Origin of the sequence: Pararhizobium sp. IMCC3301 (genome assembly GCF_030758315.1) — a bacterium.
GTDB lineage: Bacteria > Pseudomonadota > Alphaproteobacteria > Rhizobiales.
In genome coordinates this window covers 57,672-173,014 of record NZ_CP132336.1, presented here as the reverse complement: position 1 = coordinate 173,014, position 115,343 = coordinate 57,672, and the positions used below count along the sequence as shown (strand labels likewise).

The window sequence follows — 115,343 nt, the reverse complement described above, 5'->3', positions numbered from 1 at the left end:
TGGAGTGCCGGACATTTCGGCGGGCCTGATGCGACCGGCGTCACATTGCGACGCAGCTTTGCAGGATCGCTTGTGCAACTCTCGCTGTTTCCCGGCCAGCAGGAAAAAGCGCTGGCGAAACTGAAGAAACCCGGAATCACAGCCTTGCCGGATGACGGAACCGCCCACTTCGGCACGCCGCATTCCAGCTACGCGCTGGGTGGCGGGCGTTATTTGCTGGAAAGCGCGGCAGCAAATCTTGAGCAAAAGCTGCAAGCCGCAATAGTCGCTGACATCGGATCGGTGACAGATCTGTCGAGCGCGCGGACGATCCTCATACTCGCCGGACCGGATGTTGAAACCGTGCTGTCAAAGGGTGTGGCGATGGATTTCAACGCTCAGAGTTTTCCGATTGGAACGGTGGCCCAGACCACTGCGCATCACATGCCGTTGATGATGGTGCGGTCAAAAGCAGATGAGTTTCGGCTGTTTGCTTTCAGCAGCTACGCGCAAAGCACGCTGCATTGGCTGGAGACCGCCTGTCACGATCACGGTTTTGAACGACTTTAGCGAGAATTATTTGCGCTTCGATGCCTCGGCCTTGGCAGCACGCAAATTCTCTTTCAGACTGGCACCCCTGCCGTCCTTGTTGGTCTGCCGGGCGCGGCCAAAGGCCAGCGCGTCTGCAGGCACATCCTGCGTAATAACAGAACCGGTGGCGACATAGGCGTTTGCGCCAATTTCGACCGGAGCCACCAGCAGGCTGCCCGAGCCAATGAAGCTGCCGTCTCCAAGCGTCGTTGTGTGCTTGAGGAAACCATCATAATTACAGGTAACCGCCCCTGCGCCAATGTTAACGCTGGCACCGATCCTTGCATCACCAATATAACTCAAATGATTGATCTTGCTGCCTTTTCCAACTATGGCAGCTTTGACCTCGACGAAATTTCCGACCTTGGTATCGGGGCCCAAATCAGTGCCGGGACGCAACCGGGCGAAAGGGCCAACAATGGCATTCTCGCCGATGACAGCGCCTTCAATGTGTGAAAAAGCCTTGATAGTCGCGCCGCGCATGATCTGCACCTTCGGACCGAACACGACATTCGGTTCCAGGGTCACATCAGGCTCGATCTCGGTATCATGAGCAAAATAAATCGTGTCGGGTGCCGTGAGGGTCACTCCATTTTCCATGGCCTGCCGGCGCATGCGGTCCTGAAACATGGCTTCCACATCAGCCAGTTGCGCGCGGCTGTTGACACCTGCCGCGTCGACCACATCGCCCTTGACGATCTGCACCGAAAGCCCCTGCGCCCGCGCCAGCTCAACACAATCGGTCAGATAATATTCGTTCTGGGCATTTTGATTGGTCAGAGATGCCAGCAGTTTGTCCAGCACTCCCGGAGCGAAGCCCATGGCCCCGGCATTGCAAAGGCTGATCTTGCGTTCAGTTTCGCTGGCGTCCTTTTCCTCACGAATCGCAATCAACTCGCCTTGTTCCGTCAGCAGCCGACCATATCCGGTCGGGTTTTGGGGCTCAAATCCCAGCACTACCAGATCAGCGTTGCCTTCCAGAAGGGCCTTGATCCGGTCCAGTGTCTGCGGCCGGATCAGCGGTGTATCGCCGAAAAGGACGATATTGCAATGATTGACATCAGCGTAAAACTTGTCGGCCGCCTGAACCGCATGTCCGGTTCCCAGCCTTTCAGTTTGAACATAGGTGTCCACCGCAGATGGCTGCCGCTCCAGATAGGCAGTTACCTGGGGAGCATTGGGCCCGATTACCACAGCCATCCGCGATGCGCCGAAAGCGCGGCCGGAGTTCAGCACATGCCCAAGCATTGGCATGCCGCCGACAGGGTGCAGGACTTTTGGTGTCGCGGATTTCATCCGCGTGCCTTCACCGGCGGCGAGTATGATAATATCCACGCCCGACAATCTATTCTCCGATTCCAAAAAACGTTTCCGGTGAGTTGGTTAGCACTGAATTTCTCAGAAAGCGAGCCAGCTGCAGCACTGCCATGCTTAACAATATCTCAACAATTGTATCACTATCTTCAACACGCTCATAAGGATGCACTAAAGGAACAGAGCGTGTCGAGATCGACCTGGTTTCAGCTTACTTTACTGATGATTTGGGGCGTTGTCGCCATGTCCACCCTGTCCGGGTCGTTCTGGCTGACACGCACGGACTGGGCGCCGGATCTCAATGCTGAGGCGTTCAGCGCACGCGATGCTGCTGCCACCCGAAACCTGACGTCAGCGTCCCGTCAGATACAGGATGAAGTTATCGAACTTCGTGAAGTTGTAATGCGGCTTGACCGGCAGAACCGCATTCTGATGTCACGGCTGGACAGCGTTGAAAGCGGCGCGGAGCTTTTCACGGCCAGCATTTCGTCGAGGCCACAGCAACAGAGCCCAGGGTTGGCCAACCCGCTAACACAACAAATGCCGGCCGCTTCGCAGACGCCTCTGAAACGGCAGCCTACGCCGGTTACACAACATAATGTGCGATCCAGCGTTCAACCCTATCCGCTGAAAGTTCCAGGCACCGACCGCACTCCCACAAATGCGGAAATCGCCAAGGCCCTGATGGACCGGTAGGCCGGGCCGCCAGACATGCGTCACCACCACTTGCAGTCCGTTTGTTCTGGAAACGCATTTGCGATTGCCAGTGTGGATGATCTCCGTTAGCTAACGCAAATGAACGCTCCCTCCGATATGTCACAACAGCCAAAAGATAACCGGGCGAAAGCCTATCTGGTGCTTGTCTTCATGCCGCTGTTTTTCGGTTCGAACATTATCATCGGGCGCTGGATTATCGACGGCACCGAGCCATTCATTCTGGCGTTTCTGCGCTGGTTCATCACCTCGCTGATTTTACTCGCGATCAGTCTGCCTGCACTGAAGGCGCACTGGCCGGTGTTCCGCCGTCAATGGCGTCAGATTTTTATCGCCGGATTTCTCGGCATGTGGATCTGTGGCGCTTTGGTCTATCTCGCGCTGAAATACACCACTGCTTCCAACGGAACGCTGATTTACACATCCTCTTCGGTATTGATAATTCTGCTGGAATGGGTTTTTCGGGGACGAAAAATCGGCTGGCGGGAAATTATCGGGATTCCGATCGCTATTGCTGGCGTCGCAGTGATTGTATTCAAGGGCGATCTGGCAGGATTATTGGCATTGAAGTTCAATCCAGGAGACGGTTTGTTCGTCCTGACGGCGTTGGGCTGGGCAATCTATTCGGTTCTGTTGCGCAGTGACCCGTTCCCGGACCTGCCAACCCTGCCGCTCGTAGGGGTGGTGGCCATGGCGGGGGCGATTATGCTGTTGCCATTTGCGGTTTTCGAAATGTTCTGGACCGGGCATTTTCCGACCTCAGGCACTACCTGGTCAGGCATTGCGGCTCTGGTAATCGTATCTTCGCTGTTTCCTTTCACCGCCTATCAATACGGGGTGAAAGTGGTTGGACCCTCGATCACTGGCGTATTCCTGTATTTGCTGCCGCCTTATGGCGTCGGCCTTTCCGTGCTGTTGCTTGGTGAGACTCTGAAGCCATTTCATTTTGCCGGACTGGCCCTGATTCTGGGCGGCGTCATTCTGGCAACAATCCCGGCCAGGCTGTTTGGAAAATTCAGATCAAAACCGGTTCAACCGATCACACCGAGCGCCGGGAACATCTCCAGCAACCAGAACGAAAAAACCGCCATCTGATTGGTCAGAAACAGAAAACCGGTGATCACCAGCAAGCCGCCCATGACCCGCTCCACAGTTTGCATGTGGCGCTTGAACTTGGACATCCAGGCGATAAACGGACGCGCAAACAGAGCGGCCGTAATGAAGGGGATGCCAAGTCCGAGCGAATAAACTGCCAATAATCCTGCACCTTTGGCCACGGTATCTTCCGTTCCCGCCACTGCAAGGATGGCGGCCAGAACCGGCCCGATGCACGGTGTCCAGCCAAATGCGAATGCCAGGCCCATGACGTATCCGCCAAGATAGCCAGGCTGTTTCTGGCCGATCTCAATGCGTGCTTCGCGATATAAAAGGCCAATCCGGAAAACACCGAGGAAATGCAAGCCCATAATAATGATAACAATGCCGGCGAAAATGCTGAGTGTGCCTGCATTGCGTGCAATGAACTGGCCGGCAACCGATGCTGCCGCCCCCAGCAGAACAAATACGGTGGTGAATCCAAACACGAAACTGATGGCTGACAGCACCACCTGTCGGCTTCGCGCACGGCTGAGTTGACCGGAAGTCAACTGGTCCAGCGAGACCCCGGCCAGATAGCAAAGATACGGTGGCACCAGCGGCAGAACGCAAGGCGAAACAAAGGAAATCAATCCGGCCAGAAGCACAGTCAAAAGTGTCAGTTCAGCAGCCATACCAATCCTCAGTCGGAATTTTGGTTACATATAACAATGATTCCCGCAAGCGTAAGTAACGACTTCGCGAGGACGGCACAGCAAAAACCGTTCAGTTCAGTTCCAGGGCCGCTTGCTGGCCGGCAGGCTGGTTTGAATTTGCAGGCCAATTGCAGCAAATCGCGCCGACAACTGGTCTCTGGATATCCGGTCACTTTGCGGCGGTTCCCTTAGTTCAGTCAGCAGAACTGCGCCGCGTTTTGCCAGAAAAGACGGGTCGAATATGGTTTTTTCGGGGTTCCCTGCTTGATCAGGCGATATACAGGGAAGGGTCAGCTCAACTGAGCTGATAATGATTGCGGCATCGCTCGCACAGGCTTCAAACATCGCCTCGATCCGATTGATGGTCGCAATCTGAATTGTCCGGGAATTGCCGTAATGGACGCTAAACAGGCACCCTGTGCGATCACATGATTGTGCAGTGCGATCTTCATTCAGCACAGTTTCGGGATCGCGTTCATCGCGGAATGCCCGCAGCCAGATATTTGCGGTGAAACTGTTGCGCGTCGTGCCACGAAATTCCAGCCGGTCGCCGGCAAAACCGGCGATCATTTTACCATCCGGCGACACCAGCAATACCGGTGGTGCCTGGGCTGCGGAACTCACCGCAACCGCCGCGCCCAGGAAAATGCCGGCAACGGCATAGCGCAGCTTTGTCCGCATCAGGCACAAACTGATCAGCGCAAGAGCCAGCAATAATGTAAAGATTGCGGATTGCTGACCTGGCACGCTGATTGCCCCACTCAGGCCGGATACCCGCTCGGCAACCGCTACAACCAGATCAAGTCCCACTCCCATCAGCGACAACGGCAGCGCCTCCAGCCCGAAAGGCATCATCAGCAAAGCCAGAAGCCCCGCTGGCATCACGACAAAGCCGACAACCGGCATGGCAGCCAGATTGCCGATCAGGCCATAGATCGCAAACTGATAAAAATGGTGCACGGCAAAGGGAGCGGTGGCAAAGCCGGCAACAATTGAAGTCACTGCCAGAGCGATAATACCCGCCAGCATGGCGCGCAGAACGCCGGTTTGCCGGGATTTCATGCGCAGCCGGTTGAAGGTGCCGTCCCGGCGGTAAACGGCAACCAGAGCAATCACTGCCATAAATGACATCTGGAATCCGGGTGAGAGCACGGCGGCGGGCTGGTACAGCAAAATAACAATAGCCGCCAATGCCACATTGCGCATGGTCAGCGCGGCCCGGTCGCAGATAATCGCCACAAGAAAGACGGCGGCCATCAAAAATGCGCGTTGCGCAGAAATGCCGGCGCCGGACAGGCCCAGATACAGCAAGGCACCAACCAGAGCAGCGGCGGCGGCCCATTTCTTTACTTCGTATCGGGCGGAAACTGTACGCGCAAAGGCGGCGGCCAACCGGATTGTACCAAACAGCAGCGCAGTCACCAGAGCCATATGCAGACCTGAAATCGCCAGAATATGTGCCAGTCCGGAATTGCGCAGCGCTTTTTCCGTGTCATCCGATATGCCACTGCGAAGCCCTACCAGCAACGCTGCGGCGAGCGCGCCCGCCTCACCCGGCAAGGCGCTTTTCAAACGGGCCGCGACGGTCTGACGGATGCGCGTCAGCCTGTCCGCCAGCGTACTCCTTCCACTGGACCCAAATTGCAATTCAGGAATGGCTTCACCCAGCGAAAAGCCCCGTGCCGACAGGCCTTTGAAATATCCGGCACGACGGAAATCATAGCCATTCGGGATCAACGGGCCGGAGAGCGGTTCAAGCCGGGCTCTGAGCCAGACCCTGTCGCCTATTCTGAGACCGGCAATATGCTGATTGAAGGCGCTGAGTTGCACGCCGGCAAGAGATTGCGGTATTGCCGCCAGATCTCTGACGTTGCTGAGCACCAGGCGGCTTCGTTTCTCACCGGCTACGATGTCTGCGACGCGGCCACTCAATTCAAACGTTCCTGCCTGTTGCAACAGCGGCGTTGCCAGCCTGTCTGTCTGCCATTTTGCCAGTCCAGCACCGGCGATAAAAAGAGACAGAGCCATGAGGCTGCGAAACATCATATCGGTGCGGCGCGCGTACCATATTGCAATGAGCAGCCCAACCAGCAGCAGGGCCAGCGCAAGGGCTTCAGGGTCACGGCTCATGGTGAAATAGCCAAGGACGCCGAGGGCCATGAAGACCGGAATCCAGGCAAAAATATCCGGCCCTGAAATCTCGGCGGCAGCGGCTCGGGCCACAGCATCCTGCAAATTCTGGCGCCTGAGCAGCATCCGGTGCCAGGTTCGCGGCACGATACGCAATGTTGGGCTGGCTTGCGGCCAACGCAACGCCGGAGTTTCAGCAGTATCTGTCCCTCGCGGCGCCGACTGCTGATCGTCCGCGGCGTCCTGAAGGCCGGACAGGCTTGAATTGGGAACTCTCTTGGTCACGGTATATCAAGTGTTTTGATCTGGTCAGTCTCCATGCTACACGAAGCGCCACATTTACCAAATTTTCATAGGCAACACATGTCCCCTCCCATAATTACGCGATTTGCGCCCTCTCCCACCGGCTTTCTTCATATTGGCGGAGCGCGGACCGCTTTGTTCAACTGGCTGTTCGCAAGGGCCAATGGCGGCAAAATGCTGCTTCGCATCGAGGACACCGACCAGTCACGGTCAACACCGGAAGCGGTGACTGCCTTGATGGATGGCCTGAACTGGCTCGGCATTGACTGGCAGGGCGAGGCGGTTTCGCAGTTTTCCCGGCAGCAGCGTCATGCCGAAGTGGCCAATCAACTCGTCAGCGAAGGCAAAGCCTATCATTGCTACACGTCTCCGGAGGATTTGAGTGCGATGCGGGAAAAGGCGCGCGCGGAAAACCGGGCGCCCAAATATGACGGCACCTGGCGTGACCGCGATCCGGCAGAGGCGCCAGCCGGGATCAATCCGGTTGTCCGCATCAAAGCTGAACAGACCGGCACAACCACGGTGATGGACCGGGTTCAGGGCGAGGTAGAGTTTCCCAATGCCGATCTGGATGATTTTATCCTGCTGCGCAGTGACGGGACGCCGACCTATATGCTGGCCGTTGTGGTTGACGATCATGATATGGGGATCACCCATATTGTGCGCGGCGATGACCATCTCACCAATGCGGCCCGGCAAATACAGATTTACAAGGCTTTGGACTGGCCGGTTCCGGTAATGGCCCATGTTCCGCTGATCCACGGCCCGGACGGAGCCAAACTGTCAAAACGCCACGGTGCGCTGGGCGCTGAAGCCTATCGGGCGATGGGCTATCTTCCTGAAGCCCTGTGCAACTATCTTGTGCGCCTCGGCTGGGCCCATGGCGATGACGAGGTGATTTCAATCGAGCAGATGATTGAATGGTTCACTCTGGATGCTATCGGCAAATCTCCGTCCCGGTTTGATTTTGCCAAACTGGAAAATCTCAATGGTATTTACATTCGTGCCGCCGAGGATCAGAGGCTGATTGATGCCATCGAAACTGTACTGCCGGAACTGGAGAAGCCAAGCCTGTTTGGCGCAAAGCTGTCGGATATTCACCGCAAACAATTACTGGTAGCGATGCCAGGATTGAAAGAACGCGCCAAGACTGTCTTGCAACTTATTGAAAGTGCAGAATTTATCGCAGCTTCGGTGCCACTGGATTATACCGAAAAAGCGCTCAGTCTTCTCGACGAAACCGGCCGCGGCATTCTCTCTGACCTGATTCCGGCGCTTAAAAAGTCCGACTGGAATGCCGAAAGCCTCGAGATTGCCGTCAAAGCCTATGCGGACGAAAGGGAATTGAAGCTTGGTAAAGTGGCTCAGCCGCTCAGGGCCGCTTTGACCGGCAGCCACATGTCCCCCGGCATCTATGATGTTCTGCTGGTGCTGGGGCGCGAGGAATCGTTGAAACGTATCTCCGCAGCGATTTCGTAAGGCGATGATGTGGTGGCTGAACGGATGTTCGCCGGCTTCTTGCGGCGGTGCAGCAAATCGGGTAGTTGATAACGGAACTTCGCAATAATTCTCGGAAATTATGAGCCCGGCGGTCTTTCAGGACCAGGGGCAGACAATTTCTCAGGGCGGCTCCCAATTACCGCCCGATAACGGATATGCCCTCCGCTATGGGCAGGCTTGAAAGGGATGCATATGAGCGAAAAGACAGCAACGCTGACTATTGAAAACGAGTCTTACGAGTTTCCGGTGTATGTCGGGACTGTAGGCCCTGAAGTTATCGACATCTCGTCGCTCTACAAGCAAACTGACCGTTTTACCTATGATCCTGGATTCACCTCAACAGCTTCGTGTGAATCGAAGATCACTTATATTGATGGCGATGAGGGCATTTTGTTGTATCGGGGCTATCCGATCGATCAACTGGCCGAACATGGCGACTTTCTGGAAACCTGTTATCTGCTGTTGTATGGCGAATTGCCGACGGCTGCAGAAAAGAAGGATTTCGACAGCCGCGTTACCTATCACACAATGATCCACGAACAGATGTCGCGGTTTTTCACCGGTTTCCGCCGTGACGCCCACCCTATGGCAATTATGTGCGGTGTGGTCGGCGCGTTGTCGGCATTTTATCACGATTCAACAGATATTTCAGATCCGCATCAGCGCATGGTCGCCTCCTTGCGTATGATCGCAAAAATGCCGACCATTGCGGCGATGGCTTTCAAATATCATATCGGCCAGCCGTTTCAGTATCCCAGCAATGATCTTGACTACGCGTCGAATTTCCTGCGGATGTGCTTCGCGGTGCCCTGCGAGGAGTACAAGGTCAATCCGGTCCTGGCCCGCGCGATGGACCGCATTTTCATTCTTCATGCCGATCATGAACAAAATGCTTCAACGTCCACAGTGCGTTTGGCTGGGTCATCTGGAGCCAATCCATTTGCCTGTATTGCTGCCGGCATTGCCTGCCTCTGGGGTCCTGCCCATGGCGGCGCAAACGAGGCTGCACTGAACATGCTGGCTGAAATCGGAAGCGTTGACAAAATTCCGGAATATATTGCCCGAGCCAAGGACAAGAATGATCCGTTCCGCCTGATGGGTTTTGGCCACCGGGTTTATAAAAATTATGATCCACGCGCCAAGATCATGCAGAAAACCTGTCATGAAGTGCTGAATGAGCTGGGTATTTCCGACGATCCGATGCTGGAAGTGGCGCTGGAACTGGAACAGATTGCCCTGACCGATGACTATTTCATCGAGAAAAAACTCTATCCAAATATCGATTTCTATTCCGGCATCACATTACGGGCCCTTGGCTTTCCGCCTTCTATGTTCACTGTGCTTTTTGCGCTTGCGCGAACGGTCGGATGGATCGGCCAGTGGAATGAAATGATTGAAGATCCTGGTCAGCGCATCGGCAGGCCGCGCCAGCTCTATACAGGTGCCCCGGAGCGTGATTTCGTTCCGATTTCACAGCGTTGACCGCTAATCTGATCTGACAAAGCCGCCCGTTTCGGGCGGTTTTGCAATCACAGGCCGCGCTGGCTTGTCATCAAGATGCAGGTGCGTGTTGCAACACCATCTCGGCCGCAAGCTCCGCCGGGCTGTGCGGGGCAACAGAACACAGTTCCTGAAGCTTCTCAAATGCATTTGTCTGCATCTCATATCCGGCTTTTTTCTGCAGAAGCGGCAGGATCGCACTGCTCAACACCGTTCCGGTGCATGCTTCATCGATATATTCAGGTATGACATTTTGCTCAAGGATGAGGTTTGGCAATACAATTGATGAAACGTTGCCGAGCCATTTGAAACGCCTGGCAATCGGGTCCAGCTTGTAGCCGACCACCATGGGTATGCCCCATAACGCCAGTTCCAGCGTCGCGGTGCCCGACGCCACGAGAGCGGCATCTGCCCGGGAGAAAGCTGCAAATTTCGCCTCCTCACCGCTCAGCAGTACAGGCTGGACTGGCCAATGCGCGATTTCACGCTGGATATACTGTTTCAGATGCGGCACGGCCGGAATTTCAACCCTGAGACCGGGGCTCTGTTCAGCCAGAAGTGCGACCGCGTCTCCGAACGGGCCGAGCAAACGTCCGACTTCGCTGCTGCGGCTGCCGGGCATCACCAGCAACATCGGAGCCTCGGATTTGCGTTCGGTGACAGCAGCTTGCTTTGCCAGAGAAATCTTGTTGACCAAAGGGTGTCCGACATAGGTGCAGGCGGGGCCATTGAGCCTGACATAGGCCGCCGGCTCAAATGGCAGGATACCCAGCACATGATCAATATAATTGGTCATTTTGCGCGCCCGCCCGGAGCGCCACGCCCATACGCTTGGCGAGACATAGTCAAGGACCGGCAGGTCCGGAATTTTGCGGCGAACCCGCCGGGCAACCGGGTGGGTAAAATCAGGACTGTCGATAATTACCAGAATATCGGGCTTGAATGCGACAATGTGGTCGATCAGGCGGTAGGCAAGTCTGATGATTGCCGGCAGCCGCGCCAGAACAGCGCTGAAGCCCATGACCGCGATCTGTGCCAGGGGAAACAGACTGTCCAGCCCTGCATTATGCATCAGCGTACCGCCAACGCCGGTGAATTCCAGTTCACCCTTGTGGCGGGCGCGCAGGCTCGTCATCAGTTCCGCACCCAGCTGATCGCCGGATTCCTCGCCTGCGATAATTGCGATCCGCAAGGGTTTCATGATTGTCCCGCCGAAGGATGAAAGACGATCCCCTGAATAAACACCGATTCCTGCTCGGCGACGCGCAGCAATTCGTCGCGTTCCAGCAGCAGTACCCGGCCTGCTTCAACGACAATGCCTGCCAACCCGGCATCCTTGATCTGACGAACCGTATCAGGCCCGATAACCGGAACATCAAAGCGCAGATCCTGGCCGGGTTTGGTCCGTTTGACCAGCACGCCCTGACCAGATTTCCAGCGCGCCCGCTTCTGCTGGCGAATTGTGGCGACGCGGCGCAGCATCTCCCTTGTGCCTTCCGGGCCTTCCATGGCAATCACCCTGTTATCGGCGGCGACAGCGCCCTGCCCCATATCCAGTGATCCGGCCGCATGGGCGGCCCGCGTTGCAAGCTCGATATCGGCAGCTGCATTGTCCGCCGGCGCATTGCGCGTTACCAAACCCTGCGGACAGGACATTTCCGGTGCGGCCTCAAGTACGCCAATGACCTGATAGCCGCGTTTTTCAAACACAGCGGCGACATTGCTCAACACTTTGTCATCGCCGCCAATGACTGTCGCGATTGCTTCTGGGAGCACTTTGATGCCACCAAAATCCAGCTTTAATGAGGAAAAGTCAGGGCGTCGGGTGACACCCCCCACGGCCAGAACATGGCTGCATTTCTGGTCCTCCAAAAAGCGGAAAAACCGACCGATCTGCCCCCAACCCACTGTCGTGAGCGGGATCGATTGAGGCAGTTCAAGATCGGTATCAGCCTCACCGGCGAGGCGAATGACGGCAAACTCGGATTGCTTCTTCAAAAGTGCCTGCGCGACATTTTTCGGCAGGATGCCGCCGCCACAGATCAATGCAATTCTCATAGCCTGTATCGTCCATACTTACATTGAGCGCTTGCGTCTAGCGAGGCATACAAATGCGCCGGCCGTTACCGGCACGAATGAAATCAATCATGTTCTTCACAAGAGGACTGTCGGGATAGGATTCCGATACCTGGTCAACTCTTTCCTGGAACGAACCCTCTTCGATGAACAATTGTGCATAGGCATTGCGAAGAGAATGTATGTCCGCCTTGTCAATATCCCTGCGCCGCAGTCCAACTAGGTTCAAACCGCCCAACCGCGCCCGGTTGCCGATCACGGATCCGTAAGGGATGACATCATGCTCGACACCTGACATACCGCCGACAAAGGCATGTTCGCCGATCCGGACGAATTGGTGAACAGCGGAAATGCCACCCAGAATGGCGTGGTCGCCAACCGTCGCATGGCCTGCAAGCGTGGCATTGTTGACGAATATAACGTGGTTGCCGACCTGACAGTCATGGGCGATGTGAGACCCTGTCATAATCAGGCAGTGATTGCCGACGCGGGTCAGCATGCCGCCGCCTTCAGTGCCGGTATTAATCGTGACGTGTTCGCGGATTCTGCAATTTGTGCCGATTTCCAGACGGCTCGGCTCGCCATTATATTTCAGGTCCTGCGGTTGCGACCCTATGCTGGAAAACTGAAAAATCTCAGTTTTCTCGCCGATATTCGTCCGTCCCTCAACCATCACATGGGGGTGAATGTTCACGCCATCCCCCAAAACGACATGTTCACCGATCACGCTATAGGCGCCAATGGTCACGTCCTGGCCCATTTTGCAGTCAGGATGAACGATAGCAGTCGGATGAATTGTCACAATTGGTCCTATTTATCAATGAGCATTGCTGAAACGTCGGCTTCACAGACTTTTTTCCCGTCGACTTTTGCAACACAGGAAAATTTCCAGACGCTGCCCCGGCTCTGAATCTTTTTAACGTGATATTCGATCTGATCCCCGGGCACCACCGGCTTGCGGAACTTCGCTCTGTCTATGCTCATCAGATAGACAAGGCTGGGCGGCGAATCCGGAGATTGAGCTCGGATACACAATGCGCCTGCAGTCTGCGCCATGCCTTCAAGCATCAGAACGCCCGGCATGACCGGTTGACCGGGAAAATGCCCCATGAATTGAGGTTCGTTCGCACTGACGTTCTTGATGCCGATGCAGGATCTGTCTCCGTCGATATCCTTCAAACGGTCGACAAGCAGAAAAGGATAGCGATGCGGCAGGGCTTTCAGCAGGTCCAGAATATCGGCTGACCCAAGATCCGTGGTGGTGGTTTCGCTCATGAGTATCAGTTCCCCCCGTCTTTGTCGGTCATGTGTTTGGCACTGTCATCGGTGTCGGCAGCAGTTTTCCTCACGGCAACAATATCCTTTCTTGCCAATTGGGCCAGCAATGTGACTTCCTTGAACCACTCGCGCACCGGCTTGGCGGGCGCGCCGCCCCAGCGCGCGCCTGACGGCACATCACCGTGAACGGCGCTGACTCCGGCGATCTGCGCACCATCGCCGATGGTGACATGGCCGATCACACCTGTCTGGCCGCCAATGACAACAAAATCTCCCAGCGTGGCACTGCCGGCAATGGCAACCTGGCCGACTATGACGCAATGCCGTCCGATGGTCACATTGTGGCCGATCTGGACCTGATTATCGATCTTGGTACCCTCACCCACAATGGTATCGCGGTTGGTGCCCCGGTCAACGCAGCTGTTTGCGCCGATTTCAACATCATCCTGAATGATGACCCGGCCGATCTGCGGTACTTTCAGATGCCCTGTGGCACCCATGGCATAGCCGAAGCCATCCTGGCCGATACACACACCAGAGTGCAGAATGACGCGGTTTCCGAGCAATCCATGCTGCACGACAGCGTTGGCGCCGATGAAACAATCTCTGCCGATCCTGACGCCCCGGCCGATCACGGCGCCCGCAGCAACCACAGTGCCCGAACCGATTTCTGCATCCTCGCCGACGGTGGCATTCGGCTCGATGACGACATTGTCTTCCATGCGCGCTGAGTTGTGGACGCGTCCGCGAATGATTTTTGTATCATCAGGCCCGGTGGCAACCAGCGGGTTAGCATTTACCGCACCGGGATAGAGCCGTGCTGCCAGTCGCGCATAGGCATGATAAGGCGCGGTTGTAATCCATCCGATGCTGCCGGAAGGAATCTTATCGGCATAACGTTTCTTGCAGAAAATCAGTGAGGCCTGGCTTTCTGCCAGCAACCCGACATATTTGGGATTGTCAAGAAATGTGGCATCGCCGCTGCCGGCTTCATCCAGCGCACGCACATTGCTGATGACAAGGCTGTCATCATGGTCCTGGGGAACAGGCTCTCCCAACAGATCTGCGATTTCCTGCAAAGATACGGGAACAGGAGTTGCGAAAAAACTGATGTCTGACAAGCGTCAATATCCCTCTAGGAAAAAGGCATCCCTCTAAGAAAAAGGCCGCCGCTGCCTTTCGACAGGGCGGCCCAATTGAACAGAGATTGATTAGAACTTGGCTCCACCGCCAAAGCGGAAGAATTGTTCTTCATCATAATTTTCGCCGGTCATAACCTGGGCGATGTCAGCCCGCAGCGGTCCGAATGGGCTTTGCCACAGCACACTTGCGCCAACCGAAGACCTGATTGATGCTTCATCCTGGAAATTTGCAGCGATAATGCCAGCCTTACGATCTTCAGCGCCAAACAGCGAGCCCGCATCGGCAAACACAGCACCACGCAGTCCGAAGGATTCAGGCAATCCCCAGAACGGGAAGTTCACTTCCGCTGAAGCAGTCCAGAAATTATTGCCGCCTATCGCTCCCCCGGAGCCAAGATCGCGCGGTCCGTAAGATTTGAAGCCGCGAATGCTTTCGCCACCTTTGAAGAACGCATCGGAAGAGCGCACACCCTCGCCAAGGCCTTCGATATTACCGGCTTTGACACTGACGGAACCGACCAGATCCCAGTCTGCATTAAGCTGACGGTAAATCCGCGCATCGCCGATGGTACGGATATAGTTCACGTCGCCGCCGACACCGGCAAAATCCTGACTGATGCGCGCAAACTCGCCATCCCGCGGCAGGATCTGACTGTCCACCGTGTTATAGGTCAAAGTGTAGCCCACCGATGATGTCAGCAGTGATCCAGCTGCAATATCTGCCAAGGTGCCTGGTGTGACATTTGCGGCATTGCCGGTCAGTGTCGATGTCGATTCTTCAATACCGTAACGAAGCACCAGACCGACATTTTCGCGGATCGGCAGACCGAAGCGAAGTCCGCCACCGATTCTTTCCGTGTCGTAGTCGTCATATTCCTTATAACGGCTGTAGACATCAAAACCGGCCGACATCCGCCGTCCCAGGAAATAGGGATCGGTGAAGGCAAAATCGTAATTCTGCTTGTCAGATCCAGCGCTGATGGATGCTTTGACGAAGTATCCGCGACCCATGAAGTTCTTTTCGGTCAATGAAACGTCGCCCACCAGACCGTCACCTGTTGAAATCCCGGCGCCGAATGACAGCTCGCCGGTCGGCTGATCTTCTACCAACACATTCAGAATAACGCGATCAGGTGATGAGCCGGGCTCCCGGGAAATCCGCACCGTCTTGAAAAATCCGAGGCGCTTCAGACGGCGCTCTGCGCGGTCAACAAGAACGCTATTATAGGCATCGCCTTCAGCCAGCTCAAACTCGCGACGGATAACATAATCCCGGGTCCGGGTATTTCCGCGAATATTGATCCGCTCAACATAGACCCGGGGTCCCTCATCAATGACATAGGTCAGATGAATGATCTGCTGCTCGTAATCACGATCCCCGCGAGGACGGACCTGGATAAATGGAAAGCCCATGCGGGCGGTTTCCAGAGTAATTTCTTCGAGGCTCTTTTCAATCAGCTCGGCATTATAGGTCTTGCCGGTCTTGGTGAGCAGCACCTTGCGCAATGCGTCGCCTTCGAGGCCAACAACAGCAGAATCGATTTCGATTTCACCGAATTTGTAGCGCTCGCCCTCATCAACGGTGAAGGTCACAAAGAAACGATTGCGCTCCCGATCAAGGTCAGCAACCGCTGAAATGATGCGGAAATCGGCATAACCCTTACGGTAATAGTAATTGCGAAGACGCTCCTGATCGGCATTCAGCTTGTCCGGATCATAGATGTCGTTACCACTCAGGAAACTCAAAAAGTTTTTCTGGCTGGTATCTACAACTTCGCGCAGCTTGCCGTCACTGAAGGCACGGTTACCGATGAAACTGACACGGGAAATCGAGGTCTTGGCCGATTCATTAATCTCGAACACAAGATCGACCCGGTTCTGCGCCAGATCGATCACCTTCGGCGTGACGCTTGCATCAAAGCGGCCGGAGCGGCGGTACATTTCCAGAACACGCTGTGTATCGGTCTGAACCTTTGCGCGGGTGAAAACGCCGCGCGGCTTGCTCTGCACGATTGCTGCCAGCGCGTCATCCTTGAGCCGGTCATTACCTTCAAAAACCACGCGGTTGAGAATCGGGTTTTCCTCGACAATCACAACCAGCGTATTGCCGCGACGCTCAATCTGAACATCTGCAAACAGGCCCGTCGCAAACAGAGCCTTGAGCGATTCGTCGATATCCACCGCAGAATATCTCTGCCCCGACTGAACCGACAGATAGGCGCGGATCGTGTCATCATCAACGCGCTGATTCCCTTCAACCACAACCCTGCCCGCAGTTTGCGCGTAGGCTGCGCCACTGCCTGAACCCAGTTCGGGCAGGCTGGAAACAACGGTGAGAACCAACGAGAGGGCCGCGAGAACAGCGACTTTGCGAAGACCTGAAAACATAAACTACCTACGGCCACTTGCCTGGTTTGCCGGATGTTGCTTCCCTGAACACACAGGAACCCATCAGCCGGACTCAATTTAACACTGATGACTTGTTTTACAGGGTTTTAGCCCGTGTTCAAGCCATAGAGCGAATTGCTATGCTAATTTGTGAACGGCGTTGCAAACAGGTCACGGATTCAACACGGCATCGTGCCGAATTGAAATCTTGGTTAAGAACCCATGAGAAAGTTGATGTCGTTCCAGTTCACAAACAGGAACAATAACAAAATCAGAGCGAGACCAGCCCTGAAGCCATATTCCTGTGCCCTGTTGCTCAACGGTTTTCCACGAATGGCCTCGATCGCGTAAAATGCCAGATGTCCACCATCAAGCATCGGAATCGGGAACAGGTTGATCAGGCCAATACTGGCAGACAGGACAGCTGTCAGATTAAGCAGCGCGAAGAAGCTGATCGCCGCAACCTGACTGGAGATGTTGACCACGCGGATCGGACCGCCAAGTTGGTCGGCAGATTCGCGCCCTGTCACAATGCCCCACAAATAACCCAGCGTCCGGGTGACGATAAAGCTCGTCTCCTTGACACCTTCGATGAGGCCCGTAACGGGATTGAACTGCTTGACTACAATATCTTCACGTTGCGCACTCTGGCGAATACCCAGCACACCTACGCGCTGGGTATTGCCGAATCGATCGGTCAATTCCTGCCGGCGCGGTATTGCCACAACCGTGACGTCTTCCCCGTTCCGCGCCAACAGAAACGTAAGCTCCTGATCGGCATTGGCAGTTACGATACGCTGCAGATCGGTGAACGATTCAACGGCGACACCATCGACAGCGAGAATCCGGTCCTCGACCTGAAGGCCGGCGTCTGCTGCAGCGCTGCCCTCAACGACTTCACTGACAACCGGCGGAATAATGGGCTTGCCGAGAAAGACGAACATCCCCGCGAAAATGACCACCGACAGCAGAAAACTCGCCAGCGGGCCTGCCGCGACGACTGCTGCACGCTGTGCGACGGGTTTGCCCGCCAATGTCAGACGGCGTTCCTCGTCAGCCATGGCGTCAAGCGCTGTATTATCGGGAACACTGGCGGCGTTTTCGTCGCCACGGAATTTGACATAACCGCCAAGTGGTATCCAGCACAGTTTCCAGCGTGTGCCATGCTTGTCGGTATATCCGACCATTTCGCCGCCAAACCCAATCGAAAAAGCATCAATTCCAACATTGCAAAGGCGTCCAACCCAGTAGTGGCCAAGTTCATGAAAGAACACGACCACCGTAAACACAAACAACGCTGGCAAGGCATATCCGAGGAACCCGGAACCAAGGCCAGGAAGACTGGTCAAAAAATCCATTTGTCACTTTTCCAAAAAATTCAGTGTGGCGCTGCGAATCCTACGACACCATCTGCTCAAGGTATGTGTTGGCGCGTTGGCGCGCAACAAGATCGCTCTCAATTGCCTGATCGATGTTTGAAAACTCGGTCAAACCCGCCTGCCGACCTGTGTCCTGCAAAACCTTGTCAACAATATGCGCGATGCCGCCAAATGGGATTTTTCTGTCAAGAAACGCGGCCACTGCCACTTCGTTTGCCGCGTTGAGGGCGCAGGTCGCCCACACGCCGGCCGCCATCGCATCATAAGCCAGTTGGAGGCACGGGAACCGCACCGGGTCCGGGGCCTCGAATGTCAGCGCGGCAATTGACGAGAGATCGAGTTTTTGTGCCGGAGAGGGTCCACGTTCCGGCCAGTTCAGGCAATATCCCACCGGTACGCGCATATCCGCACAGCCGAGTTGGGCCAGCACCGATCCATCCTCATAATGGACCAGTCCGTGGACGATGGACTGAGGGTGGACCAAGACACGCAGCTGTTGCGTACCAAAGCCGAATAAATATTTTGCTTCAATGAGTTCCAGTCCCTTATTCATAAGTGACGCGGAATCGATTGTGATTTTCGCGCCCATCTCCCAGACCGGATGATTCAGCGCCTGTTCCGGGGTCGCCGAAGCTATCGCTTCTTTCGACCATGTGCGGAACGGTCCGCCTGACGCTGTAATCGTGATGGCTTCCACGGCGCTGCGGTTCGAGGCGTCCAGCACCTGCCAGATGGCATTGTGTTCTGAATCCATCGGCAGGATCGGCTTTTTCTGACGGCGCGCCTCTTCCATGAACAAATTGCCCGCAGACACCAGACATTCCTTGTTGGCAAGTGCGATCTGATTGCCGGCCTGCAGAGCTGCCCAAGTGGGCCGGATGCCTGCGGCTCCGACAATCGCGGCGACAACGAGATCTACCGGATGCGCTGCCACATCTTCAACGGCCTGCGGCCCGGCGTCGCACGCTATGCCGGTTCCTGCCAGGGCATCCTGCAAAAGGGGCAGTTCTTCCGACTGTGCCAGAACCGCAATCCTGGCACGTGCGGCAATTGCGATTTGTGCAAGTTTTGTCGCCGAACGGTTGGCAACAACGGCATGAAGCTGAAAGCGCTCGGGATGACTGCCGGTGACGCTCAGCACACTGGCACCGACAGACCCGGTGGCGCCAAGCAACGTGATGGTCCTGACGGTGCGCTGCAACGTCATTCAGGCCGATCCAAGCAGCAGTGTTCTGGCCGGCTGATCGAGATTGCCGCTGGTCAGCCAGACCAGTAATAATGCGGCAATCAGAGCAAAGACCAACCCGTCGACACGGTCCATGACGCCGCCATGACCGGGGATCAGATGGCTGGAATCCTTGACTTTGAACCGCCTCTTGATCCAGCTTTCAAACAAATCGCCGCATTGTGATGCAACGGACAGCACAAGTCCTGTCAGGATCAGCCGCGTCAGAGATACAGCGTCGATCAGGCCGTAAAAAGCGGCGCTGGCTGCGATGGCTGCGCACAGACCGCCAAATGCACCTGACCAGGTCTTGCCTGGCGAGATCGCAGGCCACAGCTTTGGCCCTTTGAGTGTTCGACCGACAAGATAGGCAAAAATATCGGTTGCCCAGACAATGGCGACAATGAATCCGAGTGCCGTCATGCCAAGGCTGGGATCGTTGCGGATCATCAGCAAGGCGGCACCCAGCAAAACCGCATAGGCGAAGCCAGCTCCCAGCCAAAGTTTCAATCCCAGGGCATAGCCGGCGACAACAATGCCGCCAAACAGCAGAAAAACCGGCCAGAACGCAGTCTGCAACGGGTTGAATGCAATCAGATACAGACTGGCGAAAACAAGGCCGAGCATGAGAATTATGGCCAGCGGCGTGGCCGCAGGAATGATGATCCGCAGCCATTCGAAGCTGACAGCCCCGGAGACGACCAGCACCAGCACCAAAAAAGGCCAACCACCGAGCCAGCCGGCAATCAAGACGAGTGGTGCGAACACCAGCGCCGAACAAATCCGCACAAACAGATTGCTCTTCAGAAATCCGGCCGACTCAGGTTGAAGAGGCTGCATCAGACCACACTTTTGGTGGCGCAGATATTTCCGAACCGCCTGTGCCGTTTGGCAAAGATCTGCAGCGCCTTGTCAAAATCTTCCTCGCAGAAATCCGGCCAGAAAACGTCAATGAAGATAAATTCGGTATAGGCATTCTGCCATAGCAGGAAATTGCTCAGCCGGTGTTCACCTGATGTGCGGATCAGCATGTCAGGATCTGGCAGACCGGCGGTGTCCAGCTCGGCGGAAACTGCAGATTCATTGATGTCCTGTGGTTTCAGCTGGCCCGCGGCAACTTTTTCAGCAAGCCGTTGCGCCGCCCGGCTGATTTCGTCACGGGATCCGTAATTAAAGGCAACGACCAGAGTCAGCCCGGTATTCGCTTGCGTCGTGTTCTCCGCCTCCATCAGATAATTGGCGACGTCCAAAGGCAGATTCTGGCGTGATCCGATAATCCGGATACGAACATTCTTGGCATTAAGCTCGGCAAGATCGCTTTTGACGAAGCGGCGCAGCAGACCCATGATTGCATCAACTTCAGCGGCAGGTCTTGACCAGTTTTCAGAGCTGAAACTGAACAGCGTCAGGTATTTCAGTTGTAGCTTGAGGGCGTGGGCGATTGTCTTTCGCAAGGATTCCACACCGGCCTTGTGACCGGCAATGCGGGGCAGTCCGCGTTGTTGCGCCCAGCGCCCATTGCCGTCCATGATAAAGGCAATGTGATGCGGCATGGTGCTTTGGTCGTTATCAGGCAGTGCTAGAGATGAAGAAGAAGGCGCATCATGCATTGCAGTTCCTTTGGGCGAACAGGGCGGACGGTGGTGTGGCCGGCCTAGACCTGCATAATCTCCGCTTCCTTGCTGCTGAGAGTGTCATCCACATTCTTGATCGCCTCGTCCGTCAATTTCTGGACCTGATCGGACAGAGTTCTGGCATCGTCCTGGCTGATGTCGCTGGCCTTTTCAGCCTTTTTCAACTGATCCATTACGTCGCGTCGAATGTGGCGCACAGCAATGCGGGTTTTCTCAGCGTATTTATGGGCCACTTTCACCATTTCCTGGCGCCGCTCTTCATTCAGTTCCGGAATTGGAATGCGGAACAAATTTCCCTCAATCACCGGATTGAGACCAAGATCCGACTCCCGAATCGCCTTTTCAACCGCTGAAGCCATACTGCCATCCCAGACCTGTACGCTGATCATGCGGGCTTCGGGTACTGATACGGTCGCGACCTGATTGAGCGGCATCCGCGAGCCATAGGCCTCGACATGGATGGGATCAAGAAGGCTGGCAGACGCCCTGCCCGTGCGCAATCCGCCCAGATCAGACGACAACGCTGTAATGGCTCTATCCATCCGACGCGATACATCATCAAAATCGATAGGTGCTTGTTCGTCCATTTTTCTTCTCCCAGTATGTTGCTGCAGGCAGCGATCTTGTCCGGTCAGGATACCGAAACAGTGGTTGCCGTGCCTTTGCCCTGCGCGACTTCGACCAGACCGCCCGGCTTGTGAATCGAGAATACAACAACCGGTATGTTATTGTCCCTGGCAAGGGCGACTGCCGCCGTATCCATAACCTGCAGGCCGCGTTCCAGAACCTCTTGATAACTGATCGAGTCAAAGCGAACTGCATCGGGATGGGTTTTTGGATCGGCAGAATAGATACCATCCACCTGGGTGGCCTTCAACAATGCATCGCACTGCATTTCCACGGCGCGCAGCGCAGCCCCGCTGTCAGTGGTAAAAAACGGATTGCCTGTTCCACCGGCAAAGATCAGCACGCGATCTTTTTCCAGATGCTTGAGGGCTTTTCTATGAGTGAATGTCTCGCAGATTGTCGGCATGCCGACTGCTGACATGACCCTGGCATTGCAACCGGTGTTGTTGATTGCCCCTTCCAGCGCCAGTGCATTCATGACAGTGGCAAGCATGCCCATCTGATCGCCGGTGACCCGGTCGGCACCTTTGGCGGCCAGTGAAACGCCGCGAAATATATTGCCGCCTCCGACAACCACGCCGATCTCAATGCCCAGATTTGCAACTTGCGCAATTTCGTCTGCAATGCGTCCCACGACCGCATTGTCTATGCCAAAGGCCAAGTCGCCCATCAGAGCTTCGCCGGACAGTTTCAGCAAAATTCTGCGATAAGGCAGCGCCATGGATTGGGACTTTCAGAATACAGTGAATCACGCAGATCATGCGTCGGATACACGAAGGGCGGCCGCTTGTCACGGACGCCCTTCAATTTTGCGCCAGAAGGCTTTGGTTTTATGCGTCAGCCCTTGACTGCCGCGGCAACTTCCGCCGCGAAATCGGATTCTTCCTTTTCGATGCCATCACCGACTTTGAAGAAAATAAAGGCCGAGATCTTGACAGCGCTGCCGATTTCCTTGGAAAGCCGCTCCAAAGCGCCCTCTACAGTGACATCAGGGTCAATAACGAAGGTCTGTTTCAGCAAAGTCACTTCTTCGTAGAATTTGCGAATCCGGCCTTCAACCATTTTCTCAACAACGTTGTCCGGCTTGCCAGACGCCTTTGCCTGGTCAATCAGAACATTGCGCTCGCGCTCAACAACGGTCGGGTCGAGTTCATCAGGACCCAGAGCCAGCGGGTTGGAGGCAGCAATATGCATAGCGATCTGCTTGCCGAGCGCTGTGATTTTTTCGACATCACCAGCCGATTCCATTCCGACAAGCACGCCGATCTTACCCAGATTCGGTGCCACTGAATTGTGCACATAGCTGGCCACGACACCCTGAGAAACAGAGAGCTTTGCAGCGCGGCGCAAATTCATGTTCTCGCCAATTTTGGCAACCGCATCGGTAAGGGTCGTTTCTACGGATTTGCCGCTGACACCGGAGGTGGACGCCAGAATGCTCGCCACCGAACCATCAGACTTCAGCGCATTGGAAGCCACATCGCGAACGAGGTGCTGGAACTGATCATTCCGGGCAACAAAATCCGTCTCCGAATTTATTTCGATAATTGCAGCTTCGTTTCCATCGACGGATACGGCAACCAGACCTTCAGCAGCAACGCGAGATGATTTCTTGGCTGCTTTCGACAAGCCCTTCTTGCGCAACCAGTCGATTGCAGCATCAATATCGCCGTCATTTTCCTGAAGCGCGTTCTTGCAGTCCATCATGCCAGCGCCAGTTGACTGGCGCAGTTCTTTGACCATTGCAGCTGTTATCGCCATTTTACATACCTTTTCTAAATCGAACGCCGCCGGAGGGACCGACGGCGGGTGTGCGATTGGTGTTTTCAATTCATCAGATGATGTCTGCCGGGTGCGAAGTCAACGCATGGCACCCGGCAGATCCTGGTGAGACTCAAATGTTACTGGGAAGACAGGGTCGTTGCCTGTTCCACCCAATTGTCGCGATCAATGCGGCCTTTGAATGCCAGCGCATCATCAACCTTGATGATGTCATCAGGGGAGAAGTTGGCGATCTGAGAGAATTTACGGATACCAAGTTCGTGCAGTTTCGTTTCCAGAACGGGACCCACACCGGAAATCTGTTTCAGATCATCGGGTTCACCTTCCGGAGCCTCGAAAAGTGCAACAGGTTCTGCATTTGTATCTGCTTCTTCGGCAGGAGCGGCTGCTTCTTTGGCAGGAGTGGCTGCTTCTTTGGCAGGAGCGGCTGCTTCTTTGGCAGGAGTGGCTGCTTCTTTGGCAGGAGTGGCTGCTTTTGTAGCAGGCGCCTGATCAGCGGCAGCGTCGGCTGTTGGTTCTGCAGGTGCTTCCGTTGAAACTTCAACCGGTGCTTTCGCTACAGCTTCAGCAGGTGCTGGCGCTTCGGCCGGCTCGCTCAGAGCAAGTTCAACAGGAACTTCTTCTGAAGCCCCCAGATCAATGCCCATATCAGTCTGACCACGAGACAGACCATCAATGGCTGCCCGTGCGATCAAATCGCAATAAAGGCTGATGGCGCGACCGGCGTCATCATTTCCGGGAACCGGAAAATCAATGCCATCGGGATTGCTGTTGCTGTCAATAATCGCCGCTATCGGAATATTCAGCCGGCGGGCTTCCTGCAGGGCAATGGCTTCCTTGTTGGTGTCGATCACGAACAGCAGGTTCGGTATGCCACCCATGTCCTTGATACCACCGAGCGCGCGTTCCAGCTTGTCCCGCTCACGGGTCAGCGACAGCCGTTCCTTTTTGGTCAGGCCCTGGGCGCCTTCAGACAGCGTCTCTTCAACCGTGCGCAAGCGCTTGATGGAATTCGACATTGTCTGCCAGTTTGTCAGCATTCCGCCAAGCCAGCGTGCGTTGACATAATATTGTGCTGAACGGCGCGAAGCGTCGGCAACATGATCTGTCGCCTGACGTTTGGTGCCAACGATCAGCACCCGGCCACCTTTGGCGACGGTATCGCTGACGGCCTGCAAAGCCTGATACAGCATTGGCACAGTCTGAGCCAGATCGAGAATATGAACATTGTTGCGGGCGCCGAAGATGAATTTATCCATCTTGGGGTTCCAGCGGTGTGTTTGGTGACCAAAGTGAACGCCTGCTTCAAGCAATTGGCGCATAGAAAAATCGGGCAGAGCCATGACTCTGTTTCTCCTTTACCGGTTTGTCCTCCGGAAAGCAGTCCACGATGTTTTGCCCTGTTCAATTGAAATGAGCGAATTCAACGCGACCGGACGGGTTGGCAGAAACCAAACCAGCTTTCCGTGTGTGATGGCGCGGTACATAGCCCCAAGCTCGCTGCATTGCAACTGGCTTTTGTCTGTAAGTGTGTGTTTGGCCAAACTCAGGCTTTTCGCATCACGACGAATGAGACCTGGCCGGCTTAATTCAGAGTGACATCCACCACGCCGTCGATGGACTTCACCGAGCCGGCAATTTCCGGAGACAGTTTGAAACTGCCGTCCAGTTCAATGACCACATCCCGGCGTCCGCCATCCAGCATCAATACCAGTGACACGGTTCCACCGCTGTTGCGGGTACGCCCGGTTGACGGCGCCGCAGGATTTCCCGGTGAGCCGCCGATCCGCCGGGCAATAGAATTCAAAGGTTGCAGATCACTGGCGAAAATCTGCATTTTGGAAAAGCCGTGTTCGGCAATCTCTTCCAGCGGCGCCAGGGATTGAATGCGTACGCGCACTTCATCGGTTTCGTCGTCCAGATCGGCTCCTATGGTAAAAATGAAAGAATGGCCAAGCTCCAGACGCTCGCGAAACTCCGTCAGTTTCTCCGAATAAAGTGTCGCCTCGAACTGCCCGGACGGGTCCGACAGAACCAGAATCCCCATTCGGTTGCCATTGCGTGTTTTCCGTTCCTGTTTGGAAATGATGGTTGCGGCCAGCTTGCCGGCGCTTTTGCCCTTGCGGGCCAGAGTCTGAAAATCCTCCCAGCGCGGGATTTCCATTTTCTCCAGCACGGATTTGTATTCATCCAGCGGGTGCGCTGTCAGATATAATCCAATCGCCTTGTGCTCACGGATCAGCCTGTCAGCGGTTTTCCACGGCCGGGCTTCAGGCAGAATGATCTTTTCTTTCTGCAGCCCCGCACCGCCAAACAATTCATCCTGGCCGATGCGGGCATTTTCACTGATCCGCTGGGAATGAGCCATGACCCGGTCCAGCCCGGCATCAAGCTGGGCGCGGTTATCGACAAAGATATCAAACGCACCCGAGCAGACCAGCGCGTCAAGGGTTCGCTTGTTGAGAACTTTTGCATCCACGCGTTCGGCAAAATCCGACAAATCGTCAAACGGCCTTTCCTCCCGGGTCTTGACGATCTCGTCAATGACATTGCGCCCGACCCCTTTCAGCGCACCCAGTGCATAGATGATCTGCCCGTCGGCCACTTCAAACTCGTAGCAGGATCTGGCCACGCTGGGCGGCAGAATAGCAACGCCCATGCGGACTGCCTCCTGGCGGAAATCCGACAATTTATCGGTGTTTGCCATATCAAGGGTCATGGTTGCGGCGAGGAACTCGACCGGATAATTCGCCTTCAGATAGGCCGTGTGATAGGCCACAAGCGCATAGGCTGCAGCGTGCGACTTGTTGAACCCGTAATCGGCAAAACGGGCAACCAGATCGAAAATCGTATTGGCCTGAGCTTTGTTGATCTGACGCTCGACAGCACCATTGACGAAACGCTCACGCTGAACGTCCATTTCCGCCTTGATCTTCTTGCCCATTGCGCGGCGCAGCAAATCCGCCTCGCCCAGAGAATAACCCGACAGTTCCTGGGCGATCTGCATCACCTGTTCCTGATAGATGATCACGCCATGCGTCTCTTTCAGAATCTCTTCCAGCGAGGGATGCATGTAGTCCGGCTCTTCGAGCCCGTGTTTGCGCCGGTTATAGGTTGGAATATTATCCATCGGTCCGGGCCGGTACAGTGCCACAAGCGCAATGATATCTTCGAACCTGTCGGGCTTCATGCCTGCCAGCGCCCGTCGCATCCCCTGGCTTTCCAGCTGGAACACGCCGGCAGTCTCGCCGCGCGACAGCATGTCATATGTCTTGCTGTTTTCCAGCGGAACAGTGCTGAGGTCGATGTCGATGCCGCGGCGTCTGATCAGCCCAAGAGCGCGTTCCAGAATTGTCAGAGTTTTCAGGCCGAGAAAGTCAAATTTGACCAGACCGGCCTGCTCGACCCATTTCATATTATATTGAGTGACCGGCATGTCGGACCGAGGATCGCGATACAGCGGCACCAGTTGCTCCAGTGGACGGTCTCCGATTACGATGCCCGCTGCATGGGTTGAAGCGTGACGGTAAAGCCCTTCCAGCCGCGTGGCGATGGAAAACAGCCGTGCCACAACTTCCTCTTCTTGCGCGGCTTCCTTCAGGCGTGGCTCGGTGTCGATAGCTTCCTGCAGAGTCATCGGATTGGCCGGAGTTGAAGGCACCATCTTGCAGAGCCGGTCGACCTGGCCATAGGGCATTTGCAAAACACGCCCGACATCGCGCAGAACCGCCCGCGCCTGCAGGGTTCCAAATGTGATGATCTGCGCAACCTGGGCCGCGCCGTAGCGCTTCTGGACGTAGCGGATCACGCGGTCACGCTTTTCCTGACAAAAGTCGATGTCAAAATCCGGCATCGACACACGGTCGGGATTGAGAAATCGTTCAAACAGCAGGGAGAAGCGCAGCGGATCAATATCGGTGATGGTGAGAGACCAGGCCACCAGCGACCCGGCACCGGAACCGCGACCGGGGCCAACCGGCACGTCATTCTGCTTGGCCCATTTGATGAAATCGGCCACGATGAGGAAATAGCCGGGATATTTCATGCCGACAATCACGTCCAGCTCAAAGGCAAGCCGTTTGTCGTAAGTTTCCCGGTCGACGCCCGGTGCAAGACCCAATTGTGCCAGCCGTTGTTCCAGCCCAAATTGTGCCTGCTGGCGCAATTCACCGGCTTCTCTTTCCAGCAAGTCTGCCGTGTCTTCAACACTGCCGGCCGGGCCCTCCCCATCGCCGGTAAAATTCGGCAAAATGGGATCGTGCTTGTCCGGCCTGAACTGACACCTTTTCGCAATTTCCACGGTGTTTTCCAGCGCTTCGGGCAAATCAGAAAATATGTCAGCCATCTGGCGACGATTTTTGAAATAATGCTGGGGCGTCAGTTTGCGGCGGTCATCTTCCGCCACCATCCGGCCCTCAGCGATGGAAATCAACGCATCATGGGCATCAAAGTCGCTCTGTTCGGGGAAGAAGACTTCATTTGTGGCCACCAGCGGGATCGACTGCTCATAGGCATAGTCCACCAGAAAGCGCTCCGTGTGGCGTTCATTGGGATGCTCATGGCGCTGAAGTTCAATGTAGAACCGATCGCCGAAGATACCACTCAGGGTCTGCAACCGACTCTTGGCCCGGCCCTCATCCCTGGCAACAATCAGTTGATCAACCGCACCTTCCAGCCCGCCGGACAGGCATATCAGCCCTGCGCTGAGTTCCTGCAGAAGTGAGACATGGCTGTGAGACCGGGTTGAAGCATCGGTCTCCAGAAAACTTCGGCTGACCAGCTTTGACAAGTTCAGAAAACCGGCCTCTGTCATGGCCAGCAAGACGACATTGCCAAATCCGGCATCCTGTCGATTGCGGCTGTCCCGGGCACGGGGGTCCGCTTCGAAATCATCGAAATCCACCGTCATCTGACAGCCGATGATTGGCTGGATGCCCTTTGACTGTGCCTTGTCTGAAAATTCAAGCGCTCCGAACAGATTGCCCGTATCGGCGATCCCGACTGCAGGCATCTCGTCTGCTCGGGTCAGATCCAGAACTTTTTTAATCTGCAACGCCCCTTCCAGAAGGGAGTAAGCCGAGTGAACTCTGAGATGGATAAAGCCCGGATCGGACATGCAGCGACTCGCGGTTGGAAACCTGTTCTGGGCCTATTATCGCTGCTGGCCGGCAGCCGGTCCAGCGTGAAGGCCGGCTTTCCACATTTGTATACAGCCATCAGCAGCTGCGCCCGCTCCGTGTTTCAATCGACCCCTCAAAAACCGGAAAGAACTGCCCAGTCGCTCAAAAAGGTCACCAGAACTGAAAACATGATCAAGGTGAGAAAGGCTGTTATGTCTCTGACGGGAAAATACATTTTTTGATCTCCTCTGAATGTGAGATCCTATAATGTTCTATTTTTGTTCTCACCGCAACAATGAGAACATAAATAGAACAAACACGGTAAACAAGACCCTAAAGAGGCGCTATGTGCTGGTCGCGTATGGTGATCATCCGGTCCATCCGGGACGCAAGATCGAGATTATGGGTCGCCACCAGAGCCGACAATCCCGACGCCTTGACCAGTTGCGACAAAGCATCAAACACATAATCCGAGGTTTTGGGGTCGAGATTCCCGGTCGGCTCATCGGCCAGCAGAATTTTCGGGCTGTTGGCGACCGCTCGGGCTATCGCCACACGTTGCTGTTCGCCGCCGGACAATTCGGCGGGCCGATGGCTGCCTCGGTGGTCGATGTGGAGATATTCCAGCAGAACCTGAGCACGTTTGCTGGCCTCGGACTTGTTAAAGCCACGGATCAACTGCGGCATGGCAATGTTCTCAATTGCGGTGAACTCCGGCAACAGATGATGGAACTGGTAGACGATGCCGATTTCCGTGCGCCGCATTCCGGTCAGCGCTTTGTCATCCAGCTTGTGGCAGGCAGCTCCCCCAACATAGACTTCGCCACTGGTCGGCTTTTCCAGCAGACCGGCAATATGAAGCAATGTCGATTTGCCGGTGCCCGACGGTGCCACCAGGGCAACCATTTCCCCTGACTTTAATGTCAGATCGGCATCCTTCAATACTGTCAGGGTGGAATCGCCCTGACCGTAGGTTTTCTCAATACCAATGAGTTGCATGGTCGGCTGCTGGCCGGCTTCTTTATTCATAACGCAAGGCATCCACAGGATCGAGACGGGCCGCACGCCAAGCCGGATAAAGCGTTGCCAAAAATGACAGAACAAGAGCCATGATCACCACTGAAGCGACCTCCGAGGGATCCATATCAGCAGGCAGGCGGCTGAGAAAATACAGTTCCGGAGAAAACAGTTCAGTTTCCGTCAGACGCGACAGAAACTGACGGATATTCTCGATGTTCAGGCAAACCACGGTTCCGAGCACAAAACCGGCGAGTGTGCCAAGCATGCCGATGCTCGCGCCGGTGATGAAAAATATCCGCATGATAGCACCGCGTGTTGCGCCCATGGTGCGCAGAACGGCGATGTCCCTGCCCTTGTCTTTCACCAGCATGATGAGACCGGAAATAATATTGAGCGCCGCGACGAGTACAATCAGAGTGAGGATGATGAACATCACATTGCGTTCGACCTCCAGTGCGGAAAAGAAAGTGGCGTTGCGCTGTTGCCAGTCGGTGATGAAAATCGGCCGCTCAGCGGCTTCCATGACCGGGCCGCGCAGCAGGCCTACACTATCGGGGTCCTGTAGATAGACCTCGATAAAGGAGACCGCATCGTCCTTGTTGAAATAGAGTTGCGCTTCGACCTGTGGCATGAAGACGAAAGTGGCATCATATTCAGACATGCCAAGCTGAAATATGGCTGTGATCGGATAGGCTTTGACCCGCGGTGCGACGCCCATCGGTGTTACCGCCCCACGCGGCGAAACCAGCGTCATGCGGTCGCCCAATTGCAGGCCGAGACCGGCGGCAAGACGTGATCCGACAGCGAGACCACCTGCTTCGTCAAAGCCCTGAAGCGTGCCTTGCAGCACATTGTCGATGACCGCAGGCATTTTCGCAAAATCCGCCTCGCGCACACCGCGCACAAGCACGCCGCTGCTGGTTTCCCGTCCGGACGCCAGCACCTGCCCTTCGACAACGGGAATGGCGGCCCGGACCTGTTCAAGCTTCGACACTCTTTCCGACACCGCATCGAAATCATTCAGCGGGCCATCAATCGGCTCGAGGATCATGTGGCCGTTAATACCCAGAATCTTGCCGAGCAATTCAGTTCGAAATCCGTTCATCACCGCCATCACGATAATCAGCGCAGCGACACCCAACATGATACCGGCAAAGGAAAACCCGGCTATTGCCGATATGGATGCTTCCTTGCGCCGGGAGCGCAGATAACGCCCGGCCAACATCCATTCGAACCGTGAAAACGGCTTGGTGCCGTTGGGCGCGTCCGTCAAATCTGGAGCCAGGTCTGTCATAGAATCTCTCTGTCGGGCGAATGATCAGGCCAGCGCAGCCTGCAGCCTGTTGAATGCTGCATCCGGGGTCAGGCTTTCACGCTCGCCGGTGCGGCGGTTTTTCAGCTCTATTTCCCCGCTCTCTACACCTTTCGGCCCGACAATCAACTGCCAGGGCAGACCGATCAGATCCATGGATGCAAATTTGCCGCCCGCGCGCATGTCACGATCATCGTAAAGCACAGAGATTCCGGCCTTATTAAGGCGGTCATAGAGATCCTCACAGGCCGAATCGGTGGCCTCGTGCCCGGTCTTCAGGCTGATCAGACCGACCTGAAATGGAGCAACGGATTGTGGCCAGATGATGCCATTCTCATCGTGACTGGCTTCGATGATGGCGCCCATCAGCCGTGAAACGCCAATCCCGTAGGACCCCATATGAACCGGCACGTCCACGCCATCAGGCCCGGCAACACGCGCATTCATCGGTTCGGAATATTTGGTGCCGAAATAGAATATGTGGCCAACCTCAATGCCTCTGGCAGACACCCTGTCCGCTTCGGGAATCCTGGCGAAGGCTGCTTCGTCATGCATCTCTTCGGTAGCGGCATATTGGGCGGTATACTTATCCACCCAGGGAGACAGGTCGCCATCGAAATCAACTGTCTCGTCGGGCACCGGCAGGTCGAGAAAATCGCGATGACAGAACACCTCACTCTCGCCAGTGTCAGCCAGCACGATGAATTCGTGGGTCATGTCGCCACCGATCGGCCCGGAATCCGCTTTCATGGGAATGGCTGTCAAACCAAGCCGCTGATAGGTCCGCAAATAGGCGACAAACATCCGATTGTAGGATTTGCGGGCCTCTTCCTTATTCAGATCAAACGAATAGGCATCCTTCATCAGGAATTCACGACCCCGCATGATACCGAAACGCGGGCGCACCTCATCGCGGAACTTCCACTGAATGTGGTACAGATTCAGCGGCAAATCCTTGTAGGACTTGACCGATCCGCGAAAGATGTCGGTGACCATTTCCTCATTGGTGGGACCATACAGCATGTCGCGTTCATGGCGGTCGGCAATCCGCAGCATTTCCTTACCGTAATCATCATAGCGTCCGCTTTCGCGCCACAGATCAGCAGGCTGAATTGTCGGCATCAGCAATTCCACAGCACCAGCACGATTCTGTTCCTCTCGGACAATCGCCTCGACATTTTTCAGGACTGCCTGCCCGAATGGCAGCCAGGAATAGATACCGGCAGATTGCTGCCGTATCATTCCCGCACGCAGCATCAGGCGATGAGAGATGATTTCAGCTTCTTTTGGGGTTTCCTTGAGGATGGGTAGAAAATAGCGGGAGAGACGCATTTGGATTCCGATTACAACAAACCTGGGATGTAAATCAGAGAAACCGTATGGCTGGCAAAAACACAAGTGTTTTGTTCGCAACGGCAAACATGATCCCAGAGATGTCGTCCAGAACCCGTTTCAGTAAAAAAAGCACCCGGATCATCACAATATGGTGACAAAACCAAATTTCGGCGTTAGGTTTAAATTTGAAGGTGGCGACAAGCTGCCTTCTTTCGCGGTCTTAGTCTTGGGAGGGAGTGTTTCCATTGCGCGGTTTTGCCAGCGCAGATTCGAAACGATACATTTGACTTCAATTCGAATTGGAAACAGGAACGCGGAAAATGAGAGAGCGGAGGCTTTGCCTCCGCTCTTTTTTTTCGCTTGCCAGCCGGCATATGCGTGATTTCCATAAAGCAGGTTTTGCCAATGTCGAGCCTGCGCAATCAGTAGGTGGGCAGAAACGGAATATCGTCCAATCCTATTTCCAAAACCTCGCGCAGAAAATAAAATGTTGCGAATATCAGCAGCGATAGGATGGTGGTCGCGATCGCCTTTCTGCCAATGCCGGCGCTGATCGGGGCACCTCGATCAGTCCCGAGGGCCATGTCCTCGGCTTCATTCTGGGCGCGCACACCGAAAGGCAGAGTGACGAACAGCACCAGCCACCAGATGATGAAATAAATAGCAACACCGCTTAAAAATGACATGGTTCAAACTTGCTCCAGCTCAATCAACGTGCCCTGAAAATCCTTTGGGTGCAGGAATAACACAGGCTTTCCATGGGCCCCTGTCCTGGGCTCTCCATCGCCCAGCACACGCATGCCATCTGCTCGCAATTTGTCCCGTGCCTGAAGGATATCGGCAACTTCATAACAGATGTGGTGAATGCCACCCGAGGGGTGTTTCTCCAGAAAGCCCGCAATCGGAGAAGCGTCGCCAAGCGGCTCCAGCAATTCGATTTTGGTGTTCGGCAACTCGATGAAAACAACCGTGACACCGTGCTCTGCAAGCGGCATCGGTTCCGACACAATTGCACCCAGCGTACCGGCATAAAGCGCTACAGCGGCGTTCAGATCGGGAACCGCAATGGCTACGTGGTTGAGGCGATCCAGCATGGCGTCGGGTTCCCGGTGTCAGACGATATGAACCCGGACCTGGCAGACCGGTTTCTTGCCCCAGATATTCTGCACTTCACCGCGAATGGCCCGGCGTATTGATTCTTCCAGCGCGCCGGAATTCTTGCGCCGTTTTGCCGACATACTGTCGAGCACGCCATCAATCGCATCGAGTATGATGTCCTCAAAGTCAGCGCCCCTGTCATCGACATCGGGAAGTCCGAAAAGATCGACTGCCGGCTCATCCAGAATTTCGCCCTGCCGCGATACCACCAGCGATACCGACACCACTCCGGCAAAGGAGAGTTTGCGGCGCTCATCGACCCCACCAGTTTCCGGCGAGGTTACAAGCTTGCCGTCCTTGTAAAGCCGTCCGGCCTGCTTGTTGTCAATGATTTCCGGCTTGCCCGGCGCCAGCCGCACCATTGATCCGTTGCGAATTTCGACCACATGTTTAACGCCCTGCTCTGCAGCAAGCCGGGCATGAGCAGACAGGTGCAAAGGTTCGCCATGAACCGGTACCGCTATTTCCGGCTTTATCCAGTCATACATCTGCACCAATTCGCCGCGACGGGGATGACCGGATACGTGCACCAGGCCGTCACGATCGGTGATGACCTCAAGTCCCTGATCACACAAGCTGTTGATGACGGTATTCACCGGCACTTCGTTACCCGGAATGGTGCGGGATGAGAAAATCACACGGTCGCCGGACACCAGTTTGATGTTGCGATGACTGCCACTTGCAATGCGAGCCAGGGCCGCCCGGTCCTCGCCCTGGCTTCCGGTGCACATCACAAGCACCTTGTCGCGCGGAAGATGGCCGAAATCGTCCTCGCTGAGGAATGGTTTGAGCCCGTCAAAATAGCCCAGTTCCCTTGAAATTGTCGCAACGCGCTGCATCGCCCGCCCGACCAGAATGACGTCCCGCCCGGCGCGCTGCGCGACTTCAGCAACGGTCTTCATGCGCGCCACATTGGATGCAAAGGATGTCACCGCGACCCGCTGCGGGGCATCCTTGATAAACTCGTAAAGCCCGGCTGCAATATCCGCCTCACTGGGACTGATGCCTTCGCGCACTGCGTTGGTGGAATCACACACCAGTGCCAGCACGCCCTCTTCGCCGATCTGCTTCATGCGATCGACGTCCATCGCTTTGCCAACGACGGGCGTGGGATCAATCTTCCAGTCCCCGGTGTGCAGCGCGGTTCCAAGCGGTGTGCGGATGACCAGCGCATTGGGCTCGGGAATAGAGTGGGAAACCGGCACCATTTCAAGATCAAACGGTCCCAGCGACCAGCGCTCGCTCTGACTGATTGTCGTCACCGGAATCTTTCCTGCCCAGGGCGCGCTGGCAAGTTTTGCTTCCAGCATCGCCGCCGTAAACGGCGTGGCATACACCGGCGCACCGACCCGGTGCCACAAATCCACAAGGCCGCCATAATGGTCTTCGTGAGCATGGGTCAGAACAATGCCGAGAACATTCTTCTTTTCGGATTCCAGAAAGCTGATATCGGGGAAAATGAGATCGACGCCCGGTTGAGTCTCCCGGGCAAAACCCAGCCCGAAATCCACCACAATCCAGGACTTCCTGCCGGCCGGGCCAAAACCGTACAGTCCAAGATTCATCCCGATTTCGCCAACCCCGCCCAATGGCAGAAATACGAATTGATTCTGATCGTTCATTTAGTGTCCTTCTGGCGGGCGGCTTTGCTGCGGCAACATGAAGACATCGCCTGCGGAAATGACGCTTGTGCCGTTTTCGGGGTGGGAAAGCAAGAGCCGTCCCTGCTCATCAAGGCCGTCAAATCGTCCCGTCAGTTCCCTGTCATTCAGCCGTACTGTGATCAGTTCGCCAACTCCGCTGGCGCGGCTGAGCCAGTCCGCCCGAATGGCGGCGAAATTCGCACCGGCCTGCCAGTCTGCCAGTGCGGCTGCAACTTCGGCGCTGAACAGCTTGAACATGACAGGCACCGAAATATTGTGGCCTTGCGCGGCAAAATTCGTCACAGCGTAAGGCATGGAATCCGGACTGGTGACACAATTGACACCGCAGCCGATGACAATTCCGGTGCGGTCCTGCAGCTGCGTCGCTTCCATCAGAATGCCGGCCACTTTCTTGCGATCATAGAGCAGGTCATTTGGCCATTTCACCGTCAGCCGGGTCTGAACCGTTGGCGGCAGCGCGCGCGACAGCGCCTTGTGCAGTGCCAGGGAAATCACAAATGCCATTTGTGGCAAAGTTTCGGATGAAGCGGGATCGACCAGCAGCAGCGATCCGTAGAAATTACCCGGCGGCGACACCCAGTCCCGGCCGCGCCTGCCCTTTCCGAGCAATTGTTCGTCTGCCGTAACCCAAAGTGCTTCCCTGCGCCCTTCCCGGAAGGCATCAAGCGCCAGATCATTAGTCGATCCGACGCTTGCAAAATGCTGATGTGCAATGGATTTGAGTGGCGTCATATCCGCCTCAGATCGCTTCATGTCTGGGTATTCATAAATCGATCTAGAAAAATGTTTTGGCAGCGGTTGTGGCAGCACTCGCCAACGCACCGTTGAAGGCAATGAAAACCAGCACAAAGATGCCCGCGCCGCCCAGAACCAGACGCAACTCAGTCGGCATCGGCTCAAAGGCATCGACCGGATCATCGAAATACATGATCTTGACGATGCGCAGATAATAATATGCACCGACAACGCTCGACAGCACACCGAGCACAGCCAGCACATAAAGCCCGGAATCCACAGCAGCGACAAACACATAATATTTTGCGAAAAAGCCTGCAACTGGCGGGATACCGGCCAGCGAGAACATGATCATCGCAAACAAAAAGGCCATCAATGGATTCGTTCTCGACAGGCCGGACAATTCATCAATGTCTTCGACCATGCCGTCCTTGCGGCGCATCGCCAGTATACAGGCAAAGGCACCAAGAGTTGTGACCAGATAGATCGATAGATAGATGATAACGCCTTTAACGCCGGTCTGTGTGCCTGCAGCCAGCCCGACCAGCGCAAAGCCCATATGGCCGATCGAGGAATAGGCCATCAGCCGCTTGATGTTGCGCTGTCCGATAGCGGCAAAGGCCCCCAGCGCCATCGAGGCAATGGAGATGAAGGTGACAATTTGCTGCCAGTCGAATGTTGCGGTCTGGAAGGCGCCATAGGTGACGCGGATGAGCAACGCCATGGCAGCGATTTTCGGTGCCGCGGCAAAAAATGCGGTGACCGGTGTCGGCGCACCCTCATAGACATCCGGTGTCCACATGTGAAACGGAACTGCCGAAATCTTGAAGGCCAGACCGGACAGAACAAACACCATTCCAAAAAGAAAACCGACATTGCGCTCCCCCTCGCCAATGGCGGCGGCAATGCTGGCAAATTCGATATGGCCGGTAAATCCGTAAACCAGGGATATGCCGTAAAGCAGCATTCCGGACGACAATGCGCCCAGCACGAAGTATTTCAGCCCGGCCTCTGTCGAGCGCACAGAATCGCGGTTGATCGCGGCGATCACATAGAGCGCCAGTGACTGCAATTCCAGGCCGAGATAAAGCGACAGCATGGTGGTCGCGGAAATCATCATCATCATGCCCAATGTCGCAAGCATGATGAGGATCGGATATTCGAATGTCTCAAATTGCTCGGCGCGCGCGAACCCGACAGACATGGCAATGGCTACTGCCGAACCAAACAGGGTTATGACCTTCATGAAACGCGCAAACGGGTCGAGAACGAAGGCGCCGCCGAACGTTTCACCCAGCGGAACGGTGAGGATCAGCATGACAAGGGCTACAACCAGAACAGCCACGCAAATGCCGGTAATGATCGGCGTCATGCGGTTGCCGCCAAACGCGCCCAGCATCAGAAGACCCATTGCGGAAACGGCCAGCAGGATTTCTGGCAATGCAGGCCCGAGATCCGAAATGAAGGTCAAATCTTGTATCATGCTCGTTGGTCCAACCTTACGATTCTATTGGGCAAGTGTGGTTTCAGACAATTGACCGGCAGCAGCGATGGCCGCCTGGTAATTGGCGATCAGATTATCAACCGATGCAGCTGTCACATTGAGCACCGGCATCGGATAGAAGCCGAAGAAAATGGTCAGGACCAGCAGCGGCACCAGAATGATTTTCTCGCGCGGGCTCAAATCCAGAATTGTCTTCAGACTTTGCTTGTTTAGCTGACCAAATACCACCCGGCGATACAGCCACAAGGCATAGGCCGCCGACAGAATAACGCCGGTGGTCGCCAGGATCGCCACCCAGGTGTTGACCTGGAAGACACCGACCAGCACCAGGAACTCACCGACAAATCCACTGGTACCCGGCAGCCCGACATTGGCCATGGTGAATATCAGCAGGATGACGGCGTAGAACGGCATTCTGTTGACCAGTCCACCATAAGCAGCAATTTCGCGGGTGTGCATACGATCATAGATAACGCCAACGCAAAGGAACAATGCGCCCGAAATCAGTCCGTGGGACAGCATCTGAAAAATACCACCCTGCACGCCCTGTACCGTGACAGTAAATATGCCGATTGTGACATAGCCCATATGGGCAACCGAAGAGTAGGCGATCAGCTTCTTGATGTCTTCCTGCATCAGCGCGACCAGAGATGTGTAGATGATGGCAATCACCGATAAAGCGTAAACCAGCGGTGCGAAATCTGCCGACGCCAGCGGAAACATGGGAAGTGAAAACCGCAAAAATCCGTAACCGCCCAATTTCAGCAAGATGCCTGCAAGAATGACGGATCCGGCTGTTGGCGCCTCCACATGGGCATCAGGCAACCAGGTGTGGACCGGCCACATCGGCAGCTTTACGGCAAAACTGGCAAAAAAAGCGAGCCACAGCCATGTCTGCATTCCTGGCGGAAACTGGTAGGCCAGAAGGGTGGGAATATCGGTTGTTCCAGCTTCCCAATACATCGCCATGATGGCAATCAGCATCAGCACCGAGCCGAGCAACGTGTATAGAAAGAACTTGAACGAAGCATAGACCCGCCGCGCTCCGCCCCACACGCCGATAATCAGGAACATGGGAATCAGGCCGGCTTCGAAAAAGATGTAGAACAGAACCAGATCGAGAGCGCAGAACACACCGATCATGAAGGTTTCAAGCACCAGAAAGGCGATCATGTATTCCTTCAGGCGCTTGTCGATGGAATTCCAGCTGGCCAAAATACAAAGCGGCATCAACAGGGTCGTCAAGATGACGAACAGCATGGAAATGCCGTCAACACCCATCTTGTAATTGAAAATGCCGTCCGCCAGAGCAGCGTCTTCCACCATCTGAAAGCCTGCAACCTGTGTGTCGAAGCCAACCCAGATGAAGAGCGAGACCAGAAACGTTACGATGGTGGTCCACAAGGCGACATTGCGGATATTGCGCCGTGCAATATCATCATCACCGCGAACCAGCAGGATCAACAGGGCACCAACCAGCGGAAGGAAGGTGACAGTTGTAAGAATCGGCCAACTGCTCATCAGTTTGCCCCTCCGCTGAAGGTCATCCATGTGATCAGCGCGGCAACGCCGATCATCATTGCGAATGCGTAGTGATACAGATAGCCGCTTTGCAACTTAACAACTCTTTGGGTTACGTCTGAAACGCGGGCGGCAACGCCATCGGGACCAAGGCCGTCGATGAACCAGCCATCCCCCTTTTTCCAGAGGAAGCGGCCGATCCATTTCGCAGGACGGACAAAAATCACGTCATAGATTTCGTCGAAATACCATTTGTTCAACAGGAACCGATACAGGATGCCATGCTCTTCCGCGAGGCGTCGGGGCGTGTCGGGTGACAGGATGTAGAAATAGAACGACACCACAAAGCCCAGGACCATGGCGAAGAACGGCGACCAGACCACCCAGCCGGGTACGCCATGGAAATCTTCCATGATGGTGTTGTCTTCGCCATAGAACAGCGACTCCCGCCAGAATTCTTCAAAACCGTGGCCAATGAAATATCCGGAGAAAATCGCGCCTGCAAACAAGGCGCCAATAGCCAGTAACACCAGTGGCACGGTCATCACCCTGGGAGACTCATGCACATGGGCCATGACATCGGCCGATGCGCGCGCCTTGCCATGGAAGGTGAGGAAAATCAGCCGCCAGGAATAAAAACTGGTGAAGACGGCCGCGACAATGGTCATCACATAGGCGAAACCGCCTGCCTGGCCGCCAAACGCATAGGCCGACTCGATAATTGCATCCTTGGAAAAATATCCGGCGGTAAACGGAAAACCAGTCAGTGCCAGGGTGCCGACAATCATCATGCCGTAACTCAATGGAATATATTTCCGCAGCCCACCCATTTTGCGCATGTCCTGTTCATTGCTGACAGCGTGAATGACCGATCCGGCACCGAGGAACAACAGCGCCTTGAAAAACGCATGCGTGAAGAGGTGGAACATACCGGCAGAATAGGCCCCTACCCCGAGCGCCACGAACATGTAGCCAAGCTGAGAACAGGTCGAATAGGCGACGACACGTTTGATATCGTTCTGGACCAGAGCCACGGTTGCCGCAAAGAACGCCGTAATTGCGCCGACATAGATAACCACCAGAGATGCATTGGGGGCATATTCGAATACCGGTGACATGCGGGCCACCAGAAATACACCGGCGGTGACCATGGTTGCGGCATGGATCAGAGCGGAAACAGGGGTCGGACCTTCCATTGCATCAGGCAACCATGTGTGCAGCAGGAACTGGGCTGATTTGCCCATTGCGCCCATGAACAACAACAGACAGATCGTGGTCAGGGCATCCAGCTCCATGCCTGCGAACTGAATGGTTTGGCCCTCAAGCGAGGCGGCATTGGCAAAAACGGCATCCAGATTGATTGTCCCGGTCATCCAGAACAGGGCAAAGATGCCGAGCAGAAAGCCGAAATCGCCGACACGGTTGACAATGAAGGCTTTCATGGCGGCCGCATTGGCCGACGGCTTCTGATACCAGAAGCCGATCAGAAGATAGGAGGCAAGGCCAACGCCTTCCCAGCCGAAAAACAACTGCAGCAAATTGTCGGCCGTGACCAGGGCGAGCATGGCGAAGGTAAACAGCGACAGATAACCAAAGAAACGAACACGGTGCGGATCATCATGCATGTAGCCGATGGAATAGATATGCACGAGGGCTGAAACACTGTTGACGACCACCAGCATAACCACGGTCAGCGTGTCGATGCGCAAGGCCCAGTCTACCGACAGGGTTCCTGAATCTATCCAGGAGAATACCGCAATGGTCTGGGTTTCGCCTTCAGCAACGCCAACGACAAAAAACGCGATCCAGGACAGCAGCGCCGAAATTACCACAAGCCCGGATGTCAGATATTCGACATTGCGCGCGCCGAGGCGGTTGCCAAAAAGCCCGGCAATCAGGAAGCCGACAAGCGGAAAGAATACAATGGCTGAATACATTGCCGGTCAGCCTTTCATCATGTTGACGTCTTCCACGGCAATCGAGCCGCGGTTACGGAAGAAGGCGACAAGTATGGCCAGACCAATTGCCGCTTCGGCGGCTGCGACCGTCAGGATGAACAAGGCGAATACCTGCCCGACCAGATCGCCCAGGTAGGATGAGAAAGCCACGAAATTCAGATTGACCGCCAGCAGGATCAACTCCACTGACATCAAGATGACAATGACATTCTTCCTGTTGAGGAAGATACCCAAAACACCGAGCGTGAACAGTATGGCTGCCACTGTCAGATAATGTGCAAGGCCGATTTCCATTGGAGAACCCAAACTTTCCGTGTCAGACCGTCAGCTGCCGCTTCAGATCCCTTTTCCTGATTCCACTTTACGCACTTCAATTGACGTTTCAGGCCGGCGCGCCACCTGATCCGCGATATTCTGCCGTTTGACGCCTTCCTTGTGATGCAATGTCAGCACAATGGCGCCGATCATGGCGACCAGAAGCACCAGACCGGCGGTCTGGAAGTAGAAGATGTATTTTGTATAAAGCAGCCTTCCCAGAGCCTCGGTATTGGAGAGAATTTCCGGGTCCGGAATGGCAACAACCGGATTGGCTGTCAGTTCCGGTGCAATTGCATAGCTCGCCACCACCATTATCAGCTCGATCAGCAAAATCATTCCGATGATCGCGCCAACCGGGAGATACTGCAGAAACCCCTGCCGCAATTCAGCGAAATCCACATCCAGCATCATCACCACAAACAGGAACAACACCGCGACCGCGCCGACATAGACTACCACCAGGATCATGGCGAGAAATTCCGCACCGAGCATCAAAAACAAGGCTGCGCAATTGAAGAAAGCCAAAATCAGGAACAATACGGAATGCACCGGATTGCGCGATGAAATTACCATAAAGCCAGCCGCCAGGGTGATGGCGGCAAACAGGTAAAAGAATAGGCTCGTCAGTATCATGTTTAGCCCCGAACAGTGCCGATGGCACCAAGGTTCATTTCAGATGCGCGCTGTTTAGCGATAGGCTGCGTCAACTGCAATATTGGCAGCAATTTCGCGTTCCCAGCGATCTCCGTTTTCAAGAAGTTTGTGTTTGTCGTAATACAGTTCTTCCCGCGTTTCCGTCGCGAATTCGAAATTCGGCCCTTCCACGATGGCTTCCACCGGGCAGGCTTCCTGGCAAAAGCCGCAATAGATGCATTTGACCATGTCTATGTCGTAGCGCGTGGTGCGGCGGGTGCCGTCGTTGCGGCGCGGACCGGCTTCGATCGTGATGGCCTGTGCGGGACAGATGGCTTCGCATAATTTGCAGGCAATACAGCGCTCTTCGCCGTTGGGATACCGGCGCAAGGCATGCTCACCGCGAAAGCGCGGACTGACCGGACCCTTTTCGAACGGGTAATTAATGGTTGGTCGGGGTTTGAAAATATAGCGCATCGACAGAAAGAATGCCGATACGAATTCCCTCAACAACAGAGATTTTGCCGCCTGATCAAGCCGCATGATGACTTACTCCCAATAGAGGCTGGCAGAAGATATTGGTCATGGTGCCCATCCCATCAGCTGCAGCACACCGGCAACAATTGCGACCGATGCCAGAGACAGGGGCAGAAACACTTTCCAGCCCAGGCGCATCAGTTGGTCATAGCGGTAGCGCGGTACAAAGGCTTTGACCATGGCGAACATGAAGAACAGGAAACAGACTTTCAGAATAAACCAGACAATGCCCGGAACCCAGGTGAAGGGAGCAAAGTCAAACGGCGGCAGCCATCCGCCCATGAACAAGATGGTTCCCATTGCGCACATCAGTGTGATGGCGGCGTATTCCCCGAGCATGAACAACAAATACGGGGTCGAGCCATATTCCACCATGAAACCGGCCACGAGTTCCGACTCCGCTTCCGGAAGGTCGAATGGCGGGCGGTTGGTTTCAGCCAATGCCGAGATGAAGAAAATCACGAACATCGGAAACAGCGGCAGCCAGAACCAGTTGAGAATGAACACAGAGTCTATGCCGAGCATGCTGGCAAGACCGGTTCTCTGCGCTTCCACGATATCAGTCAGATTGAGCGATCCGACACACAGCAGCACGGTGATGATGACGAATCCGATGGAGACTTCATAAGAGATCATCTGTGCTGCCGAGCGCAATGCGCCAAGAAATGCGTATTTCGAATTGGACGCCCATCCGCCCATGATCACGCCATAGACTTCCAGCGATGATATGGCGAAGATAAACAGAATTCCGACATTGATGTCGGCAATCACCCAGCCGGCATTGACGGGCACCACGGCCCAGGATGTCAGCGCCAGTGTCACTGCGACAAGCGGTGCCAGCAAAAACACACCCTTATTCGCACTGGAGGGAATCACCGGCTCCTTCAGAACAAATTTCAGAAGATCGGCAAATGACTGCAAAAGCCCCCACGGGCCTACGACATTCGGGCCACGACGCAACTGCACTGCCGCCCAGATCTTCCGGTCAGCATAGAGAAGATAAGCAATTACCAACAACAACGAGACCAGCAGCAGCAGGCTTTGCCCGACCATGATCGCCGTGGGCACCACATATGTGTCAAAGAACGAATTCATAAGCTGTCAGCCCTATTCTGCCGCTTCCACATGCTGGACTTTCGCCAGCTGTGAACATTCCGCCATGACTTTGGATGCACGTGCGATCGGGTTTGTCAGATAGAAGTCCGAGACCGGGCTGATAAACGGATCCGAATTGATTGCACCGCTCTTCCTGGCCAGCTTTTCAATCTGGCCACTTTCTTTAAGTGCTACTTCATCAATCGCTGCCATGTGACTGAACTGGCCGTATAGTTCCGCACGCAACTGGTCCAGGGAATCAAATGCCAGGGGCGTACCGAGCACCTGCGACAAGGCGCGATAAATCGCCCAGTCCTCGCGTGCTTCCCCCGGCGGGAATGCGGCACGGGGAGTGAATTGCACCCGCCCTTCGGTGTTGACATAGGTTCCGGACTTTTCGGTATAGGCCGCACCGGGCAGGATTACATCCGCGCGATGTGCCGCCCTGTCGCCATGGGTGCCGACATAAACCACGAAGCTGGACCCAAGCGCATCCAGATCAATCTCATCAGCGCCGGCCAGAAAAAGGGTCAGCAATTCGCCCTTGCCGGCCGCTGCCAGCATTTTTGCGGTGTTGTGACCGCCATCCTCGGGCACGAAGCCGATATCCAGCCCGCCGACCCGTGCCGCTGCCGTGTGCAGCACGCTGAAACCGTTCCAGCCCTCGCCAACCACGCCTGTATCGATGGCGAGTTGCGCGATCGACGCCAGAATTCCGGCGCTGTCACGGCGCGTCAGCGCACCCTGCCCGATCAGGATCATCGGCCGTTCTGCGTCGCCCAGCACCTTGGCAAAATCCGATTTTCCGTCAGCCAGATCTTTCAGACTGCCAGGACCTGCACCAAGATAGTCATAATCATAGGTCAGGTCATTCTGCTCACCTATGACGGCAATCGGGAATTTTCCCATGCGCCAGCGCTTGCGGATGCGCGCATTGAGAACAGCGGCTTCGTGGCGCGGGTTGGAACCGACGATCAGCAGCGCGTCGGCAGCTTCAATGCCTTCAATAGTTGCGTTAAAGAGGTATGTGGCGCGCCCGTCTCCTGGATGCAGCACGGTGCCATCCTGGCGGCAGTCATAATTCGGCGAGCCGATGGCCTGCATCAGGCTCTTCAGCGCGAACAAATCCTCAACGCTTGCCAGATCACCGCCAATTGCGCCGACATGCTGTGGTGAATTGGCTTTGACACGGTTGGCGATCAGCGCAAAAGCTTCCTGCCAGCTTGCCGGGCGCAATTTGCCACCTTCGCGCAGATAAGGCCGGTCGAGACGCTGTGTCGCCAGACCATCCCAGATGAACCGGGTCTTGTCGGAAATCCATTCCTCGTTCACGGCCTCATTAAGCCGCGGCATGATCCGCATCACTTCGCGGCCGCGCGTATCGATCCGGATCGCCGAACCAACCGCGTCCATAACGTCAATTCCTTCGGTCTTGGTCAACTCCCAGGGCCGTGCCTGGAAAGCGTAGGGTTTGGAGGTCAGTGCACCAACCGGACACAGATCAATCACGTTGCCCTGCAATTCCGAAGTCATCGCGCTTTCAAGATAAGTGGTTATCTCGGCGTCTTCACCGCGCCCGGTCATGCCAAGTTCGGTGACGCCGGCGACTTCGGTTGAGAACCGCACGCAGCGCGTGCAGTGAATGCAGCGAGTCATGATGGTCTTGACCAGTGGCCCGATATATTTGTCTTCCACGGCGCGCTTGTTTTCAAAAAACCGCGAATTGTCGACGCCATAGGCCATGGCCTGGTCCTGCAGATCACATTCTCCGCCCTGATCGCAAATTGGGCAGTCCAGCGGATGGTTGATCAGGAGAAATTCCATGACGCCTTCGCGGGCCTTCTTGACCATCGGCGTCTTGGTGAAGATTTCTGGCGGCTCACCATCTGGTCCCGGCCGCAAATCGCGTACGGACATGGCACAGGAGGCGACCGGTTTGGGTGGTCCGCCCTTCACCTCAACAAGGCACATCCGGCAATTACCTGCCACGGACAGCCGGTCATGATAGCAAAAACGCGGCACTTCGGCGCCAGCCTCTTCTGCTGCCTGCAACAAAGTGTATTCTGCAGGCACTTCAATCTCGGTTCCGTCAACGATGATCTTCGTCATCCGTCTCACCTAAGCCTTAGCGCGGCGCAAGCGGCCGCAAATCGTGTCGCAGCGGCTGCGTCACCGCTCTGTAAAGTGTCATCATGGGCGTCTTCAGCCATCAAGGGTGCCATACACAAACCGGGGGCGTTGGACAAATTCTGACAGGACTGCATGATCATTCTATTCCGCCGCCTGCAAGACCGGAGTGGCGCTCGGATTGGCTGAATACTGATCAATTCGCTCTTCAATCACATGACGGAAATTCCTGATAAGCCCCTGCACCGGCCAGGCAGCTGCATCGCCAAGGGCGCAGATGGTATGGCCTTCGACCTGCTTGGTCACCTCGAACAACATGTCGATTTCGCGTTTTTCAGCCTCGCCGCGGGCCATGCGTTCCAGCACGCGCCACATCCAGCCAGTGCCTTCCCGGCACGGCGTACACTGGCCGCAGCTTTCATGTTTGTAGAAATAGGAGATGCGGGCGATTGCACTGATAATATCGGTGGATTTGTCCATCACAATCACGGCAGCTGTGCCAAGTCCGGAGCGCAATTCCTTCAAACTGTCAAAATCCATCGACAGATCATTGCACATTTCCGCCGTCAGACAGGGTACGGAGGAGCCGCCGGGAATCACCGCCAGCAAATTGTCCCAACCGCCGCGTATGCCGCCGCAATGTTTCTCGATCAACTCGCGGAACGGAACACCCATTTCTTCTTCCACGGTACATGGCTGTTCGACATGGCCGGAAATACAGAACAGTTTCGTGCCGGTGTTGTTGGGCTTGCCGAGCGCAGAGAACCATCCGGCACCACGGCGCAGGATTTCTGGCACGACGGCGACTGATTCAACATTATTGACCGTTGTCGGACAGCCATAGAGGCCGACATTCGCCGGAAATGGCGGTTTCAGGCGGGGTTGGCCCTTTTTGCCTTCCAGGCTCTCCAGCAACGCCGTTTCCTCGCCGCAAATATAGGCACCGGCACCATGGGACAGGTAAATATCGTAATCCCAGCCATGGATATTATTCTTGCCGAGAAGATTGGCATCATAGGCCTGATCTATTGCAGCCTGGAGCCGTTCGCGTTCGCGGATATATTCGCCGCGAATATAGATGTAACAGGCATGTGCATTCATCGCGAAACCGGCAATAAGACAGCCTTCAATCAGATGATGCGGGTCATGCCGCATGATTTCGCGGTCTTTACAGGTGCCTGGTTCAGATTCATCGGCATTGATGACCAGATAGGATGGACGGCCGTCACTTTCCTTGGGCATGAAGGACCACTTCAACCCGGTCGGAAAGCCGGCACCGCCGCGGCCACGCAGGCCGGACGACTTGACCTGTTCAATGATCCAGTCGCGGCCCTTGTCGATAAAGCCTTTGGTGCCGTCCCACTGGCCGCGCGCCATGGCGCCTTTCAGGCCCCAATCGTGAAAGCCATAGATGTTGGTAAAGATGCGGTCCTTATCCTGCAGCATAACCGCTTATCCCTTGTTTTCTTTGGCGAGCGCGGCGGCTTGTGAAATCCATTTTTCACGGTCGATCCGGCCCTTGAAACTGAGAGAGCCCTCTACCCAGTCCTGGTTGTCTGCAGACCAATCGGCGATCTGGCTGAAATGGAACACGCCCAGATTGTTGAGGATACCTTCGATCTTCGGTCCGATGCCCTTGATGCGTTTCAGATCGTCCGCACCACCATCACGCGGCTTTGCCAGCATGGAAGGTTTGTTTGAATCGGTCTCCAGCGATTCTGCGGCCGGCACATCAGACGGGTCTGAATCCTTCGCCGAGCCAGCCGGAGCGTGGGCAGGTTTGGCCTTCTTTGCTTTTACGCCGCCCTCAACATCATCAGGGCGCAGAGTGTTGTCTTCCGGCTTGCCGGTTGCTTCCGGGCTGGTCGTGTCGGGCCGTTTTGCCGTCTTCGTCGGACCGGAATCCCTGGCTTTTGGTTTTTTTGTCGCTGCGTCCGGCTGTGGCCCACCATTGATTGAAACGCCGGCTTCTGCCCTGATGGCATGCGGCGCACCATCGACAAGCTGCGCCCTTGGCACATCGCCCTTGGGGCCGTAATCCCGCGTAGCCGCGTCAAGGCTGGTCGGGCCGCCCATAGGCACTGAAAAATGCCTTCCGTTCTGCGGACCGGGCGTGATTTCCCTGCCCTCAGCAATAGCATCGAGCATAGCCTCGAAGGTTTCCGGCGTCAGATCCTCATAAGTGTCTTTCCAGATCTGCACCATCGGAGCATTGACGCAGGCGCCAAGACATTCCACTTCTTCCCAGGAAAAATTACCGTCTTCTGACAATTCATGAGGATGATCGGCGATGCGATTGCGGCAGACCGCCTTGATATCGCCGGCGCCACGCAACATGCAGGGCGTAGTGCCGCACACCTGGATATGGGCTTTTTTACCGACCGGCTGCAGCTGGTACATCGTGTAAAATGTCGCAACTTCCAGAACCCTGATAAACGGCATATCGAGAATTTCGCCGACCTTGCGGATCGCCGGTTCCGGAAGCCAGCCCTGATGCTGTTCCTGGGCACGCCAGAGCAGCGGGATTACCGCAGATGCCTGCCGGCCTTCGGGAAATTTTGAAATCTGACCTTCAGCCCATGCCTGATTTTCCGGCGTAAATGCAAACGCCTCAGGCTGTTCTGAATGAAGACGACGGACTGCCATTACCGGTCTACCTCACCAAATACGATATCCAGGGATCCGATAACCGCAGACACATCCGCCAGCATATGGCCTCTGCAAATGTCATCCATTGCCTGCAAATGGGCGAATCCCGGTGCTTTAATCTTGCAGCGATACGGTTTGTTGGTGCCATCAGACACCAGATAGACACCGAATTCGCCTTTTGGTGCCTCAACCGCCGCATAGACCTCGCCGGCTGGCACTTTGTAACCTTCGGTGTACAATTTGAAGTGATGGATCAGTGCTTCCATCGAGCGTTTCATCTCATCGCGTCTGGGCGGCACCAGTTTTCCATCCGTAGACGAGACCGGGCCGCGGCCTTCCGCCGATTTCAGCTTGTGAATACATTGCTTCATGATGCTGACAGACTGGCGCATTTCTTCCATGCGGATCAGATAACGGTCATAGCAATCACCGTTCTTGCCGATGGGAATGTCGAATTCCATTTCGTTATAGCATTCATAAGGCTGGGATTTACGCAGATCCCAGGCAGCGCCCGAGCCGCGTACCATGACGCCGGAAAAGCCCCAGCGCCAGGCATCTTCCAGATCGACCACTGCAATATCGACGTTGCGCTGCTTGAAGATGCGGTTATCAGTCAGCAGCTCATCGATATCGTCGCAGACCTGAAGGAATGGATCACAGAAATCAGCAATGTCATCAACCAGTTGTTCGGGAAGGTCCTGATGCACACCGCCAGGTCGGAAATAGGCGGCATGCAGCCTTGCCCCGCAGGCCCGTTCGTAAAAAACCATCAGCTTTTCACGCTCTTCAAAGCCCCACAGGGGCGGCGTCAGTGCTCCAACATCCATGGCCTGGGTGGTGACATTGAGCAGATGAGACAGGAGCCTGCCGATTTCCGAGTACAGTACGCGGATCAACTGGCCGCGCTTTGGCACCTCGATACCTGTCAGCCGCTCGATTGCAAGGGCAAAGGAATGCTCCTGGTTCATCGGCGCCACATAATCAAGGCGGTCAAAATAGGGAATCGCCTGCAGATAGGTCTTGTGCTCAATCAGCTTTTCGGTGCCGCGATGCAGCAGGCCGATATGCGGATCGACCCGCTTGACGACCTCGCCGTCGAGTTCCAGCACAAGCCGTAACACGCCGTGCGCTGCCGGGTGTTGCGGCCCAAAATTGATATTGAAATTGCGAACTTGTGCTTCAGACATCGTGCCGCCCCTCAGTTCGCTTTTTCATCGCCTGGCAGCACATAATCTGTGCCTTCCCAGGGCGAGAGGAAGTCAAAATCGCGGAATTCCTGCGGCAGTACCACTGGCTCATAGACGACACGTTTGCGCTCATCATCATAACGCACTTCAACAAAGCCGGTGAGCGGGAAATCCTTGCGCAGCGGATGCCCTTCAAAGCCATAATCGGTCAGTATCCGGCGCAGATCGGGGTGACCGGAGAACAGGATGCCATACAGATCATAGGCTTCACGCTCGCACCAATCCGCAGCCGGAAACACGCCGACAACACTTGGCACCGGATCATCCTCGGAGGTGCTGAGTTTGACCCTTATACGGGTGTTATGCTGCGGGCTGAGCAAATGATAAACCACTTCAAACCGGTCTGTGCGCGCCGGATAATCGGCCCCGCACAAATCCACGAAACTGAGAAATTTTGTCGACGTATTATCCCGCAGGAAGCGCAATACGGCCTCGATGTCGTCGCGGACAACAGTCAGCGTCAATTCACCGAATGTAATTGTGCTGTGCAGGACAGATGCCCCAAGATTATCGGCAATATGCTCTGCCAGATCCTGCAAGGCGGCTTCATTTTCAGCCATGTCTAAGCTCATTTGCTCAAGCTCTTATTGCCCAAATCGATACGGGTAAAGGGATTAACGTTCAATTGTGCCAGTGCGGCGGATCTTCTTTTGCAGCAGCAATACGCCATACAAGAGCGCTTCTGCAGTGGGCGGGCACCCGGGGACGTAAATATCCACTGGCACCACCCGGTCGCAGCCGCGCACTACGGAATAGGAATAATGATAATAGCCCCCGCCATTGGCACAGGACCCCATAGAAATGACATATCTGGGTTCCGGCATCTGGTCATAGACCTTGCGCAGAGCCGGTGCCATCTTGTTGGTCAGCGTTCCCGCGACGATCATCACATCGGACTGACGGGGCGACGCACGGGGTGCCACACCAAAGCGCTCTGCATCGTAACGCGGCATTGACATCTGCATCATTTCCACCGCGCAACAGGCCAGGCCGAATGTCATCCACATCAGCGAGCCTGTGCGGGCCCAGGTGACCAGATCATCGGTCGCCGTGACGAGAAAACCCTTATCCGCCAGTTCAGCGTTGATTTCCGTAAAATAGGGATCGCGGCTGCCAACAGGTTCGCCGGTATTGGGATCGATAATTCCCTTTGGCGCAGGGGCAATCAGTGTGGAGTGTTGTTCGTTAACGCTCATCTGTCAGTTCCCGCAGTCCTGCATCATTTGTTGTGCATATGAATCATCCCGAGGCGTAGGCGCGTCTGCCGGCAAGGCCGGAACTTCGGTGCTCTGGACCATCAGAGTGGGCAAGGTAATCAGGAAACGATCTAATCCCATTCCATCGCCCCTTTTTTCCACTCATAGATAAAGCCGATGGTCAGGATAGCGAGGAAAATCATCATCGACACATAGCCATAAAGTCCAATGTCGCCGAAGGCTACTGCCCAGGGAAACAGGAACGCCACCTCCAGATCAAAAATGATGAACAGGATGGCGACCAGATAGAACCGGACATCAAATTTCATCCGCGCATCATCAAAGGCGTTGAAGCCACATTCATAAGCCGACAGCTTTTCGCTGTCAGGTGCACGATGTGCGACAATGAACGGCGCTACCAACAAAGCCAGACCGATAAAAAGCGAAATACCGATGAAGATGACGATCGGGAGATACTGACTGAGCAAAACGTCCATTGATCAAAATCCGTTCAGTTTCATATCGTGTAGCACACTTTACAGCGGCAACGGTCCGGCGAAATGCGGCAAATCGCTTCGCAAATCGTGTGCGCTGCAAATGCGGTGGAAGGCCTCAAGGGGACTGATTCCACCAACCGGCAATCCATGCGGGCAATTCTGGTGTGAGGCTTACCCAAGCCGTTGTTTGGGTGCAAGCCCCAAATCGGCACCGGAAGCCCTAAAAGTGAGCAATTTTGCAAAACCGGCGATTTCCTGACCCGGAATGGCCGTCCAGTGCCCTCGCACTGGCGAGCTGCCTGTGAAAGCGATTTGAATTGAGAAAAGGCGAAACCCAATCGGCCACACAACATTTTGATGAACTGAAACTTTTCGAACCCGGCTGGCGTACCACATATCAGAGAGAGCGGAATTGAGACCGCTCTGTCTTCATCAAGGAAAAAGGACGAGAACCAATGCCCAGCATCTTCAAATCAATCACTGCCACAGCCGCAGTCATTTTGTTTGCCGGAACCGCACAAGCAGCAGAAATCAAGGTCGACATCCAGGGATTTAAATTCAAACCTGCTCAGATCAACGTTTCCGTGGGCGATACTGTCGCCTTTACCAATCGTGACGGCGCTCCGCATACGGCATCTGCCGTCGACGGATCATTCGAAACCGGCACGCTGAGCAAGGGAAAATCCAAATCCATCGCTTTTGATTCCGCAGGCACCTATGCGTTTTTCTGCGCGATTCATCCGAAAATGAAGGCGACAGTCGTCGTCAAGTAGTGGATGGCTATCATTGTGAACAGTCTGCTTGAGAAACGGGCAGTCTGTTCACATTCAGCGCTATTCCCGCTCGGTTATGATTTTTCCCCGAAATATTGTTTCACCCGGCACTTCCGGAGGCGTGGGCTGTTGCGCGCTGATGCGGGTTAACAGCAGGGTTGCACCGGCAAATGCCTCGGTCGGCATGATCGCAGCATAATCGAGCCAGCGCCATTGCGCCGAGGTTACCAGACCAAGATAGCTGGTCGACGTAGCGGTCTGTACCCAGAGTTCCAGCGGTCCATCGGCGAATGAAGCTGTTTCGGCAACCCCATTCAACGGTCGTATATAGATGCCTTGGCGCGCCGGATCGACGATCGCGATGAACTGCAGAGGTGATGCCGGCCCCGTCAATACGGCCATTTGATCGGGCACCACAGAGGCGGGCTGGAGCACTCTGCCGTCGATCAGGGCAAAGGCTGTGAGACCTGCGGCCAGAGACAGCATTGCCAAGCTGAGACCACGCCAGCGATTGCGCGATTTGCGCACCCGGTCGAGATTGATCGGCGTTTCATCTGCGCCCGCTGCCGCGCCATCCCGAAGCTCGGATTCTCCACCGGGATGCCGGTTGAGACTGGCCTCAATCCGGTTCCACACGGAGGCGCCGGGCTGCACCGGAGGCGCTGATTCCAGAACCGGCGCAAGAAGTTGTTTCCACTCATCAACCCGGTTCACAAGCGCTTCATCCTGCAAAAGCAGCGCTTCAAATTCAGCTCTTTCGGCGACTGACAAAGTGTCCAGAACATACTCACCGGCGACCGCACGCGGATCATTTTCAAAATCATCTGAATGTGTATCGGTCATTGCAAGACACACTCCCGCAGAGCCAAAAGCCCGCGGCGGAGCCATGTCTTGATCGTATTGACGGGAGCATTGAGCCGTTCAGACAGTTCCTCGCGCGACAGGCCCTGGCAGTAAGCGAGGACGATGCATTGGCGGTTGGTTTCCTCCAACTGCGCCAGACAGTGTTGCAGGGTGAGTTTAGTGGCCTCATCATCCCTGTGGCGGTCAAAAAGCGTCTCCCTGTCCATGTGCATAGCCAGTTGTGCGTCGGGAAGATCCAGTTCCTTTCGCCGGCGCTTGTGATCGATTGCAGCATGTCTGGCTATGGTGGCAGTCCAACTCATAGCGGAGGCTCGATTGCGGTCATATTGGTGAGCCGAGCGCCAGATTTTCAAAAAAGTATCATGCAAGACGTCCTCCGCCAGACTCCTTTGTGGAATGATACGCAGCACGACGCCCAATAGTTTCGCGGAGATCAGATTGTACAATAGCCCGAATGCAGCGCGATCCTGTAAGGCGATGCGTTCAAGACAGGCTTCAGGCGATAATTGATGTTCGGACACAGAGCTTCCACATCTCAATGACCCCTGCAAGGGGCGGCTTAATCTGCAGCAGTATCCGCCTGCCAACAGACATGTGCAAGACGCACCGCCAGATGTGGCCGGAAATCAGGCCAAAGCCGCATTTTCCCCGTGCAGAATGGACTTGAAAAGTAAGGATGAAAACCAAAAGACATCAGCGCCACGAAACATGGAAACCGATGAAAATGGCGGGAGTGACGAGACTCGAACTCGCGACCTCCGGCGTGACAGGCCGGCACTCTAACCAACTGAGCTACACCCCCGCGGGTGACAGGACAACTCTCCTGCGTGAGTGGTGGCTGATGTACGCCGGGGAACCTCATTCGTCAAGCGTCGAATGCTGTTTCCCGAGAACGGGTTGCCACCTGTCTGCCAAGCGATGGTGGGCGATGAGAGACTCGAACTCCCGACATCTTCGGTGTAAACGAAGCGCTCTACCAACTGAGCTAATCGCCCGCCGCTTAGCGTGCGGGTGTTAGCCCGAAACAAACTCTGTGACAAGATGAATTTGCCGAATTGGACGGGAAATTGCCAGAGCAAGCGCTCAGAGCGAATATAATGCGTCAATCCGCCGAACTTCGGTCCGGTGTAAACCCGGTTCACACAAAAAACCGCCCGGCATGATGTCATGCCAGACGGTTGATTTATTCCAGACGGCGGAACAGAAATTTAGGTGTTCACAGCGTCTTTCAGGCCTTTGCCGGCCTTGAACTTCGGCGATTTTGAGGCCGGGATTTTGATAGTTTCGCCGGTGCGCGGGTTGCGGCCATCAGTGGCAGCACGGTGCGCTACGGAAAAATTACCGAACCCGATCAGACGCACTTCATCGCCGCCCGACAGAGCATCGCTGATAGCACTAAATGTCGCTTCTACGGCTGTTCCGGCATCTGCTTTAGTCAGGCCGGACTTGTCTGCAACGGCAGCAATCAATTCGTTCTTGTTCATCATGAACTCCTTTTTATGTCAGGAGCAGAGAGATTAATGATTCTCCCCTCGTCTCCGTGCGCCGAAAGTCTTCATTCTTGACCGGAAAGGCAAGTGCAAAACCGCAGAAAACCGCGTTTTCCTGTCCAAAAAACCAAAAAACCCGGTCAGCAGGGCCGACCGGGTTGGTGTTTTGGCTAAAAACACGTCAAAATTGACCTGATGAGGTCAGTGCGCAATCATGCTCGATGACGATTCCGACTCACTTGAAGCAGACGTTGTGCCGGCTTTGTCGAACTCTTCCGGCGACCATTCGATGGCAACGGGCGCCTCAACCAGAGCGTGCTTCAGCACTTCGTCCATATGGCCGACCGGAATGATCGTCATGCCATTGGTCACATTGGCCGGTATTTCCGTCAGGTCTTTGGCATTTTCTTCCGGAATGAGCACGGTCTTGATGCCGCCGCGAAGAGCTGCAAGCAGCTTTTCCTTCAAACCGCCGATTGGCAGCACCCGTCCGCGCAAGGTCACCTCGCCCGTCATGGCGAGGTCTTTGCGCACCGCAATACCGGTCATGATCGAGACGATCGCTGTGGCCATGCCAATGCCGGCCGAGGGTCCGTCCTTCGGTGTTGCACCTTCGGGAACGTGAACGTGAATATCACGTTTGTCGAAAATCGGCGGTTCGACGCCAAAATCCACTGCCCGGGAGCGAATATAGGAAGCGGCAGCAGAGATGGATTCCTTCATCACATCGCGCAGATTGCCGGTAACCGTCATCTTGCCCTTGCCAGGCATCATGACACCTTCAATCGTCAGCAACTCCCCGCCAACTTCAGTCCAGGCCAATCCCGTGACGACACCAACCTGATCTTCACCCTCGGCCTGGCCATAGCGGAATTTCTGAACGCCCAGAAACTCTTCCAGATTATCGTTCGTAATGCTGATTGTCGTCAGACTGGCATCTGTCAGCAGCCGTGTGACGGCCTTACGCGCAAGCTTGGACAATTCACGTTCCAGGCTGCGCACACCGGCTTCCTTGGTGTAAAGCCGGACCAAATTCAACAAAGCGTCATCGGCAATCTCAAACTCACCGTCGCGCAGTCCATGATTTTTGACGGCCTTGCTGAGCAAATGGCGTTTGGCGATTTCCAGCTTTTCATCCTCAGTGTAACCAGCGAGCCGGATGATTTCCATCCGGTCCATCAGCGGTCCTGGAATGTTTAAAGTGTTTGACGTTGTCACGAACATCACATTCGAAAGATCATAATCCACTTCCAGATAATGGTCCGCAAAGCTGTTATTCTGTTCCGGATCGAGAACCTCAAGCAGCGCCGATGACGGATCTCCCCTGAAATCCATGCCCATCTTGTCAATTTCATCCAACAGGAACAGCGGATTGGATTTCTTGGCCTTCTTCATTGACTGAATGACCTTGCCGGGCATCGAACCGATATAGGTGCGCCGGTGCCCGCGGATCTCGGCTTCATCACGCACGCCGCCAAGGGACATGCGGACAAATTCGCGTCCGGTTGAACGGGCGATCGACTTGCCGAGTGATGTCTTGCCTACGCCGGGAGGACCGACAAGGCACAGAATTGGTCCTTTCAGCTTGTTCGACCGGCTCTGAACTGCAAGATATTCGATAATCCGCTCTTTGACCTTCTCCAGACCGAAATGATCCTTGTCGAGAGTTTCCTGGGCCTTTTTCAGATCAATCTTGACCTTGGATTTCTTGCCCCAGGGAATACCGAGAAGCCAGTCAAGATAATTGCGCACGACCGTTGCCTCAGCAGACATCGGACTCATCTGCCGCAGCTTCTTCATTTCCGCCTGGGCTTTTTCGCGCGCTTCCTTGGAGAATTTGGTCTTGCTGATTTTTTCTTCCAACTCGGCAAGCTCATCCTTGCCATCTTCTGAATCGCCAAGCTCTTTCTGAATCGCCTTCATCTGCTCATTCAGATAATATTCGCGCTGGGTTTTCTCCATCTGACGTTTGACGCGCGAGCGAATCCGCTTTTCAACCTGCAGCACGGACACTTCGCTTTCCATCAGGGCCAGAATGGCTTCGATCCGCTCCGTCACCGAAATGACGCCGAGCAGGGACTGTTTTTCAGGAATCTTGATGACAAGATGCGACGCAATCGTGTCAGCCAGTTTCGAATAATCTTCGATATTGGCCACGGCGGCGAGGACTTCCGGTGAAATCTTTTTGTTGAGCTTGACGTAATTTTCAAACTCCGCAACCACGGAACGCGACAGCGCTTCGACTTCGACATCATCGCTCGGCACTTCGGGAATGACTTCAGCAAAAGCTTCGAAATAGTCTTCACGTGCGGTAAATTGAGTCACCCGGGCGCGACTGGCACCTTCGACCAGCACCTTTACGGTTCCATCTGGTAACTTCAGCAGTTGAAGCACGGTTGCAAGTGTGCCGATTTCGTAGATATCTTCCGGCTTCGGGTCGCTGTCATTGGAATCTTTTTGAGTGACAAGCATGATCTGCTTGTCGTTCTTCATGACTTCTTCCAGTGCACTGATAGACTTTTCACGCCCGACAAACAGCGGCACGATCATGTGGGGAAAGACCACGATGTCTCTGAGCGGCAGGACCGGATAAACCGTGTCACTGGAGGTGGTGCTGATATCTGCACTCATATTTTTTTCCTTTTTGTTAGCCTCAACTCCCGCCCCCTGAACAGGCAGACAGGAACTGATCATGCCGGCTTTGGCTCTGGCCCCGGCAAGTTGAAGTGGCCGCAGGTTCGGGCCTGACGCCCGCAACCCGTTACCAAATCAGAATCGCCTTTTGCAAAGATTAGCACGGTTAGTTAAAGAAATGGCGCGTCTGTGTGGCCAATTCAAGGTTTGGAGCGGCTAATTCCCCAAACAATCCCCCTCTTGCAACCACGCTGTTGCACTCATGGTCTTGGGCAACAGGGCACCAAGCGGAAGTGACTTGCCAGCGTTGCCTCTATGTAAGGCTGCTGCGACGCAGAGAAATTGAAGGCCGATGCCTGCGCTCTTAAGCGGATGCGCCGGCATCTTCCTGTTTGCGCTCTGCATAAATGTAAAGAGGGCGTGCGTCACCATCCACCACGTCTGCTGAAATAACGACTTCCTCAACCCCGTCCAGACCTGGCAGGTCGAACATTGTTTCCAGAAGGATCGATTCCAGGATAGAGCGCAGTCCGCGGGCACCGGTTTTGCGGGCAATAGCGCGGCGCGAGATGGATTTCATCGCATCTTCGTGGAAGGTCAGTGTGACGTCCTCCATATCGAACAGCCGTTGATACTGCTTTACCAGGGCATTCTTCGGCTCCGAGAGGATTCTGACCAGAGCTTCCTCATCCAGATCGGTCAAAGTTGCCAGAACCGGCAAACGACCGACAAATTCCGGAATCAGACCGAATTTCAACAGATCTTCCGGTTCAACAATCTGGAACAGCTCACCAGGTGTACGTTCATCCGGGCCAGACACGGCAGCACTAAAGCCGATGGATGTGGTGTCACCACGGTCGGCGATGATCTTGTCGAGACCGGCAAATGCGCCCCCGCAAATGAACAGGATGTTGGTCGTATCAACCTGCAGGAATTCCTGCTGCGGATGTTTACGGCCACCCTGTGGCGGCACACTTGCAACGGTGCCTTCCATAATTTTCAACAGGGCTTGCTGAACGCCCTCGCCGGAAACGTCGCGGGTAATCGACGGATTATCGGATTTACGGGTGATTTTGTCGACTTCATCAATATAGACGATACCGCGCTGTGCGCGCTCGACATTGTAATCTGCCGACTGCAGCAGTTTCAGAATGATGTTTTCCACATCCTCACCGACGTAACCGGCTTCAGTCAGAGTTGTGGCATCTGCCATTGTGAACGGCACATCGAGAATGCGGGCCAGAGTCTGCGCCAGCAACGTCTTGCCGCACCCGGTCGGTCCGATCAGCAGGATGTTTGACTTGGCCAGTTCGACATCTGCATTCTTGCTGGCGTGGTGCAGCCGCTTATAGTGGTTGTGGACAGCGACAGACAACACCTTCTTGGCGTGAAACTGACCGATCACATAATCATCGAGAACAGTACAGATATCCTGCGGCGTTGGCACACCTTCACTGGATTTCACAAGTGAGGTCTTGCTCTCCTCACGAATGATATCCATGCACAATTCAACGCACTCATCGCAAATGAAAACGGTGGGCCCTGCGATCAACTTGCGGACTTCGTGCTGGCTCTTGCCGCAGAACGAACAATACAACGTGTTCTTTGCGTCCGAACCGCCGCTGCTGCCTGTCCCGCCGGAAATCTTGCTCATTTAGTCTACCTTCACACTAACAGGTTTGGCCCCACAGGTCTCAAGCATATGACGGTCACAACCAGAGTAAAGCGCTGAAAAGCAGCAGCCCCCGGAAACCGTCGCCAGAAACTTGTGGCACAAAAACATTCTAGAATCCAACCACGAAGGTCTTAAGGATCGGTGTTGATCCATACACTACGTCCGGGTTGCATTTCATCAAAGCACAATCCAACCTATTTGGATTTACCGGATTTGTCCTTGTTTGCGTCAGAATCAACACGATTTGCGACGACGCTGTCTATCAGACCAAAGCTCTTGGCTTCTTCAGCGGTCATGAAATGGTCCCGGTCGAGCGTATTCTCAACCATGTCATAGTCCTGACCGGTGTGTTTGACATAAATTTCATTCAGGCGTCGCTTCAGTTTGACGATGTCGTCGGCATGGCGAGCAATATCTGACGCCTGCCCCTGAAATCCACCCGAAGGCTGATGCACCATGATCCGGGCATTCGGCAACGAAAAGCGCATGCCCTTCTCTCCTGCAGTCAGCAGCAATGACCCCATCGAAGCGGCCTGGCCGATGCACAGCGTGGACACAGCAGGCTTGATGAACTGCATCGTGTCATAGATCGCAAGACCCGAGGTGACAACGCCGCCTGGAGAATTGATGTAAAGCGAAATTTCCTTTTTCGGATTCTCTGCTTCCAGATACAGCAATTGCGCACAGGCCAGAGTCGACATCCCGTCTTCAACCGGGCCGGTGATGAAGATAATGCGTTCTTTCAACAGCCGAGAAAAAATATCGTAGGAGCGTTCCCCTCTGTTGGTCTGTTCCACCACCATGGGGATCAGCATATTCGTTGCCTGGCTAACGGGATCGTACATCAGAATTCCTATTGTTGTTCAGAGAACCGCCTTCTAGGGAGCCGCCTTCCAGGTGGGATTCGCAAGGGGCCGGCAGTCATTTTATGAGCCGTATGTACGGTATGCACTGCGCAAATTAAAGAGGCATTACCGGGCTGCCCGACCTATTGCTTTAATTTTTCCAGATTTTTGCCTGTTGCGGGAGAAAATTGTTTCGAATCGCCCATCCTGTGTTAGCCTAATTGTGTTTTCAACAATTGAAAGGAGGTGATCTGATGTCGAGTGAAGATCTTACGCAGGCCGGGAATGCCGTGTTGAACGGAACGGTGTCGGAGCAACCTCTGGCAGCGCGCTAGAACACAGTCCGGGCTTTTGTGAGCCTGCCTGTATCTCACGAAAAGGGGTCACCGAGGTGACCCCTTTTTTTGTGGATGAAAGACACTCGCCTTGTGCAGAAAATGCGCTATTTGCCAGCACAGCGGCTGACTGCGATCGAGAACACAGCGAGATTTTCCGGATGAATAGAGACGGTGCTGGTGATTTCGGATTCACAACGCCATTCAGCGCGATAATCTTTGGCACCAGCGGTGGCATTGGCAGTGCTCTTATGCAGAAAGCGATCGCTGCCCTTTCAGATCGGAACCTCTCAAATACACCAGAAGGCCGGATATTTGCTGTCAACCGGCGAGATATGGCGGCGCAGGAGCGCATAGTGACGTGCCTGCGCGCCGATGCACTGGAGGAGCCTCAGCTTGTGCAGGCCGCCGCAACGGTCCGATCCAGCATGGACGGCAACGCCTGCGCGCCTGTCCGTCTGATAATCGTGGCTACCGGTGCACTGCAGACGGCCAATGGCAATGGTCCGGAAAAATCCTGGCGCGATCTGTCATGCGCCAATATGCAGGAAATTTATGCAGCCAATGCTGTTGCGCCAGCTCTGATTGCAAAACATTTCCTGCCACTGCTACCGAAATCCGGCCGATCCGTTTTTGCTGCACTCTCGGCCCGTGTCGGCAGCATTTCCGATAACAGGCTGGGTGGTTGGTACAGCTATCGCGCCTCGAAGGCCGCCTTGAACCAGATACTGAAAACCGCGTCGATTGAGCTGTCCAGAACCCATAGTGAGGCGATCTGTGTTGGCCTGCATCCCGGCACGGTGGACACCGGTCTATCAAAGCCGTTTCAGGCAAATGTGCCCGACGACAAGCTGTTCACCACAGAGCAGGCAGCAGCGCATCTGCTCAAATCCCTTTCATCCCTGACAGCAAAACAGAGCGGACAGGTGATCGCCTGGGACGGAACCCCGGTCCCTGCCTGATCCCGAAATGCGCCCTGCCTCAGGGCTCAGTCTTATGGGCCAGAAACCGCCGGGCCTCGTCGGCCGTTTCAAAAATGTGCGGAGCGGTGTCACGTTCAAACACTTTGCCAAGTTTGAGGCGCATGAAGGCGGATCCTGAATAGCGTGTAACGGTGCGGTAAAAGCGGTCTTCCAGATCCTTGACCATCTGCGCATAGGCGCTTTCGATATCCGGATCAATGATGGTTCCGTCATAATTGACGATGGCATCGACCGGTTCGGACTGTTTCAAACAGATCTCCTCGACACGCGCCTGTATCAGAGCGACATCATGCTGGTTGCGAATCCGCATTTTCTCGAAATTGATGAACAATTGCCCTTTGGCCGGGTCAAGCGCAATCCGGTCGGCCAGATCCAGATGCAGCAGGTCGACCCGCAAATCCATCGGCGCTGACTGGAAGATGCGCTGGTCCATGGTGGCTATTTCATGAATGACGGGTTCGAAATCCATCAGCGACAAGATGTCGCGCTCCAGATCGATCCCCGGCGCGATTTCCAGCAGTTCCAGCCCGCCGGATGTCAGCCGAAACACGCATCTTTCCGTCACATACAGCACGGGCTGGGACAGACGGGCCGCTCTTGGACCGGAAAACGTGATTTGCTCTACGGCAGCAACGAACTTTTTCACTCGGCCTTCTGTTTCAATTACCAGTGCCCCCTGCTCCAGCCGCAATTCAGCCCCGCCGGAGGTAAAGGTTCCGGCATAGACCAGCGCGCGCGCATTCTGGCTGATATTGATGAAACCGCCTGCACCGGCCAATCTGGGTCCGAAGCGCGAGACGTTGACCGATCCGCTGCCATCGACCTCGGCCATTCCCAGAACGGCAAGATCAAGCCCGCCACCGTCGTAAAAATCGAATTGCTGTGCCTGATTTATAATCGCATCGGTATTGACCGCGGCACCGAAATCCAGCCCTGATGCGGGCTGGCCGCCTATGATGCCGGGTTCGGCCGACAACGTCAGATGGTTGAGCAGCTTTTCCTCCGAGGCCACTGACGCGACACCTTCGGGCATGCCAATACCCAGATTGACCATACCGTTGATCGGCAGTTCAAATGCTGCTCGCCTTGCAATGATCTTGCGCGCAGTCAGTTTCATGGCAGGCATTGTATCTGCCTCAACGCGGTATTTGCCTGCATAGGCATGTGAGTAAGCGGTTGCGAATGTCTGCATATGATCCTTCGCGGGAGCAACCACGACCGCATCGACAAGAGCGCCGGGGATTTCCACATCGCGCGGATTGAGCGATCCCGGCGCGACGGTGCGCTCCACCTGGACAATGACAATGCCGTTTGAATTTTTTGCCGCCATGGCCTGAGCAAGATTATCAATTATCAAAGCTTCGCGTTCCATCGTGATATTGCCGGCAGGATCTGCGGTGGTTCCGCGCAGCAATGCCACATCAATTGGAAATGCCTTGTAAAACAGATAGTTTTCGCCATCGATCTGCATCAAAGTGACAAGATCTTCACTGGTCTGCGGGTTGATTTTGCCACCGTCAGCACGCGGATCGACAAAGGTTTCCAGGCCGACACGGGAAATTGTGCCGGGTTTTCCGGCAGCAATATCACGGTAAAGGTGGCTGATGACGCCCTGGGGCAGATTATAGGCTTCAATACTGCCCTCAATTGCCAGACTGGCAATTTTCGGGATCAACCCCCAATGGCCGCCGACCACCCGCTGCAACAGGCCTTTGTGACCAAGATGGTTCAAGCCGCGTTCACTGCCGTCGCCCTGCCCTGCAGCAAACAACAGGGTCAAACCGGTTGGCTGCGCGCTCTGCAGAAACCGGGTTTCAAGCCCTTTCAACAGATATTCAGGCACACCGATGCCAACAAATCCGGATGTTGTGATGGTATCTCCGCTGGCGACAAGACCGGCGGCGGCCTCAAGGGAAATGATCTTGTTGGTCACGACTTACTCCGGTTTGCAGGCAATGCCACAGTAATGTGCCAAGGATCACTGCGCAGGTCAAAATCCGGTCCGCTCACTGCTGTCAAAGGGAACGGACAAACTTTTGTGAACAGCCCGCAAATTTATTGACAGATTCTGCCCGAACCTGACTACTTCTTCCAATCTGCAAATGACCGGGAAACATGACAATGTTCCGTCTGGCCTGTCTGCGTACTTCTGTATCGCTGTCGCTGATGCTCGGGCCTTTGGCCGCATTGGCTCAAAGCGAGCCGAGCCCTGCGGATCAGGAGGTTTCTGTGTCGGAGCAGGCCCTGGGGCTGTGGATGCAATGTCTGAAGAAACAGAATGAAAACTCGCTGAGTTCTGCAAATGCCGATTATCTGCTGTGTAATGCGGTTTATAATGCGCTCGGCAAGGCTGTCGACAGCGGCACATATTCAGATGAAGACAGGAAATGGCTCTATTTCTATATGGGCCGCACTGCATCCTCGATGGCCGTCATTGTGTTACGCGCCAGCCGAAACAGTGTCAGTCAACAGGCCTGCGCCAGCATTGAGCGCGCCGACTGGACGTTTCGGAAGGTGGCGGCAGACCCTGAAAGCTGGGAAGCGGACATAATCGCCCAATATAATACGGCGAAGCTGGTTGAAGCCTGCCGCAGCAAATTCGATGTTCCGGACTGGCGCAAACAGGCGAATTGACGACCTTTTTATATCTATTGCGCATTCGATGAGTGAACGCATCTCGCGTTAAACTCCCATCGGCGTCCTGATATCGAACCGCCTGCGGCACGCTTTCCAGACCATCGTTTCAACGATATGGGCAGGCCTGGACGCGTCAAACACAGAAATCCGTCCCGGATCAGAATCCGCAAGCTTGAGAAAAGCCTGCCGCCGCGCTTCATGAACTGGCTCTTCTTCCTTCTCAAACCGGTCCCTGACTGCATCAGGATCTCGCATCCGGGCGCGATTAAGCCCTTCCTTTGCCGGCAGATCCAGCAAGATGGTCATGTCCGGGCGGGTTTTTTCAACAGTGATTTTTTCCAGCAGATCAATGGTCTGCGCATCCAGATCCAATCCCTGATAGACCCGCGTGGAATCCATGAACCGGTCACACAGAACCCAGGTTCCCGCCTGCAGGGCGGGGCGGATGGTGTTTTCAAGATGGTCCATGCGGGCAGCAGCAAACAACATGGCCTCCGCTTTCGGACCCTTGTCTTCCGCCTTGCCGCTGAGCAGATATTCCCGGATCGCTTCCGCATTCGGCGAACCGCCCGGTTCCCGTGTTTCCAGAACAGCATAACCGGCACCGCGCAGATGGCCGGCGAGAAGTTTGACCTGGGTGGATTTTCCGCTGCCCTCGCCGCCTTCAAAAGTTATGAACCGGCCCATAGCTCTGGCCTTGTCCGCACTCATACTACAACCACCCGAACAGAAACTCGCCGACGCCGCCAACAGCCCGTTTCAGAACGCCGGCAGTCGCCACGCTCTCAGAGGCGAACAGGGGCGCAATCACGATCAGCCGGTTGCCGCTATAGACTTCCAGATCTGCGATCTTGTCGCCCTTGGTGACCGGAACCGAGATCGGACCGGTATAGATCACACGCGCCTCAAGCGCATCCCGGCTTTGTTTCGGCATCAATGCGACAACCGGGGTCTTGGTTTCGGCACCGATACGCCCGGTTGCAGCTCCATAAATCCGGACACGCCCGACTGTGAGCCCTGCTGGAAACACTTCCACCGCGTCAAAAGCGGTGAACCCCCATTCCAACAGCCGTCTTCCATCAAGCGCCCGGTCCGCTTCAGTTTTCAGACCCATCAGAACTGCGATCAGACGCCGGCCATTCTGCATTGCAGACCCGACCAGACCATAACCGGCCTCGTCGGTGCGGCCGGTCTTCAGCCCATCGGCACCAATGGGCGCAGTCAGCAGCGGATTCCTGTTGGTCTGACGGATGCCGTTCCAGGTGAAGTCCCGCTCAGCGAAAATTCCGTAATAATCCGGATGGTCCTCGATGATATATCGCGCGATCCTGGCCAGATCGCGCGGCGAAAGAAGCTGATCGGGATGCGGCAAGCCATTGGAATTGCCAAAGGTGGAATCGTGCAACCCCAGTGTCACGGCAAACCGGTTCATGCGCTTGGCGAATTCCTGCTCGGTGCCGGACAGGCCTTCTGCCAGAATGATGGCGGAATCATTGCCGGACTGAATGATGAGGCCGCGCAGCAGATCAGCCACCGCAATACTTGACCCAAGTTCGGCAAACATGGTGGACCCACCTGCGGGTGCACCACCGGTCCGCCAGGCATATTCACTGACGACAAATTCGGTCTGCATCGTGATCTCGCCCTGTTTCAGGGCGTCAAATACAATGGCGGCTGTCATCAACTTCACAAGAGAAGCTGCGGGGGCTGCCCGAGCGGCATCCTGCTGAAACAGAATGCTGCCGGTTTCCATATCAATCAGAATCGCCTGCTGGGCCCGGCTTTGATACAATTGTGCGGATGCAGGCTGGCTGGCCAGCACAAGACAGGCCGGCAAAAGCCAGGCCATGGCGAACAGGAGCGTTTTCAATGGGGTCGAAATCTGGTGCATGGCAGCAAGATGCATCGCCCGTCAAAACAAGACAAGAGGGCTAAAACGTCAGAACGTCAGAATCCGGATTTTTTCGTGCAAAAACCGGTTTGCTGTCTGCAGAGCTGGTTGACGAACAGGTTCTATTGAGCAGGCCCAAACCCCTGAATTGAAGCAACAGATTGTCCTACTGTGGGGCGATCACCGCTCCATAGCAGCGCAGGTCCGGTACCAGATCCGCTACCAGGGCCGGAAATAATGGGGCGGTTGTCCCGATAGGCAATCGGAACCTGCGCCGCTCCAGCCGGTCCGGTGTCGGCACCAGTCTCTGCCATCATCAGTGCCGGTGCGTCCGGCGTGGCGTCGGCGCGCCGACGCATCGGTCCGGGCTGACCTTTGATGACGACAGAGGCTGCCAGAAAGGCAGCGTCGCCGCCTTCTACCGGAGCCTTGCCGAGGTAACTGACGTGAACCTTTGCCAAACCCTGATTTCTGAAGTTCAGGGCATCGGCGGCTCGTTTTGACAGATCGATCAGGCGGTCACGGGCAAACGGGCCGCGGTCATTCACCCGGACAACGACCGAATTCCGGTTGGCCAGATTTGTCACCCGGACATAGCTCGGCAACGGCAATGTGGGATGGGCGGCGCTGTACGAGTTCATATTGTAGATTTCGCCATTTGCTGTGCGCCGGCCATGAAAGGCATCGCCATACCAGGATGCGACGCCGGATTTCTCATAGCGGTTGACTTCTTTCGGCTCATACCAGCGTCCGGCAATCTTGTAAGGCTTGCCAACCTGATAGCGGCCGCCGCCCGAGGGAATATAGGCGGCTTTGGACACCCGCGGGCTGGCGGCTACACCATATTTTGGATCAATCCGGCTGCTGCTGCTGCTGCCGCAGGCAGACAATGAAAGTGCAAGCGCACCAATCACCAGAAGTCTGCTTTTGTTGAAGAGGTCCGTGTTGATTTGGCGGTATGGCAAAGAATGTCCTTTCAAAAGAAGCATTCTTTTAAGCATGAAGTTTTGCCGCATGGCGAGCAGTGATTCAATTTGAAGCAAAATTTTCGTTAAATTGAATCAACTACAGTTAACAGAGCTTTAACAATCGTTTTCATGGTGGTTTTTGTGTTAACGGCTTTCATCACCACATTGCCCGACACTACCCCTTGCATTTCATCACGGATTGAGAGATAGGGCTGTATATCGCTTAACGAGTTGCTGGATGGGTGGCCGAGCGGTTGAAGGCACCGGTCTTGAAAACCGGCGTGCGTGAAAGCGTACCGTGGGTTCGAATCCCACCCCATCCGCCATTTACTCCCAAGCCAATATGCATGTAACCTATTGAAATAAAATAGTTTTTCGGATTATCCGTAAACTCACGGTTTATTAAAACGCTTGTTTTGCTGCACATAATGCTATACAACTTGTAGCACAATGCAATTCCGAGGGTTTTCACATGCAAGTCATTAAGCGAAGCAACACTTTTCACCTTTGCAAGCGGGTACCCCGTCGATACAAGCCTGTTGAAACACGCCAAACAGTGTGGATCAGCTTGCACACTGACTCCGAATCCATTGCCAGACAGAAAGCCCCGTCCGCGTGGCAACACCTGATCGAAGGTTGGGAAGCCCAGATGGCAGGTGACTCGGAAGACGCCGAACGCCGCTTTGAGGCTGCGAAGGAATTGGCCGCAGTGCGGGGCTTTCGATACCTGCCAGCGCAACGGGTCGCCGAATTGCCTCGCGAAGACCTTCTGGAGCGCGTAAGCGTGGCCAAGGCGAGCCATACAGGCAAAAGTGAGAAGGTCCGCGCCGTAGAAACCGCTGCGGTTCTTGGCGGCGTTGCGCAACCGCCTATTACGGTAACACGGGCGCTGGACCTTTATTGGCAGCTTGCGGCCGATAAATGTATCGGCAAAAGTGATGACCAGCTTCGCCGTTGGAGAAATCCGAGAATCAAAGCTGTCAGCAATTTTATATCTGTGGTCGGAGACAAGGCCCTGCCGGACATTTCTGGCGACGACATGCTGGATTTTCGCAGTTGGTGGTTCGAGAAACTGGAGTCCGAAGGTCTGACGCCCAATTCGGCGAACAAGGATTTGATCCATCTGGGCGATGTGCTGAAAACCGTCAACAAAATGAAACGCTTGGCGCTGGTCCTGCCCCTGTCCGATCTCAGCTTCAAGGAAGGCGAAGCCAAACAGCGCCCGCCATTCTCCGAATCCTGGATCAGAGACAAATTGCTCGCACCGGGCGCGCTGGACGGCCTTAACACGGAAGCCCGCTGCATTGTCCTTGGCATGGTCAACACGGGCTACCGCCCCAGTGAAGGCGCGGCCCTGACGCCCGCCCAGATCAGGCTGGACGACAATGTGCCGCATATCTCGATTGAGCCAATCGGTCGGCAGTTGAAGAGCCGCAATGCACGCCGCGTCATCCCGCTTGTTGGCGTTTCGCTGGACGCCTTTAAGGAATGTCCTAAAGGGTTCCCCAAATACCGCGACAGCGCCACCTTGAGCGCGACCGTCAACAAATATCTTCGGGCCAATGGCCTTATGGAATCGCCGGATCATTCTTTGTATGGGCTGCGACATAGTTTTGAAGATCGCCTCTTGGCTGCGGGCATAGATGAACGGGTCAGGCGCGATCTTTTTGGACACGCCCTCAATAGGGAGAGGTATGGGAAGGGGGCGACACTTGAGGCGTTGCAGGGTGTTATTCAGCGCGTGGCATTCTGACGGGCCACAGCCCGCGCACGGGCCACCACATCCCCGGCAATCAAAGCCTCTTCGTCTGCGATTTCATTTTCGAGGCGAACGAATATCGGCGCATAGACGGGATCGGCCACCACCAGCTTGGCGACAAATTCAAGAGCATCCCGAAGGCGCTCCAGATCGGTTGTGATGACAGCCGATCCCATTGGATTAGAATGTGCCGTTGAGCCGCACACGGACACTGGAAGACGGGTTGCCTGCTGCAGACACCGCCACACCTATTTTCGTGTTGGCTGTTGCTGTGCCGGTCACAAGGCCGTCAGATGCTCGCCAATAGATCGGATCACCGACCGACAGGACATCGATAGCAACTTTACCGAGATCAAAGACGCCGGTTGTGGTCAGCACAACAGACTCGCCAATGGCAGCGTCAGTGGACGCAATACCGACAAGACTGCCGATCTTCACAATATCCCCGGAAAGGGCAGCGGCGGCGGCTGTAATGGTGATATTGTCACCTACCTGAACATAATTTCTCATTCTCAAATTCCTTTCGAGGTATTGAACCGGATGGTGTGAGGCGCTTGCCTGGACAGGTTCGCGATCTCACGTTCCAGGGCAGCCAATGCGGCGGCCATCTGGGCGTCGGATTTATATTCGATCTCTTCGCCGTTCTGGTCACGCACCCGCCGCATGCCCGACAAACGGGCGTCCAGAAGATCATCGCGCAGCGCGGTTAGCTGATCGGGGCTCAGAGCCATGGATTATGCCCCCGGAATCTGGTGCGTGCCGCGCCAGTCCAGCCAGCCTGCGCCGAAATCCAGGAACGCGCGATACTTCATGCCCAGCGTGTCCCAGGCCTCTGTCCGTTGGATTTGGACGCCTTGGGCACTGGACAGGTAGGCGTATTGCATCGCTGCCAAACGCACGGGGTCTGCGAACACGTACCACGTCGCCGCAGGAAGCCGAGGCTCCACCAGAAGAGACAACTTGCCGCCGAACGGGTTTACATCGGCAGTAGCATTTGGCTGAATCGAAGCGAGGACCTGTTCGGCCTCCGTTTCCAGATCAGCAGGAACCAAAACGTAGCGTGGCGCGGCGCTGATTATCGTCTCGCCGTCCAGGCCTGTCCGAGTTCGCATAGCCTGACGGGACTCGGTCAGGGCCGCTACAGTCGGAGCAGCCACCGCTCCGACGTTGCCCCGGCTTGCGTCAAAAACAGGTGTGCCGTCCGACAGGTTTGGATTATCGATAACCAGCGCCACAAGAATGTCGGCTTCTGTCTGCGCGGCAGCCTCACCCATTGCCGAAGTCATATCGCCCAGAAGGCCAAGATCGTCATCAATCATCAGCTTGCGGGATACCGTGATACCCCGCGCAAAGGTTTTCAGGTTCATTTTCTCGCCGTTTTCCCCGCGGCTGGTGTGTGTGATCTCGCCGTTTTCGTCCAAAGGCTCCAGCCGACCCATTTCGCCCAGACGGATCGCCGTGGACTCTTTGAAGTTCGGCAAGGTGCGCTGACGGCAGAGCGTCTTGAGCGGGGACTCAGCCGCTTGGTAAGAGGACAAGGCTGTTTTGTTCATGGCGTTGCTGACTGTCAGCGGGAAGTCCGATGTTGTGTGCGTAGCGGCCCGCGTGAAGACTTCATCGGCGCTTAAGCCACGGGTTGACACACCAGCACGGGCAAGGCTGCCACGGGCCATATCCAACAGGCTTTCGCCCATGTATTGACGGGACTCTTCCGGGCAGTCACCGCCGGTCATACGAATGTGCAGGGCTTGAGCTTGACGGCCCAACACAACGGCAGGGTCGTCATTTGCTGGAGCATGAGTGCGGATAATCGGAGCGCTGCGGCGCTTCTCTTCCAAAGCATCGAAGACAGTGGCTTTCGCAGCAGTCATATCCGATCCTGCATCAATCAAATCGTCCGCAATTTCAGGGCCAAGACCGGCAGAGCGGACAAGGCCACGAATATCGCTTCGGCGTTGGGTTTCGACCGCTTCCGGGGTCGGAACGGTTTGGGTTTCAATTACGGGATCAGGCATGGTTGACTCCTCTTGCCTCAGACGGGCGGAGGGGTCCGCCGGATTGCTTGTTAATGTGACTTCAGAAATGCGCCAGCCTGACGGGGTTTTGACCCGGCCCTGTGGGGTTTGTGTTTCGATCCAGCCTGCCACGCGATAACCGATGCTGACTCCGCTAACTGTGCCATCTGCAATCCGCTGGACAACTGGAACTGCGTCTTCAGCCGAAGTAAGCTCAAGAAGGGCGACAACAGCTTCGCCTTCCACCGCGATGGACCGCACCCGTCCGATCTGGTCACGCACTGTCTGGGTTCTGTGGGAATCGAGGACGGGCAACCCGGCGACTGCGGACAGATCAAGCGTGTCAGCGGTCAGGATTTCGAGATAGGGGCCACGGGCGTCCCGCCTTTGGACGGGGTTTGTAGTAGCGATCACGGCAGACACAGTGCGGGTCTGGGGATCATAAGAATTCGGTCGCGTCAGGGCGGCACGAACCAAAACGGTTTTGGATTCATCATGCGGCATCGGACTGGTCCTTTTTGGGGTCGCTGAAACTCAATCCCAAAACGGTTTCGCGCTCGCGGTCGGCAGCGATTTCCGCATCCAGATCGTCGATATTCCAGCCAAGGGATGCCACGGCCTGGCGGCGGCTTGTGAGACCCAAAGACAGAAGTTCCCGCAGCGCCTTGGCGTCTTTTTGCGGGTCAACCTGCATCGGGCGTGGGGGTAGCCATTCAGCCTTGATCGCGTCCATCAAATCAGGCGCATCCAGCCGCCCTGACAGGTAGGCGTCTGTGACAATGCGCTTGAAGATCGGGTCGAGAAATTGCGGGATCAGGGTTTGGTAGACGTATTGCTCAATCTTGGCCCGCCAAGGCAGAAGACCCGCCCGCAGGCTCGAATAATTCGCCCCTGTCAAATCCCCGTCCAGGATATGGCGTGGGCAGCCCAGACCCGCAGCGATCAGGCCCCGGATTTCTTCGGCGAAAGCATTGGAGTCCCGCGCCTGATCTGGCGCACTGAATTTGATATCCACACCCGCCGGTAACACTTTTAGGGTGCCCGGTTCGAGACCACTTTCAAGGATGTTTCCGGTCTGGTCGCCATCAAACTGCAAGCCGCCGGTCGCGTTCATATCTGTAATAAAACCAGCAAACATAGCAGCGACCTTGCTGCCGACCAGCCGCGCATCCTGTAGCTGATCGGCTTCGTTCAAGGCCAGCAAGACAGGCGCTAATTGGGAAACGCCCCTGACTTGGCCAGGTCCAAGAGACCGGAACACATGCAGCATATCCTCCGCAGCAATGCGTATACGTTCGCCAGCTGTCGGATAGAGGTCTGTAGGGCGTGAAGGCCGCACATGATATGCCATACGCTCGCCCAGAGGGTTGAACTCGATGCCAGCGACAATGTAGCCGCCGCCGGTCAGTTCGGTAGTGTGGGATTCATCGATCCATTCGGCAGGAATCTGGCGCAAAGCCAAACGGCCTTCGCGATATTCCAAGGCAAAAAAGGCTTCCCCGTCCACAAACTCAGCTTGCACCGCAGCCGCCGTCAGACCGCGCAGATCGGTGCGGCCATCGGCGTCGATAGCAGTCGCAGCCTCAAGGAAGGTGGTGTCGATTGCGCGTCTGATCGTCGGGTCGGGATGTGCGGAATTGGCTTCGATGCCAGCGCCGACAGTCTCCGCAACAGTCCCGGAAACGGCGTTGCGGATATAGCCATTGTTGGCGAAGGCATGGCGTGCCCTGCCCCGCACCACTGGTCCCGCTGAAGTCGTTTCGGGGCCGTGGGGGCCGTAGCTTGCAACACCACCAAAGCGCCGCCCGGAAGCCGCTTCAAAGCTGCGGCGCTGGACAGGTTCGGCGGTGTGCCGAAACGGTTTCGTGAATCGGGACCAGATGGACATTCTCAGTTCATCCTGCTGCGGTCGCGGTTGAACTTGAGGATCGGCAAAATCCGGTCCATCGGCATGATGATCTCAGCATGGGGAAGCGCTTCAAGACCATCCGCATTGGGCAGGAAGTCAGGCATGAAGCCCGTTGTGACGTTCCACAGCTTGGCCGCGCAACGCTTCTGCCCGTCGTCGTCAAAGAACCAGCGCACATGCAGGGACCAGCCTTTGACGCCGCGTTCATCGTCCAGGATCACCCATGACGCTGGATTCCGACCGAATTGCCGGAAGTAGGCCTGGACGTTCTCGCCCTTCGGCACACCGTCCGGGAAGTGGTCACTGACATTGTGATATTTCAGAGCATTAGAAACCGCGCGGCCCAAACTATCCGGGCCTTCAGCCCCGAACACCTTCGCCGTTGTCAGTACCAGCGTGGTCATGACTTTGAGGATCAGGGCGGAGTCCTGACCAAACAGGAAGGGGTTCCGCCCATCGTTCGCGTCTACGCCCAGGGGGGTTAAATGTTGTTCTTGAATGCACTTTTTCGCGATTCCATAGACGAAATCCCATTCGATCGGGACTTCATGGCATCGGTCTGTCAGGGTTTTGATTGTCAAATGCCCCGGCTTTCGTTCAATGGGCGGGCAATATTCCAGGACGGGGGTATCATCGGTGGTTGTCATAGTAGCCTCCAGGTGGTTTTACTTGGGGCAACATATTCTGATTCTGCAAGGCTGTCTATTAAACAATTCGTTTATAAACAGCGAGTTACATTAAGTGTCCTGTCAGTTTAGAAGGATATTTTGACTTGATCAGTGTAAATTATTCCGATATGTATAGCTCAAGGTGCCTGTCGGTCATAACAGGAACCTTTCTCAAGGGGGCGGGGCTTTTGCAGGTCTCGCCCCCAACTCATTTCGGAGGCTTCCTTGCACTACGTCGTTTCAGTTGATGTTTTGGCAGACGGGACCGTTGTTCCCGTTAAGCCCGAAGACATAGACTATTCCATCGCGCCGCATGGGTTCACGCGCCCTATGCGCCGCCGCTTTAATCGTCTGTTCCAATTCTACGGCAATGAGTACAAGATGCCCGCAGATCGGGCCCACTTTCGGGCGGCACAACGAGTGATCCAAGAATTTTGAGGTGAAGAATTATGTCTGAGAAGTCTAAGCGGTTTGAAGATGAACTAGATACACTGATAGCTGACGGAAATATGCTCTATATGGCTATTCAACACGAATGCGTTGGAGAAGCTTTTGAAGATGCGACCTCCAAGATGTTCAAAGGGAATGAAGAAAAAATCAAAAAATACCTAGAGGAATTGCCAGATTTCAAAACCGACTATCAGGCTTGGTATTCAGAAGCACGGGCGGTAGTTAAACAAATTTTCCCAGATCGACTGAATGACTTTATATCTTATTACGAATTACCTCGTGTCAGAAAAGACATTACCTTCCAAAACTACATGATCCGCGACTACCTCCAAGGCTTGCACATTACGCGAGGCTGGGAAAATGAAGTGGTTGTAGAAGGGCGCGCGGCAATCCCAGAATTTGTTCAACAACTTAACATTGTGAAAGCTGCAAAAAAGAAACTGAACAGCTCTTTGCTTGACTTAACGGCCATTCTTCAAGCTGACCTTTTCGACTCCGAGGTCGATAGCGCTCGCGCTTTGGCAAAAGCCGGATTCCTGCGGGCTTCTGGAGCCATTTGCGGCGTTGTTATCGAAAAACATCTCAAGCAGGTTTGCGTGACCCACAACATAACTGTTCGAAAGAAAAACCCTGGTATTTCCGACCTAAATCAACTTCTTAAAGACGCAGATGTCGTCTCCACTTCGCAATGGCGCTTTGTTCAACACCTAGCTGATATTCGAAATATCTGCGACCACGCTAAGGGGAAGGAACCCACGAAAGACGAAATTGAGGATTTAGTTTCTGGAACAGAAAAAATATTGAAGTCGGTATTCTAAATTAGATTTTCACCGTTCCATCCAACTTGACCGAATAATCGCTGGGCGTTTCTCAGGTCCGTTGGCCCGTGAAAGATCGGTTTCACGGCGCTCCAAGTCCAACCCCACAAGCTGACGTGCTGCCCAAGCATAAACCAAGCAATCCAGTGTTTCTACTCGCCTTCCAGGTATCCGCTCAAATGCCCGTACAGGTGCGCCCCGCCGATACTTCACGATCCGGCGTTCGCCGGTCAGTTGCTCAAAATAGGTGGCATCCAGATCATGACTGAATCGGATTGTGCGACCTGTCTGGAGCCTGTTCATCACTTGGGATTTGATCGTGTCAACCCCGACCAGGATCAACCGCGCCGCGCGGGTCTTCGATAGCTGGATCGCTGGGCGCTGAAATCCGGCCACGCCCTTCCCGGCCATGATCCGCCGCGCAATACGTGGTCGGCAAAACGCATAGACCATATCCGTGTGACCCCCAGAGCCGGAGTCCACGATTGCTGAATCAATCCGAAGGGTGCCGCCCAGAGGGTGTTTGAAGTCACGGCGCAAGAGATCGTCCGCCTCTTGCCAGGTTTCATCATCCAGGACGTTACCCCAGACGATCTCATGGGCCAGGACAAGCGCGTCCCCGTCCCGCGTCCAGCCCACGGTCGAGATTTCCAATCGGTCGTCCTGGGCGTCGATGCCAACAGACAGCACCAGCACTTCCGGCGGGATGTTGGACAGATTGAACTGTTCGCGCCGCGCCATGAGGCTGGCGTCATCAATTTCTTCGCCAAGGTCGCGCCACGGTTCCGCCAGCAGCGTCGTCGTGAACGCCTTTAGGGTTTCCGGGCTTTTCTTCGCCTCCAGGAACTCCGTCGCCAGCTTGCCCCATGAGGCGTTAGGCAAGAGACTGATAAGAGCGTTCATGCGGTAGCCGTGATGCCCCAGCACGTCTGGCCTGGTGGCCCGCCATGCGCCGTCCTGGACCATTCCGGGCTTGTGGCGCTCATCAATCAATTCTTCGCAGTGTGGGCAGCGGAACGCGGCGGTTTCGGGTTCATCCGGTAGCCATTCAATCATGGCCCAGGTGAGTTCCGTCAAAGCCCCACATTCTGGGCAGGCGCACTCGAACACGCGCTGATCGGATCGTTCATATGCCCGCACGATTCGGCTGGTAGCCTCATCCACTGGCGTTGACCCCATAACGATCTTACGGTCGCCATAAGAAAGGGTCCGTCGCTCTGCCAGCGTCACGGGGTCGCCTTCACCGCCCGCGCTGATCTCGAACCCGTCAACCTCATCCAGTAGCAACACACGCGCCGTGTGGCCCCTCAGATTGCGCGGGGCGCGGGCGCTGACCAGCTTGAGCGATCCGCCGCGGAAGCGGCGCTGGAATAGCGTGTCCCGCCCGCCGTCATCCGCTGCCAGAGCGGCCCGCAGAACAGGCGACTCCGCAAAGGTCGGTTCGATGTTGCCCACCATGAGGTCACGGGCGTCTTGCTCCGCAGGGACCACCACCAGAAGCGGGCTTGGATCGTTCACGGCATAGTGCCCAATAGCCGCTGTCAGAAGCTGGGTATATCCAATTCTCACGCTCTTTAGGACGCTGACCCGTTCGACGTTCGGATCACCGATGGAGTCGGCGATTGCAACTTGGTGTGGCCAGAGGCGCATCCGCCCAGGATGTGCTGCAATGGACGACGGCAGATAAACATTCCGCTCCACCCAATCGGAAAGAGCCATTTTCCGGGGCGGTCGCAGGACCTGTAGAGCTTCACGGCGTAAGCGGTTTAGAGGGTCATGTTTCATCTGCAATAGCCTCCAGGCTAGCGCGGATTTCTTCGTCCAGGACTTGGGTCGTGGCGCGATCAAGAGCGCAGCGTCCAGCCACCCGCTGGGGGATAGCCAGCACCGCCGCCCGTAGGTCGGTCAGGATGCCCGCCCAGGTGGCCGCCACCTGTTTTGCGTCCAGCATCTCGCCCCGCGTCCTGGCATTGGCGATTGCCAGCTTGTCCGCCTGTTCCTGGGCCAGCCGTAGCTTCTGGGCTGCCAGATCAGGATTGCTGGCAAGACGGCCCGTCTGACCATCGCGCATGTGTTTGGCATAGGCACGGATTGCGGGTTTCAGATCGAAGCGTTTTTGGTCGTCACGGGAGATCGCACCGTCCCGCGCCAAGGCATTCACCCGATTTGCAGACAGGCCAAGCCAGGACCCCAATTCGGCAGCGGTCACAGTATCGCCCAGAGGGGAACCGCCAAGGATTGCTTCTATGTCGTCATCATATGCTTGCATGGCGGCATTCCCTTTCCAGGATTTCTGGAAACTCCAGAACGGGTTTCTGATTTGAATTTTTCTGTTGTGAGTGGATTCCCGGGGCTCCGCGCTCCCCCCGATTCGAGCAGACGGGGAAGGACCCTTGGGACAAGTGGGACATGTCTTCCATATAAGCCCCTAGAGATGGGAAACCCTTAGCCTCGCGCGCGTAGGGCGATATAAGCGGAGACTTGTCCCACTTGTCCCAACTCAAAGAAATCAATGACTTACAGAACATCGAAATCACCCACTTGTCCCACGGCCACACGGATTCCGCGATAGCCTCGACCCCGAATGCTGTTAGTGTTCTTGATCGCCTCAAATCCGCGCTGCGAAAGTGTCTCTGGAAAACTGCGCTTCCGTGTTCCGGGGGCTTCGCCATTCTCATAGGCGTAGGCGCTCCAGGAATCCCAGAGATTCCCTGTCGTGTCCGCTTCATGCTTCCCTGTGGTGCAGCAATCCTCAATCCACTGGGCGAAAATGTCCTGTTCTGCGAAGTAGGCTTCTGTTGCGCGCTCCGCGACCGCCGGACGAACCAGCCCATGAGCCTGCCAGTCCAGACACCCTTCGATCATCCATGACAGGATTCCTGGCCACTCCTCGCGAAGTTTGGCAGGCAGATTCGTGTCCTTTGATTTGGGGGGATGGTCGAACGGCAGAATGATGAACCGCCGCTTCACGGCTTCGTCTACGCTGGTCAGCGTCGGGGCATTGTTACCCACGATCACCAGCTTCATTTGTGGCGTAAATTCGAAAGAGTTCTGGCGCATGAATCGCGCCGTAATCTTGTCCCCGCCCGTCAGCGACTTGATCCGGTTTTCTGCCCAGGCCCGCCCCTTCTCAGTCTCCGAGGCCCAGGCCAACCGCGCGCCATCAAGACGGGCAATTTCTTCCGGGTGTGCATCGTGCCTTGCTGCCGTCAAAGTCGAGGTCGCCACGTTGATCGCATATTCGCCCAGGATGTCGGCAACGGTGTTGATCGCCGTCGATTTGCCGGAACCGCCTGGGCCGTAGACGAACACCAGCGCGTGTTCCTTGGTCTCGCCTGACAAAGAATAGCCACCCCACATGCGAAGGAAACGGATCGCTTCGGCGTCGCCGTCCAGGGCTTCGTCCAGGAAGGCCAGCCAACGCGGGCAATCACGCTCCGCGTCGAACCTTTCCAGCGGGATCGGTGCGACGGCAGTCAGGCGCGATATGTGATCGTCTGGGCGTCCGGGTGACAGGCTGCCCGTCCGCAGATCAACCGTCCCCCTGGGCGTCCCCAATAGCCACGGGTCGCGGTTCCAGTCCGCCGCTGTTGCCACGAACTCGCGCACCGTGCGCGCGCCCCGTTCAATCGCTTCCCATACGCTGACCTTGCGCAGCGCCTTGGCCTTTGGATCGTCGTCGGCCATGTCCGTTGCCAGCTTGCGGGCGTAGTGGTGGGCCAGCTTCGTCTCCTCACGCCGCCAGGAATTGCCGTCGAACCGGAACCAAGACCCCGCCGCATGATCGAACCGCAGTTCGTCCTTGTGGGCTGCCGTGAACGCCCGGATCACACCGTCTTCGTCTAGTTCAAAATCCGAGTCCGTGTCTGGTTCGACTCCAAGGATATAGGCGGCTTCCACATCCGGGTCGTCCAGATCGTCAAACAAGTCGATAATCTCCGCGCCTTCCCCGGTGATCCGCTTGCGCGCGTTCTGGACGGTCCTGTCCTGTTGCCTGTCCCCTGCGCGCTGCCACCAGGCTCCCGCGTCCCCAGCATCTTCGCCAATGGCGGCGCGGGCTTCGTCTTCGTCAAAGCCTTCGCGGAATCGGTCACACAGGAACTTGAAGCCAAGGCCGGACCCGGAATCATCGCCACTACCCGCAGTGGCAGCTTTGCCCGCGCCCCGCTTGAACGCGGGGCCGTGGTCCCGGACAAGCCAGCGCAAGGTCTTGAGCGGAACAGCACGGATCGCCGATTCCTCCCTGATTAAATCTTCGGTAACGGTGAAATAGCGGCCACCCATGAACAGCGCGATTTCGGTGTGATCGCCCAGGGAGAACTCCGCGCCGCCCTTATCCGTGACCAGGCCGCTGTCCCGCAGCTTCGCAAAGTCGGACTCGCTGGCAAGGAACAGAATGTGGACACCTGTCCCGCTGGGAGAAGTTTCGGTGAAGCTGGCAAAGCGGTCCACCACGACTTCGGCCCACGGCTCCAGGTCGCAAGTGTCAGGATCACGGCAGCCATCCAGATCGACGCCGCAAAGCCGCCAACCTTCCTCCTGGGCGAGCGGGCCGAACATGACACCGACACCCACCTGGCCTGTTTTCTCGCGCTTCCAACGGCTGTTCTGTGTGCGCTTATAGGCAGCCTTTCGGGTTCCCCAAGAATCGGGATCATCCGATTTAGCCGCGCGTCCTGTCGCAGGATTAACGGGCAGCTTTCGGCCCTCATTGGTTTCGCGCCACGCGACCCAGATCAGGGCGTCGGCTAGATCGCTCAAAGGAAGCGAAGGCTTGTCAGAGACGCTTGTTTTGTGGTAGGTTTTTGAGGTCTGGTGCATCTTGTTTTTCCTTAAATTGGGGTGTCCAGGTGTCATTGCGAAACGAGACAAGCGCCGTTCGGATTCCTAGTCCGAGCGGCGTTCTCTTTTTGACTTGTGGGGGCTTGGTTCTAAACGCGAAGTTTAGAATTTGCTGCACACAGTGCTGCACATTTTGCAAAGCATGAAATTTATATGTTATTGATTTTATTGTGTAATTACTGACTGCCCTATCGGGTAAGCGGACACCCCATCCGCCATTTTTCTCGTTGTCCGACCCGGAGACATAGGTTGAGCGACCCGAGACATGGGTGACGATTTCGTACTGAACGAGTTGTCGATCCTTCTCGGTGCTTGCGGATACGCCTCACACGGTGTTGTCTTAACGTTCCTCATGTTTTCAACAATATGCGCAGGTCAGCTGCCGGATCGGCGATCATTGCCGGGTCCGGGGACCTGCCCATCTCGATCAGCCGTTTGCCGATCATGTAGGCGCGGGCGTCGTTCATGGCGTCGACGGCCAGAAGCTTCTCGGCGGCGTAATACCAGAAGCTGACCGCATCGCCCCCGCCCCTTGTGACGATTTGGTCGTAGCCGGTGTTGAGCCCGGCGATCTGCAGTTTGACGTCGTACTGGTCGGACCAGAACCATGGCTTTGCCTCGTATGACTTGCCAGCGCCAAGCATGTTTTCAGCCACCACTTCTGCCTGCCCTATGGCGTTGCCGACGCTTTCCAGCCGGACCCGCCCGCCCTTGTAGGGAAACGAAGCGCAGTCGCCGGCAGCCCAGATATCCGGGTCCGAAGTACGGCCGAATTCGTCGGTGCGGATACCGTTGTCGATGTCCAGCCCGGCCTCCTCGGCGAGCAGCGTCAGCGGTGTGATGCCGACGCCGACAATGACGAAATCGACCGCAATCTCGCTGCCGTCCGAGAGTACCGCGCCCGCGACCCGGCCCTTGCCGGTCAGCCGGTCGACACCGGTATTTTCAAGGATCGTCACACCATGCTCGGTATGGAGCTTGCGGAAATAATCCGAAGTCTCGGGCGCGGCCACCCGCTGCAGGATGCGCGGCGCCATTTCGATCAGGGTGACCTGAAGCCCCAGCTTCGCGCCCACTGCCGCCGCTTCCAGCCCAATATAGCCGCCGCCAATGACGAGGAGCCGGCGGCCTTTCACGAAGTCCGGCGCCATGGCGTCAACATCGGCAAGCGTACGCACGGTATAGATACCGGTCAGATCGCCGCCGATCGCTGCCGGCAGGCGGCGCGGGCGCGAGCCGGTGGCCAGCGCGAGCTGGCCGTAGGGAATGCTCTGGCCGCCGACACGAACGGATTTCGCGGTGCGGTCGATTGCAGTGGCTGCCGCGCCGAGACGCAAGTTAACCTTCTGATCCTCCCAGAACGAGGGGCCCCGCAGATAGATCCGTTCAAGCGCCATTTCGCCGAGAAGATAGCCTTTCGAGAGCGGCGGACGCTGGTAGGGCGGCACCGGCTCCTCGCCAATCATGGTGATATTGTCGTTATAGCCAAGCGTTCTCAGCTTCGCCGCGAGTGACGCTCCCGTCTGACCAGCACCAACGATGACAATACCATTCATGGCAAAATTCCTTATGGTTTCTGATCGTGTGTAGCCCGTCGCTGGTGGTCACGCCATGCCGCGTCATGATCCGGCACCGATTTGACCATTTCAGTTCTGCTTTTCGGGCATGTGCACGATCAGTCCCTCCAGCGCCTGATTGACCTTGATCTGGCAGGTCAGACGCGAGCGGGCCGTGTCCGGCTGATGGGCAAAATCGAGCATGTCGTCTTCCATCGATTCTTTTGCAGGCAGTTTTTCGGTCCAGTCGGGATCAACATAGACATGGCAGGTTGAACAGGCGCAGGCACCTCCGCAATCAGCCTCAATGCCCGGGATGCCGTTGTCACGAGCGCCTTCCATCACGGTTTTCCCATCCGGCACGTCAACGGTGTGCGCCTTGCCGCCATATTCGATGTAAGTAATTTTTACCATGTCGTGATTTTTGCTCTCATCGTTTTCGAATTGCCGTTCTGGCCAGGTGGTTCTGGAACACTGCGTGAACCCATTCGGCGACCGCGAGCAATTTGCTGTCACCCCCTTTGCGGCCAATCAACTGTATTCCGAGCGGCATTCCTCCTGGTCCGACACCCAGCGGCAGCGCGACGCATGGCAGTTGCAGCAGGCTCCACATGCGGCTGAACAGCGGGTCGCCGGTTGCACCCAGGCCTTCAGGTGCCTCGCCCGGTGCGGACGGCACGAGAACGGCATCACAATCGAGAAACATCACGTCGAGCATTGCATTCGCCCGCTCACGCAGCGCAAGCGCCGCATGATAGCGGGCGTCGGTGACTGTTCTACCGTCTTCGACAAGCTGTTTAAACTGATCGCTGATGGCGCTGCGGTGGGCGTCATACAGATCGGCCCTGCTGCGTGCGGTCTCATAGCTCATCACGGTCTTATGTGCCTCGGTCAGTTCGGCAAAGAGGTCCGGGTGGTGCATTTCGCCAGTTTCGGCACCCGACTCTGACAAGGCACGCATGGCGCGGTGGCAGACGTCGCGCATTTCGATGGTTCCATCCTGCCAGTGGGGTCCGCGCATCAGGCTGATACGCGGCAAATTGTCGGAAAAGTCCGGCGGTTTGGGCAGAGCGCTTGCGGTCAGCACAGAACGTGCCAGCACAAGATCGCGCGGATCCCGCGCCAGCACGCCAAGTGTGTCAAGGCTCGGAGAAAGGGCCATGACACCGGACAGATCAAATTCCCCTGTCGTTGGTTTGAAGGCGCAGATACCGCAATAGGCGGCGGGCCGGATCAACGAAGCGGCGGTCTGCGAACCGAAGCCAAGCGGGGCCATGCCATCCGCGACTGCTGCTGCAGAGCCGGATGAAGACCCGCCGGGCGTATGCGACAGGTTATGCGGATTGGCCGTTTTGCCCGGCCGGAAATAAGCGAATTCCGTAGTGACAGTCTTGCCGATCGGGATCGCGCCCGCGTCGAGAAAGCTTTTTACACAAGCGGCATTCGAGGTTGGCCGGCGGTCGGTATATATATCGCTGCCCCAGCCGGTGGGCATGTCATCGGTGTCGATAATGTCCTTGATGACAAAGGGCACGCCGTGCAGCGGCCCTTTCGCTGGCTGGCTATCCGCATCCCGAGCCCGCTGCATCGCACGGTCTGCGTCAAGATGGACAAAAGCGCCGATGTCGGCTTCCCGCTCGGCGATCCGCTCCAGATGAGCGGCCATTACGGCGCTGGGCAGAATCTCGCGTTCACGGATCATCCAGGCAATCACGGTTGCGCTCAAATTGTTGAACGCAGTCATCCTTCTAGCGCCTTCATGGCCTGTGCAAACGGCGTCACCGGCATGTCATAGATCCCGCCGCCAAGCCGTCCGGCGATTCCCAGCCGGTCGAGAATGCCAAGTCCGACAACCGGACCGGCGCCGGCCGCCACAGCGCCTCGCGCGGTGCTTCCCAGGCGCAGCTGAAGTGATCGGAAATAGGGGTGAGTGCCAACCGACAGACCGGTTGTGCGCGCCTCGCTGTCGCCGGGCAGATAGTTACCAAGCGCGGTCTGTTGTGCCGGGCTGAGATCAATGGCCATGGCGCCAAGGCCGAAGGCTTCGACCACGGCACTGTCGCCGATTGCACCCAGCGCGCGTCCTTTCGGCAGATCGATCTCGAATTTTCCCTTCGGCGGCTCTGCAGGAACGGTAAACCAGCGGCCCGGCAGCCCGGATATCTGAATTCCCGCATCTCGCCCGTTGCCACCGGCAGCGGTGACAAAGCTTGACCCTTCGATGCCTTCCGCCAGTTTCATCATGCACTTCGTTGCCGCCATCCACAGATTGAGGAACAGCGATGGAGAGTTGGCCATGAATTCCAGCGCGTTCTCGTCAGAAATTGCGCCCTTTGTACGATCCTTCAGTTCGGCGATCAGTGCACTGGTGGCAACCTGGGTGCGGCCATGGCAATCATCGCCGCCCAGCAGACCGCACACCGCAAGAGGAACCAGCGCGATGCCTTCAGCCATGCCGTTTTGCAACACATCGAGAAAGCGTGTGTTGAGCCAGCGGATATGTTGGAGCACCGCCTCCGAACGCAGCCCAAGCCGCATTGCAGGCCGCGATCCGGCGTTGATGGGAGCATAAACCCGCTGCAGTCCGCGCCAGGCATCATAGACCGTATGCAGCGGCATCGAGGCGCTGACGACAGCGGCCAGCGGCGTGACAACATCATGATCCTGAGCGGATTTCAGCTCGATCTCGCCAGCCATGATCATGGCTTCGGCCTGATCAAAATCTTTTGCGATGCCCTCATAGACAGCGGCGACACAGGATGAATTGAGAATGGGAGCGGTGATCAGATCCGGCGCGGAAAAGGCCGGTCCGGCATGCAGCAGGACGTTCTGCGGCAAGTCCAGCGCCTCGGCGGCAGTGTTGAACCGGTTCCAGACCGGTTGGGTTACCATCGCGCGATCAAAGGCGAGCCGGTCGGCGGGATGAAGTATCATGTCGCCTCCGGTGGAATGATCCAGGTTTCCGAAAAATAGAGAAACGCCGTTGTGGTTTTAAATCCGGCCTGCACCCTTTCGCCAACGGCACCGGGCAGCCGCTGTCCGTTGACGATGATCTGCGCATCGCGGGCCGGAACCAGAAGGGTGAACATGGTATGTGCACCGGTGCCGACCTGATCGGGCGTCAATTCAAGCGCTTTGGGCGGCTCCAGACCCTCCCAGACCAGTTCGACTGTCACCCCCTCGCCCGAGACAGTTTCGGTGTAGCGATGCCCCATCGGGTCGCCGGTGCTGCGCACCGTCTTTGCCAGCTTCACCGGCAGTGAATCAAACGCCGGCGCTGCGCGAAAGGCGGCCAGTTTGCCGATGAAGCTTTGCTTCAGGAAAGCGGCCAGCGGCATGTTGTCGGTCAGCATCACATTTGGGGCCGCGTGCGTGCCGTTGACCTCCCCCGGTGTGCCATAGAGCAATAGAACCTGGCCCTGCCCCACAGGCGACCAGGCGACGCGGAAAAACAACGCCATGGACGAAAAATTGCCGCGCTCGTCTTTCAAAAGAATGCCGGGATTTTCGCCGGTCCAGTCGACGATTCCGGGGGTGACGGGTTGCGTGAGTGGCATCATGCACCTCCCTGTCGTGATGCGGGCGGCGGGGTGACCCAGGTTTCGGAAAACGCCAGAAATGCAGTGCTCATGGTGCGGCCGAAGAATTGCCGCTCGGCTACCACGCCCGCAAGTGGCGTGCCGTTCAAAATGACCTGTGCTTCCCGCGCCTCCAGAAACACCGAATACATCTCGTGCTCCCGGGTGGCCGAATTCTGTTGCGTCACTTCGACCGGCAATGGCGGCCCCAGATCGCGCCAGACCATCTCCAGCGTCACACCTGAACCACGCAGAGTTTCGCTGTAGCGTGATTTCAGATCGCCCGGGCGCTTTTCAACAGAGTCGCAATCCAGCCATGTCATCGCACCCAGTCCATCCTTGCCGCGAAAAGTAGGCATCTTCGCCACCCAGCCATCGACGATCCAGCGCATCATACGCTGGTTGTCAGTCATGATCAGATTGGGCACCTCCGGCCAGCCCTTCGCCATCTCGGGCGCGCCAAGAACGATGGCCGCATGGCCGCGCCCATAGGGCGACAGCACGACGCGAAAGAACACGGCGAGCGTGGAATAGGACGCGTCACCTGCATTGTGCTTCAGATAGATGCCGGGGTTTTCACCCGACCAGTCGACACGGCCGGGATTGATCGCGATACGTGTCATGCCCAGCTTGCCTCATATTGTTTCAAGGCGTCCTTGATGAACTGATTGCGGTGCGCACCTGTCTTGTCGTCCCCGGCGCGCAGGATGTCGGCGACCTTGAACGAAATTTCCTTCAAGATTGCGGCGTCGTCGCGTCCCTCCGGCACCGCAATGCGCAGCATCGTATCGCCGGCATAGGTTGGCAATACACCGCCATAGAAGTCCGTCGGATGGGGCACGGAATTGCCCTCGGCGAGTGAGCGGATGTTGCGGCGTAGCATGCGCCGCACCTTGGCCACCCCGCGATCGGTAAAGCAGAGGTTTTCGCGGGCATGGATATTTTTCGGTCCCTGGCTGACCCAGGCGTCATAGTCGCCGGGATCGCGCTGACGCTGTTCGTAAGAGCGGTCCGGGTCCTGGCCGTAAAAGTCGGTCTTGCCATAACCAACCTTGGATTTATCGGTCAGCCCGCGCGGATCGTCTCCTTCGCGAAAATGCCGCCAGGTCACCACCATGGTGTTGGTGTCATCAATAGGCACGACCCAGCGGCTGAGGCCACACCGGCCAAAGTAACGCGGCGTGTCCGGCACCGGGAAATGCGCCCCGTTCTGGGTGAAGCCCGGCATCATGTGGTCATGAATGCGCAGCCACACAATGTCTCCGACGCGGCGCACATTGGTGTAGAAATCACCGAATTTGCCCTCGTGGAATTCGATCATCGGCATTTCGGCAAAGGCGTCGATGAACTGGCTGCGCACTGCCAGCGTGTGAAGATACACCACATGAAAGGGGTCCCAGGCGTTCTCCATCACCTGCAGCCAGTTACAGGGCGATTTGATCAGCGAAGGCAGCATGTCATCGCCCGCCTCGTCAAAAGTATCCATCACCGGAAATGGCGGCATTGTGTCCTTCGGGCCAAGATAGGCGAAGGCGATCCCTTTGAATTCGATCACCGGATAGGCACCAAGGCAGGCTTTTTTCCTGACCTGGGATGCCGGAGGCTCGCACGGCGTTTCCAGAACTGTGCCGTCGAGGCCATATTTCCAGCCATGATAGGAACAGCGTATGCCGCCTTCCTCGACGATCCCGAATTCAAGACTCATATTGCGATGCGCGCAATGCAGATGCGTCAGGCCAAGCTTGCCCTCTTTCTTTTCACGAAACAGCACCAGATCCTCGCCCAGCACCCGTATCCGGTAGGGCAGATCGCCAATCTGATCAGTCATCGCAACGGGCATCCAGAAGCGGCGCATATATTCGCCGCAAGGCGTGCCGGGTCCGACTTCGGTCAATTCCGGATCGGGTTCCTGTTGCCAGACACTCTGCCGATCATGGCCGCGAAAATTGCCTTCAGGGATATCAAACATGGTGTTCATTCGGCTTCTCCAGTCTTATCATTGCGCCTCAAACGGGCTCCGGAAACGGGTCCGCCACGGCGGCGCGCCCGGTCCAGACGGATTTGTCTTGCAGAAAATCCTTCACCGCATCCGGGCCCAGCTCACGGCCATAGCCGGAACGCTTCATGCCGCCGATGGGGCTGCCGGGATCGACGCTGCGGTAATGGTTGATGTAGACAGTGCCGGCATTGATTGCGTTTGCCACGCGCCTGCCCTTGTCGATATCTGATGTCCAGACCCCGCCGGCCAGCCCGTAGTCGCTGTCATTGGCCAATGCGATGGCCTGACACTCGTCGTCAAAACTTGTGACCGCCAGCACCGGGCCGAACACTTCTTCACGCCAGAGCTGCATCTTTGGGGTGACATCAGTGAAAATCGTAGGACCAAGGTAAAAGCCGACACGCCCGGCTGCCGTCCGGGTACCATCCAGCAGGCACCTGGCACCCTGCGCTTTGGCCTGTTCGATGATGGCGGTCACCTTGCGCAGATGCGCCTCATTGGCCAGCGGGCCGACCTGGGTGGCCGGGTCCATCGGATCGCCGAAGCGCAGGGCGCGGGCCCGCTCCAGCAGATGCGCCACGAAAGAGCCGGCAATCGGCGCTTCGACAATGAGCCGCGAGCCGGCCACGCAGGTCTGCCCGTTTGACAGGAAAATACCCGACAGCACTCCGTTCACCGCATTGGCGCGCTCGGCATCGGAAAACACCACCTGCGGCGATTTTCCGCCCAGCTCCAGCGTTGCAGGCACCACGCCCTCCGCTGCAGCTGCAGCCACTTTGCGGCCCCCGGCATCCGAGCCGGTAAAGGTAACCTTGCGGGTTAGAGGATGGCGCACCAGCGCCTCGCCCACTTCATGGCCATAGCCCGTAACCACGTTCAAAACCCCGGTTGGCAGACCCGCTTCATGTGCCAGACTTGCGAATTCCAGCGTCGATGCCGATGCCAGTTCCGATGGTTTCACCACCACCGTGTTGCCGGCAGCGAGCGCCGGGCCCAGCTTCCAGGCCAGAATCATCAGTGGTGAATTCCACGGCGTGATCGCCACGACCACGCCATAGGGCAGGAATTGCGTTTCGCTTTCCACTCCGGCAATGCGGTTGCTCTGCGGCTCCGGACCGAGCTTGCGCGCCTCTGCGGCAAAATGCCGATACCACATATGCAGGCCGGAAAACTGTCCGCGCACTTCGGTGATGCGCTTGCCATTGTCGCGCATTTCGGCTTCGACAAGCTGTTGCCAATGGGTTTCCAGATAGTCAGCCAGACGCTCAAGAACATCCGCCCGGCCGCTGGCCGTCAATTCGGCCCACTCGCCAGCGCGAAAGGCACTGTCAGCGGCGCGCATCGCCCGATCCGCATCGGCGGCATTGCCGCGTGAAATCCGGCACCATACCCGGCCGGTCGCCGGATCGACACTGTCGATCTGCGCGTCGGTTTCGGCTGTAAAGGTGCCAGCGATGAAGTGCGTGTATTGCTTCATTCACTGCCCTTCCGGAACATCTCGGGCAACCAGCGCCAGCAATTCGCCGCGGCGCACCATGCCACGGCATGTATGGGCAAGAACCAACCCGGCGGCGGGCAAGACCATGGATTGTGACGCACGTTCGGGTTCGGCAGGATGGTGGAACCAACCGGCAATCTGGCCGGCGCTGACTTCCTGTCCGGCTTCGACTGCGCGGTCAAACAAGCCGTCGGCCGGTGCATAGAGCGAATCCAAAGGCGAGGCGATTTCGACCCGACGCGGCGGCGGGCTTACAGTAGTGGCATCAAGCAGACCGAGATGGCCAAGACATTGCAAAAGCCCGGTTTCGGCCAGTCCGGTAATGTTGGGGTCCGAACCGCCTCCGCCGCCCAGTTCAGCAGCGATCATCGGTACGCCGACGCGTTCGGCGGCGGCATTTACAGAGCGGTTGTCGTTATTTGCGCCCAGCACCCAGATCAAGGGCAGGCCAAAAGCCTGTGCAAGCTCCAGATTGCGTTGATAAAGGCCAGTATCCGCTGTGCGGGTCGCCAGCGCACAGGGTTGAAAGAACGCAGCCTTGCCACCTGAATGCAGATCGATCACTGCGGCGCAACGTGGCATCAGAACGGTTTCGACAAAATGCGCCAGCATCGCAGTAGGACCACCGTCGGGATCGCCGGGAAAGGCACGGTTCAGATTGGCCCCGTCCAGCGGACTCACCCGCGACGAGGCAGCAAGAGCTGGTGCATTCAGCGCCGGCACCAGGATCACCTGCCCGGCAAGCGCATCGGGCGACAGTTGCCGCGCCAGCCGCATGATCGCGGCCGGCCCCTCGAATTCATCGCCATGGGTGCCGCCGATAATCAGAACGACAGGACCAACGCCGCCCTTGATGCTGATCACGGGAACCGGGTGATAGCCGAGGGGATTGGTATTGTCGGACCAGCGCAGCATCAGATCGCCAATGACACGGCCGGGTAGATCCAGGTCGATGGTCAGTCGCAACCGGCTTTCGGAGGAATGGTTGGGCATTTGCAGTCCTTCGGACAGACGCATCCGCGCCTTTCGAGAATCTTTATAGCATAATAAAATAGAAAGCGAATTGAAAAATTATATCTTTCATGTGATGTATACACCATCAGAGACCGGGAGGTGAAAATGGCCGTCATGCGCGCGAAATCAGCTATCGACAAAATTCGCCCGCACATGATCGAGGCAGTCGGGCACGCGGCCGCGCCTGTTGCAATCCATCTGAATTCAAACGAAAGCGTTTACGGGCCCAGCCCCCTTGCCGCTGCCGCTGCGCGCGCAGCAATCGCCGGGATCGAGCGCTATCTTGAAAATCCGGACGCGGCGCTTGCACCGGCGATAGCAGATCGTTTTGGCCTGCAGGCCGCGCGGATCACCGTCGGGCAAGGTTCGGATGACTTGCTGGCGCGCCTGGCACGCGCCTATCTGGGCCCCGGCACAGAACTGATCCGCAGCGAAAACGGATATCTCAAAGTGCCGAATTATGCCTATGCAAATGATGCCGACGTGATCTCGGTGCCTGATGACAACTTCAAACCGTCAATCGACCATATGATTGCCGCGATAAGCGAGCGCACACGGATCGTCTATCTTGCCAATCCTGAAAACCCTGCAGGCACTTATCTGTCCGGCGCCGAAGTCCGCCGTCTTCATGCAGCCATTCCCGATGACGCCCTGCTGATCATCGACAGCGCCTATGAGGAATATGTCAATGCTCCCGACTATGAGCCGGCGCACAGGCTGGTGGAGGAGGCAAAAAATGTCGTGATGTGTCGCACACTTTCAAAGATTTTTGGCCTAGCCGGAGCGCGAGTGGGCTGGGCCTATGGCCCGGATGATGTCATCGACTCGCTGCGCCGCATCGCTTTGACCTTCCCGGTCGCATCTCCCTCTGTTGCGGCGACGATTGTGGCGCTGGAGGATCGCGGCCATACAGAATTCGTCCGCAACGCCACTCTCAGCGGCCGCAACTGGCTGAGTTCTGAACTGAAGGGCTTGGGCCTGGACGTGATCCCGAGCCAGGCCAATTTCGTTCTGGTGAGATTTCCCGACCCTGAAAAGACTGCTGAGGCTGCCGATGCCGCATTGCGCGCATCTGGTATTGCTGTGCGCAGATTCGCTTCTCCCGCCTATCGTGATTGCATCCGGATCACCATCGGCCTGCCTGATGATCTGCGCGCCTGTGTCGCTGTGATTTCGTCGTTTCTGAACGGAGAGAGTTGATGGTTGCCTCAACTGCCGCATGCCCACCAGATCCGGCCGTCGCTCATCCTGGCGGTGCCGACATCATTGCCGCGATCAAAGCTGCCAGCGTGCGCGAAATCGTTGCCCTGCCCGATATTGTGACAAGCGAGGGGCTGCTCTGGCCCATATCCAGCGATGCTGATTTTCGCCTGACACGGATCTGCAAGGAAGATGAAGGTGTCTCGATCTGCGCTGCGATGTCCTATAATGGCACGCGTGCAGTTCTGATGATGCAGCAGACGGGGTTGATGGATTCGCTGAACGCAATCCGTGCAATCGGAATGGATTACGAGCTGCCGGTGGTGATGATGGTGGGCCTTCAGGGCAAGGAACCGCATCTTCGCCCCGAACAGTCAGCGGCATATGGCGTGCGCATCGTCCGCCCGGTCCTCGATGCAATGCAGATTTCACATTCGCTGATCGAAGCACCTGAAGATGTCGGCCACATTTCTCTGGCGATCGTGGCCGCCTACACCAGGTCCCGCCCCCATATTTTCCTGATTGGCCGGTCGCCGGAGGCACCATGACATTGCGCCGCGACGATGCATTGAAATCCCTGATCCCACACGTCAACGACGAGGATATTGTTGTTGCTGTATACCAGAGTTGTTTTGACTGGCTGGCGCTGAATCCGCGCGATCTGAACTATGTCGGGGTCGGCGCGATGGGTCAGGCATCGTCCCACGCGCTCGGACTTGCTCTGGCAAATCCGGAGCGCCGCATCTTCGTCTTCGATGGCGACGGCAGTCTGCTGATGAATCTGGGATCACTGGTGACCATTGCCAATGCCGGTGTCACCAATTTTTACCATTTCCTGTTTGCAAACAGGGTTTATGAGGTGAATGGCGCGCATCCGCTGCCGGGAGCCGATAAAATCGATTTTGCCGCCATGGCGGGCGCGTCCGGCTATGCCGGCACTCGCAGCTTTGACGATTCCGTTGCTTTTTGCGATGGATTGCCGGACCTGCTCGCTACGCCGGGCCCACAGATGACCGTTCTTGAGATTGTACCGGGCGCAGCCTATCCGCGCGACTACGATTATATCCACAGTTCCGCCGCGCGGCAGCGTTTTCGCGAAGCGCTCAACCGGCGCTAGCGGTTTCCTGGGCGATCTTGAGGAACGTATCGGCAACCGTAGAGAGCGGCCGTTTCTTCGACCAGAACAGCACCGCGCGAAAGCTCAGGGGTGCTGCAAAGGGCAACACGATGCAGTCGGGCATGGTACTGAGATAGCTTTTGCTGGCGCCGACGACAGCGACACCAAGGCCGCGCGCGACCAGTCGGCAGATCGCATCGGTCGTGCGCGTTTCATACAGCATCCGGCGTTCAATTTTCTTCGCATCGAAAAAGTTGTCTATCTCAAACCGGAACCGTGAGGTCGACATGTAGGAGATGAAATTTTCGTCGGTCAGATCATGGGCCTGAATCAGGGATTTCCGGGCAAGCCGGTGGTGTTTGGGAAGGACACAATAAACATCGTCGTTTTTGATCATCAGGCTTTCGAACGAGGGATTGACCGGCTCGCTGGCAGTGATACCGAAATCATAGTTCTGCGAGACCATCCATTCGACCGTGTCGTCATTTGCCTCAATCTCCATCCGCACCATGGTTTCGGGGCGCGCCCTGGCAAAGCCGCCGATCAGATCGGGGGCAAGCTGGGTCGAAAAGGTTGGTGTGATGACAAGGGTGAGCCGCGCGTGACCAAATCTGCCGATTGCAACCGCCGCCTGCTTGATATGCTCCATGCCGCTGATCGCCTGGCGAACTTCGCCGACCAGAAGCCGGGATTCTTCGGTCGGGACCAGAACCCGCCCTGCCCGCTGGAAAAGCTGAAACCCAACTTCGGATTCCAGATCGGAAATCAGCCGGCTGACCGCAGGCTGCGAAACTCCCAGCATCACTGCCGCCTCTGTCACTGTACCGGTCGAAACCACAGCGCGAAACGCATCGACCTGCCGGAACGTAATTTTCATGGCACTTTGCCTCCTGATCGCTGACAGACGTGTTAGCATTAGCTGGGCTTAAAGCAAGGAGTAGCTCGGATTATAACCATAATCGTTTTTTATACGAGCCTACGAAATGTGTTGACTACACTATATAACACAGCGGATACTATCTGCACGGTCTTCAGTGTGAATTGCTGAGAGGGGTCATGCAGGCACGAACACCAATACCCACACCGCGTGAACAGCGTCAGCGCGAGGAGGTCGGACTGGATGTCCGTGCTCTGACGCGCACAATCTGGCAGGTGACACAGGCTGCGCTGGTTTTTCTTCTCCTCGGCGGTCTGATCTGGCGCGGCGCGCAGGCAATGGATTATAACTGGCAGTGGTACAGGGTCGAGCCATTTTTCTATCGCATCATCGACGGCGAAATGATCTGGGGACCGCTGGTCAAAGGACTGATCCAGACCTTAAAGCTGGCAGCGGTGAGCGGAGTTTTCGCCATATTGATCGGGTTCGTGACCGCCTTTGCACGGATGTCGAACTCGATTGCAGGACGGATCATCGCGAAATGGTATCTGGAAGCGATCCGCAACACGCCATTGCTGGTGCAGCTTTTTCTGTTCTATTTTGTGCTGGCGCCAATTTTCGGGATTGACCGTTTCTGGACCGGCGTGCTCTGCCTCTCGTTCTTCGAGGGATCATTTGCCGCCGAAATCATTCGCGGCGGAATTACCGGAGTGGATCAGGGACAGTATGAAGGCGGCGATGCCATTGGCTTGAACATCGTCGACAAGTACCGTTACATTGTCATTCCACAATCGCTGCCGCTGATCCTGCCGCCGCTGACCGGGCTGCTCATCTCGCTGATAAAACATTCCGCGATCGTCAGCGTGATCGCCGTCTCCGAATTAACCACGGCCGGACTGAATCTCATCGCCGATACTTTCATGGCTTTTGAAATCTGGTTCCTCGTGGCGGGAATCTACCTCGCTGTGACGATCACACTGTCGGTCGGCGTCAGCCAGTTCGAAAGGTCGCTGAACAAAAACAACCGCTAAAACCAAGAAAACTGCCTAGAAATCAACACTGGAGGAAAACCGATGAAATTTCTGAAACTCAAGAAGGCACTTCTCGTAGCCGTATCACTCGCGATCGCGGCCGTCGCCACTCTGACCGGCCCCGCCTCGGCGCAAAGCGTGGTGGAGGAAATCCTGCAGCGCGGCAAGTTGCGCGTAGGAATGTCGACCTTCGTGCCATGGGCGATGCGCGATAAGGAAGGCAACCTGATCGGCTTTGAAATCGACGTCGCCAAAAAACTTGCCGAGGATATGGGCGTCGAAATCGAATTCGTTCCCACAGCCTGGAGTGGAATCATTCCTGCTCTGCTGGCAAAAAAATTCGATGTGGTCGTCGGTGGCATGTCGATTACGCCGCAACGCAATCTGACGGTGAATTTCACCATTCCCTATGCGCATTCCGGCCAGCAGATGGCCAGCAACCAGGAACTGTCCGGGGGGTTCAAGTCGATTGATGACTATAATGATTCCAGCGTGACCATTGCCTGTCGCCGCGGAGCCACGCCCTGCAACTTTGCGCAAAAGAGATTCCCCAAGGCGACTTTGCGCCAGTTCGATGATGACGCCCAGGCATTCCAGGAGGTTGCAAACGGCAACGCACATGCCATGATCTCATCGGCACCCAAGCCACGGTTCTGGGCCGATGCAAACCCCGGCAAGGTGTTTGTTGCCAATGACGGTGAAAACCTGACCCGCGGCGACGAGGCTTTTGCGCTGCGCAAGGGAGACGTTGATGCGCTGAACTTCTTCTCGAACTGGATCCAGGTCAACTCCTCGAATGGTTGGCTTCAGGAAACCAACGATTACTGGTTCAAGGATCAGTCCGCCTGGAAGGACATGGTCGCACCTGAGTAGTAGGTTCGAAAGACATTGAGTGGCACCGGGAATATTCCCGTGCCACTCTCCTTGCCGAACGGATACCCAGATGGATCGAACTTCTCCTCCGCCCGCTCCGCCGAAGAAGCGAATGACCCTGGTCGACATCGCCCTTTTCGCAGGGGTCGCGGCGTTGATTCTTTATGCGGGCTATCGCGTCAACGACGTGCTTGTCTATAATTGGGACTGGTCGCGTGTCCTCAATTTCTTCATTCGTTATGACGAAAATACCGGTAGGTATGTGGCAAATCTGCTGCTTTACGGACTGGCAACCACATTGCGACTGGCCTTCTGGGCAACGATCCTTGCAAGCATTATCGGCATTGTCATGGGATATTGGCGCACCAGTGAAAACCTGACTTTGCGCATCCTTGGCCGCACTTATGTCGAACTTATCAGAAACCTTCCACCACTCGTCTTCATTTTCATTTTCTACTACTTTATTTCCAGCCAGATTTTTCCCGCGCTCGGCTTCGACGATATTGATACGGGTAACATTCTGGTCAATAATTCGCTGTTTCGCATTCTGTTTGGCGACCCGCAGCTTATTTCGAACTTTCTGGCCGGCGTTCTGGTGCTTGCCATGTTTGAAGGCGCCTACATCACCGAAATCGTCCGCGCCGGCATCCAGTCAATCGACCACGGCCAATCGGAAGCTGCACGGGCAATCGGCCTGTCGCGCCTGAATGTCCAGCGTGACGTGATCCTGCCTCAGGCGGTGCGCAAAATCCTGCCGCCCTTGGCCGGCCAGTTCATCACCCTGATCAAGGATTCGGCAATCGTGTCGCTGATCTCGATCCAGGAACTGACATATCTGGCGACCGAAGTGGCGGCGACGACCACGAAGGTCTTCGAGACATGGATTCTCGTCGGCGCGATGTATTTCGTGCTGTGCTACAGTTTTGCGCTGTTGTTCGGCTGGCTGGAACGCCGCGCCGCCCGAAACCGCCGATAGGAGATCATCTGTATGGTTGAACCCACTGCAAGGCCGCTGGTCGAAATCAGTCATATGTGCAAATGGTATGGCGAATTCAGCGCGCTGCACGACATTAACCTGACGGTTGCGGAGGGCGAGAAAGTGGTGGTCTGTGGACCTTCGGGATCGGGAAAATCCACGATGATCCGCTGTATCAACCAGCTTGAAGCGCATCAAATGGGTACGATCCGGGTAGATGGGCAGGAAGTGAAGCCCGGCATGAAAAACATCGAACAAATTCGCCGCGAAGTCGGCATGGTGTTTCAGAGCTTCAACCTGTTTCCGCATATGACCATACTGGACAATCTCATTCTCGGCCCGATGAGAAATCGCGGCATGCCAAGGGCCAAGGCCACCGAACTGGCCATGGGCTACCTCGAACGGGTGCATATCGCCGAACAAGCCGCAAAATATCCGCCGCAGCTGTCCGGTGGGCAACAGCAGCGCGTGGCGATTGCGCGGGCACTCTGCATGAAACCCAAGATCATGCTGTTTGACGAGCCTACGTCAGCACTGGACCCGGAAATGATCGCCGGAGTGCTCGACGTGATGATCGAACTGGCCGAGGAAGGCATGACGATGATCTGCGTAACACACGAGATGGGTTTCGCCCGCAAGGTAGCTGATCAGGTGGTCTTCATGGATGAAGGCGAAATCATTGAGGTCGCGGCACCTGAAACCTTCTTCAACGATCCCCAGAGCGGTCGTGCACAACTGTTTCTGAGTCAACTGCTCGGGCACTGAGCGATCTAGCGCGGCGTGCAAATCAGCAGCGCCGCTGTTGTTCAATCTCACATGATGTCAATGTCCGGCATTTCGCGGCTGGAACGCGGACCGGCGACCGGACGTCACGCGGTCCTATTCATCCTTCGCATAATAGCCAATGACATCGCCTTGCGTTGTCACGCCAAGTCCGTTCAGCAGCCGGTTCACATAGTTGAAATAACCGATGATCTGATTGGCTTCCAGTATCTGGCCGTCATCCAGCCCCGCGCGCCGCAGATCATCGACGTCGGATTTCACCATTTTGCCCGGCGTCAGTGTCAGTTTCTCGGCGTAATGCATCAAGGCAAGGTCCCGCCCGTCAAGCGCCGTTTCCGGCTTGCGGGCATGCAGCGCCGCTTCAATCCGGTCGGCGCGCGCATCATCACCGATCAGATGGCGTGCATTGGCCCAGTGGTTGGCCAGCGAATAGGTGCAGTCGTTGAGGATCGACACATAGGAACTTAAAGTTTCCTGGAGCCACACCGGCAAGGTATTGGCCTCATCATGCAGCGCAGCGCGATAAAGCACGACATGGCCCTTCATCGTGCTGGGGCGCAAAGAATGCACCCGCATCACATTGTCGACCGTGCCGTGCGGTGTCCGGGCGATTTTGAGAACCTCAAGCAGAGCCGGATCCGCATCTTCATCCGAGATCATTTCTATCCAGGCGGACATCATCTTTCCTTCTTCATCGGTGTTTCCGCTTCGCGCCACGGATAGCTGCCGTCAATTAGTCTGGCAGTCGGGGCAGCCTGGCAGTCTGGCCGATAATGCAGCTTACTGTGCTGCAGCGGCCGTGGCAGCAGCGGCTTCCTGATCTATCAGACGTTTCAAATGCAATCGGAACAGTTTCGCCCCAGCGTCCAGACCAAGATCGATATTCGGCGTCTGCTTGTGCTTCATCCCCTTGTGTACCGCGACCAGAACAGTGCGGTCTTCCTCGAAAGCCATACGGGCGCCGGCATTCATCTTCTCGGATATCGCCTTGTCCCGGGGGTCGGTATTGCGGTGCTGGAACCAGAAATAGCGACTGTGATCTTCATCAATCGGCGTCATGAAATTATAGGAGATATTGATATAGGTCTTGTCGTCGGGTGCCGCGTCAGGGCCTCCGGTGCCTGTCGGCGTGTAGACCGACTTGTTCAGCCCGATGGCGGGAAAGCACATCTCGTAATGCTGTAGCCTGTCGCAGGTTCCTTCAAACCGCACCAGATCGGCATAATAGGGTGACGGCGGCCGGTCGTAGATCCAGCGCGACACGATCACACCTCGCTCGGTTCGTGCAACATCGAGCGGCTGATCGTCAGTACCTGCGCCGGCGAAGGATGTGACATGGACCCAGGCCACATGGCTGGGATCGAGCAAATTGTCGACGATCCACAGATAGTTGCACTCGATATCCAGAACCCCACCCTCGGTGTATCCCCATTCGGGATTGTCGAAGTTCTCGATCGGGAAAATCGTGTCCGGGTCGGCAAGCGCGGGGTCGCCCATCCAGATCCAAAGCAACCGGTATCGGTCGACGACCGGGTACGACCTGACAACTGCCCGGCCGGGAATTTTCCCCGGCTGCGTTGGAGCTGAAACACAGGTGCCGCTACAGTCGAAGGTCAGGCCATGGTAGCCGCATTCCACCGTATCACCTTTCAGGTTGCCCTTTGACAAGGGCAGCTTGCGATGCGGACAGGCATCTTCAAGCGCTACCGGCGATCCGTCTTCCCGGCGGTATATGACGATCTCTTCGCCAAGAAATGTTTCGGCTTTCAAAGTACGCTCGAAGTCCTTGCTCCAACCTGCGACGTACCACGCGTTCTTAAGATACATGACTTTGTTGCCTTGTTCGGAGTTGCCTTGTTCAGATCAGCCTTCGAAGTTGCCTTGTTCGGAGGCCCACCCGGACAGTCTAGGACAGAGATACCCGATCCCCAATAGTACAATCATAATGCCTGACATTAGATTTTCTAAAGCAGATGCTGCGGATCATTGGCGGCCTCCTGAAACAGCCATTCGTGGAACCGCAGGATACGATCGGATTTCATCGCCGCCTTCGGGCAAACAAACCAATAGGAGAACTGGGATACTGCAATGCCGTCAAGCGGTCGGACGAGACGGCCATCCCTCAGCGCATCGATGACCAGTGGCTCCCGCCCGAGTGCGACGCCCAAACCCTGGACCGCCGCCTGGACCACCATGTTGGCCTGTCCGAACCTGCGACTGCGCGCCGGCAGTGGTAGAACCTGACGCGTCTGCTCCGCCCAGAACGCCCAGGTTGGTGGATTACCGCCAATATCGGCAAGCTCATCCAGCAGAAAGGTGTGATGGGCCAAATCCGCAACCGATGTCAGTGGCGGACCTGCATTGAGCAGAGCTGGCGCGCAGACCGGAAACACCCGCTCATCCAGAAGCCGTTCGACATGCAGCCCCGGATGGTTTCCCATACCGTAGAGGATCGCCAGATCGGCCTGCCCTGTGGCAAATCCGACAGGAGACGGATCAGTCAAAATCGATACTGGTGTATCAGGGTGACGCTGATCGAACCGGATCAGGCGCGGAAACAGCCAGCTGACGGCAAATCCCGGTGCGCAAGATACTGTTATTGTGGGGTCCGCTCCGCCCTTGTGGCGCAGCTTGTCGCAATGCTCGCCGATCTGCCCGATACCGCTAGCAATGGCGTTCGCCAGAGTCCGGCCTTCCCTGGTCGCGACAGTTGTTCTGGGACCGCGGACAAGCAGGCGGCAACCGATCCATTCCTCGACCAGTTTTACATGCTGGCTGACCGAACTTTGCGTCACGCCGAGTTCTTCGGCGGCACGGCCGAAGCCCTGCAGACGGACGACAGCCTCAAAGGCGCGCAAGGCGATGAAGGGAAGGTTCGGCAACATATTAGACATCCTAATGTTGCGGATAATGAAATACAAATTGATTCAGCGCGGTGTCTGCCGCTAGGCTGGCGCGTCAGTCAACAATCGGGTCTGCAATGTCAATACGACAGCTGTCTATCGAAAAAGGCGCAGCCAACCTTCTGGTCAATTGTGCCGGAACGCGACGCGACGATCATTTGCTGATCATCCGCGAAGAGCCCGGCCTGGGTTACTATGACGAAGACATCGTCACCGCTGTTGCCGAAGCGGGGCGCCGGATCGGAGCGCATGTCACCGTCCAGGAGGTGCCATTCAATCCGCAGGCTACAGAAGTTCCCGCCGAAGTCCGCACGTTGATGGGCGGAGCTGATCGGACTGTGTTTCTTGCCCGCATCGGTGACCAGCTTCGGTTTTCCGACATGGCGTCGAATGGCCGGGCGCTTGTATCCTATGCGCTTGATGCGGAGATGCTTGGATCGGCCTATGGCACGGCCGACTATCGCGCCTTCGATCTGCTGAAATCCGCCCTCAACCGAATGCTGAGCGCTGCGAAAACGATCCATGTGAGCTGCCCCGCCGGAACGGATTTTCGCGGCAGCGGTCCCGGCTCGGTGACGCCGTTGCAGGATGTCGGCATCTACCGGTTTCCGATGCCGGTCTTTACTCCGATTCCGGCAACTGGATTTTCCGGCAGAGTGGCGTTACCAGGCTTCCTCATCGGAACCGGGTCGATGTATTATGAACCTTATGCCGTGGAATATGATGGCGCGCTGTTTGCGGACTTCGCGAACAACCGCATGACCGGGTTTTCCGGCGACAAGAAAGCTATCGAGGTGGCCGGAGCGCACTATCAACTCGTGGCCGGCAAATTCGGCATCGACAGGGATTTCGTGCATTCCTGGCATGCCGGGATTCATCCGGCATGCGCGTTCCCGGGCGCGGCCTCGGACAATTACGAGCGCTGGAGCGGTGCGGCCTTCGGCAATCCGCGGCTGTTGCATTTCCATACTTGCGGTGCCTATGCGCCGGGAGAGATTTCCTGGAACGTGGTTGACCCGACCATCGTCGTCGACGGGGTTGCGGTCTGGAAGGATGGTGTGCTGCATCCTGAACTTGTGCCCGGCGGAGCGGATATTCTGGCTCAATATCCCTGCGCCAGGGCCGTGTTCGATGCACCTAGCCGGAACATCGGGCTCTGAGGGGCGCAGGTGCGCAAGGCCCCTGACATCCAGTCGGCTCAACACTAGCGCAAGAAATGCAGGCCCTATCCTGGAAGTGTTCACAAGGACAAAACAATGACTTATGAGATCGCACTGGGAGACCGTGCCTATTCCAGCTGGTCAATGCGGGGCTGGCTGCTGTTTGATCATTTCGGGATACCCTGCAAGGCGCGCCACGCGCGGCTGGGTTCCGACGCGTTCACAACTCTGATGCGGGACTTCCAGCCGGCAAGAACCGTACCTGCCGTGCGTTTTCCTGAAGTGACTATCGCTGACAGCCTGGCCATCGCCGAGGAACTGGCAACCCGCCACCCCGAGGCGGGGCTGTGGCCGAAGGCCCCTGCGGCGCGTGCGATCGCGCGATCACTTGCAGCCGAGATGCATTCGGGTTTTGTTCCCTTGCGCCGCGCCTGCACGATGAATCTGCGGGTGTCCTATAGCGAATTTCCGATCGATGAGACGGTGACGGCCAATCTTGCAAGGCTGGAGACGATCTGGGCTCACGCGCGCCAAGCCTGCGGTGGCGAAGGGCCATGGCTCTGCGGCGGCTATTCTGCCGCCGACGCATTTTTCGCGCCAGTCGCTGCACGGATTGCCGGCTATAATCTGGCGGTCAGCACATCGGCGCAGGCCTATGTCGAGGCTCATCTGGCCGATCCTGCGTTTCGCCGCTGGCGGGCCATGGCGCTGGTCGATGGCGATGATCGGCTGGAATATTTCCACGATAACCCGCGCCGCGACTGGCCCGGTGCTGCAGCTTTGCCGGCACGTGCGGTCGAAGATGGTGCACCGGAAAATGCTGTCTGCCCGTATTCAGGTGACCCCGTCGCCCATCTGATGCAATATGAGGGACGTATTTTCGGCTTCTGCAATGGCTTCTGCCGCGACAAAACTGTCGCCGATCCCGAGGTCTGGCCGGAATTCGTGAAGCTGCTCGGCAGATGACCGCCATGGACCGGAGCCGTCAGAGGTTCGACCACCGGAACGCTCGTCCTGGCAACAGGTGATGCCTGCTCAATCCGGTCTGGCCGAAACGGTGATGAATTCGACGGCATCACTGACGATCTCGCTGAACCCGTGCGGCAGTTTTGCATCGGAGCTGAGCGTATCGCCCGGCTTCATCACGAAGCTTTCGCTGCCGCAGGCATAGGTTGCCTCGCCGGAAATAATATAGATGAAGATGTGTCCCTCATGTTGATAGCGCGGCAAGGTGCCTGCTTCTTCACGCCGTATCCGGATATGGGCGGACTGAAAGCTGCCGGCCGGTCCGTTATGCTTGCCGAGCAACAGATAATCATGCGCGTGCCCCGGCGTCACCCGCCGCGCCGGCAGGCCACCGCCGGCACGCACATGATGGATATCGGCCGAATTTCCACTGTTCGAGAACAGGGCCATGATCGAAACAGACATCGCTTCTGCAAGGGCATGAAGGGTCGACAAGGACGGCGAGACATTGCCGTTTTCGATCCGGGAGATCATTGCGGATGAGACTTTGGCCCGCGCCGCCAGCTCAGTCACGGTCATGGCGCGCTCTTGGCGCAGGCGGTGCAGCGCACGCCCGACTTCTGCTTCGACTTCCGTACTTGCGGCCATAGAGCTCTCCGTTTTCCCCGCTTGGGTCGCGGTCGCCAGATGCGACACGACCAAGGCCAGGCATCCTCCGACAAACTCCTTGACGGTTAATTACTAATAGTTACTAATATAACTGTTATGCAAAATTACTCAATCCTCTCCCTCGCCCGGAATGCACTCAGCGGCCACAGAAACTGGCAGCCGGCCTGGCGCAGCCCGCCGTTGAAGGATCGCTACGATGTCATCGTCATCGGGGCCGGAGGGCACGGATTGGCCACGGCCTACTATCTGGCAAAGGAATTCGGCATCACCAATGTTGCGGTGCTTGAACGCGGCTGGCTGGGCGGCGGCAACATCGCCCGCAACACTGTCACCATCCGTTCAAACTATATGCGCGACGAATCGATCCCGTTTTATGTGAAGTCGGTCGCCATGTTCGAAGGTCTGACCCGCGAGTTGAATTTCAACATGATGCACTCCAAGCGCACCATGGTGGACGTCGTCCAGACCTATCCAAAAATGCGCGAGCTGCGTCGCCGCCAGCTGACGATGGATATCCATGGCGCGACTTATGAGCAGATTTCGACTGCGGAAGTGCGCCGCCGCATTCCGGAGCTGACCGGTGGCGGGCAGAATGCGCGCCTGCCGATCATTGGCGGCATGGTGCATACCGATGCCGCCGTCAACCGCCACGACGCGGTGGCCTGGGGCTATGCACGGGCTGCCGATGCACGGGGCGTCGAGATCCACCAGCAGACGGCGGTGAAAGCCCTGATCCGGGATGCCCAGGGCGTCATTGACGGTGTTGAGACCAACCGCGGTGTGATCCGCGCAAAAAAGGTGGTCGTTGCGGTGTCCGGCCACACCACCACGGTAACCGAGACTGCCGGGCTGCGGCTGCCGCTCAGAACGATGAATTTGACAGCCTTCGTCTCCGAACCGGTCAAGCCTCTGGTCGATGTGATCGTAAACTGCCCCGATAGCGGGTTCTATTTCAGCCAGTCGGACAAAGGCGAAATGGTGATCGGCGGAGCGCCTGATATGGGGCAGAGTTTTCGCCGCGACATCAAGCAGCACGTCTTCGAAGACACCGTCTGCGCGATGCTGTCGCTGTTCCCGTCCTTCAAGATGCTCAAGCTGATGCGGCAATGGGGCGGGCATCTGGACATCGCGCATGATTCATCACCGATCATGTCGAAAACCGATGTCGAAGGCCTGTTCGTCACGGCCGGCTGGTGGGGCGGCTACAAGGCGATCCCGGCGGGCGGGCTGACATTGGCGCATCTGGTGGCCAGGGGCGAGCCGCACCCGCTGATGGCGCCCTTCACGCTCGATCGCTTCCGGCATCTGGATTTCGTCATGGAATCCGGCACCACGACCGCCCGTTAGAAAGGAAAGATGTATGCTTGTCATCCCCTGCCCGTTCTGCGGCGAACGCAGTGAAAGTGAGTTCATCTTTGGCGGCGCAGTTGAGACTGACCGACCGGACCCGGCAGCTGTCACAGATGCCGAATGGGTCGATTATCTGACCGTCGTGCCAAACCCTCTCGGCCCGGTCCATGAACGCTGGTGGCACGCGCGCGGCTGTGGCGAATGGCTGACCATATGGCGCGACACTCGCACGCATGATATCGCTGGAGGCCGCGATGGCACATGAATTCCGGCGCCCTGCGGGCGGGCGTATCGACCGCAATCGCAAGGTGCGGTTCCATTTCAACGGCAAGTCTTATGACGGGTTTGACGGCGATAGTCTTGCCTCGGCACTGATCGCGAATGGCGTGTCGCTGACCGCGCGCAGTTTCAAATACCATCGCCCGCGCGGGATCATCGGCAGTGGGCCCGAGGAACCGGCTTCTCTGGTCGAACTGGAGGGCGAGGACGCTTCGGGCAACAATCCGGTCACGACAGTCGCAATCAGAAACGGCCTAAGAGCCCGATCGATCAACTGCTGGCCCTCGCCGGAGTTCGACCTTGGCGCTGTCACCCAGCTGTTCGCGCGTCTGATCCCGGCGGGATTTTATTACAAGACTTTCAAGTGGCCGGACTGGCACCTGTTCGAACCGATGATCCGCCGTGCTGCGGGACTGGCGGCGGCCCCTGTGGGCCCCCCTTCCTGCGGGCATTTCGAAAGCCGTCATGGCCATGCCGATATCCTGATTGCCGGGGCCGGCCCTGCGGGTCTGATGGCGGCGCTGGTTGCCGGGCGCGCCGGCGCGCGGGTTTTTCTGGCTGACGAGGGCACTGAAGCCGGTGGCAGCCTGCTGAACCGCATGCTCTGGATCGGGGACCGGCCGGCCATGGACTGGGTGGCCGAGATTGTCTCGGAACTGGCCGCGATGGAGAATGTCACCCATTTGCAGAACACCACCGTGTGGGCCTACCGCGAGCATAATTTGCTTGTCGTGAATGAACGCCTGCCCAATCACAACGCGGTTCTGGAACGCAGTTGGCGCGTGCGTGCGCGGCAGGTCATCTGTGCGGGCGGCGCCATCGAACGTGCCATGGTGTTCGTCAACAATGACCGGCCCGGCGTGATGCTCGCCTCGGCCGTCCAGACCTATGTGAACCGCTATGCCGCGATCCCCGGAAAACGCGCTGTGATTTTCACCAATAATAACAGCGCCTATGCGGCGGCGGCAGACATGGCAGCAGCCGGGATCGTCATCCCCGCAATCGTCGACAGCCGCAACCCGGTGCCCGCCGAAGCACTGGCGCAGGTCGCCGGTATTGAGGTTCTGCAAGGCCATGTCGTCACCGCAGCCAAAGGGCGCAAACGAGTTCGCGCCGTCACTGTGTCGCCCAGGGATGGCGGCGCGGAGCGGGTCATCAAATGCGATCTTCTGGCGCATTCCGGGGGCTGGAACCCGGCGGTGCATCTGTTTTCACAGTCGCGCGGAACCGTGCGTTATGATGAGCTGATTGCAAGCTTCGTGCCGGATGTTCCGGCCCAGCGAACCCTGTGCGCCGGTGCCGCAACGGGCCGGATGACCCTGGCTGAGGCGCTGACAAATGGTGCCGAAGCGGGCGCGCAGGCAGCTTTGGCCTGTGGCTTCGATGCCCGGCCGGGCGACGTGCCCGAATCCGGGGATACCGCCTACAGGATCGAGCCGCTGTGGCGGGTGGAAACGCCCGGACCAAGGGGCGAGGCATTTCTGGATATCCAGAATGATGTCTCGGTCGATGATGTGCATCTCGCGCTGTGCGAGGGTTATGACAATGTTGAACACGTAAAGCGCTATACCACGGGCGGAATGGGCCTCGATCAGGGCAAGACCGGCAACATCAATATTATCGGCACGGTGGCCCTGCAAAAAGGCGTCGAATTGCAGGATGTCGGCACCACGACCTTTCGCTCGCCCTATACGCCGGTGTCGTTCGGTGCGATTGCGGGCCTGCGCGAAGAATCTGTCCTGTTCCCGTATCGCCATACACCGGTTACCGCCTGGAACAAGGCTCGCGGCGCAATCATGTACGAAGCCGGTGCACGCTGGCGGCGTCCCGGATATTTCCCGCATGAGGGCGAGAGTTTTCAGGATACGGTCAACCGGGAATGCCGCGCGGTGCGCGAGCGGTCCGGTGTCTATGACGGCTCTCCGCTTGGCACGTTCGAGCTGAAGGGGCGCGATGCCGGTGCGTTCCTCGACTTCGTCTACACCAACGTCATGTCGAGCCTGAAACCGGGCAGCGGCCGCTATGGCCTGATGCTGTCCGATGACGGTCTGATCCTTGATGACGGCGTGGCCTTTCGCATTGATGAACAGCGCTGGATGGTCTCGACCTCGACCGGGCATGCGGATGCGATGAACCAGCATATGCAGAAAATCCTGCAGACCCTGCGTCCGGACTGGCAGGTGATGCTGACCAATGTCACGAGCCAGTGGAACAATGCGACGGTCTGCGGCCCGATGGCGCGCGCGGTCATGAAGGCGCTCGGCGCCGATATCGATCTGTCGCCGGAAGCCTTCCCCTTCATGGCGTTCCGCGACGGCACTGTTGCCGGCCTGCCCGCACGCGTGGTGCGGGTCAGCTTTACCGGCGAGCTGTCGTTCGAGATCAACGTTGCGCCCCGCCATTTGCGCTTGCTGTGGGACAGGGTGATGCAGGCCGGTGCCGCTTTCGGCATTGAGCCGGTCGGGTCCGAGGCCAGCCATGTGCTGCGCGTCGAGAAAGGTTTCCTCTCGCTGGGACATGAAGTTGACGGGACCGTCGATCCTCATGACCTCGGCATGGGCTGGGTAATGTCCGGGAAAAAGGCGGATTTCCTTGGCAAACGGTCCGTCGACCTGCGCCGGGCGGGCGGGCGCACACGGCGCGAGCTGGTCGGCCTGCTGCCGGTTGATCCGAACCGCGCCATCCCAGAGGGTGCGCCGCTTACTCCCGGCGGGCGCAAGGAAGCAACCGAAGGTCTGACCACAGCCTGTGTCTGGAGTGTCGTCAACAATCGCTGGGTCGGCCTGGCACTGCTGGAAAACGGCCGGCAACGCCATGGCGAAACCGCCTATGCCCGGCTGAAAGACGATGTCATCCCGGCGAAAATCACGGCTCCGGTGTTTCATGACCCGGCCGGAGAGTTGCTGAGGTCATGACATGAGCTACGACGTGCACATCAATCGCCAGGACATCTCGGCGCTGTTCGATCTGAAAGGCGATCAGGAGGCCCTCGAGCGTTGGGCTGGCCAGAGCCTGCCGGCTTTTCCCGATGCCGCCAACCGGCTGACCAGATCAGAACACGCAAGTCTGTACTGCGTTGGGCGCAACCACTGGATTGTGAGGGCGGAACTTGAACACGAAGAAGCGCTGTTGGCGGCGCTGAAACCCGACGCCGCACCCGCTGACGTCAGCGTCGTTCTTATATCCGACACGCTGACATTCTTTGACGTCACCGGCCCGGATGCCGCCGCGATCATGTCGATTGCCTGTCCGCTGGATCTGCATCCCGCAGCCTTCGGCGAAACCACAGTCACATTCACTGAAATGTTCGGCCTCAAGGCGCTGGTGCTTCGGCTGGCAGACGGGTTCGAATTTGCCGTTGACCAAAGCTTCGGCAACATGATTACCGACTATCTGGCCCGCGCCACCGCACCTTCAACCGGAGAGGAAACCCGCTCATGAGCCGTACTCATATTCACACCTATCAGACGCGCTATCACGCACAAGCGACCTATTCCAAGGCAATCCGTGCGCGCGGAGATTTTGTCTTCATGCAGGGCCAGGTCGGCACATTACTGGATGGCACGCTGATAGGCGAAGGCGATCCCGGTGCCCAGGCCGATCAGGCCTGTCAGAACATCAAGCGCTGGATGGAAGAAGCCGGCGGCAGCCTGAAGGATGTCTGCAAACTGACGGTCTATGTCACTGACATATCGTACCGGCCAGCGGTTTACGAAGCCATCAACCGCTGGTTTGAAGGGGTACAGCACTGTTCCACCGGGGTGGTTGTGCAGGGGCTGGCCGATCCGTCCTTACTGGTCGAAATCGATGCCATGGCTGTCATCGACGACTGAGACCACCGGCGCGCCGGTTAAAGCGCCCGGTGGGACATAATCAAGCCGTTATTCTCAGCGCACCCGCTTGACGGCGCGCGCGAACCACTTGAAATCCTGTTGATTGGGGCAGAACGTCGCCTCTTCGATTCCCGCATTCCGATCGGCAAGAAACGTCCCGCATTCCTGGGTTTTGCTGCAGTTTACGCAGCGCCCGGCAAATGCCGCGCGGTCCCGGCTGTTGGAGTCGAGCGCCCGCGCACTCACGCCATGGCGTTCGGCCATCGCGCCCATCCGCCGCATGACACTGTCGGGCGTCAGCGCCAGACGTCGAAACTGTGCGCGATTCAGCCCGAAATCCTCCAGAACATTTGGCTCAATCGACTCGACTTCGTTGATTGCGCGCATTCTTTTCTGAACAGATTTCAAGAATCCCAGCATATCCACCTCCATATGGATGTTGTTGTTGCCAACAACATTAGCGCACTGCGCAGCCGGACACTTTGATCTAGCGCAAACCGTTGTGGTGCAGCTTTGGATACGGTGCATATCCTTCAAAGGGTTTGGAACCGGCTATGCGGCGCGATACCGCACCTTGGCAAGTGTCCGGTTGGCGGGCGAAGCGTCCGGAACTACAATGACCATCGATTGCCGAAATGGGCGGGGAGCTGGCGTTCGCTGCGCTTGCGGAAACAAAATCGCTTGTGATGACAAGCCGACATACAATGCAGGTAACGTTTGCGGACTTGTTCTAAATGCGGATCTGAGGCAGCCTACAACCCAAGGCGTTCTAATTGGGGATGTCGATCTGTTTCCAGAAGTAAGGAACACTCATGGCACCCTATCAAACAAGCGAGTTCTCATATGTTTTTCGCGAGGGCTATGACTATATCTCCTATCTAGAAAAAAAGAGCCATTTTGATCGTGTTGAAATCGCCGTAGATTCTGGGATTAGGAAACTGGTTGCTTCAAACGAAGAGCTTGCAAAGTCACAACTTCAAGCAACCAGCCAACTGGGAGCGGATATCCGAGAGGGGTTCGAAGGGCTAAGCGTTTCTATTGATGCAGTTAGGCACTCCATTGAAGATTTGAAATCTGTTTGCGAGAATGGATTTGCGCAGATCGATTTGAGTTTGAACTATATCGATCAATCGATTCAGCAGCTGATCAGAATTGCGCAAACACCAGATCAAACTTGGGCGCTAGAGCAGTACTCTATTGCTACAGACGCTTTCCGGAAGAACTTCGCGGAAGAAGCTTTGGACTATGTAAATAGAGCTATTTTGGGGCATGGCGACAGATCGGGCTACCGATTAGAACATAGATTTTACATGCTGAGAGGTCTTATCCGTCTGGGAAACTACAAAAACCACACGCCTGAAATTTTGGATTTAAAAGCCGCATCAGAAGACTTTCTTCTGGGCGCTCGGTATGCAGAGCATGACAGCCAAAAGGATTGTGCTCGGAGCTTTGGGCTTGCGGGTTGGGCTTCCTATTGCGCCGGTCGTATGGAAGATGCTCAGAAATACTTAAACCGATCGATTGAGATCAATGGGGCTGACAACCAAAGCAAATTCGAGTTGTCGAAAGTGCTCTTTCATGTGGGGAACAAGCCCGAAGCCAAGAGATACTTCTCAGACACTCTTCGGAACGATTGGAAGTACGCCCTTCGAGCAGGTTCTGATGAAGATTTTTTAAAATACCGGAAGGACGTAGAAGAGTGCATTAACTCTTATCTATCCGAGCTTCGTCAAGACTTGTCTAAAGCTATTGGTCTGTATGACCGACTTGAACTTACCAAAAAACAAACCGTTCTTTCACGCTACGGTCTTAACCTAGATACATCTCCGCAGTCCTTTTTTACGAAACTAAAATCTTCGATAAAGGCAGCACCAATTGCTGACCTTGAGACCATGAAGTCTGCAGTGGACGAAAACCTGAGGAGTCTAGAGGATGGTCTATCAAGTGCAAAGAACCAGATTCGAGAGCGAGCAAGGGGCATGAGAGGCCAAAAGAATCCAAGTGTATTCGATGGCCCAGAATATGCTTGGATTCCAATTCTTTTCGCCGTGGGGACATTTATTTTCTACGGTGCTTCTCAGCCATATTTTTTCACCTCTAACGGAGCTCATATAACTGAGTCAACAATCGCAGTTATTTTCGGATTTTTTTACTCAATCCTAGTTGGTATTTTGACCTTTTTTGTGTTAATTCCTGCCGCGAAATGGGTAATGAATTCAACAAGTGCAAATGAGAGAGGTAAGTCGGCGTCAGAGATGGAGAGAGATTTAGCGCTACTTTGATCGCAGCATGAATGCATGCCTTGCGCTTTGTCGGTCCTATGTCGTTTTCTCCCTATTCTTTGCATGTGCTATCTTTCTTCTTACAGGCCGCTCGAATTCTATGGCTAACCCTCATTTTTAATGGAGGAATTCGCCATCGAGTAGCGACAAAGTCCGCACGCAGACCAATCCAAGGTGCCAAAATGCTGCGCGGTTCATGAATGGCTACAATGCGAAAGCTGCACCGCAGCGCCCCACGATCGGCCAAGGTCCGGTGTGGGCCGAAATGACGATCAGCTTTAAAAATCGATGGTCCAAGAAGGACTCCGAATCTGCCATCCGCACATTCTCAGATCATCATAGAGCCATAGCGCAGGAATGGGTCGCATTTTCGTCTCGCATGGGCCGCCATTTTCTTATGAGGAAACAACCGTAACACCCTGTTTTTTTGATTTCCGCAAGCTTCCGGCCAAAGTTCATCCCGACCTGCTGCGCCAGTTCCTGGACAGAACCTTGCCAAATCCCAGGTATCAGGCGCGATTGATGATTTCTCCGGGCCAGATGCCGTCCTGGACCAGGGTTTTGCAGGCTTGGGTGAGCAATTGCCCGGTGACAAGACTGGCTCTGGGTCGTGTCGCATCATGCCGGGATGCAAGATGGATGGTCCATTCCAGATTCGGCCGCATGATATCAAGTGCGACGATCTTGCCTTGATGCGCCTGTTGCATCGCCAGATAGGTCGGAAGAATTGTGCAATGCCCGCCCTTGACCAGGCTGACGAGGCCGGGAAAGGAGTCGATGTCGGCAACGACATTGAGTGACAGGCCTTCCGCCTCGCAGGCAGCGTTGATGTGTTTGCGGATTGAATTGGCGGAACTCGGCAGCACGAGATTGAGCTGGGTAATCTCATCAAGGCGCACGCCGGGCTTGTTGGCCATGGGATGATCGCTCGGCACCAGCAGGCAGAGTTTTTCCTTCAGGATCGGCTCGCTGCGCAATCCTGACATGGGTTGTATGTCAAACAGCAGCGCCAGATCGATGTCTCCCAATTGCAGTAATTCCGCCAGCCGTCCGCTCATCGCTTCGATAATGTTCAGTCTGATCTGGGGATAGCGCGAGCGCAGCATGGGGAAAAATTCCGGGATCAATCCGCCGGCAATGGTGGTGGGAAGGCCGAGCCGCACCAGCCCTATCGGCTCCTCCGCGAGACCATCGACGACTGACACAACTTCCGCCACATCGCGCACGATATGATAGGATTTCTGCAGCACATATTTGCCCTCCTCGGTCAGCGCCGCACCGCGCGAATGACGCCGTACCAACAGGACATTGAGTTCCTGTTCAAGACGCTTCAGCGAGGCACTCAGGGCCGGCTGAGTGAGATTGAGTTTTCGCGCCGCGCCGGACAGGCTGCCGGTCTCGGCAATGCCGATCAGGGAATGCAGATCTCGGAGTTCCATTGACGATTTTCCGGTGTTCTGAAATCCAGTTCAGGCACAAAAATCGTGCGCATTCCCAGACCCTCGATATAAACCCTTTTTATATCACACTTCCAAATTTTCCTGATTGTCAAGAAGCGATGGATTTGGAACGCTGCGTTTCTGGCGAAATTCCACAGCCCGGCTTCGGGCGATAAACCAAATCAATACCGAACGCAAGAAAGGGATTTTAATGTCGCATCTCGTCAAAAGCCTCATCGCCTCAGCAGCCCTGCTTTCAACCACAAGTCTATCCAGCGCGGATGTAATCAATCTGCGCATGGGGTCGGGTCATCCGATCGGTCTTCTGGCCTATACTGAAAGTGCCAGTGAATGGTTCGCACCGGAGCTCAAAAAGCGTATCGAAGAGCGCACCGATCACACCGTCAACCTTCAGGAACTTCACGCCGGACAGGTGGCAAAAGTCACCGAGGTGCTGGAAGCCACACGTGACGGTATTCTGGACATCGGTTTCATTTCCCTGATCTTCGAACCATCCAACGGTTACCTGCAGACCTTCACTCTGTTCCTGCCGTTCAATTCGCCCGATGCCAAAACCGTTACGGCAGCCGCAAAAGCGACCTTTGAGGAATTTCCCGAGCTCTATACCTCGTTCGAAAAGGAGCACAATCAGATCTATCTGGGCGGGGCCTGCCTTGAGAATTACGGCCTTGGCTCGAATTTCGCGTGGGAGAGTTTTTCTGATCTTGAAGGCCACAAAATTGCCGGTGCCGGAACCAATCTTGACTGGATTGTCGGCGCAACCGCTGTCTCCTCAAACCTCAACGAAGCCTATCAGTCGATCCAGTCAGGGGTTTATGAAGGCTATTTGAGCGCCTCTGCATGGTGGCACAAATTCAAGCTGAATGAAGTCGCACCGTATTTCACAAAAACCGATTTCGGCGCGCAATATCTCAACGCCGTGACGATCAACAAGGACAGCTGGGACCGGCTGCCGGAAGACGTTCAGGTCATTTTGAAAGAAATGGGCAGTGAATGGTCCGAAGTGACGGCTGAAGTCTGCGCCCGCAACGATGCAGAAGGACTTGAAAAATTGCGCGCTCTTGATGTCGAGGTCACAGAGATTTCCGATGAAGCCCGCAAGGATTGGGCCGTGGCTCTGAAGGACTTTCCAAACCGCATGGCGCAAGAGCTGAACGGGCGCAACTTCCAGGGCACAGAAGTGCTCAATTTCTACATGGATAAGGTCGAAGAGCTCGGCCATGTCTGGCCCTATCGCTACGAAATCAAATAACTCCCAGGACTAGAAGCACGGCATTGGCACGGCAATAGAAAGTGGCTCGCATCATGTTGGACAAAATCGACCGTTCGGTTGTGATTATCAACCAGGTGCTCAAATATGTTGCGGCCACATTACTGCTGGTCGTTGCCGTGCTGATCGCGTTTGATGTGGTGATGCGGTTTGTCTTCAACAAGCCGGTCATCGGGATTGCCGAAATTGTCGCCAATGGCATTGTGATCATCGCCTTTCTGCAATTATCCTACGCGGTTCGAATTGGCGGAATGTTGCGGTCCGATTTGTTGTTCAGCCTTCTCAATGAAACCGGAAAAGCGGTTTTCGAGATTTTTGTGTCAGCACTCGGCGCGCTGCTGTTCGGCCTGATCGCATGGGCGTCCTGGTCGCCGATGCTGAAAGCCATCAGAACGCTGGAATTCGAAGGCCACGCCTCGTTTCAGGTCCCGGTCTGGCCGGTCAAACTCATCATTGTGTCATGCGCCATTCTGGCGGTGATCAATTACGGCATGATCATTCTTCAGACCCTCATCAATCGGCGGCCGTCACCGGACCCGGCCCTGGGCCACTGAATGACACATCACAATTGCATTTTGTTTGAAGTGGACCGGAGGGGCCAGACTCATGGGCAGTCCTGAATTTGCAATGGCCATCATCGCCATTCTGATCGCTCTCATCATCTGCAGCGTTCCGGTGGTGATCGCCCTGGGGCTGTCCAGTTTCTTCGGACTGGCCTATCTCACCGGCAGCGTCGATGTGGCCGGCTCGCTGTTGGCGAATACAACTTATGAGGCGATCCGGGACTATGTCTTTGCCGTGATTCCGCTGTTTGTGCTGATGGGCGAGTTCATCGCCCGGTCGGGGACCGCAGCCGATTTGTATAATCTGATCAATCGCGGTCTGAAGCGCCTGCCCGGGCGCCTGGCGCTGGCAACGGTTGCGGGCAATGCCGTGTTCGGCGCAGTCACCGGTGTCAGCATCGCGTCCGCAGCGGCGTTTTCACGCATCGCCTATCCGCAGATGGTCAAACACAATTACGACAAATCCACTGCTCTTGGTTCAATCGCAGGCAGCGCATCGCTGGGCATGCTCATTCCGCCCAGTGTCTTGCTGATCGTCTGGGGCGTTATTTCCGAGCAGTCCATTGGCCGCCTGTTCGTCGCCGGTGTGCTGCCGGGCCTGCTGCTGGCGACAATGTTTTTTCTGTTCATCATCGGCTACGCAAAGCTCAAACCGGCATTCTTCGGCGAAGGTGCCGGGCATGTCGACGCGACACCAGCCATTGAGCCGACCGCCGCGGATCTGAAGCGCGAAAAGCTCGGCGGAATCGGGGTCTGTATCTTGATCGTGGTTGTTCTGGGCGGCATCTGGTTTGGTGCTTTCACCCCGACAGAAGCTGCCGGAGTTGGCGTGCTTCTGGCCTTGCTGCTGGCGGTTCTGAAAGGTGTCAGTCTGCGCGGCATCGGCGAGGCGGTTCTGGAAACCGGCCGGATTTCCGCACCATTGCTGTTTCTCCTGATTACCGCCCAGATGTATTCACGGCTGCTGGCGCTGGGCGGTATTACCGGCTTTATTCAGGACCTGTTCCTGACCCTTGGCAATTCGCCCTTCCTGATCTTGTCGATCATGGTGCTGGTCTGGTTCGTCCTGGGCATGTTCATCGACTCGGTTTCCATCATTCTGCTGACCGTGCCTATCTTTGCGCCGCTGTCTTCGGGTCTTGGTTACGACCCGATTGCCTTTGCCATCATGGGCATCGTGGCCATTGAAGCCGGTTTGCTGACGCCGCCGCTCGGCCTGTGCGTCTACACCGTGAAAAGCTGTGTTTCCGATCCGGACGCAACCCTGGCGCGGATTTTCAAAGGTTCGATTCCGTATTGGGTCATTCTCATTATCCTCGTCGCCCTGATAGCCAATTTCCCGGCTCTGGCGACCTTCCTCCCATCTCTCATGTAACGCAAAACACTCACTGAAAGGACGTTCCCATGGCCAGACGTATTGTAGATCTCAGCCTGACAATCGAAGACAACATGCCGGCTCACAAGCTTTTCCAGAGCCCGATTTATCTGAAGGCTCTGAGCCATGAAAGCACAGTGTCCTTCGGACTGGGTGTGCCGGGTGACGCCATGACATTTCAGACAAATTACATCGGAATGCTGGATCATGTCGGCACCCATGTGGACGCGTTTCTGCACGTCAATCCAAAGGGCACGCCGGTGGATGAAATGCCGCTGGATCTTTTCATGGGCAAGTCGGTTTGCCTTGATCTGCGCCATATCGGTGATCTGGAAGATATCACTGCGGAACATATGGCAGCTGCAGAGGCCAAATCCGGGGTGAAAGTCGACGGTCATATCGTGTTGCTCTGCACCGGCTTTCACAACCGCAACAAGGATGACGCAAAAGCCCTCGTCTGGGCCAATCCGGGCCTGACCACAGAGGCAACGCAATGGCTCTATGACCGCGGCTCGCGGATGCATGGGGTTGAAGGGCCATCGACCGACAAGCCGTCCGATAACATCTTTGCACAACACCGGATGTGCCGGGATCTGGGCATTTCCCATTTCGAATGGCTGGTCAATCTGGAAGAGCTAGTCGACAAGGGCGAATTTGAATTCATCGGCCTGCCGATCAAATTCAAGGGCGGTTCCGGCTCTCCGGTGCGGGCCGTGGCACTGCTTGACGAATAGAATGACAAAGTCTCCCTCCCCTTTCTCTTTCTGAACCGGAGCTTGCCATGGCATTCGAATTTGCCTTCAAGACGATCCGCGAATTGAGCAGCGGCCTGTCACGCAAAGACTTCTCGCCAACTGAATTGTTGGCGGGAGTGATGGCACGCTATGAAGAGCTGGAACCCAGGCTCAACATGTTTGTCCACACCGATTTCGACGGTACCCGGCGACAGGCCGAAGCCAGTGAGGCGCGCATATTGAGTGGCAGCAAACTGGGTGAACTCGACGGTATTCCAACCTCAATCAAAGATCTGATTGCCGTCAAGGGGATGCCGATGCGGGCCGGTTCGCGCGCCACAGCGGATGCGGATCAAACTGAAGATGCGCCCTCCGTGGAACGGCTGCGTGCCGCCGGCGCGGTTATTCTTGGAAAGTCGACCACCAGCGAATTTGGATGCAAAGCGGTTGGTGACAGCCAGCTGACCGGCATTACCCGCAATCCCTGGAATACCGATCTGACACCCGGCGGCTCCAGCTGCGGTGCAGCTGCAATGGTCGCTTCGGGGCTGGTGCCCTATGCGTTGGGCACAGATGGTGGCGGCTCGGTCCGCATACCGGCGGCACTGACGGGCCTGTTTGGCATCAAGGCCAATTTCGGGCGGGTGGCTGTGTTTCCAACATCGGCAACGCCTACCCTGGCCCATGTCGGGCCTCTGGCGCACAGCGTTGAAGATGCTGCGCTCGTCCTGTCCACCATCGCCGGCTATGACAAGCGCGATCCGTTCACCGTCGCAGGCGGGCAGCCGGATTTCGCCGGAGCGATGAAATCCTACCGCACCCTGAAAATCGCCTGGAGCCCGACACTTGGCTACGGGCGCGTTGACCCGGAAGTCATGCGGTTGTTGGAACAGGCCATCAGACATATCGAAAGGCTGGGCCTGCAGGTTGAATTGGTGGAAAGCGTGATGGACGACCCCATCGATATGTGGACCGCCGAATTTTACGCCGGGGTGGGAACCAGATTGCGGGATATCATTCGCAACAAGCCTGAACTGCTTGATCCGCCGGTGCTTGATATTCTGCAAAAAGCGCTGGATCAGGATATGGACAGCTATTACCAGAGTGTCTTCAAGCGCTATGATTTCCGGGAGAAAATGCGCCGGTTTTTCGAAGTTTACGATATTCTGCTGACACCGACCCTGCCAGTGGCCGCCTTTCCAACCGGGCTTGATATGCCGCCCGGTTATGAAGACAAGAACATCGTCTCCTGGGCGACATTCACCTATCCGTTCAATCTGACAGGCCAACCGGCGGCGTCTATCCCCGTTGGCTTCACGGCCGGCGGATTGCCGGTTGGATTACAGGCGATTTCATCAATGCATGATGAATTGTCGATACTATCCCTTGCACAGGCCTATCAGAAATCGTCGCGCTATCACCTGGAAACGCCGTCAGCGTTTTCGTAGTGCGCCCTGCCCTCT

The 115,343-nt window shown here is 56.2% G+C and carries 105 protein-coding genes and 3 tRNA genes (1 of these 108 only partly in view); 32 read left to right on the top strand and 76 right to left on the bottom strand.

Annotated elements, in window-relative coordinates:
• Positions 1-549, top strand: the 3' portion of a protein-coding gene (locus RAL88_RS00800) for a sarcosine oxidase subunit gamma (protein ID WP_306266576.1). Its footprint begins 48 nt before the window's first position; 549 of the gene's 597 nt are visible here — the last part of the coding sequence; the start codon falls outside the window, past its left edge; it ends in the stop codon at positions 547-549.
• A gap of 6 nt (positions 550-555) precedes the next feature.
• Here RAL88_RS00800 and glmU read toward each other — a convergent pair whose 3' ends face one another.
• Positions 556-1,932 carry a bifunctional UDP-N-acetylglucosamine diphosphorylase/glucosamine-1-phosphate N-acetyltransferase GlmU gene (glmU, locus tag RAL88_RS00795; RefSeq protein ID WP_306266575.1) on the bottom strand — a complete coding sequence of 459 codons (1,377 nt, stop codon included), beginning with the start codon at positions 1,930-1,932 and terminating at the stop codon, positions 556-558.
• A 138-nt stretch (positions 1,933-2,070) separates the two neighbouring features.
• On the opposite strand from glmU, the gene RAL88_RS00790 reads away from it, so the two are divergent.
• Together RAL88_RS00790 and RAL88_RS00785 are read left to right on the top strand one after the other, a co-directional pair.
• Entirely contained in the window at positions 2,071-2,580 is a 510-nt protein-coding gene (locus RAL88_RS00790) for a hypothetical protein (protein WP_306266574.1), read from the top strand.
• 99 nt (positions 2,581-2,679) lie between these two features.
• A complete protein-coding gene (locus RAL88_RS00785; protein ID WP_306266572.1) occupies positions 2,680-3,693 on the top strand; it encodes a DMT family transporter in 1,014 nt (337 codons plus the stop codon).
• Here the strand turns inward: RAL88_RS00785 and RAL88_RS00780 are convergent.
• Both RAL88_RS00780 and RAL88_RS00775 read right to left on the bottom strand, forming a co-directional pair.
• Positions 3,630-4,367 (bottom strand): cytochrome c biogenesis CcdA family protein, encoded by a 738-nt coding sequence (locus RAL88_RS00780; RefSeq protein WP_306266571.1) that lies wholly within the window; start codon positions 4,365-4,367, stop codon positions 3,630-3,632. The two genes, RAL88_RS00785 and RAL88_RS00780, sit on opposite strands and share 64 nt — an antisense overlap.
• Positions 4,368-4,463: 96 nt before the next feature.
• Positions 4,464-6,803 (bottom strand): ComEC/Rec2 family competence protein, encoded by a 2,340-nt coding sequence (locus RAL88_RS00775; protein ID WP_306266569.1) that lies wholly within the window; start codon positions 6,801-6,803, stop codon positions 4,464-4,466.
• Between the two features lie 78 nt (positions 6,804-6,881).
• Here RAL88_RS00775 and gltX point away from each other — a divergent pair, with 78 nt between their 5' ends.
• On the top strand, positions 6,882-8,300 hold the full coding sequence (gltX, locus tag RAL88_RS00770; protein WP_306266567.1) for a glutamate--tRNA ligase: 1,419 nt from the start codon (positions 6,882-6,884) through the stop codon (positions 8,298-8,300).
• Positions 8,301-8,513: 213 nt separating this feature from the next.
• Positions 8,514-9,803, top strand: a complete 1,290-nt coding sequence (gltA, locus tag RAL88_RS00765; RefSeq protein WP_306266566.1) for a citrate synthase — start codon at positions 8,514-8,516, stop codon at positions 9,801-9,803.
• Positions 9,804-9,873: 70 nt separating this feature from the next.
• Here gltA and lpxB read toward each other — a convergent pair whose 3' ends face one another.
• The 15 genes from lpxB to dnaE form a co-directional block, all read right to left on the bottom strand.
• Positions 9,874-11,022 carry a lipid-A-disaccharide synthase gene (gene lpxB / locus RAL88_RS00760; RefSeq protein WP_306266564.1) on the bottom strand — a complete coding sequence of 383 codons (1,149 nt, stop codon included), beginning with the start codon at positions 11,020-11,022 and terminating at the stop codon, positions 9,874-9,876.
• Positions 11,019-11,879, bottom strand: coding sequence for an LpxI family protein (locus RAL88_RS00755; RefSeq protein WP_306266563.1), 861 nt, complete (start codon positions 11,877-11,879; stop codon positions 11,019-11,021). Before RAL88_RS00755 ends, lpxB begins: the two co-directional genes overlap by 4 nt.
• 37 nt (positions 11,880-11,916) lie before the next feature.
• Positions 11,917-12,702, bottom strand: a complete 786-nt coding sequence (lpxA, locus tag RAL88_RS00750) for an acyl-ACP--UDP-N-acetylglucosamine O-acyltransferase (protein WP_306269794.1) — start codon at positions 12,700-12,702, stop codon at positions 11,917-11,919.
• A gap of 5 nt (positions 12,703-12,707) precedes the next feature.
• Positions 12,708-13,172, bottom strand: a complete 465-nt coding sequence (fabZ, locus tag RAL88_RS00745; RefSeq protein ID WP_306266562.1) for a 3-hydroxyacyl-ACP dehydratase FabZ — start codon at positions 13,170-13,172, stop codon at positions 12,708-12,710.
• A gap of 5 nt (positions 13,173-13,177) precedes the next feature.
• Complete coding sequence (gene lpxD, locus RAL88_RS00740; RefSeq protein WP_306266561.1) at positions 13,178-14,296, bottom strand: UDP-3-O-(3-hydroxymyristoyl)glucosamine N-acyltransferase; 1,119 nt, start codon at positions 14,294-14,296, stop codon at positions 13,178-13,180.
• Positions 14,297-14,386: 90 nt separating this feature from the next.
• Entirely contained in the window at positions 14,387-16,705 is a 2,319-nt protein-coding gene (bamA, locus tag RAL88_RS00735; RefSeq protein WP_306266559.1) for an outer membrane protein assembly factor BamA, read from the bottom strand.
• Between the two features lie 212 nt (positions 16,706-16,917).
• Positions 16,918-18,063, bottom strand: coding sequence for an RIP metalloprotease RseP (rseP, locus tag RAL88_RS00730; RefSeq protein ID WP_306266558.1), 1,146 nt, complete (start codon positions 18,061-18,063; stop codon positions 16,918-16,920).
• 40 nt (positions 18,064-18,103) lie between these two features.
• Positions 18,104-19,291 (bottom strand): 1-deoxy-D-xylulose-5-phosphate reductoisomerase, encoded by a 1,188-nt coding sequence (gene dxr / locus RAL88_RS00725; protein ID WP_306266557.1) that lies wholly within the window; start codon positions 19,289-19,291, stop codon positions 18,104-18,106.
• Positions 19,292-20,149 carry a phosphatidate cytidylyltransferase gene (locus RAL88_RS00720; RefSeq protein ID WP_306266555.1) on the bottom strand — a complete coding sequence of 286 codons (858 nt, stop codon included), beginning with the start codon at positions 20,147-20,149 and terminating at the stop codon, positions 19,292-19,294. It abuts the gene before it with no gap.
• Positions 20,149-20,919: an isoprenyl transferase gene (locus tag RAL88_RS00715; protein WP_306266553.1), complete on the bottom strand. Its 771-nt coding sequence runs from the start codon at positions 20,917-20,919 to the stop codon at positions 20,149-20,151. Before RAL88_RS00715 ends, RAL88_RS00720 begins: the two co-directional genes overlap by 1 nt.
• Positions 20,920-20,963: 44 nt before the next feature.
• Positions 20,964-21,530 carry a ribosome recycling factor gene (gene frr / locus RAL88_RS00710; protein WP_306266551.1) on the bottom strand — a complete coding sequence of 189 codons (567 nt, stop codon included), beginning with the start codon at positions 21,528-21,530 and terminating at the stop codon, positions 20,964-20,966.
• 44 nt (positions 21,531-21,574) lie between these two features.
• Positions 21,575-22,291 carry a UMP kinase gene (pyrH, locus tag RAL88_RS00705; protein WP_306266549.1) on the bottom strand — a complete coding sequence of 239 codons (717 nt, stop codon included), beginning with the start codon at positions 22,289-22,291 and terminating at the stop codon, positions 21,575-21,577.
• A 116-nt stretch (positions 22,292-22,407) separates the two neighbouring features.
• On the bottom strand, positions 22,408-23,331 hold the full coding sequence (tsf, locus tag RAL88_RS00700) for a translation elongation factor Ts (RefSeq protein WP_306266547.1): 924 nt from the start codon (positions 23,329-23,331) through the stop codon (positions 22,408-22,410).
• A 140-nt stretch (positions 23,332-23,471) separates the two neighbouring features.
• Positions 23,472-24,695 (bottom strand): 30S ribosomal protein S2, encoded by a 1,224-nt coding sequence (locus tag RAL88_RS00695; RefSeq protein ID WP_306266543.1) that lies wholly within the window; start codon positions 24,693-24,695, stop codon positions 23,472-23,474.
• A 242-nt stretch (positions 24,696-24,937) separates the two neighbouring features.
• A complete protein-coding gene (dnaE, locus tag RAL88_RS00690) occupies positions 24,938-28,468 on the bottom strand; it encodes a DNA polymerase III subunit alpha (protein WP_306266541.1) in 3,531 nt (1,176 codons plus the stop codon).
• Here dnaE and RAL88_RS00685 point away from each other — a divergent pair.
• Entirely contained in the window at positions 28,445-28,714 is a 270-nt protein-coding gene (locus tag RAL88_RS00685) for a hypothetical protein (RefSeq protein WP_306269804.1), read from the top strand. The genes dnaE and RAL88_RS00685 overlap by 24 nt on opposite strands.
• A gap of 91 nt (positions 28,715-28,805) precedes the next feature.
• Here RAL88_RS00685 and RAL88_RS00680 read toward each other — a convergent pair whose 3' ends face one another.
• From RAL88_RS00680 to RAL88_RS00580, 21 genes are all read right to left on the bottom strand, one after another.
• A complete protein-coding gene (locus RAL88_RS00680) occupies positions 28,806-29,501 on the bottom strand; it encodes an ABC transporter ATP-binding protein (RefSeq protein WP_306266539.1) in 696 nt (231 codons plus the stop codon).
• Positions 29,494-30,786 carry a lipoprotein-releasing ABC transporter permease subunit gene (locus tag RAL88_RS00675; protein WP_306266537.1) on the bottom strand — a complete coding sequence of 431 codons (1,293 nt, stop codon included), beginning with the start codon at positions 30,784-30,786 and terminating at the stop codon, positions 29,494-29,496. The genes RAL88_RS00680 and RAL88_RS00675 overlap by 8 nt, the downstream gene beginning before the upstream one ends.
• 24 nt (positions 30,787-30,810) lie before the next feature.
• On the bottom strand, positions 30,811-32,136 hold the full coding sequence (gene proS / locus RAL88_RS00670; RefSeq protein ID WP_306266535.1) for a proline--tRNA ligase: 1,326 nt from the start codon (positions 32,134-32,136) through the stop codon (positions 30,811-30,813).
• 425 nt (positions 32,137-32,561) lie between these two features.
• Entirely contained in the window at positions 32,562-32,825 is a 264-nt protein-coding gene (locus tag RAL88_RS00665; protein ID WP_306266534.1) for a DUF1467 family protein, read from the bottom strand.
• 3 nt (positions 32,826-32,828) lie between these two features.
• Positions 32,829-33,233, bottom strand: a complete 405-nt coding sequence (gene mce / locus RAL88_RS00660; protein ID WP_306266533.1) for a methylmalonyl-CoA epimerase — start codon at positions 33,231-33,233, stop codon at positions 32,829-32,831.
• An 18-nt stretch (positions 33,234-33,251) separates the two neighbouring features.
• A complete protein-coding gene (locus tag RAL88_RS00655) occupies positions 33,252-34,919 on the bottom strand; it encodes a ribonuclease J (RefSeq protein ID WP_306266532.1) in 1,668 nt (555 codons plus the stop codon).
• Complete coding sequence (locus RAL88_RS00650) at positions 34,920-35,714, bottom strand: biotin--[acetyl-CoA-carboxylase] ligase (protein WP_306266530.1); 795 nt, start codon at positions 35,712-35,714, stop codon at positions 34,920-34,922.
• 22 nt (positions 35,715-35,736) lie between these two features.
• Positions 35,737-37,179 (bottom strand): NADH-quinone oxidoreductase subunit NuoN, encoded by a 1,443-nt coding sequence (gene nuoN / locus RAL88_RS00645; RefSeq protein WP_306266529.1) that lies wholly within the window; start codon positions 37,177-37,179, stop codon positions 35,737-35,739.
• A 24-nt stretch (positions 37,180-37,203) separates the two neighbouring features.
• Entirely contained in the window at positions 37,204-38,721 is a 1,518-nt protein-coding gene (locus tag RAL88_RS00640) for an NADH-quinone oxidoreductase subunit M (RefSeq protein WP_306266527.1), read from the bottom strand.
• Complete coding sequence (gene nuoL, locus RAL88_RS00635) at positions 38,721-40,658, bottom strand: NADH-quinone oxidoreductase subunit L (protein ID WP_306266526.1); 1,938 nt, start codon at positions 40,656-40,658, stop codon at positions 38,721-38,723. Before nuoL ends, RAL88_RS00640 begins: the two co-directional genes overlap by 1 nt.
• Before the next feature lie 6 nt (positions 40,659-40,664).
• Positions 40,665-40,973 carry an NADH-quinone oxidoreductase subunit NuoK gene (gene nuoK / locus RAL88_RS00630; protein ID WP_306266524.1) on the bottom strand — a complete coding sequence of 103 codons (309 nt, stop codon included), beginning with the start codon at positions 40,971-40,973 and terminating at the stop codon, positions 40,665-40,667.
• Positions 40,974-41,015: 42 nt separating this feature from the next.
• A complete protein-coding gene (locus RAL88_RS00625) occupies positions 41,016-41,630 on the bottom strand; it encodes an NADH-quinone oxidoreductase subunit J (RefSeq protein ID WP_306266522.1) in 615 nt (204 codons plus the stop codon).
• Between the two features lie 54 nt (positions 41,631-41,684).
• Positions 41,685-42,173, bottom strand: a complete 489-nt coding sequence (gene nuoI / locus RAL88_RS00620) for an NADH-quinone oxidoreductase subunit NuoI (protein ID WP_306266520.1) — start codon at positions 42,171-42,173, stop codon at positions 41,685-41,687.
• Between the two features lie 39 nt (positions 42,174-42,212).
• Entirely contained in the window at positions 42,213-43,262 is a 1,050-nt protein-coding gene (nuoH, locus tag RAL88_RS00615) for an NADH-quinone oxidoreductase subunit NuoH (RefSeq protein WP_306266519.1), read from the bottom strand.
• A gap of 12 nt (positions 43,263-43,274) precedes the next feature.
• Complete coding sequence (gene nuoG / locus RAL88_RS00610) at positions 43,275-45,371, bottom strand: NADH-quinone oxidoreductase subunit NuoG (RefSeq protein WP_306266518.1); 2,097 nt, start codon at positions 45,369-45,371, stop codon at positions 43,275-43,277.
• 162 nt (positions 45,372-45,533) lie between these two features.
• Positions 45,534-46,835, bottom strand: coding sequence for an NADH-quinone oxidoreductase subunit NuoF (nuoF, locus tag RAL88_RS00605; protein ID WP_306266517.1), 1,302 nt, complete (start codon positions 46,833-46,835; stop codon positions 45,534-45,536).
• Positions 46,836-46,841: 6 nt separating this feature from the next.
• Positions 46,842-48,035, bottom strand: a complete 1,194-nt coding sequence (gene nuoE, locus RAL88_RS00600; RefSeq protein ID WP_306266515.1) for an NADH-quinone oxidoreductase subunit NuoE — start codon at positions 48,033-48,035, stop codon at positions 46,842-46,844.
• Positions 48,035-49,225, bottom strand: a complete 1,191-nt coding sequence (locus RAL88_RS00595; protein WP_306266513.1) for an NADH-quinone oxidoreductase subunit D — start codon at positions 49,223-49,225, stop codon at positions 48,035-48,037. Before RAL88_RS00595 ends, nuoE begins: the two co-directional genes overlap by 1 nt.
• An 11-nt stretch (positions 49,226-49,236) precedes the next feature.
• Entirely contained in the window at positions 49,237-49,845 is a 609-nt protein-coding gene (locus tag RAL88_RS00590) for an NADH-quinone oxidoreductase subunit C (protein ID WP_306266511.1), read from the bottom strand.
• Between the two features lie 54 nt (positions 49,846-49,899).
• A complete protein-coding gene (locus RAL88_RS00585; RefSeq protein WP_306266509.1) occupies positions 49,900-50,481 on the bottom strand; it encodes an NADH-quinone oxidoreductase subunit B family protein in 582 nt (193 codons plus the stop codon).
• Between the two features lie 131 nt (positions 50,482-50,612).
• Positions 50,613-50,978 (bottom strand): NADH-quinone oxidoreductase subunit A, encoded by a 366-nt coding sequence (locus tag RAL88_RS00580; protein ID WP_306266508.1) that lies wholly within the window; start codon positions 50,976-50,978, stop codon positions 50,613-50,615.
• 455 nt (positions 50,979-51,433) lie between these two features.
• Between RAL88_RS00580 and RAL88_RS00575 the strand changes: the two genes are divergently transcribed.
• On the top strand, positions 51,434-51,751 hold the full coding sequence (locus RAL88_RS00575; protein ID WP_306266506.1) for a cupredoxin family copper-binding protein: 318 nt from the start codon (positions 51,434-51,436) through the stop codon (positions 51,749-51,751).
• Positions 51,752-51,811: 60 nt separating this feature from the next.
• Here RAL88_RS00575 and RAL88_RS00570 read toward each other — a convergent pair whose 3' ends face one another.
• The 8 genes from RAL88_RS00570 to RAL88_RS00535 all read right to left on the bottom strand — a co-directional run bounded on the left by RAL88_RS00570 (position 51,812) and on the right by RAL88_RS00535 (position 59,259).
• Positions 51,812-52,594, bottom strand: coding sequence for a hypothetical protein (locus RAL88_RS00570; RefSeq protein WP_306266504.1), 783 nt, complete (start codon positions 52,592-52,594; stop codon positions 51,812-51,814).
• Complete coding sequence (locus RAL88_RS00565) at positions 52,591-53,136, bottom strand: sigma-70 family RNA polymerase sigma factor (protein ID WP_306266503.1); 546 nt, start codon at positions 53,134-53,136, stop codon at positions 52,591-52,593. The genes RAL88_RS00570 and RAL88_RS00565 overlap by 4 nt, the downstream gene beginning before the upstream one ends.
• A gap of 204 nt (positions 53,137-53,340) precedes the next feature.
• Positions 53,341-53,417, bottom strand: a tRNA-Asp gene (locus RAL88_RS00560).
• Between the two features lie 117 nt (positions 53,418-53,534).
• Positions 53,535-53,610 (bottom strand) — tRNA-Val (locus RAL88_RS00555).
• A gap of 213 nt (positions 53,611-53,823) precedes the next feature.
• A complete protein-coding gene (locus RAL88_RS00550) occupies positions 53,824-54,099 on the bottom strand; it encodes an HU family DNA-binding protein (protein ID WP_306266501.1) in 276 nt (91 codons plus the stop codon).
• A gap of 207 nt (positions 54,100-54,306) precedes the next feature.
• Positions 54,307-56,736, bottom strand: a complete 2,430-nt coding sequence (gene lon / locus RAL88_RS00545; RefSeq protein WP_306266499.1) for an endopeptidase La — start codon at positions 56,734-56,736, stop codon at positions 54,307-54,309.
• Positions 56,737-57,103: 367 nt separating this feature from the next.
• Complete coding sequence (gene clpX, locus RAL88_RS00540; protein WP_306266497.1) at positions 57,104-58,393, bottom strand: ATP-dependent Clp protease ATP-binding subunit ClpX; 1,290 nt, start codon at positions 58,391-58,393, stop codon at positions 57,104-57,106.
• A 215-nt stretch (positions 58,394-58,608) separates the two neighbouring features.
• The gene (locus RAL88_RS00535; protein WP_306266495.1) at positions 58,609-59,259 is read right to left on the bottom strand and encodes an ATP-dependent Clp protease proteolytic subunit; all 651 of its coding nucleotides are present in this window, start codon (positions 59,257-59,259) and stop codon (positions 58,609-58,611) included.
• A 496-nt stretch (positions 59,260-59,755) separates the two neighbouring features.
• Here RAL88_RS00535 and RAL88_RS00530 point away from each other — a divergent pair, with 496 nt between their 5' ends.
• On the top strand, positions 59,756-60,556 hold the full coding sequence (locus tag RAL88_RS00530; protein ID WP_306266494.1) for an SDR family NAD(P)-dependent oxidoreductase: 801 nt from the start codon (positions 59,756-59,758) through the stop codon (positions 60,554-60,556).
• Positions 60,557-60,575: 19 nt separating this feature from the next.
• On the opposite strand, the gene RAL88_RS00525 is transcribed toward RAL88_RS00530, so the two are convergent.
• The gene (locus RAL88_RS00525) at positions 60,576-62,510 is read right to left on the bottom strand and encodes an acyl CoA:acetate/3-ketoacid CoA transferase (protein WP_306266492.1); all 1,935 of its coding nucleotides are present in this window, start codon (positions 62,508-62,510) and stop codon (positions 60,576-60,578) included.
• 182 nt (positions 62,511-62,692) lie between these two features.
• Between RAL88_RS00525 and RAL88_RS00520 the strand changes: the two genes are divergently transcribed.
• The gene (locus tag RAL88_RS00520) at positions 62,693-63,211 is read left to right on the top strand and encodes a hypothetical protein (RefSeq protein WP_306266490.1); all 519 of its coding nucleotides are present in this window, start codon (positions 62,693-62,695) and stop codon (positions 63,209-63,211) included.
• Between the two features lie 48 nt (positions 63,212-63,259).
• On the opposite strand, the gene tmk is transcribed toward RAL88_RS00520, so the two are convergent.
• From tmk to RAL88_RS00505, 3 genes are all read right to left on the bottom strand, one after another.
• A complete protein-coding gene (gene tmk / locus RAL88_RS00515) occupies positions 63,260-63,925 on the bottom strand; it encodes a dTMP kinase (RefSeq protein WP_306266489.1) in 666 nt (221 codons plus the stop codon).
• A 1-nt stretch (position 63,926) separates the two neighbouring features.
• Complete coding sequence (locus RAL88_RS00510; RefSeq protein WP_306266487.1) at positions 63,927-65,084, bottom strand: D-alanyl-D-alanine carboxypeptidase family protein; 1,158 nt, start codon at positions 65,082-65,084, stop codon at positions 63,927-63,929.
• 143 nt (positions 65,085-65,227) lie between these two features.
• Positions 65,228-66,070 (bottom strand): septal ring lytic transglycosylase RlpA family protein, encoded by an 843-nt coding sequence (locus RAL88_RS00505; protein ID WP_306266486.1) that lies wholly within the window; start codon positions 66,068-66,070, stop codon positions 65,228-65,230.
• Positions 66,071-66,309: 239 nt separating this feature from the next.
• On the opposite strand from RAL88_RS00505, the gene RAL88_RS00500 reads away from it, so the two are divergent.
• A tRNA-Ser gene (locus RAL88_RS00500) sits at positions 66,310-66,399 on the top strand.
• 323 nt (positions 66,400-66,722) lie between these two features.
• On the top strand, positions 66,723-67,826 hold the full coding sequence (locus RAL88_RS00495; RefSeq protein ID WP_306266483.1) for a tyrosine-type recombinase/integrase: 1,104 nt from the start codon (positions 66,723-66,725) through the stop codon (positions 67,824-67,826).
• Here the strand turns inward: RAL88_RS00495 and RAL88_RS00490 are convergent.
• From RAL88_RS00490 to RAL88_RS00465, 6 genes are read right to left on the bottom strand one after another with little or no spacing between them, the layout of a single operon-like run.
• Positions 67,808-68,008, bottom strand: coding sequence for a hypothetical protein (locus RAL88_RS00490; protein ID WP_306266481.1), 201 nt, complete (start codon positions 68,006-68,008; stop codon positions 67,808-67,810). The genes RAL88_RS00495 and RAL88_RS00490 overlap by 19 nt on opposite strands.
• Positions 68,009-68,012: 4 nt before the next feature.
• Entirely contained in the window at positions 68,013-68,342 is a 330-nt protein-coding gene (locus RAL88_RS00485; protein WP_306266480.1) for a DUF2190 family protein, read from the bottom strand.
• Between the two features lie 2 nt (positions 68,343-68,344).
• The gene (locus tag RAL88_RS00480) at positions 68,345-68,563 is read right to left on the bottom strand and encodes a phage head-tail joining protein (protein WP_306266478.1); all 219 of its coding nucleotides are present in this window, start codon (positions 68,561-68,563) and stop codon (positions 68,345-68,347) included.
• A gap of 3 nt (positions 68,564-68,566) precedes the next feature.
• Positions 68,567-70,351 (bottom strand): prohead protease/major capsid protein fusion protein, encoded by a 1,785-nt coding sequence (locus RAL88_RS00475; RefSeq protein WP_306266477.1) that lies wholly within the window; start codon positions 70,349-70,351, stop codon positions 68,567-68,569.
• Positions 70,341-71,735, bottom strand: a complete 1,395-nt coding sequence (locus RAL88_RS00470) for a phage portal protein (RefSeq protein ID WP_306266476.1) — start codon at positions 71,733-71,735, stop codon at positions 70,341-70,343. Before RAL88_RS00470 ends, RAL88_RS00475 begins: the two co-directional genes overlap by 11 nt.
• 2 nt (positions 71,736-71,737) lie before the next feature.
• Entirely contained in the window at positions 71,738-72,403 is a 666-nt protein-coding gene (locus RAL88_RS00465; protein ID WP_306266474.1) for a hypothetical protein, read from the bottom strand.
• 470 nt (positions 72,404-72,873) lie between these two features.
• Here RAL88_RS00465 and RAL88_RS00460 point away from each other — a divergent pair, with 470 nt between their 5' ends.
• The gene (locus RAL88_RS00460; protein ID WP_306266473.1) at positions 72,874-73,692 is read left to right on the top strand and encodes a HEPN domain-containing protein; all 819 of its coding nucleotides are present in this window, start codon (positions 72,874-72,876) and stop codon (positions 73,690-73,692) included.
• A gap of 9 nt (positions 73,693-73,701) precedes the next feature.
• Here the strand turns inward: RAL88_RS00460 and RAL88_RS00455 are convergent, their stop codons facing one another.
• From RAL88_RS00455 to RAL88_RS00400, 12 genes are all read right to left on the bottom strand, one after another.
• Entirely contained in the window at positions 73,702-75,411 is a 1,710-nt protein-coding gene (locus RAL88_RS00455) for a phage terminase large subunit family protein (RefSeq protein ID WP_306266472.1), read from the bottom strand.
• A gap of 55 nt (positions 75,412-75,466) precedes the next feature.
• On the bottom strand, positions 75,467-75,961 hold the full coding sequence (locus RAL88_RS00450; RefSeq protein ID WP_306266470.1) for a hypothetical protein: 495 nt from the start codon (positions 75,959-75,961) through the stop codon (positions 75,467-75,469).
• Between the two features lie 248 nt (positions 75,962-76,209).
• Positions 76,210-78,513: a phage/plasmid primase, P4 family gene (locus RAL88_RS00445; protein ID WP_306266468.1), complete on the bottom strand. Its 2,304-nt coding sequence runs from the start codon at positions 78,511-78,513 to the stop codon at positions 76,210-76,212.
• Between the two features lie 371 nt (positions 78,514-78,884).
• Positions 78,885-80,090: an NAD(P)/FAD-dependent oxidoreductase gene (locus RAL88_RS00440; protein ID WP_306266467.1), complete on the bottom strand. Its 1,206-nt coding sequence runs from the start codon at positions 80,088-80,090 to the stop codon at positions 78,885-78,887.
• A gap of 90 nt (positions 80,091-80,180) precedes the next feature.
• A complete protein-coding gene (locus tag RAL88_RS00435; RefSeq protein ID WP_306266465.1) occupies positions 80,181-80,504 on the bottom strand; it encodes a 2Fe-2S iron-sulfur cluster-binding protein in 324 nt (107 codons plus the stop codon).
• 16 nt (positions 80,505-80,520) lie between these two features.
• Complete coding sequence (locus RAL88_RS00430; RefSeq protein ID WP_306266464.1) at positions 80,521-81,834, bottom strand: amidase; 1,314 nt, start codon at positions 81,832-81,834, stop codon at positions 80,521-80,523.
• Positions 81,831-83,024 (bottom strand): DUF1116 domain-containing protein, encoded by a 1,194-nt coding sequence (locus tag RAL88_RS00425; protein ID WP_306266462.1) that lies wholly within the window; start codon positions 83,022-83,024, stop codon positions 81,831-81,833. The genes RAL88_RS00430 and RAL88_RS00425 overlap by 4 nt, the downstream gene beginning before the upstream one ends.
• Complete coding sequence (locus RAL88_RS00420; RefSeq protein WP_306266460.1) at positions 83,021-83,647, bottom strand: hypothetical protein; 627 nt, start codon at positions 83,645-83,647, stop codon at positions 83,021-83,023. Before RAL88_RS00420 ends, RAL88_RS00425 begins: the two co-directional genes overlap by 4 nt.
• The gene (locus RAL88_RS00415; RefSeq protein ID WP_306266459.1) at positions 83,647-84,291 is read right to left on the bottom strand and encodes a hypothetical protein; all 645 of its coding nucleotides are present in this window, start codon (positions 84,289-84,291) and stop codon (positions 83,647-83,649) included. Before RAL88_RS00415 ends, RAL88_RS00420 begins: the two co-directional genes overlap by 1 nt.
• The gene (locus RAL88_RS00410; RefSeq protein WP_306266458.1) at positions 84,288-85,646 is read right to left on the bottom strand and encodes an aromatic ring-hydroxylating dioxygenase subunit alpha; all 1,359 of its coding nucleotides are present in this window, start codon (positions 85,644-85,646) and stop codon (positions 84,288-84,290) included. The genes RAL88_RS00415 and RAL88_RS00410 overlap by 4 nt, the downstream gene beginning before the upstream one ends.
• Positions 85,647-85,674: 28 nt before the next feature.
• On the bottom strand, positions 85,675-87,144 hold the full coding sequence (locus RAL88_RS00405; protein ID WP_306266457.1) for an aldehyde dehydrogenase family protein: 1,470 nt from the start codon (positions 87,142-87,144) through the stop codon (positions 85,675-85,677).
• Positions 87,145-88,158 carry a succinylglutamate desuccinylase/aspartoacylase family protein gene (locus RAL88_RS00400; protein WP_306266455.1) on the bottom strand — a complete coding sequence of 338 codons (1,014 nt, stop codon included), beginning with the start codon at positions 88,156-88,158 and terminating at the stop codon, positions 87,145-87,147.
• A gap of 126 nt (positions 88,159-88,284) precedes the next feature.
• Between RAL88_RS00400 and RAL88_RS00395 the strand changes: the two genes are divergently transcribed.
• From RAL88_RS00395 to RAL88_RS00385, 3 genes are read left to right on the top strand one after another with little or no spacing between them, the layout of a single operon-like run.
• A complete protein-coding gene (locus RAL88_RS00395; protein ID WP_306266453.1) occupies positions 88,285-89,379 on the top strand; it encodes a histidinol-phosphate transaminase in 1,095 nt (364 codons plus the stop codon).
• A complete protein-coding gene (locus RAL88_RS00390; protein ID WP_306266452.1) occupies positions 89,379-89,927 on the top strand; it encodes a decarboxylase in 549 nt (182 codons plus the stop codon). Before RAL88_RS00395 ends, RAL88_RS00390 begins: the two co-directional genes overlap by 1 nt.
• Positions 89,924-90,496, top strand: a complete 573-nt coding sequence (locus tag RAL88_RS00385) for a thiamine pyrophosphate-dependent enzyme (protein ID WP_306266451.1) — start codon at positions 89,924-89,926, stop codon at positions 90,494-90,496. The genes RAL88_RS00390 and RAL88_RS00385 overlap by 4 nt, the downstream gene beginning before the upstream one ends.
• On the opposite strand, the gene RAL88_RS00380 is transcribed toward RAL88_RS00385, so the two are convergent.
• Entirely contained in the window at positions 90,483-91,373 is an 891-nt protein-coding gene (locus tag RAL88_RS00380; RefSeq protein WP_306266450.1) for a LysR substrate-binding domain-containing protein, read from the bottom strand. The two genes, RAL88_RS00385 and RAL88_RS00380, sit on opposite strands and share 14 nt — an antisense overlap.
• Before the next feature lie 179 nt (positions 91,374-91,552).
• Between RAL88_RS00380 and RAL88_RS00375 the strand changes: the two genes are divergently transcribed.
• The 4 genes from RAL88_RS00375 to RAL88_RS00360 all read left to right on the top strand — a co-directional run bounded on the left by RAL88_RS00375 (position 91,553) and on the right by RAL88_RS00360 (position 95,018).
• Positions 91,553-92,404: an amino acid ABC transporter permease gene (locus tag RAL88_RS00375; protein WP_306266449.1), complete on the top strand. Its 852-nt coding sequence runs from the start codon at positions 91,553-91,555 to the stop codon at positions 92,402-92,404.
• Positions 92,405-92,446: 42 nt separating this feature from the next.
• Positions 92,447-93,277 carry a transporter substrate-binding domain-containing protein gene (locus RAL88_RS00370; protein ID WP_306266448.1) on the top strand — a complete coding sequence of 277 codons (831 nt, stop codon included), beginning with the start codon at positions 92,447-92,449 and terminating at the stop codon, positions 93,275-93,277.
• Between the two features lie 112 nt (positions 93,278-93,389).
• The gene (locus RAL88_RS00365; RefSeq protein ID WP_306266446.1) at positions 93,390-94,253 is read left to right on the top strand and encodes an amino acid ABC transporter permease; all 864 of its coding nucleotides are present in this window, start codon (positions 93,390-93,392) and stop codon (positions 94,251-94,253) included.
• A gap of 12 nt (positions 94,254-94,265) precedes the next feature.
• On the top strand, positions 94,266-95,018 hold the full coding sequence (locus RAL88_RS00360; protein ID WP_306266444.1) for an amino acid ABC transporter ATP-binding protein: 753 nt from the start codon (positions 94,266-94,268) through the stop codon (positions 95,016-95,018).
• Positions 95,019-95,132: 114 nt separating this feature from the next.
• On the opposite strand, the gene RAL88_RS00355 is transcribed toward RAL88_RS00360, so the two are convergent.
• The 3 genes from RAL88_RS00355 to RAL88_RS00345 form a co-directional block, all read right to left on the bottom strand.
• Positions 95,133-95,714 carry a carboxymuconolactone decarboxylase family protein gene (locus tag RAL88_RS00355; RefSeq protein WP_306266443.1) on the bottom strand — a complete coding sequence of 194 codons (582 nt, stop codon included), beginning with the start codon at positions 95,712-95,714 and terminating at the stop codon, positions 95,133-95,135.
• A 102-nt stretch (positions 95,715-95,816) separates the two neighbouring features.
• Positions 95,817-96,863: an aromatic ring-hydroxylating dioxygenase subunit alpha gene (locus RAL88_RS00350; protein ID WP_306266442.1), complete on the bottom strand. Its 1,047-nt coding sequence runs from the start codon at positions 96,861-96,863 to the stop codon at positions 95,817-95,819.
• Positions 96,864-97,000: 137 nt separating this feature from the next.
• Entirely contained in the window at positions 97,001-97,921 is a 921-nt protein-coding gene (locus RAL88_RS00345) for a LysR substrate-binding domain-containing protein (protein WP_306266440.1), read from the bottom strand.
• A 95-nt stretch (positions 97,922-98,016) separates the two neighbouring features.
• Between RAL88_RS00345 and RAL88_RS00340 the strand changes: the two genes are divergently transcribed.
• Together RAL88_RS00340 and RAL88_RS00335 are read left to right on the top strand one after the other, a co-directional pair.
• A complete protein-coding gene (locus tag RAL88_RS00340) occupies positions 98,017-99,099 on the top strand; it encodes a hypothetical protein (protein WP_306266437.1) in 1,083 nt (360 codons plus the stop codon).
• Between the two features lie 96 nt (positions 99,100-99,195).
• Positions 99,196-100,065 (top strand): glutathione S-transferase, encoded by an 870-nt coding sequence (locus RAL88_RS00335; RefSeq protein WP_306266436.1) that lies wholly within the window; start codon positions 99,196-99,198, stop codon positions 100,063-100,065.
• A gap of 69 nt (positions 100,066-100,134) precedes the next feature.
• On the opposite strand, the gene RAL88_RS00330 is transcribed toward RAL88_RS00335, so the two are convergent.
• Positions 100,135-100,713: a helix-turn-helix domain-containing protein gene (locus RAL88_RS00330; RefSeq protein WP_306266434.1), complete on the bottom strand. Its 579-nt coding sequence runs from the start codon at positions 100,711-100,713 to the stop codon at positions 100,135-100,137.
• A 117-nt stretch (positions 100,714-100,830) separates the two neighbouring features.
• On the opposite strand from RAL88_RS00330, the gene RAL88_RS00325 reads away from it, so the two are divergent.
• From RAL88_RS00325 to RAL88_RS00305, 5 genes are read left to right on the top strand one after another with little or no spacing between them, the layout of a single operon-like run.
• Positions 100,831-102,081 (top strand): FAD-dependent oxidoreductase, encoded by a 1,251-nt coding sequence (locus tag RAL88_RS00325; RefSeq protein WP_306266433.1) that lies wholly within the window; start codon positions 100,831-100,833, stop codon positions 102,079-102,081.
• Positions 102,082-102,094: 13 nt separating this feature from the next.
• Positions 102,095-102,349, top strand: coding sequence for a sarcosine oxidase subunit delta (locus RAL88_RS00320; protein WP_306266432.1), 255 nt, complete (start codon positions 102,095-102,097; stop codon positions 102,347-102,349).
• A complete protein-coding gene (locus RAL88_RS00315; RefSeq protein WP_306266430.1) occupies positions 102,339-105,278 on the top strand; it encodes a sarcosine oxidase subunit alpha family protein in 2,940 nt (979 codons plus the stop codon). The genes RAL88_RS00320 and RAL88_RS00315 overlap by 11 nt, the downstream gene beginning before the upstream one ends.
• Before the next feature lies 1 nt (position 105,279).
• Positions 105,280-105,804, top strand: coding sequence for a hypothetical protein (locus RAL88_RS00310; RefSeq protein ID WP_306266428.1), 525 nt, complete (start codon positions 105,280-105,282; stop codon positions 105,802-105,804).
• Positions 105,801-106,196, top strand: a complete 396-nt coding sequence (locus RAL88_RS00305; RefSeq protein ID WP_306266425.1) for a RidA family protein — start codon at positions 105,801-105,803, stop codon at positions 106,194-106,196. Before RAL88_RS00310 ends, RAL88_RS00305 begins: the two co-directional genes overlap by 4 nt.
• A gap of 54 nt (positions 106,197-106,250) precedes the next feature.
• Here RAL88_RS00305 and RAL88_RS00300 read toward each other — a convergent pair whose 3' ends face one another.
• Positions 106,251-106,616 (bottom strand): DUF6455 family protein, encoded by a 366-nt coding sequence (locus RAL88_RS00300; RefSeq protein WP_306266423.1) that lies wholly within the window; start codon positions 106,614-106,616, stop codon positions 106,251-106,253.
• 392 nt (positions 106,617-107,008) lie between these two features.
• Here RAL88_RS00300 and RAL88_RS00295 point away from each other — a divergent pair, with 392 nt between their 5' ends.
• Positions 107,009-108,478: a tetratricopeptide repeat protein gene (locus RAL88_RS00295; protein ID WP_306266421.1), complete on the top strand. Its 1,470-nt coding sequence runs from the start codon at positions 107,009-107,011 to the stop codon at positions 108,476-108,478.
• 509 nt (positions 108,479-108,987) lie between these two features.
• Here RAL88_RS00295 and RAL88_RS00290 read toward each other — a convergent pair.
• The gene (locus RAL88_RS00290) at positions 108,988-109,917 is read right to left on the bottom strand and encodes a LysR family transcriptional regulator (RefSeq protein WP_306266419.1); all 930 of its coding nucleotides are present in this window, start codon (positions 109,915-109,917) and stop codon (positions 108,988-108,990) included.
• Between the two features lie 211 nt (positions 109,918-110,128).
• On the opposite strand from RAL88_RS00290, the gene RAL88_RS00285 reads away from it, so the two are divergent.
• The 5 genes from RAL88_RS00285 to RAL88_RS00265 are packed head-to-tail and all read left to right on the top strand — an operon-like array spanning position 110,129 to position 115,328.
• Positions 110,129-111,190, top strand: a complete 1,062-nt coding sequence (locus RAL88_RS00285) for a C4-dicarboxylate TRAP transporter substrate-binding protein (protein WP_306266417.1) — start codon at positions 110,129-110,131, stop codon at positions 111,188-111,190.
• A 53-nt stretch (positions 111,191-111,243) separates the two neighbouring features.
• Positions 111,244-111,762, top strand: a complete 519-nt coding sequence (locus RAL88_RS00280) for a TRAP transporter small permease (RefSeq protein ID WP_306266416.1) — start codon at positions 111,244-111,246, stop codon at positions 111,760-111,762.
• Positions 111,763-111,814: 52 nt separating this feature from the next.
• A complete protein-coding gene (locus tag RAL88_RS00275) occupies positions 111,815-113,146 on the top strand; it encodes a TRAP transporter large permease (protein WP_306266415.1) in 1,332 nt (443 codons plus the stop codon).
• A 29-nt stretch (positions 113,147-113,175) separates the two neighbouring features.
• A complete protein-coding gene (locus RAL88_RS00270; RefSeq protein WP_306266414.1) occupies positions 113,176-113,880 on the top strand; it encodes a cyclase family protein in 705 nt (234 codons plus the stop codon).
• 47 nt (positions 113,881-113,927) lie between these two features.
• Positions 113,928-115,328 (top strand): amidase, encoded by a 1,401-nt coding sequence (locus RAL88_RS00265; protein WP_306266413.1) that lies wholly within the window; start codon positions 113,928-113,930, stop codon positions 115,326-115,328.
• Positions 115,329-115,343 lie beyond the last annotated feature (15 nt).

What these genes read in the sequence shown, in the direction of transcription:
- RAL88_RS00655 (WP_306266532.1), bottom strand. Translation starts at nt 34,919, where the DNA reads ATGAACGATCAGAATCAATTCGTATTTCTGCCATTGGGCGGGGTTGGC.
- RAL88_RS00485 (WP_306266480.1), bottom strand. Translation starts at nt 68,342, where the DNA reads ATGAGAAATTATGTTCAGGTAGGTGACAATATCACCATTACAGCCGCC.
- RAL88_RS00380 (WP_306266450.1), bottom strand. Translation starts at nt 91,373, where the DNA reads ATGAAAATTACGTTCCGGCAGGTCGATGCGTTTCGCGCTGTGGTTTCG.
- RAL88_RS00315 (WP_306266430.1), top strand. Translation starts at nt 102,339, where the DNA reads ATGGCACATGAATTCCGGCGCCCTGCGGGCGGGCGTATCGACCGCAAT.
- RAL88_RS00625 (WP_306266522.1), bottom strand. Translation starts at nt 41,630, where the DNA reads ATGATACTGACGAGCCTATTCTTTTACCTGTTTGCCGCCATCACCCTG.
- RAL88_RS00400 (WP_306266455.1), bottom strand. Translation starts at nt 88,158, where the DNA reads ATGCCCAACCATTCCTCCGAAAGCCGGTTGCGACTGACCATCGACCTG.
- RAL88_RS00520 (WP_306266490.1), top strand. Translation starts at nt 62,693, where the DNA reads ATGACAATGTTCCGTCTGGCCTGTCTGCGTACTTCTGTATCGCTGTCG.
- RAL88_RS00535 (WP_306266495.1), bottom strand. Translation starts at nt 59,259, where the DNA reads ATGTACGATCCCGTTAGCCAGGCAACGAATATGCTGATCCCCATGGTG.
- nuoE (WP_306266515.1), bottom strand. Translation starts at nt 48,035, where the DNA reads ATGGCAGTCCGTCGTCTTCATTCAGAACAGCCTGAGGCGTTTGCATTT.
- nuoF (WP_306266517.1), bottom strand. Translation starts at nt 46,835, where the DNA reads ATGCTGCAGGATAAGGACCGCATCTTTACCAACATCTATGGCTTTCAC.
- RAL88_RS00375 (WP_306266449.1), top strand. Translation starts at nt 91,553, where the DNA reads ATGCAGGCACGAACACCAATACCCACACCGCGTGAACAGCGTCAGCGC.
- mce (WP_306266533.1), bottom strand. Translation starts at nt 33,233, where the DNA reads ATGCTGGATCGCCTCAACCACGTAGCCATTGCGGTTCCCGATCTGAAC.
- RAL88_RS00685 (WP_306269804.1), top strand. Translation starts at nt 28,445, where the DNA reads ATGGATAAAGCCCGGATCGGACATGCAGCGACTCGCGGTTGGAAACCT.
- RAL88_RS00780 (WP_306266571.1), bottom strand. Translation starts at nt 4,367, where the DNA reads ATGGCTGCTGAACTGACACTTTTGACTGTGCTTCTGGCCGGATTGATT.
- RAL88_RS00490 (WP_306266481.1), bottom strand. Translation starts at nt 68,008, where the DNA reads ATGGGATCGGCTGTCATCACAACCGATCTGGAGCGCCTTCGGGATGCT.
- rseP (WP_306266558.1), bottom strand. Translation starts at nt 18,063, where the DNA reads ATGGATTTTTTGACCAGTCTTCCTGGCCTTGGTTCCGGGTTCCTCGGA.
- dxr (WP_306266557.1), bottom strand. Translation starts at nt 19,291, where the DNA reads ATGACGTTGCAGCGCACCGTCAGGACCATCACGTTGCTTGGCGCCACC.
- nuoH (WP_306266519.1), bottom strand. Translation starts at nt 43,262, where the DNA reads ATGAATTCGTTCTTTGACACATATGTGGTGCCCACGGCGATCATGGTC.
- RAL88_RS00360 (WP_306266444.1), top strand. Translation starts at nt 94,266, where the DNA reads ATGGTTGAACCCACTGCAAGGCCGCTGGTCGAAATCAGTCATATGTGC.
- RAL88_RS00410 (WP_306266458.1), bottom strand. Translation starts at nt 85,646, where the DNA reads ATGAACACCATGTTTGATATCCCTGAAGGCAATTTTCGCGGCCATGAT.
- RAL88_RS00325 (WP_306266433.1), top strand. Translation starts at nt 100,831, where the DNA reads ATGCAAAATTACTCAATCCTCTCCCTCGCCCGGAATGCACTCAGCGGC.
- RAL88_RS00310 (WP_306266428.1), top strand. Translation starts at nt 105,280, where the DNA reads ATGAGCTACGACGTGCACATCAATCGCCAGGACATCTCGGCGCTGTTC.
- RAL88_RS00300 (WP_306266423.1), bottom strand. Translation starts at nt 106,616, where the DNA reads ATGCTGGGATTCTTGAAATCTGTTCAGAAAAGAATGCGCGCAATCAAC.
- RAL88_RS00370 (WP_306266448.1), top strand. Translation starts at nt 92,447, where the DNA reads ATGAAATTTCTGAAACTCAAGAAGGCACTTCTCGTAGCCGTATCACTC.
- RAL88_RS00285 (WP_306266417.1), top strand. Translation starts at nt 110,129, where the DNA reads ATGTCGCATCTCGTCAAAAGCCTCATCGCCTCAGCAGCCCTGCTTTCA.
- RAL88_RS00415 (WP_306266459.1), bottom strand. Translation starts at nt 84,291, where the DNA reads ATGACACGTATCGCGATCAATCCCGGCCGTGTCGACTGGTCGGGTGAA.
- fabZ (WP_306266562.1), bottom strand. Translation starts at nt 13,172, where the DNA reads ATGAGCGAAACCACCACCACGGATCTTGGGTCAGCCGATATTCTGGAC.
- RAL88_RS00295 (WP_306266421.1), top strand. Translation starts at nt 107,009, where the DNA reads ATGGCACCCTATCAAACAAGCGAGTTCTCATATGTTTTTCGCGAGGGC.
- RAL88_RS00585 (WP_306266509.1), bottom strand. Translation starts at nt 50,481, where the DNA reads ATGAGCGTTAACGAACAACACTCCACACTGATTGCCCCTGCGCCAAAG.
- RAL88_RS00755 (WP_306266563.1), bottom strand. Translation starts at nt 11,879, where the DNA reads ATGAGAATTGCATTGATCTGTGGCGGCGGCATCCTGCCGAAAAATGTC.
- RAL88_RS00320 (WP_306266432.1), top strand. Translation starts at nt 102,095, where the DNA reads ATGCTTGTCATCCCCTGCCCGTTCTGCGGCGAACGCAGTGAAAGTGAG.
- dnaE (WP_306266541.1), bottom strand. Translation starts at nt 28,468, where the DNA reads ATGTCCGATCCGGGCTTTATCCATCTCAGAGTTCACTCGGCTTACTCC.
- tmk (WP_306266489.1), bottom strand. Translation starts at nt 63,925, where the DNA reads ATGAGTGCGGACAAGGCCAGAGCTATGGGCCGGTTCATAACTTTTGAA.
- RAL88_RS00470 (WP_306266476.1), bottom strand. Translation starts at nt 71,735, where the DNA reads ATGTCCATCTGGTCCCGATTCACGAAACCGTTTCGGCACACCGCCGAA.
- RAL88_RS00425 (WP_306266462.1), bottom strand. Translation starts at nt 83,024, where the DNA reads ATGATACTTCATCCCGCCGACCGGCTCGCCTTTGATCGCGCGATGGTA.
- nuoK (WP_306266524.1), bottom strand. Translation starts at nt 40,973, where the DNA reads ATGGAAATCGGCCTTGCACATTATCTGACAGTGGCAGCCATACTGTTC.
- RAL88_RS00355 (WP_306266443.1), bottom strand. Translation starts at nt 95,714, where the DNA reads ATGTCCGCCTGGATAGAAATGATCTCGGATGAAGATGCGGATCCGGCT.
- pyrH (WP_306266549.1), bottom strand. Translation starts at nt 22,291, where the DNA reads ATGGCGCTGCCTTATCGCAGAATTTTGCTGAAACTGTCCGGCGAAGCT.
- RAL88_RS00475 (WP_306266477.1), bottom strand. Translation starts at nt 70,351, where the DNA reads ATGCCGCATGATGAATCCAAAACCGTTTTGGTTCGTGCCGCCCTGACG.
- RAL88_RS00445 (WP_306266468.1), bottom strand. Translation starts at nt 78,513, where the DNA reads ATGCACCAGACCTCAAAAACCTACCACAAAACAAGCGTCTCTGACAAG.
- RAL88_RS00420 (WP_306266460.1), bottom strand. Translation starts at nt 83,647, where the DNA reads ATGCCACTCACGCAACCCGTCACCCCCGGAATCGTCGACTGGACCGGC.
- bamA (WP_306266559.1), bottom strand. Translation starts at nt 16,705, where the DNA reads ATGTTTTCAGGTCTTCGCAAAGTCGCTGTTCTCGCGGCCCTCTCGTTG.
- gltA (WP_306266566.1), top strand. Translation starts at nt 8,514, where the DNA reads ATGAGCGAAAAGACAGCAACGCTGACTATTGAAAACGAGTCTTACGAG.
- RAL88_RS00430 (WP_306266464.1), bottom strand. Translation starts at nt 81,834, where the DNA reads ATGACTGCGTTCAACAATTTGAGCGCAACCGTGATTGCCTGGATGATC.
- RAL88_RS00280 (WP_306266416.1), top strand. Translation starts at nt 111,244, where the DNA reads ATGTTGGACAAAATCGACCGTTCGGTTGTGATTATCAACCAGGTGCTC.
- RAL88_RS00385 (WP_306266451.1), top strand. Translation starts at nt 89,924, where the DNA reads ATGACATTGCGCCGCGACGATGCATTGAAATCCCTGATCCCACACGTC.
- RAL88_RS00715 (WP_306266553.1), bottom strand. Translation starts at nt 20,919, where the DNA reads ATGCATGATGCGCCTTCTTCTTCATCTCTAGCACTGCCTGATAACGAC.
- RAL88_RS00665 (WP_306266534.1), bottom strand. Translation starts at nt 32,825, where the DNA reads ATGTCATTTTTAAGCGGTGTTGCTATTTATTTCATCATCTGGTGGCTG.
- RAL88_RS00350 (WP_306266442.1), bottom strand. Translation starts at nt 96,863, where the DNA reads ATGTATCTTAAGAACGCGTGGTACGTCGCAGGTTGGAGCAAGGACTTC.
- gltX (WP_306266567.1), top strand. Translation starts at nt 6,882, where the DNA reads ATGTCCCCTCCCATAATTACGCGATTTGCGCCCTCTCCCACCGGCTTT.
- nuoI (WP_306266520.1), bottom strand. Translation starts at nt 42,173, where the DNA reads ATGCGGCTTGATCAGGCGGCAAAATCTCTGTTGTTGAGGGAATTCGTA.
- frr (WP_306266551.1), bottom strand. Translation starts at nt 21,530, where the DNA reads ATGGACGAACAAGCACCTATCGATTTTGATGATGTATCGCGTCGGATG.
- RAL88_RS00390 (WP_306266452.1), top strand. Translation starts at nt 89,379, where the DNA reads ATGGTTGCCTCAACTGCCGCATGCCCACCAGATCCGGCCGTCGCTCAT.
- RAL88_RS00275 (WP_306266415.1), top strand. Translation starts at nt 111,815, where the DNA reads ATGGGCAGTCCTGAATTTGCAATGGCCATCATCGCCATTCTGATCGCT.
- RAL88_RS00580 (WP_306266508.1), bottom strand. Translation starts at nt 50,978, where the DNA reads ATGGACGTTTTGCTCAGTCAGTATCTCCCGATCGTCATCTTCATCGGT.
- lpxB (WP_306266564.1), bottom strand. Translation starts at nt 11,022, where the DNA reads ATGAAACCCTTGCGGATCGCAATTATCGCAGGCGAGGAATCCGGCGAT.
- RAL88_RS00785 (WP_306266572.1), top strand. Translation starts at nt 2,680, where the DNA reads ATGAACGCTCCCTCCGATATGTCACAACAGCCAAAAGATAACCGGGCG.
- lon (WP_306266499.1), bottom strand. Translation starts at nt 56,736, where the DNA reads ATGAGTGCAGATATCAGCACCACCTCCAGTGACACGGTTTATCCGGTC.
- RAL88_RS00330 (WP_306266434.1), bottom strand. Translation starts at nt 100,713, where the DNA reads ATGGCCGCAAGTACGGAAGTCGAAGCAGAAGTCGGGCGTGCGCTGCAC.
- clpX (WP_306266497.1), bottom strand. Translation starts at nt 58,393, where the DNA reads ATGAGCAAGATTTCCGGCGGGACAGGCAGCAGCGGCGGTTCGGACGCA.
- RAL88_RS00450 (WP_306266470.1), bottom strand. Translation starts at nt 75,961, where the DNA reads ATGCAAGCATATGATGACGACATAGAAGCAATCCTTGGCGGTTCCCCT.
- RAL88_RS00365 (WP_306266446.1), top strand. Translation starts at nt 93,390, where the DNA reads ATGACCCTGGTCGACATCGCCCTTTTCGCAGGGGTCGCGGCGTTGATT.
- RAL88_RS00340 (WP_306266437.1), top strand. Translation starts at nt 98,017, where the DNA reads ATGTCAATACGACAGCTGTCTATCGAAAAAGGCGCAGCCAACCTTCTG.
- RAL88_RS00530 (WP_306266494.1), top strand. Translation starts at nt 59,756, where the DNA reads ATGAATAGAGACGGTGCTGGTGATTTCGGATTCACAACGCCATTCAGC.
- RAL88_RS00460 (WP_306266473.1), top strand. Translation starts at nt 72,874, where the DNA reads ATGTCTGAGAAGTCTAAGCGGTTTGAAGATGAACTAGATACACTGATA.
- RAL88_RS00680 (WP_306266539.1), bottom strand. Translation starts at nt 29,501, where the DNA reads ATGAATAAAGAAGCCGGCCAGCAGCCGACCATGCAACTCATTGGTATT.
- RAL88_RS00435 (WP_306266465.1), bottom strand. Translation starts at nt 80,504, where the DNA reads ATGGTAAAAATTACTTACATCGAATATGGCGGCAAGGCGCACACCGTT.
- RAL88_RS00405 (WP_306266457.1), bottom strand. Translation starts at nt 87,144, where the DNA reads ATGAAGCAATACACGCACTTCATCGCTGGCACCTTTACAGCCGAAACC.
- RAL88_RS00590 (WP_306266511.1), bottom strand. Translation starts at nt 49,845, where the DNA reads ATGGCTGAAAATGAAGCCGCCTTGCAGGATCTGGCAGAGCATATTGCC.
- RAL88_RS00455 (WP_306266472.1), bottom strand. Translation starts at nt 75,411, where the DNA reads ATGGCTCTTTCCGATTGGGTGGAGCGGAATGTTTATCTGCCGTCGTCC.
- RAL88_RS00595 (WP_306266513.1), bottom strand. Translation starts at nt 49,225, where the DNA reads ATGTCTGAAGCACAAGTTCGCAATTTCAATATCAATTTTGGGCCGCAA.
- RAL88_RS00480 (WP_306266478.1), bottom strand. Translation starts at nt 68,563, where the DNA reads ATGGCTCTGAGCCCCGATCAGCTAACCGCGCTGCGCGATGATCTTCTG.
- RAL88_RS00570 (WP_306266504.1), bottom strand. Translation starts at nt 52,594, where the DNA reads ATGACCGATACACATTCAGATGATTTTGAAAATGATCCGCGTGCGGTC.
- RAL88_RS00440 (WP_306266467.1), bottom strand. Translation starts at nt 80,090, where the DNA reads ATGAATGGTATTGTCATCGTTGGTGCTGGTCAGACGGGAGCGTCACTC.
- RAL88_RS00575 (WP_306266506.1), top strand. Translation starts at nt 51,434, where the DNA reads ATGCCCAGCATCTTCAAATCAATCACTGCCACAGCCGCAGTCATTTTG.
- RAL88_RS00695 (WP_306266543.1), bottom strand. Translation starts at nt 24,695, where the DNA reads ATGGCTCTGCCCGATTTTTCTATGCGCCAATTGCTTGAAGCAGGCGTT.
- RAL88_RS00650 (WP_306266530.1), bottom strand. Translation starts at nt 35,714, where the DNA reads ATGAAGCGATCTGAGGCGGATATGACGCCACTCAAATCCATTGCACAT.
- RAL88_RS00335 (WP_306266436.1), top strand. Translation starts at nt 99,196, where the DNA reads ATGACTTATGAGATCGCACTGGGAGACCGTGCCTATTCCAGCTGGTCA.
- RAL88_RS00345 (WP_306266440.1), bottom strand. Translation starts at nt 97,921, where the DNA reads ATGTTGCCGAACCTTCCCTTCATCGCCTTGCGCGCCTTTGAGGCTGTC.
- RAL88_RS00675 (WP_306266537.1), bottom strand. Translation starts at nt 30,786, where the DNA reads ATGACAGACCTGGCTCCAGATTTGACGGACGCGCCCAACGGCACCAAG.
- tsf (WP_306266547.1), bottom strand. Translation starts at nt 23,331, where the DNA reads ATGGCGATAACAGCTGCAATGGTCAAAGAACTGCGCCAGTCAACTGGC.
- RAL88_RS00640 (WP_306266527.1), bottom strand. Translation starts at nt 38,721, where the DNA reads ATGAGCAGTTGGCCGATTCTTACAACTGTCACCTTCCTTCCGCTGGTT.
- RAL88_RS00495 (WP_306266483.1), top strand. Translation starts at nt 66,723, where the DNA reads ATGGCAGGTGACTCGGAAGACGCCGAACGCCGCTTTGAGGCTGCGAAG.
- nuoL (WP_306266526.1), bottom strand. Translation starts at nt 40,658, where the DNA reads ATGTATTCAGCCATTGTATTCTTTCCGCTTGTCGGCTTCCTGATTGCC.
- RAL88_RS00550 (WP_306266501.1), bottom strand. Translation starts at nt 54,099, where the DNA reads ATGAACAAGAACGAATTGATTGCTGCCGTTGCAGACAAGTCCGGCCTG.
- RAL88_RS00265 (WP_306266413.1), top strand. Translation starts at nt 113,928, where the DNA reads ATGGCATTCGAATTTGCCTTCAAGACGATCCGCGAATTGAGCAGCGGC.
- RAL88_RS00395 (WP_306266453.1), top strand. Translation starts at nt 88,285, where the DNA reads ATGGCCGTCATGCGCGCGAAATCAGCTATCGACAAAATTCGCCCGCAC.
- RAL88_RS00720 (WP_306266555.1), bottom strand. Translation starts at nt 20,149, where the DNA reads ATGCAGCCTCTTCAACCTGAGTCGGCCGGATTTCTGAAGAGCAATCTG.
- RAL88_RS00305 (WP_306266425.1), top strand. Translation starts at nt 105,801, where the DNA reads ATGAGCCGTACTCATATTCACACCTATCAGACGCGCTATCACGCACAA.
- nuoN (WP_306266529.1), bottom strand. Translation starts at nt 37,179, where the DNA reads ATGATACAAGATTTGACCTTCATTTCGGATCTCGGGCCTGCATTGCCA.
- RAL88_RS00270 (WP_306266414.1), top strand. Translation starts at nt 113,176, where the DNA reads ATGGCCAGACGTATTGTAGATCTCAGCCTGACAATCGAAGACAACATG.
- nuoG (WP_306266518.1), bottom strand. Translation starts at nt 45,371, where the DNA reads ATGACGAAGATCATCGTTGACGGAACCGAGATTGAAGTGCCTGCAGAA.
- RAL88_RS00465 (WP_306266474.1), bottom strand. Translation starts at nt 72,403, where the DNA reads ATGACAACCACCGATGATACCCCCGTCCTGGAATATTGCCCGCCCATT.
- RAL88_RS00290 (WP_306266419.1), bottom strand. Translation starts at nt 109,917, where the DNA reads ATGGAACTCCGAGATCTGCATTCCCTGATCGGCATTGCCGAGACCGGC.
- proS (WP_306266535.1), bottom strand. Translation starts at nt 32,136, where the DNA reads ATGCGTCTCTCCCGCTATTTTCTACCCATCCTCAAGGAAACCCCAAAA.